The 111,679-nt window shown below is 64.6% G+C and carries 107 protein-coding genes, 1 tRNA gene, 1 other RNA gene, 1 pseudogene and 2 riboswitches (1 of these 112 cut by a window edge); of the genes and pseudogenes, 52 read left to right on the top strand and 58 right to left on the bottom strand.

Translation table 11 applies throughout. The features are described 5' to 3' along the window. The first annotated feature begins 144 nt into the window (after nt 1-144). The 5 genes from HDG34_RS06065 to HDG34_RS06045 all read left to right on the top strand — a co-directional run bounded on the left by HDG34_RS06065 (nt 145) and on the right by HDG34_RS06045 (nt 4,876). On the top strand, nt 145-1,467 hold the full coding sequence (locus tag HDG34_RS06065) for a Glu/Leu/Phe/Val dehydrogenase (RefSeq protein ID WP_184058440.1): 1,323 nt from the start codon (nt 145-147) through the stop codon (nt 1,465-1,467). Nucleotides 1,468-1,751: 284 nt separating this feature from the next. Beyond that, on the top strand, nt 1,752-2,645 hold the full coding sequence (locus HDG34_RS06060; RefSeq protein WP_090801828.1) for a glutamate/aspartate ABC transporter substrate-binding protein: 894 nt from the start codon (nt 1,752-1,754) through the stop codon (nt 2,643-2,645). A 91-nt stretch (nt 2,646-2,736) separates the two neighbouring features. After that, nucleotides 2,737-3,477 (top strand): amino acid ABC transporter permease, encoded by a 741-nt coding sequence (locus HDG34_RS06055; RefSeq protein WP_184058438.1) that lies wholly within the window; start codon nt 2,737-2,739, stop codon nt 3,475-3,477. Then, on the top strand, nt 3,477-4,154 hold the full coding sequence (gltK, locus tag HDG34_RS06050) for a glutamate/aspartate ABC transporter permease GltK (protein ID WP_018421788.1): 678 nt from the start codon (nt 3,477-3,479) through the stop codon (nt 4,152-4,154). The genes HDG34_RS06055 and gltK overlap by 1 nt, the downstream gene beginning before the upstream one ends. Beyond that, a complete protein-coding gene (locus tag HDG34_RS06045; RefSeq protein ID WP_090801826.1) occupies nt 4,151-4,876 on the top strand; it encodes an amino acid ABC transporter ATP-binding protein in 726 nt (241 codons plus the stop codon). Before gltK ends, HDG34_RS06045 begins: the two co-directional genes overlap by 4 nt. Nucleotides 4,877-4,976: 100 nt before the next feature. Here HDG34_RS06045 and HDG34_RS06040 read toward each other — a convergent pair whose 3' ends face one another. Further along, a complete protein-coding gene (locus HDG34_RS06040) occupies nt 4,977-5,936 on the bottom strand; it encodes a class II glutamine amidotransferase (protein ID WP_184050901.1) in 960 nt (319 codons plus the stop codon). Between the two features lie 163 nt (nt 5,937-6,099). Between HDG34_RS06040 and pyrC the strand changes: the two genes are divergently transcribed. From pyrC to rnpB, 3 genes are all read left to right on the top strand, one after another. Continuing rightward, on the top strand, nt 6,100-7,161 hold the full coding sequence (pyrC, locus tag HDG34_RS06035; protein ID WP_184058436.1) for a dihydroorotase: 1,062 nt from the start codon (nt 6,100-6,102) through the stop codon (nt 7,159-7,161). 11 nt (nt 7,162-7,172) lie between these two features. Next, on the top strand, nt 7,173-8,102 hold the full coding sequence (locus HDG34_RS06030) for a DUF3025 domain-containing protein (RefSeq protein WP_184058434.1): 930 nt from the start codon (nt 7,173-7,175) through the stop codon (nt 8,100-8,102). Between the two features lie 35 nt (nt 8,103-8,137). After that, nucleotides 8,138-8,551, top strand: an RNA gene (gene rnpB, locus HDG34_RS06025) — RNase P RNA component class A. An 86-nt stretch (nt 8,552-8,637) separates the two neighbouring features. Here the strand turns inward: rnpB and HDG34_RS06020 are convergent. Continuing rightward, nucleotides 8,638-9,060, bottom strand: a complete 423-nt coding sequence (locus tag HDG34_RS06020) for an OsmC family protein (RefSeq protein ID WP_026226035.1) — start codon at nt 9,058-9,060, stop codon at nt 8,638-8,640. A 636-nt stretch (nt 9,061-9,696) separates the two neighbouring features. Here HDG34_RS06020 and rplM point away from each other — a divergent pair. The 3 genes from rplM (at nt 9,697) to erpA (ending at nt 11,125) form a co-directional block, all read left to right on the top strand. Then, nucleotides 9,697-10,131, top strand: a complete 435-nt coding sequence (gene rplM, locus HDG34_RS06015; protein ID WP_090801822.1) for a 50S ribosomal protein L13 — start codon at nt 9,697-9,699, stop codon at nt 10,129-10,131. A gap of 11 nt (nt 10,132-10,142) precedes the next feature. Then, the gene (gene rpsI, locus HDG34_RS06010; protein WP_011489810.1) at nt 10,143-10,535 is read left to right on the top strand and encodes a 30S ribosomal protein S9; all 393 of its coding nucleotides are present in this window, start codon (nt 10,143-10,145) and stop codon (nt 10,533-10,535) included. A gap of 224 nt (nt 10,536-10,759) precedes the next feature. After that, the gene (erpA, locus tag HDG34_RS06005) at nt 10,760-11,125 is read left to right on the top strand and encodes an iron-sulfur cluster insertion protein ErpA (RefSeq protein ID WP_027198818.1); all 366 of its coding nucleotides are present in this window, start codon (nt 10,760-10,762) and stop codon (nt 11,123-11,125) included. 122 nt (nt 11,126-11,247) lie between these two features. Here erpA and HDG34_RS06000 read toward each other — a convergent pair whose 3' ends face one another. Further along, nucleotides 11,248-12,378, bottom strand: coding sequence for an anhydro-N-acetylmuramic acid kinase (locus tag HDG34_RS06000; protein ID WP_184058618.1), 1,131 nt, complete (start codon nt 12,376-12,378; stop codon nt 11,248-11,250). 179 nt (nt 12,379-12,557) lie between these two features. Between HDG34_RS06000 and tyrS the strand changes: the two genes are divergently transcribed. The 3 genes from tyrS (at nt 12,558) to HDG34_RS05985 (ending at nt 15,034) form a co-directional block, all read left to right on the top strand. Then, the gene (tyrS, locus tag HDG34_RS05995; RefSeq protein ID WP_184058432.1) at nt 12,558-13,808 is read left to right on the top strand and encodes a tyrosine--tRNA ligase; all 1,251 of its coding nucleotides are present in this window, start codon (nt 12,558-12,560) and stop codon (nt 13,806-13,808) included. Beyond that, complete coding sequence (dtd, locus tag HDG34_RS05990) at nt 13,805-14,263, top strand: D-aminoacyl-tRNA deacylase (RefSeq protein ID WP_184058430.1); 459 nt, start codon at nt 13,805-13,807, stop codon at nt 14,261-14,263. Before tyrS ends, dtd begins: the two co-directional genes overlap by 4 nt. Nucleotides 14,264-14,365: 102 nt before the next feature. Continuing rightward, entirely contained in the window at nt 14,366-15,034 is a 669-nt protein-coding gene (locus tag HDG34_RS05985; RefSeq protein WP_184022942.1) for a histidine phosphatase family protein, read from the top strand. A 36-nt stretch (nt 15,035-15,070) separates the two neighbouring features. Here the strand turns inward: HDG34_RS05985 and HDG34_RS05980 are convergent, their stop codons facing one another. From HDG34_RS05980 to ruvC, 4 genes are all read right to left on the bottom strand, one after another. Then, on the bottom strand, nt 15,071-16,048 hold the full coding sequence (locus HDG34_RS05980; protein ID WP_184058428.1) for an oxygenase MpaB family protein: 978 nt from the start codon (nt 16,046-16,048) through the stop codon (nt 15,071-15,073). 23 nt (nt 16,049-16,071) lie between these two features. Next, on the bottom strand, nt 16,072-17,133 hold the full coding sequence (gene ruvB, locus HDG34_RS05975; RefSeq protein WP_184058427.1) for a Holliday junction branch migration DNA helicase RuvB: 1,062 nt from the start codon (nt 17,131-17,133) through the stop codon (nt 16,072-16,074). Nucleotides 17,134-17,163: 30 nt separating this feature from the next. Further along, entirely contained in the window at nt 17,164-17,745 is a 582-nt protein-coding gene (gene ruvA / locus HDG34_RS05970) for a Holliday junction branch migration protein RuvA (RefSeq protein WP_184022945.1), read from the bottom strand. Between the two features lie 76 nt (nt 17,746-17,821). Next, a complete protein-coding gene (ruvC, locus tag HDG34_RS05965; RefSeq protein WP_090801813.1) occupies nt 17,822-18,364 on the bottom strand; it encodes a crossover junction endodeoxyribonuclease RuvC in 543 nt (180 codons plus the stop codon). A 131-nt stretch (nt 18,365-18,495) separates the two neighbouring features. Between ruvC and HDG34_RS05960 the strand changes: the two genes are divergently transcribed. Continuing rightward, nucleotides 18,496-18,735, top strand: coding sequence for a hypothetical protein (locus HDG34_RS05960; protein WP_184058425.1), 240 nt, complete (start codon nt 18,496-18,498; stop codon nt 18,733-18,735). A 75-nt stretch (nt 18,736-18,810) separates the two neighbouring features. Here the strand turns inward: HDG34_RS05960 and purH are convergent, their stop codons facing one another. From purH to HDG34_RS05935, 5 genes are all read right to left on the bottom strand, one after another. Next, entirely contained in the window at nt 18,811-20,376 is a 1,566-nt protein-coding gene (gene purH, locus HDG34_RS05955) for a bifunctional phosphoribosylaminoimidazolecarboxamide formyltransferase/IMP cyclohydrolase (RefSeq protein ID WP_184058423.1), read from the bottom strand. A gap of 55 nt (nt 20,377-20,431) precedes the next feature. Beyond that, nucleotides 20,432-20,665: a Fis family transcriptional regulator gene (locus tag HDG34_RS05950; RefSeq protein WP_008919619.1), complete on the bottom strand. Its 234-nt coding sequence runs from the start codon at nt 20,663-20,665 to the stop codon at nt 20,432-20,434. Continuing rightward, a complete protein-coding gene (dusB, locus tag HDG34_RS05945; RefSeq protein WP_184058421.1) occupies nt 20,662-21,738 on the bottom strand; it encodes a tRNA dihydrouridine synthase DusB in 1,077 nt (358 codons plus the stop codon). The genes HDG34_RS05950 and dusB overlap by 4 nt, the downstream gene beginning before the upstream one ends. 188 nt (nt 21,739-21,926) lie before the next feature. After that, entirely contained in the window at nt 21,927-23,198 is a 1,272-nt protein-coding gene (locus tag HDG34_RS05940) for a UbiH/UbiF/VisC/COQ6 family ubiquinone biosynthesis hydroxylase (protein ID WP_184058419.1), read from the bottom strand. Nucleotides 23,199-23,204: 6 nt separating this feature from the next. Then, nucleotides 23,205-24,623 carry an aminopeptidase P N-terminal domain-containing protein gene (locus HDG34_RS05935; protein WP_184058417.1) on the bottom strand — a complete coding sequence of 473 codons (1,419 nt, stop codon included), beginning with the start codon at nt 24,621-24,623 and terminating at the stop codon, nt 23,205-23,207. A 211-nt stretch (nt 24,624-24,834) separates the two neighbouring features. On the opposite strand from HDG34_RS05935, the gene HDG34_RS05930 reads away from it, so the two are divergent. Further along, nucleotides 24,835-25,449: a glutathione S-transferase C-terminal domain-containing protein gene (locus HDG34_RS05930; RefSeq protein ID WP_018421769.1), complete on the top strand. Its 615-nt coding sequence runs from the start codon at nt 24,835-24,837 to the stop codon at nt 25,447-25,449. Nucleotides 25,450-25,531: 82 nt separating this feature from the next. Here the strand turns inward: HDG34_RS05930 and lnt are convergent, their stop codons facing one another. From lnt to HDG34_RS40080, 8 genes are all read right to left on the bottom strand, one after another. Next, complete coding sequence (gene lnt, locus HDG34_RS05925; RefSeq protein WP_184058415.1) at nt 25,532-27,283, bottom strand: apolipoprotein N-acyltransferase; 1,752 nt, start codon at nt 27,281-27,283, stop codon at nt 25,532-25,534. A gap of 118 nt (nt 27,284-27,401) precedes the next feature. Continuing rightward, nucleotides 27,402-28,307 (bottom strand): HlyC/CorC family transporter, encoded by a 906-nt coding sequence (locus tag HDG34_RS05920; protein ID WP_184058413.1) that lies wholly within the window; start codon nt 28,305-28,307, stop codon nt 27,402-27,404. A gap of 219 nt (nt 28,308-28,526) precedes the next feature. Then, complete coding sequence (locus HDG34_RS05915) at nt 28,527-29,186, bottom strand: gamma-glutamylcyclotransferase (protein WP_090801802.1); 660 nt, start codon at nt 29,184-29,186, stop codon at nt 28,527-28,529. A gap of 41 nt (nt 29,187-29,227) precedes the next feature. Then, nucleotides 29,228-29,689 carry an rRNA maturation RNase YbeY gene (ybeY, locus tag HDG34_RS05910; protein ID WP_184058411.1) on the bottom strand — a complete coding sequence of 154 codons (462 nt, stop codon included), beginning with the start codon at nt 29,687-29,689 and terminating at the stop codon, nt 29,228-29,230. Between the two features lie 84 nt (nt 29,690-29,773). Further along, on the bottom strand, nt 29,774-30,856 hold the full coding sequence (locus HDG34_RS05905; protein WP_184058409.1) for a PhoH family protein: 1,083 nt from the start codon (nt 30,854-30,856) through the stop codon (nt 29,774-29,776). 43 nt (nt 30,857-30,899) lie between these two features. Continuing rightward, nucleotides 30,900-32,285: a tRNA (N6-isopentenyl adenosine(37)-C2)-methylthiotransferase MiaB gene (gene miaB / locus HDG34_RS05900; protein WP_184058408.1), complete on the bottom strand. Its 1,386-nt coding sequence runs from the start codon at nt 32,283-32,285 to the stop codon at nt 30,900-30,902. A gap of 131 nt (nt 32,286-32,416) precedes the next feature. Then, nucleotides 32,417-33,382 carry a LysR family transcriptional regulator gene (locus tag HDG34_RS05895; RefSeq protein WP_184058406.1) on the bottom strand — a complete coding sequence of 322 codons (966 nt, stop codon included), beginning with the start codon at nt 33,380-33,382 and terminating at the stop codon, nt 32,417-32,419. 50 nt (nt 33,383-33,432) lie between these two features. Then, nucleotides 33,433-33,693 carry a hypothetical protein gene (locus tag HDG34_RS40080; RefSeq protein WP_409259247.1) on the bottom strand — a complete coding sequence of 87 codons (261 nt, stop codon included), beginning with the start codon at nt 33,691-33,693 and terminating at the stop codon, nt 33,433-33,435. Between HDG34_RS40080 and HDG34_RS40075 the strand changes: the two genes are divergently transcribed. The 4 genes from HDG34_RS40075 (at nt 33,683) to ribB (ending at nt 37,120) form a co-directional block, all read left to right on the top strand. Continuing rightward, the gene (locus tag HDG34_RS40075; protein WP_409259246.1) at nt 33,683-33,901 is read left to right on the top strand and encodes a hypothetical protein; all 219 of its coding nucleotides are present in this window, start codon (nt 33,683-33,685) and stop codon (nt 33,899-33,901) included. The two genes, HDG34_RS40080 and HDG34_RS40075, sit on opposite strands and share 11 nt — an antisense overlap. Nucleotides 33,902-33,927: 26 nt before the next feature. Further along, the gene (locus HDG34_RS05885; RefSeq protein ID WP_184058404.1) at nt 33,928-35,094 is read left to right on the top strand and encodes an MFS transporter; all 1,167 of its coding nucleotides are present in this window, start codon (nt 33,928-33,930) and stop codon (nt 35,092-35,094) included. 130 nt (nt 35,095-35,224) lie between these two features. Continuing rightward, nucleotides 35,225-35,932 (top strand): helix-turn-helix domain-containing protein, encoded by a 708-nt coding sequence (locus HDG34_RS05880; RefSeq protein ID WP_184058402.1) that lies wholly within the window; start codon nt 35,225-35,227, stop codon nt 35,930-35,932. A 137-nt stretch (nt 35,933-36,069) separates the two neighbouring features. Beyond that, a riboswitch (FMN riboswitch) is annotated at nt 36,070-36,253 on the top strand. 147 nt (nt 36,254-36,400) lie between these two features. Then, nucleotides 36,401-37,120, top strand: a complete 720-nt coding sequence (gene ribB / locus HDG34_RS05875) for a 3,4-dihydroxy-2-butanone-4-phosphate synthase (protein WP_184058400.1) — start codon at nt 36,401-36,403, stop codon at nt 37,118-37,120. 94 nt (nt 37,121-37,214) lie between these two features. Here ribB and HDG34_RS05870 read toward each other — a convergent pair whose 3' ends face one another. The 3 genes from HDG34_RS05870 to glpD all read right to left on the bottom strand — a co-directional run bounded on the left by HDG34_RS05870 (nt 37,215) and on the right by glpD (nt 41,313). Further along, complete coding sequence (locus HDG34_RS05870) at nt 37,215-37,901, bottom strand: HAD family phosphatase (RefSeq protein ID WP_184058398.1); 687 nt, start codon at nt 37,899-37,901, stop codon at nt 37,215-37,217. Between the two features lie 123 nt (nt 37,902-38,024). Then, nucleotides 38,025-39,524 carry a glycerol kinase GlpK gene (glpK, locus tag HDG34_RS05865; protein WP_184058396.1) on the bottom strand — a complete coding sequence of 500 codons (1,500 nt, stop codon included), beginning with the start codon at nt 39,522-39,524 and terminating at the stop codon, nt 38,025-38,027. 259 nt (nt 39,525-39,783) lie between these two features. Beyond that, nucleotides 39,784-41,313, bottom strand: coding sequence for a glycerol-3-phosphate dehydrogenase (glpD, locus tag HDG34_RS05860; protein WP_184058394.1), 1,530 nt, complete (start codon nt 41,311-41,313; stop codon nt 39,784-39,786). Nucleotides 41,314-41,513: 200 nt separating this feature from the next. Here glpD and HDG34_RS05855 point away from each other — a divergent pair, with 200 nt between their 5' ends. Then, nucleotides 41,514-41,888 (top strand): hypothetical protein, encoded by a 375-nt coding sequence (locus HDG34_RS05855; protein WP_184050855.1) that lies wholly within the window; start codon nt 41,514-41,516, stop codon nt 41,886-41,888. Nucleotides 41,889-41,919: 31 nt separating this feature from the next. Here HDG34_RS05855 and HDG34_RS05850 read toward each other — a convergent pair whose 3' ends face one another. The 3 genes from HDG34_RS05850 to HDG34_RS05840 all read right to left on the bottom strand — a co-directional run bounded on the left by HDG34_RS05850 (nt 41,920) and on the right by HDG34_RS05840 (nt 44,052). Continuing rightward, nucleotides 41,920-42,573, bottom strand: coding sequence for a TetR/AcrR family transcriptional regulator (locus HDG34_RS05850; protein ID WP_184058392.1), 654 nt, complete (start codon nt 42,571-42,573; stop codon nt 41,920-41,922). A gap of 195 nt (nt 42,574-42,768) precedes the next feature. Next, on the bottom strand, nt 42,769-42,966 hold the full coding sequence (locus tag HDG34_RS05845; protein ID WP_167368606.1) for a hypothetical protein: 198 nt from the start codon (nt 42,964-42,966) through the stop codon (nt 42,769-42,771). A 306-nt stretch (nt 42,967-43,272) separates the two neighbouring features. Next, the gene (locus tag HDG34_RS05840; protein WP_184022964.1) at nt 43,273-44,052 is read right to left on the bottom strand and encodes a DeoR/GlpR family DNA-binding transcription regulator; all 780 of its coding nucleotides are present in this window, start codon (nt 44,050-44,052) and stop codon (nt 43,273-43,275) included. A gap of 319 nt (nt 44,053-44,371) precedes the next feature. Here HDG34_RS05840 and HDG34_RS05835 point away from each other — a divergent pair, with 319 nt between their 5' ends. The 4 genes from HDG34_RS05835 to HDG34_RS05820 all read left to right on the top strand — a co-directional run bounded on the left by HDG34_RS05835 (nt 44,372) and on the right by HDG34_RS05820 (nt 49,412). Further along, complete coding sequence (locus HDG34_RS05835) at nt 44,372-46,012, top strand: gamma-glutamyltransferase family protein (RefSeq protein WP_184058390.1); 1,641 nt, start codon at nt 44,372-44,374, stop codon at nt 46,010-46,012. A 179-nt stretch (nt 46,013-46,191) separates the two neighbouring features. Then, nucleotides 46,192-47,562 (top strand): MFS transporter, encoded by a 1,371-nt coding sequence (locus tag HDG34_RS05830; RefSeq protein ID WP_184058388.1) that lies wholly within the window; start codon nt 46,192-46,194, stop codon nt 47,560-47,562. A 350-nt stretch (nt 47,563-47,912) separates the two neighbouring features. Then, a complete protein-coding gene (locus HDG34_RS05825) occupies nt 47,913-48,740 on the top strand; it encodes a ferritin-like domain-containing protein (protein WP_026226031.1) in 828 nt (275 codons plus the stop codon). A gap of 138 nt (nt 48,741-48,878) precedes the next feature. Then, nucleotides 48,879-49,412, top strand: coding sequence for a hypothetical protein (locus tag HDG34_RS05820; protein ID WP_090801778.1), 534 nt, complete (start codon nt 48,879-48,881; stop codon nt 49,410-49,412). 59 nt (nt 49,413-49,471) lie between these two features. Here the strand turns inward: HDG34_RS05820 and HDG34_RS05815 are convergent, their stop codons facing one another. The 4 genes from HDG34_RS05815 to HDG34_RS05800 form a co-directional block, all read right to left on the bottom strand. Next, a complete protein-coding gene (locus HDG34_RS05815) occupies nt 49,472-51,052 on the bottom strand; it encodes a DEAD/DEAH box helicase (RefSeq protein WP_184058386.1) in 1,581 nt (526 codons plus the stop codon). 224 nt (nt 51,053-51,276) lie between these two features. Beyond that, nucleotides 51,277-51,897 carry a PAQR family membrane homeostasis protein TrhA gene (trhA, locus tag HDG34_RS05810; RefSeq protein ID WP_035471054.1) on the bottom strand — a complete coding sequence of 207 codons (621 nt, stop codon included), beginning with the start codon at nt 51,895-51,897 and terminating at the stop codon, nt 51,277-51,279. Between the two features lie 132 nt (nt 51,898-52,029). Continuing rightward, nucleotides 52,030-53,331, bottom strand: coding sequence for a cytochrome c (locus HDG34_RS05805; protein WP_184022970.1), 1,302 nt, complete (start codon nt 53,329-53,331; stop codon nt 52,030-52,032). A gap of 21 nt (nt 53,332-53,352) precedes the next feature. Further along, nucleotides 53,353-54,084, bottom strand: a complete 732-nt coding sequence (locus HDG34_RS05800) for a c-type cytochrome (RefSeq protein ID WP_184058384.1) — start codon at nt 54,082-54,084, stop codon at nt 53,353-53,355. A gap of 394 nt (nt 54,085-54,478) precedes the next feature. Between HDG34_RS05800 and copC the strand changes: the two genes are divergently transcribed. Beyond that, nucleotides 54,479-54,856: a copper homeostasis periplasmic binding protein CopC gene (gene copC, locus HDG34_RS05795; protein ID WP_184058382.1), complete on the top strand. Its 378-nt coding sequence runs from the start codon at nt 54,479-54,481 to the stop codon at nt 54,854-54,856. Beyond that, nucleotides 54,853-55,782: a CopD family protein gene (locus tag HDG34_RS05790; RefSeq protein WP_184058380.1), complete on the top strand. Its 930-nt coding sequence runs from the start codon at nt 54,853-54,855 to the stop codon at nt 55,780-55,782. The genes copC and HDG34_RS05790 overlap by 4 nt, the downstream gene beginning before the upstream one ends. A 135-nt stretch (nt 55,783-55,917) precedes the next feature. On the opposite strand, the gene HDG34_RS05785 is transcribed toward HDG34_RS05790, so the two are convergent. After that, nucleotides 55,918-56,220 (bottom strand): hypothetical protein, encoded by a 303-nt coding sequence (locus HDG34_RS05785; protein WP_184006488.1) that lies wholly within the window; start codon nt 56,218-56,220, stop codon nt 55,918-55,920. 247 nt (nt 56,221-56,467) lie between these two features. Beyond that, nucleotides 56,468-57,616, bottom strand: a complete 1,149-nt coding sequence (dgoD, locus tag HDG34_RS05780) for a galactonate dehydratase (protein ID WP_090801766.1) — start codon at nt 57,614-57,616, stop codon at nt 56,468-56,470. Between the two features lie 172 nt (nt 57,617-57,788). On the opposite strand from dgoD, the gene HDG34_RS05775 reads away from it, so the two are divergent. Beyond that, nucleotides 57,789-58,502 (top strand): FadR/GntR family transcriptional regulator, encoded by a 714-nt coding sequence (locus tag HDG34_RS05775; RefSeq protein WP_090801764.1) that lies wholly within the window; start codon nt 57,789-57,791, stop codon nt 58,500-58,502. A gap of 23 nt (nt 58,503-58,525) precedes the next feature. On the opposite strand, the gene HDG34_RS05770 is transcribed toward HDG34_RS05775, so the two are convergent. After that, on the bottom strand, nt 58,526-59,995 hold the full coding sequence (locus HDG34_RS05770; RefSeq protein WP_260321050.1) for a DHA2 family efflux MFS transporter permease subunit: 1,470 nt from the start codon (nt 59,993-59,995) through the stop codon (nt 58,526-58,528). Between the two features lie 205 nt (nt 59,996-60,200). Between HDG34_RS05770 and HDG34_RS05765 the strand changes: the two genes are divergently transcribed. Continuing rightward, nucleotides 60,201-60,644: a MarR family winged helix-turn-helix transcriptional regulator gene (locus HDG34_RS05765; protein WP_184050828.1), complete on the top strand. Its 444-nt coding sequence runs from the start codon at nt 60,201-60,203 to the stop codon at nt 60,642-60,644. A gap of 76 nt (nt 60,645-60,720) precedes the next feature. Here HDG34_RS05765 and HDG34_RS05760 read toward each other — a convergent pair whose 3' ends face one another. The 8 genes from HDG34_RS05760 to HDG34_RS05725 form a co-directional block, all read right to left on the bottom strand. Continuing rightward, on the bottom strand, nt 60,721-61,059 hold the full coding sequence (locus tag HDG34_RS05760; protein WP_184058378.1) for a hypothetical protein: 339 nt from the start codon (nt 61,057-61,059) through the stop codon (nt 60,721-60,723). A 114-nt stretch (nt 61,060-61,173) separates the two neighbouring features. Further along, nucleotides 61,174-63,006, bottom strand: coding sequence for an allophanate hydrolase (gene atzF / locus HDG34_RS05755; RefSeq protein ID WP_184058376.1), 1,833 nt, complete (start codon nt 63,004-63,006; stop codon nt 61,174-61,176). A 17-nt stretch (nt 63,007-63,023) separates the two neighbouring features. Next, nucleotides 63,024-66,623 (bottom strand): urea carboxylase, encoded by a 3,600-nt coding sequence (gene uca, locus HDG34_RS05750; RefSeq protein ID WP_184058374.1) that lies wholly within the window; start codon nt 66,621-66,623, stop codon nt 63,024-63,026. 172 nt (nt 66,624-66,795) lie between these two features. Continuing rightward, nucleotides 66,796-67,437 (bottom strand): urea amidolyase associated protein UAAP2, encoded by a 642-nt coding sequence (locus HDG34_RS05745; RefSeq protein ID WP_184022979.1) that lies wholly within the window; start codon nt 67,435-67,437, stop codon nt 66,796-66,798. Nucleotides 67,438-67,452: 15 nt separating this feature from the next. Next, nucleotides 67,453-68,169 (bottom strand): urea amidolyase associated protein UAAP1, encoded by a 717-nt coding sequence (locus HDG34_RS05740; RefSeq protein WP_090801754.1) that lies wholly within the window; start codon nt 68,167-68,169, stop codon nt 67,453-67,455. 13 nt (nt 68,170-68,182) lie between these two features. After that, nucleotides 68,183-68,974 (bottom strand): ABC transporter ATP-binding protein, encoded by a 792-nt coding sequence (locus tag HDG34_RS05735; protein WP_184058372.1) that lies wholly within the window; start codon nt 68,972-68,974, stop codon nt 68,183-68,185. After that, on the bottom strand, nt 68,971-69,783 hold the full coding sequence (locus tag HDG34_RS05730) for an ABC transporter permease (RefSeq protein WP_184058370.1): 813 nt from the start codon (nt 69,781-69,783) through the stop codon (nt 68,971-68,973). Before HDG34_RS05730 ends, HDG34_RS05735 begins: the two co-directional genes overlap by 4 nt. 75 nt (nt 69,784-69,858) lie before the next feature. Beyond that, a complete protein-coding gene (locus HDG34_RS05725; RefSeq protein WP_184058368.1) occupies nt 69,859-70,929 on the bottom strand; it encodes a putative urea ABC transporter substrate-binding protein in 1,071 nt (356 codons plus the stop codon). Between the two features lie 57 nt (nt 70,930-70,986). Continuing rightward, nucleotides 70,987-71,086: riboswitch (guanidine-I (ykkC/yxkD leader) on the bottom strand. Between the two features lie 299 nt (nt 71,087-71,385). Between HDG34_RS05725 and HDG34_RS05720 the strand changes: the two genes are divergently transcribed. Next, nucleotides 71,386-72,597 (top strand): MFS transporter, encoded by a 1,212-nt coding sequence (locus HDG34_RS05720; protein ID WP_184058366.1) that lies wholly within the window; start codon nt 71,386-71,388, stop codon nt 72,595-72,597. Between the two features lie 314 nt (nt 72,598-72,911). On the opposite strand, the gene HDG34_RS05715 is transcribed toward HDG34_RS05720, so the two are convergent. Next, nucleotides 72,912-73,604, bottom strand: a complete 693-nt coding sequence (locus tag HDG34_RS05715) for a hypothetical protein (RefSeq protein WP_184058364.1) — start codon at nt 73,602-73,604, stop codon at nt 72,912-72,914. Here HDG34_RS05715 and HDG34_RS05710 point away from each other — a divergent pair. Further along, nucleotides 73,586-74,260: a hypothetical protein gene (locus tag HDG34_RS05710; protein WP_184058362.1), complete on the top strand. Its 675-nt coding sequence runs from the start codon at nt 73,586-73,588 to the stop codon at nt 74,258-74,260. The two genes, HDG34_RS05715 and HDG34_RS05710, sit on opposite strands and share 19 nt — an antisense overlap. A gap of 946 nt (nt 74,261-75,206) precedes the next feature. Here the strand turns inward: HDG34_RS05710 and HDG34_RS38600 are convergent. After that, a complete protein-coding gene (locus tag HDG34_RS38600; RefSeq protein WP_221309043.1) occupies nt 75,207-75,539 on the bottom strand; it encodes a hypothetical protein in 333 nt (110 codons plus the stop codon). Between HDG34_RS38600 and HDG34_RS40070 the strand changes: the two genes are divergently transcribed. Beyond that, a complete protein-coding gene (locus tag HDG34_RS40070; protein WP_409259252.1) occupies nt 75,483-75,824 on the top strand; it encodes a relaxase/mobilization nuclease domain-containing protein in 342 nt (113 codons plus the stop codon). The genes HDG34_RS38600 and HDG34_RS40070 overlap by 57 nt on opposite strands. A 486-nt stretch (nt 75,825-76,310) precedes the next feature. Here the strand turns inward: HDG34_RS40070 and HDG34_RS05700 are convergent. The 4 genes from HDG34_RS05700 to HDG34_RS05685 all read right to left on the bottom strand — a co-directional run bounded on the left by HDG34_RS05700 (nt 76,311) and on the right by HDG34_RS05685 (nt 80,707). Next, a tRNA-Met gene (locus HDG34_RS05700) sits at nt 76,311-76,387 on the bottom strand. Nucleotides 76,388-76,473: 86 nt separating this feature from the next. Beyond that, entirely contained in the window at nt 76,474-78,132 is a 1,659-nt protein-coding gene (locus tag HDG34_RS05695; RefSeq protein WP_184058358.1) for an MFS transporter, read from the bottom strand. Nucleotides 78,133-78,340: 208 nt separating this feature from the next. Beyond that, nucleotides 78,341-79,900 (bottom strand): sensor histidine kinase, encoded by a 1,560-nt coding sequence (locus HDG34_RS05690; protein ID WP_184058355.1) that lies wholly within the window; start codon nt 79,898-79,900, stop codon nt 78,341-78,343. Between the two features lie 9 nt (nt 79,901-79,909). Beyond that, complete coding sequence (locus HDG34_RS05685; protein ID WP_184058354.1) at nt 79,910-80,707, bottom strand: response regulator transcription factor; 798 nt, start codon at nt 80,705-80,707, stop codon at nt 79,910-79,912. A 254-nt stretch (nt 80,708-80,961) separates the two neighbouring features. On the opposite strand from HDG34_RS05685, the gene recA reads away from it, so the two are divergent. From recA to HDG34_RS05645, 8 genes are all read left to right on the top strand, one after another. After that, nucleotides 80,962-82,038: a recombinase RecA gene (gene recA, locus HDG34_RS05680; RefSeq protein ID WP_018421721.1), complete on the top strand. Its 1,077-nt coding sequence runs from the start codon at nt 80,962-80,964 to the stop codon at nt 82,036-82,038. Nucleotides 82,039-82,045: 7 nt separating this feature from the next. Then, entirely contained in the window at nt 82,046-82,813 is a 768-nt protein-coding gene (recX, locus tag HDG34_RS05675; protein ID WP_184058352.1) for a recombination regulator RecX, read from the top strand. A 130-nt stretch (nt 82,814-82,943) separates the two neighbouring features. Beyond that, on the top strand, nt 82,944-83,618 hold the full coding sequence (locus tag HDG34_RS05670) for a DUF2889 domain-containing protein (RefSeq protein WP_176078965.1): 675 nt from the start codon (nt 82,944-82,946) through the stop codon (nt 83,616-83,618). Nucleotides 83,619-83,673: 55 nt separating this feature from the next. Further along, nucleotides 83,674-84,843: an ADP-forming succinate--CoA ligase subunit beta gene (sucC, locus tag HDG34_RS05665; protein ID WP_013090442.1), complete on the top strand. Its 1,170-nt coding sequence runs from the start codon at nt 83,674-83,676 to the stop codon at nt 84,841-84,843. Nucleotides 84,844-84,973: 130 nt separating this feature from the next. Then, nucleotides 84,974-85,855 (top strand): succinate--CoA ligase subunit alpha, encoded by an 882-nt coding sequence (gene sucD / locus HDG34_RS05660; RefSeq protein WP_184058350.1) that lies wholly within the window; start codon nt 84,974-84,976, stop codon nt 85,853-85,855. Nucleotides 85,856-86,021: 166 nt separating this feature from the next. Beyond that, on the top strand, nt 86,022-86,726 hold the full coding sequence (locus HDG34_RS05655; RefSeq protein ID WP_026226026.1) for a TerC family protein: 705 nt from the start codon (nt 86,022-86,024) through the stop codon (nt 86,724-86,726). Between the two features lie 157 nt (nt 86,727-86,883). Then, entirely contained in the window at nt 86,884-87,507 is a 624-nt protein-coding gene (locus HDG34_RS05650; protein WP_090801738.1) for a pilin, read from the top strand. Nucleotides 87,508-87,669: 162 nt separating this feature from the next. Continuing rightward, the gene (locus HDG34_RS05645; protein WP_184058348.1) at nt 87,670-89,454 is read left to right on the top strand and encodes a Wzy polymerase domain-containing protein; all 1,785 of its coding nucleotides are present in this window, start codon (nt 87,670-87,672) and stop codon (nt 89,452-89,454) included. A 53-nt stretch (nt 89,455-89,507) separates the two neighbouring features. Here HDG34_RS05645 and HDG34_RS05640 read toward each other — a convergent pair whose 3' ends face one another. Together HDG34_RS05640 and moaC are read right to left on the bottom strand one after the other, a co-directional pair. Next, a complete protein-coding gene (locus HDG34_RS05640; protein ID WP_184051401.1) occupies nt 89,508-89,858 on the bottom strand; it encodes a nucleotide pyrophosphohydrolase in 351 nt (116 codons plus the stop codon). 31 nt (nt 89,859-89,889) lie between these two features. Continuing rightward, nucleotides 89,890-90,369, bottom strand: a complete 480-nt coding sequence (gene moaC / locus HDG34_RS05635; RefSeq protein ID WP_184058346.1) for a cyclic pyranopterin monophosphate synthase MoaC — start codon at nt 90,367-90,369, stop codon at nt 89,890-89,892. A 186-nt stretch (nt 90,370-90,555) separates the two neighbouring features. Here moaC and HDG34_RS05630 point away from each other — a divergent pair. Continuing rightward, a pseudogene (locus tag HDG34_RS05630) lies at nt 90,556-91,280 on the top strand (hypothetical protein); the annotation flags it as partial. Nucleotides 91,281-91,344: 64 nt separating this feature from the next. Here the strand turns inward: HDG34_RS05630 and HDG34_RS05625 are convergent. The 6 genes from HDG34_RS05625 to HDG34_RS05600 form a co-directional block, all read right to left on the bottom strand. Beyond that, nucleotides 91,345-91,920: a DUF2946 family protein gene (locus HDG34_RS05625; RefSeq protein ID WP_184058344.1), complete on the bottom strand. Its 576-nt coding sequence runs from the start codon at nt 91,918-91,920 to the stop codon at nt 91,345-91,347. Beyond that, complete coding sequence (locus HDG34_RS05620; protein ID WP_184058342.1) at nt 91,913-92,965, bottom strand: hydrolase; 1,053 nt, start codon at nt 92,963-92,965, stop codon at nt 91,913-91,915. Before HDG34_RS05620 ends, HDG34_RS05625 begins: the two co-directional genes overlap by 8 nt. Nucleotides 92,966-93,017: 52 nt before the next feature. After that, a complete protein-coding gene (locus tag HDG34_RS05615) occupies nt 93,018-93,464 on the bottom strand; it encodes a nuclear transport factor 2 family protein (protein ID WP_184058340.1) in 447 nt (148 codons plus the stop codon). A 165-nt stretch (nt 93,465-93,629) separates the two neighbouring features. Next, nucleotides 93,630-94,655 (bottom strand): lipopolysaccharide heptosyltransferase II, encoded by a 1,026-nt coding sequence (waaF, locus tag HDG34_RS05610; protein WP_184058338.1) that lies wholly within the window; start codon nt 94,653-94,655, stop codon nt 93,630-93,632. A gap of 246 nt (nt 94,656-94,901) precedes the next feature. Continuing rightward, nucleotides 94,902-95,096, bottom strand: coding sequence for a zinc-finger domain-containing protein (locus HDG34_RS05605; protein WP_008920434.1), 195 nt, complete (start codon nt 95,094-95,096; stop codon nt 94,902-94,904). Between the two features lie 73 nt (nt 95,097-95,169). Next, nucleotides 95,170-96,093: a branched-chain amino acid transaminase gene (locus tag HDG34_RS05600; protein WP_184058336.1), complete on the bottom strand. Its 924-nt coding sequence runs from the start codon at nt 96,091-96,093 to the stop codon at nt 95,170-95,172. Between the two features lie 226 nt (nt 96,094-96,319). Here HDG34_RS05600 and HDG34_RS05595 point away from each other — a divergent pair, with 226 nt between their 5' ends. From HDG34_RS05595 to HDG34_RS05555, 9 genes are all read left to right on the top strand, one after another. After that, nucleotides 96,320-97,075, top strand: coding sequence for an AzlC family ABC transporter permease (locus HDG34_RS05595; RefSeq protein ID WP_184058334.1), 756 nt, complete (start codon nt 96,320-96,322; stop codon nt 97,073-97,075). Beyond that, complete coding sequence (locus HDG34_RS05590) at nt 97,072-97,395, top strand: AzlD domain-containing protein (protein ID WP_184058332.1); 324 nt, start codon at nt 97,072-97,074, stop codon at nt 97,393-97,395. Before HDG34_RS05595 ends, HDG34_RS05590 begins: the two co-directional genes overlap by 4 nt. Nucleotides 97,396-97,673: 278 nt before the next feature. After that, complete coding sequence (locus tag HDG34_RS05585; protein WP_184058330.1) at nt 97,674-98,867, top strand: phosphoglycerate kinase; 1,194 nt, start codon at nt 97,674-97,676, stop codon at nt 98,865-98,867. 496 nt (nt 98,868-99,363) lie between these two features. Next, nucleotides 99,364-100,800, top strand: a complete 1,437-nt coding sequence (pyk, locus tag HDG34_RS05580) for a pyruvate kinase (protein WP_018421702.1) — start codon at nt 99,364-99,366, stop codon at nt 100,798-100,800. Between the two features lie 187 nt (nt 100,801-100,987). Further along, the gene (fba, locus tag HDG34_RS05575; RefSeq protein ID WP_184058328.1) at nt 100,988-102,052 is read left to right on the top strand and encodes a class II fructose-bisphosphate aldolase; all 1,065 of its coding nucleotides are present in this window, start codon (nt 100,988-100,990) and stop codon (nt 102,050-102,052) included. A 133-nt stretch (nt 102,053-102,185) separates the two neighbouring features. Next, nucleotides 102,186-103,076, top strand: a complete 891-nt coding sequence (locus tag HDG34_RS05570) for a phosphoribosylaminoimidazolesuccinocarboxamide synthase (RefSeq protein WP_184058326.1) — start codon at nt 102,186-102,188, stop codon at nt 103,074-103,076. A 56-nt stretch (nt 103,077-103,132) separates the two neighbouring features. Continuing rightward, nucleotides 103,133-103,651 (top strand): 5-(carboxyamino)imidazole ribonucleotide mutase, encoded by a 519-nt coding sequence (gene purE / locus HDG34_RS05565; protein ID WP_018421699.1) that lies wholly within the window; start codon nt 103,133-103,135, stop codon nt 103,649-103,651. A 104-nt stretch (nt 103,652-103,755) separates the two neighbouring features. Beyond that, nucleotides 103,756-104,952 carry a 5-(carboxyamino)imidazole ribonucleotide synthase gene (locus tag HDG34_RS05560; protein ID WP_184058324.1) on the top strand — a complete coding sequence of 399 codons (1,197 nt, stop codon included), beginning with the start codon at nt 103,756-103,758 and terminating at the stop codon, nt 104,950-104,952. 10 nt (nt 104,953-104,962) lie between these two features. After that, the gene (locus HDG34_RS05555) at nt 104,963-106,012 is read left to right on the top strand and encodes an L-threonylcarbamoyladenylate synthase (protein WP_184058322.1); all 1,050 of its coding nucleotides are present in this window, start codon (nt 104,963-104,965) and stop codon (nt 106,010-106,012) included. A gap of 151 nt (nt 106,013-106,163) precedes the next feature. On the opposite strand, the gene HDG34_RS05550 is transcribed toward HDG34_RS05555, so the two are convergent. The 3 genes from HDG34_RS05550 to dacB form a co-directional block, all read right to left on the bottom strand. Continuing rightward, entirely contained in the window at nt 106,164-107,387 is a 1,224-nt protein-coding gene (locus tag HDG34_RS05550; RefSeq protein WP_184058320.1) for an SGNH/GDSL hydrolase family protein, read from the bottom strand. A 95-nt stretch (nt 107,388-107,482) separates the two neighbouring features. Further along, entirely contained in the window at nt 107,483-108,400 is a 918-nt protein-coding gene (locus tag HDG34_RS05545; protein ID WP_184058317.1) for a sterol desaturase family protein, read from the bottom strand. A 188-nt stretch (nt 108,401-108,588) separates the two neighbouring features. Next, nucleotides 108,589-110,151, bottom strand: a complete 1,563-nt coding sequence (gene dacB, locus HDG34_RS05540) for a D-alanyl-D-alanine carboxypeptidase/D-alanyl-D-alanine-endopeptidase (RefSeq protein WP_409259245.1) — start codon at nt 110,149-110,151, stop codon at nt 108,589-108,591. Nucleotides 110,152-110,493: 342 nt separating this feature from the next. Between dacB and HDG34_RS05535 the strand changes: the two genes are divergently transcribed. Next, a complete protein-coding gene (locus HDG34_RS05535; protein ID WP_027198735.1) occupies nt 110,494-111,156 on the top strand; it encodes a response regulator in 663 nt (220 codons plus the stop codon). A gap of 4 nt (nt 111,157-111,160) precedes the next feature. Next, nucleotides 111,161-111,679: the 5' end (the start) of an ATP-binding protein gene (locus HDG34_RS05530; RefSeq protein WP_184058313.1), read on the top strand. 780 nt of this gene lie beyond the right edge of the window; only the first 519 of its 1,299 coding nucleotides appear in the window; the start codon lies at nt 111,161-111,163; its stop codon lies off the right edge, out of view.

Raw genomic sequence — 111,679 nt, 5'->3', positions numbered from 1 at the left:
AACTCGAACCCGCGTCGCGACGACGCGAATTTGCGGCTTTGCGAACGTTATGCAAGAAAAACATAACGGGATAAGGAAACGGCATTGGATTTCGATACGGCGTTTTTCCACAATGCCCGTACTCGATCAAACGCCGGAGCGTTCATGTCATCCCAGCAACAAGCCGCAGAATCGGTACAAGCCGCCTCAACGTTGCAAGCCGTTCCCTCCTACCTCAATAAGAAAGACCTCGGCCCTTGGGGCAACTATCTGCGCCAGGTCGACCGCGTCGCGCCGTATCTCGGTTCGCTGTCCCGCTGGCTCGAAACCCTGAAACGCCCGAAGCGCATTCTCGTCGTCGACGTGCCCATCGAACTCGACAACGGCACGGTCGCGCACTTCGAGGGTTATCGCGTGCAACACAACGTGTCGCGCGGTCCGGGCAAGGGCGGCGTGCGTTATCACCAGGACGTTACGCTATCCGAAGTGATGGCGCTGTCCGCGTGGATGTCGGTGAAGAATGCGGCGGTGAACGTGCCGTACGGCGGCGCGAAGGGCGGCATCCGCGTCGATCCGCGCACGCTGTCGCGTGGCGAGCTCGAGCGCGTGACGCGCCGCTACACGAGCGAGATCGGCATCATCATCGGACCGAATACCGACATCCCCGCGCCGGACGTGAACACGAACGAGCAGATCATGGCGTGGATGATGGACACGTACTCGATGAATCAGGGCCAGACGGCCACCGGCGTCGTGACTGGCAAGCCGATCACGCTCGGTGGCTCGCTCGGCCGTCGCGAGGCGACCGGCCGCGGCGTGTTCGTGGTGGGCTGCGAAGCGGCTCGCCGCATCGGCTTCGACATCGAAGGCGCACGTATCGCGGTGCAGGGCTTCGGCAACGTCGGCGGCATCGCCGCGCGTCTGTTCCAGGAGGCGGGCGCGAAGGTCGTCGCGGTGCAGGACCATACAGGCTCGGTGTACAAGTCCACCGGCATCGACGCGGTCGCGCTGCTCGACTACGTCGCGAAGACGGGCGGCGTCGGCGGTTTCCCCGAAGCCGATGCGATCACCGGTGATGAGTTCTGGACCGTCGAGTCGGACATCCTGATTCCGGCGGCGCTGGAAAATCAGATCACCGAAAAAAACGCCGGCAAGATCAAGACCAGGATCATCGTCGAGGGCGCGAACGGCCCGACCACCACGGCGGCGGACGACATCCTGCACGATCGCGGCATCCTCGTGATTCCGGACGTGGTCGCGAATGCCGGCGGTGTGACAGTGTCATATTTCGAATGGGTCCAGGACTTCTCGAGCTTCTTCTGGACCGAAGACGAGATCAACGAGCGCCTCGAGCGCGTGATGCGCGAAGCGTTCGCGGCGGTGTGGCAGGTGTCGAGCGAGCAGAACGTGTCGGTGCGCACGGCTGCGTTCATCGTCGCGTGCAAGCGGATTTTGCAGGCGCGCGAGATGCGCGGCTTGTATCCCTGATGGACCGTGTCCTATCTTGTTTGAAACGGCGGTGACGCGGCCCGGTATCCGGGCCGGGAGGCGCACACTGCCGAAACTTCGTGCATCAACGCGGTCCACAAGACGGCGTGTTTGACCGGCGGGCGGCATCCTATCGATGCCGCCCGCCTTCTCATATGCGCGAAACGGCCGTGCCACGGCGCTGCAAGCCCATCGCGGCGTGCGCGCAACAGAATGGTTAATAGCGATACTTTCAGAAAAATTACTTTGTTACACTGGCGCCGGTTCTTGCCAAGGAGATCAAGATGAAGATTAAAAAAGCTGCGCTGCTGCTCGCGACTCTCGGACTGTTTACGGTTGGCGCGCATGCGCAAGACTCGGGCACGCTGAAAAAGATCAAGGATACGGGCGTCATTTCGCTGGGCCATCGCGAATCGTCGATCCCGTTCTCCTATTACGACGAAAAGCAGAACGTGATCGGCTACTCGCAGGATTACGCGATGAAGATCGTCGAGGCCGTCAAGCAGAAGCTGAACATGCCGAACCTGAAGGTGAAGCTCGTGCCGGTCACGTCGCAGAACCGCATTCCGCTCGTGCAGAACGGCACGGTCGACATCGAGTGCGGCTCAACCACGAATAACCTCGAGCGTCAGCAACAGGCCGCCTTCACGAACACGATCTTCGTGATCGGCACGCGCCTGATGACCAAGAAAGATTCCGGCATCAAGGACTTCCCGGACCTGAAGGGCAAGACGGTCGTCACGACCGCCGGCACCACGTCCGAGCGCCTGCTTCGCAAGATGAACCAGGACAAGAACATGGGCATGAACATCATCAGCGCGAAGGATCACGGCGAATCGTTCCTGACGCTGTCGACGGGCCGTGCCGCCGCGTTCATGATGGACGACGCGCTGCTCGCCGGCGAGCGCGCCAAGTCGAGCAACCCGGGCGATTTCGTGATCGTCGGCACGCCGCAATCGCGGGAGGCGTACGGCTGCATGCTGCGCAAGAACGACCCCGACTTCAAGAAGGTCGCCGACGACGCCATCGCGAAGGTGCAAACGTCGGGCGAAGGCGAACAGATCTACAAGCGCTGGTTCGAATCGCCGATCCCGCCGAAGGGCCTGAACCTGAACTTCCCGATGAGCGACGATATGCGTGCGCTGTTCAAGAATCCGAACGACAAGGCAATCGACTAAACCCTAGCTGCTTTTTCGACACTTTCGAAACGCTGAACGCAACGGAAGGGGCCACGCGCTTCTTCCGTTTCTTTTTGCCGGAGTCTTGGCCATGTCATATCACTGGAACTGGGGCATTCTGCTGAGTCCCGTCTCCACGGGCGAGCCGACCACCTATCTGGGCTGGCTGTTCTCGGGGCTGCGGGTGACGGTCACCGTGTCGCTGTCGGCATGGGTGATCGCGCTGATCGTCGGCTCGCTCTTCGGTGTGCTGCGCACGGTGCCCAACAAATGGGCGTCGGGCGTCGGCACCGTCTACGTCGCGATTTTCCGTAACATTCCGCTGATCGTGCAGTTCTTCATCTGGTATCTGGTGATACCGGAGCTGCTGCCCGTGTCGATCGGCAACTGGTTCAAGCAATTGCCGCCGGGCGCGCAGTTCTTCTCATCGTCGATCGTGTGTCTGGGCCTCTTCACCGCCGCGCGCGTGTGCGAGCAGGTGCGCTCGGGCATCAACGCGTTGCCGCGCGGCCAGCGCGCGGCCGGTCTGGCGGTAGGCCTCACGCAGTGGCAGACGTATCGCTATGTGCTGCTGCCGGTCGCGTACCGCATCATCGTGCCGCCGCTCACCTCCGAGTTTCTGAACATCTTCAAGAACTCCGCGGTTGCCTCGACGATCGGTCTGCTCGATCTGTCCGCGCAGGCGCGCCAGCTCGTCGACTACACGTCGCAAACTTACGAGTCGTTCATCGCGGTCACGGTCGCATACATGCTGATCAATCTGATCGTGATGCAACTGATGCGCTGGGTCGAAGTGAAGGCCCGGCTGCCCGGCTACATCGGAGGAAAGTGATGCATCATTTCGACTGGAGCGGTATTCCGGGCGCGCTGCCTACGCTATGGACCGGCGCGATCATCACGTTCAAGATCACGCTGATCGCGATCGTATTCGGCATCATCTGGGGCACCATTCTCGCGATGTTTCGACTGTCGCCGATCAAGCCGCTCGGATGGTTCGCGCAGGCTTACGTGACGCTCTTCCGTTCGATCCCGCTCGTGATGGTGCTGCTGTGGTTCTTCCTGATCGTGCCGCAGGTGCTGCAAAGCGTGCTCGGTCTGTCGGCCGACATCGACATCCGGCTCGCCTCGGCGATGGTCGCGTTCTCGCTGTTCGAGGCCGCGTATTATTCGGAGATCATCCGCGCCGGCATTCAGGCGGTGCCGCGTGGGCAGGTCAACGCGTCGTTCGCGCTCGGCATGACCTATGGGCAGGCGATGCGCCTGATCGTGCTGCCGCAGGCGTTCCGCGCGATGGTGCCGCTGCTGCTCACGCAGGGTATCGTGCTGTTTCAGGATACGTCGCTCGTCTACGTGATCAGCCTCGCCGACTTCTTCCGCACGGCTACGAATATTGGCGATCGTGACGGCACGAACGTCGAGATGGTACTGTTCGCGGGCGCGTGTTATTTCGTGATCTGCGTGATCGCGTCGAGCCTCGTCAAAGGTCTTCAGAAAAAGGTCGCAAGATGATCTCTATCAAGAATGTTTCGAAGTGGTACGGCCATTTCCAGGTGCTGACCGACTGCACGACGGAAGTCAAAAAGGGCGAAGTGGTCGTGGTGTGCGGGCCGTCCGGTTCGGGCAAGTCCACGCTGATCAAGACCGTCAACGGACTCGAGCCGTTCCAGAAGGGCGAGATCGTCATCAACGGCCAGTCACTGACCGACAAGAAAACCAATCTGTCGAAGCTGCGCTCGAAGGTCGGCATGGTGTTCCAGCACTTCGAACTGTTTCCGCATCTGTCGATCGTGCAGAACCTGACGCTCGCGCAGGTCAAGGTGCTCGGCCGCTCGAACGACGAGGCGACCGCGAAGGCCCTGAAGCTGCTCGATCGCGTCGGTCTGCGCGCACATGCGGACAAGTATCCGGGGCAGCTGTCCGGTGGTCAGCAGCAGCGCGTGGCGATTGCGCGTGCGCTCTCCATGGACCCGATCGCGATGCTGTTCGACGAGCCGACCTCGGCGCTCGATCCGGAGATGATCAACGAAGTGCTCGACGTGATGGTCGAACTCGCGCAGGAAGGCATGACGATGATGTGCGTGACGCACGAAATGGGCTTCGCGAAGAAGGTCGCGCATCGCGTGATTTTCATGGACAAGGGTTTGATCGTCGAAGACGACCGCAAGGAAGACTTCTTCGCGAATCCGAAGTCGGATCGCGCGAAGGATTTTCTCGCGAAGATTCTGCACTGAGGGTTGGCGTGCAGGCCTCGTTTCGGGGCTCGCGCGGGACGAAAAAAAGCCGCTCCGTGGAGCGGCTTTTTGTTTCGCAGACGTAGGGTGACGCGGCGGCTTACGACTCGAACGCTGCCGTGTCATCGGCGGCTTCGAGATCGGTTTCGCTGTCGGGTGAAAGCGTCGTTGCGCTCGTGCCCACCGCGTGCGCGCCGTTCGACGCCGCGATCGTCGTGGCCGACGCCGATGCGTCGAGTGCCGGATTGCGCAACTTTTCGAGCACCGACTGCGGCACCGGAATATTGGCGCGGCCGATCACGTCGCCATGCTGGAACATCAGCAGATCGCCGGGCTTGAACGCGGTCCACACTTCGTTGTCGGTCAGCGGCTTGGTCGCGATGACTGCGACGCGGTCTTCGGGTGTCGTGTATTTGGCGAAATCGATCGATACGTCCGCGTCGACCAGATGCGCGGTCGAAAACGGCCAGCGACGCACGACGTAATGCAGATGCGTCGAGCAATGCGCGAACAGGGCCTGGCCGTTAGACATCAGGAAATTGAACACGCCGTACTGCGTGATTTCACGCGTGAGCGTCTCGAGCGCGGCGAACAGCTCGTGAAGCGGCGGCTGCTGCGCGCCCGGAAAAGCCTTACGCAAACCTTCCAGTAGCGCGCAGAACGAGAGTTCGCTGTCGGTCGTGCCGACCGGCTGATACACGCCGTTCAGTTCCGGCGCGTAAGCCTGCAGATCGCCGTTATGCGCGAAGATCCAGTGACGCCCCCACAGTTCGCGCATGAACGGGTGGCAGTTTTCGAGCAGGATGTGCCCTTGCGTCGCCTTGCGGATGTGCGCGATCGTGTTTTTCGATTTGATCGGGTAGCGCTTGACCATCTCGGCGATCGGCGACGTGGCCGACGATTGATGATCGATGAACAAGCGGCACGCCTTGTCTTCAAAGAAAGCGATGCCCCAGCCGTCGGCGTGGTGATCGGTGACGCCGCCACGCGCCGCAAAGCCGGTAAAGGAAAACGTGACGTCCGTCGGCGCGGCGCAGTTCATTCCGAGAAGTTGGCACATGTTGCAGGTGAGCCTGTGAACGGAGTGAGCCGTTACAATGATGATTTCCCAAGCATATCACCGAGCCGGAGACGCCAAATAGCAAAATTGACATGTGTTTGGGCCGCTACAACGCGGTTTGACCGGTCGATCAGCGAGGCGCGCGAAGTCTCGTATTCCTGCCATGACTGCTTCCAACGTTTCCCCCGATGCCATCACACTGGTCCGCCCGGACGACTGGCATCTGCACGTGCGCGACGGCGCGATGCTCGCGGCCGTGCTGCCTGACACCGCTCGCCAGTTCGGTCGCGCGATCATCATGCCGAACCTGAAGCCGCCGGTCACGACGACCGCGATGGCGGAGGCATATCGCGAGCGCGTCATCGCCGCGATTCCCGAGGGCGCGAAATTCGAGCCGCTGATGACGCTGTACCTGACCGACAACACGCCGCCCGACGAGATCCGCCGCGCGCGCGAGAGCGGCTTCGTGCACGGCGTGAAGCTGTACCCGGCGGGCGCGACGACGAACTCCGACGCGGGCGTCACCGATCTGATGAAGTGCGCGAAGACGCTGGAAGTGCTGCAGGAAGTCGGCATGCCGCTGCTCGTGCATGGCGAGGTGACCGATTCGGACATCGATCTGTTCGATCGCGAAAAGGTCTTCATCGATCGCGTGATGATGCCGCTGCGCCGCGCATTTCCGGCGCTGAAGGTCGTGTTCGAGCACATCACGACGAAGGACGCGGCCGACTACGTCCGCGAAGCGGGCGTCGCGCCGGAACTGCTTGGCGCTACGATCACCGCGCACCATCTGCTGTACAACCGCAACGCGATTTTCCAGGGCGGCATCCGTCCGCATTACTACTGCCTGCCGGTGCTCAAACGCGAGACCCATCGCGTCGCGCTGGTCGAGGCGGCGACCTCGGGCGATCCGCGCTTCTTCCTCGGCACCGACAGCGCGCCGCATCCGAAGGGGCTGAAGGAACACGCGTGCGGTTGCGCGGGCTGCTACACCGCGCTGCACGCGCTCGAGCTCTATACCGAAGCATTCGACAAGGCCGGCGCGCTCGACAAGCTCGAAGGCTTCGCGAGCTTCCATGGTCCGGACTTCTACCGTCTGCCGCGCAATACGGAGAAGGTCACGCTGCGTCGCGAGGAATGGACGCTGCCGGCCGAACTGCCGGCCGGCGATACGCCGGTCGTGCCGCTGCGAGGCGGGGAGTCGATTGGCTGGCGTCTCGTTTGAGGCTGCGGTAGATGCGGGAGCGTGAGGCGGGGCAGCGCGCTGCCAAGATTGATAAGGCGGCGAAAGCGGGCTCCGCGGTAGCGCATGAAGCCGCGGCGACCAAAGCTGCGCGCGGCATGGCACCCGAGCCTCTGCCACAGTGCTTCGCCGCAATCGACTGGTCGAAGCCGTGGTTCGCGCAATTCGCCACACGCGGTCAGCGTTGGCAGCAAGCCGCGCTGACCGGCTACGCGGACCTTCTCGCCGCGATGAACGCCGACGCCGCCCAGATGCAACAGACCACCGGCCGCGGCCAGCCTCTTGCGTTCATCGCGCAGGACGACCTGCCACCGGGTGCCGCGTACGAGGGGCATATAGCGTCGACCGGTTGCGTGCCGACGCGCCACAATCTGCACGACTTCTTCAACGGTTCGATGTGGTTCGCGTTTCCGCGCATCAAGGCGGCGCTGAACGCGCGCCAGTCGGCGGAACTCGACGTGCTCGGCGTCGGCCCGACGCGTGGCGGTGTGCGCGACATGCTGACCCTCTTCGACGAAAACGCGCTGCTGTTCGCTTGCGCCGATTCTTCGCTGAGCGCCGCGCTACGCGGCTTCGAGTGGCAGACGCTGTTTGTCGCGTGGCGCGATGCGTGGGGGCGGAGCTGCGAAGTGCGGTGCTTCGGCCATGCGCTGCTCGAAAAGCTGATCGCGCCGTTCAAGGGCTGCACCGGCCATGCATGGATCGTCGACGTTCCGGAAGAGTATTTCGAATGGGACACCCCGACGCGCGACGCATGGCTCGATGAAGCCGTCAGCGCGGCGCTGCTCGGCCCCGACGCTTTGACGAGCCGCATGTTCGCGCCGCTGCCGGTGCTCGGCATTCCGGGCTGGTGGCCCGAGAACGAATCGCCGGCGTTCTACGACGACACGTCCGTGTTCCGCACGGGGCGGCGCAAGCGCTAGGCGCTTCCAAGTTCGGTGTTAAAATTCGCGCCAGCAAAGCAGGCCAGGCAGTCGCGGCCTCGACGGCTTCGGCCAACGAGGGCGAGGAAAGTCCGGACTCCACAGGGCAGGGTGATGGCTAACGGCCATCCGTGGCGACACGCGGAACAGGGCAACAGAAAGCAAACCGCCGATGGCCCGGCGCAAGCCGGGATCAGGTAAGGGTGAAACGGTGCGGTAAGAGCGCACCGCGGCTGTCGCAAGGCAGACCGGCACGGTAACCTCCACCCGGAGCAATTCCAAGTAGGCAGGCGCGCATCTTCGCGATGCAGGACGGGGCCCCCGTCTCGTCTGCGGGTAGGAAGCTTGAGCGCGTCAGTAATGGCGCGCCTAGAGGAATGGCTGCCACGCGGGTCGAGTCTTCGGGCGCGGCGCGTGCACAGAATCCGGCTTATCGGCCTGCTTTGCCGCTGTATAAGGAAAGCCGGCGTCCGTTGGGACGCCGGCTTTTTCATTTAGGGCGGGGTGGCGGCCGTGGCCGCCATCGCTTTCGCGCTCAGAGCGCGACGATGTCGAACGAATGCGTGAGCTCGGCGGTCTTCGCGATCATGATCGACGCCGAGCAGTATTTGTCGTGCGAGAGGTTGATCGCGCGCTCGACGGTCGCCGGGTTCAGATTCTTGCCCGTCACCGTGAAGTGGAAGTGGATCTTCGTGAACACCTTCGGATCTTCGCTCGCGCGCTCGGCCTTCAGCGTCACCGAGCAGCCGGCGATCTCCTGGCGGCTCTTCTTCAGGATCATCACGACGTCGTAGGCGGTGCAGCCGCCGGTGCCGAGCAGCACCATTTCCATCGGGCGCGGCGCGAGGTTGCGTCCGCCACCCTCGGGTGCGCCGTCCATCGCGACCAGATGACCGCTGCCCGTCTCGGCCGCGAACGCCATCCCGTCTTGTCCCATCCAGCTTACTTTGCATTCCATGCTGTCACTCCCACCGCGCATCGCTTTGTCGAGACGGCATTGTAGCCCGGCGTCTGAGGATTGGCGCACGCTGAGCGCATCCCGCGTCCATGCACGGTGATTGCTTTCTTGTTGCGGTGCGGAATGGGCGGGTGGTTCCAGAATTCCTCGGACAGTTTAGGGTACTTACTCTAAGGCATGTCTGATGCGATTCGAATTTTTTGGCCTTTAGTGCTTGAGCCAAAAGGAGTTTCGTCAAATGTCCTCCCTGCCTCGAATCTGTCACATTGTGAAAACTAATTTCACAATGCAAATCTTCTTGCGTTGCACAAGGGTGACTCTTATAATTTACTTCATCGTTGCAGCAGTTCTGCAACCTCCGCTGTCTCCTCCACCTCCTCCTTTGGTGGATTAAACCCGAGCCGCTCGTTCGGGTTTTTTTTCGCCCCGTTTGTCAGGCGTTTCGCCCCGTTTCCTGGCCGCTCGCGGCGAGCGCATCGCACGTTTTGACTTGCCAGCACAAATTCCTTTATAATTCAGGGCTTTTCCGCATCCGCGCCCGCGGAAGAAGAACCAGGGAGAGCCTGCACGCGCCTCGATGCGCACACTACAAGCAGGAAAGAACACATTGGGCGCAGCAATTTTTTTGGATCGATCATGAAGACGTTTTCCGCAAAAGCCCATGAGGTGACGCGCGAATGGTACGTGATTGACGCGACGGATAAGGTTCTCGGGCGTGTCGCCAGCGAAGTGGCACACCGTCTTCGCGGCAAGCACAAGCCTGAATTCACTCCCCACGTCGACACCGGTGATTTCATCATCGTCATCAACGCCGGCAAGCTGAAGGTCACGGGCAACAAGGTTACCGACAAGAAGTACTACCGTCACTCGGGCTATCCGGGCGGTATCTATGAAACGACGTTCGGCAAGATGCAGGAACGCTTCCCGGGCCGTGCGCTCGAGAAAGCGGTCAAGGGCATGCTGCCGAAGGGTCCGCTCGGCTACGCGATGATCAAGAAGCTGAAGGTCTACGCTGACGCAACGCATCCGCATTCGGCACAACAGCCGAAGGCGCTCGAGATCGAGATCTAAAGGGAGCCCACATGATCGGTAACTGGAATTACGGCACGGGCCGCCGCAAGAGTGCCGTCGCTCGCGTGTTCATCAAGGCAGGCAAGGGCGACATCGTTGTGAACGGCAAGCCCATCGCCGACTACTTCTCGCGCGAAACGTCGCTGATGATCGTGCGTCAGCCGCTGGAACTCACGAACCACGGTGTCACGTTCGACATCAAGGTCAACGTGACCGGCGGCGGTGAAACGGGTCAAGCAGGTGCGGTTCGCCACGGCATCACCCGCGCGCTGATGGACTATGACGCAACGCTGAAGCCGGAACTGTCGAAGGCTGGCTTCGTCACGCGTGACGCTCGTGAAGTCGAACGTAAGAAGGTCGGCTTCCACAAGGCGCGTCGCCGCAAGCAGTTCTCGAAGCGTTAATCGTTTCGGGCGCGAACCGGCCTTCACGCCGGTTTGCAGCAAAAGCCGCCAACGCCACGCGCGAAGGCGGCTTTTTTTATGGTTCGCCGGCCGGTCTCGTTCGCTCAAGCGGCATCGGCTCGCCTTGCATCGACCTTGCAGCAAGAACCCATTGATTTTGTGGGCTTCAGCACGATATCCGGAACAGCCCTACAATATCGGCTAAAGCTATTTGGAGAGTTCGAATGAACGCAGTCACCGACACCCCCGTGACCGAGATGCCGGCCCCCTTCGTCTTCACCGACGCAGCGGCTGACAAGGTCAAGCAACTGATCGATGAGGAAGGCAACCCGGAGCTCAAGCTGCGCGTGTTCGTGCAGGGCGGCGGCTGCTCGGGCTTCCAGTACGGCTTCACGTTTGATGAAGCGATCAACGAAGACGACACCGTGATGAACAAGAGCGGCGTCCAGCTGCTGATCGACTCGATGAGCTACCAGTACCTGGTCGGCGCAGAGATCGACTACAAGGACGACATCAACGGCGCGCAGTTCGTCATCAAAAACCCGAACGCGAGCACGACCTGCGGTTGCGGTTCGTCGTTCTCGGTCTGAGCGGACAGGCTCTTCGTGCCACAGTGAAAACGGCGCCTCGGCGCAGTTTTTTTTATTGTTTTCGCGCCGCAGAGGCAACCCGCGACATCAAGAGGCGTGGGTTTGTTCGCATCTGCCTTTTCTCAGCGCGGGTAAATAGCCCCCAACACCCGCTCCGCGGATGCCCCGGTCACGCTTGGCAGACTGCCCGGCAGACGCGCGATGCAGCGCATCGCGAGCCACGCGAACGCGAGCGGCTCGACCTGGCTCGGCGGCACGCCGAGCGCGTCGGTCGTCATCACGGGCACGCCGCTTACACCACTGTCTTCGAGCGCCTGCTGCAACGCCTTCATGATCTCCGGATTGCGCGCGCCGCCGCCGCACACGTACACGGCCCGCGCATTGGATGCATGCCGCTCAATCTCGCGCGCGACCGTCACCGCGGTCAGCGCGACGAGCGTCGCCTGTACGTCGGCTGCTGCGAGCGCGGAGAACGGCTCGAGCTTCGCATCGAGCCATGCGGTGTTGAACAGATCGCGGCCGGTGCTCTTGGGCGGCTGCTCTGCGAAGAATGGTTCGTCGAGCAACGCGTTCAGCAGCTTGCGATCGACCTGGCCACTCGCCGCGAAATGACCGTTTTCGTCGAATGGCTTGCCGAGCTGGCGCTCGGCCCACGCGTCGAGCAGCGCGTTCGCCGGCCCGCAGTCGAAGCCGCGCACGCCGCCGGTCGCGTTCAGGATCGTGATGTTGCTGATTCCGCCAAGATTGCAGACGACGCGCGTTTCGTCCTTCGCACCGAAGATCGTCGCGTGAAAAGCGGGCACGAGCGGCGCGCCCTGGCCGCCTGCCGCGACATCGCGGCTGCGGAAATCGGCGACCACGTCGATATGCAGCATTTCCGCGAGCAGCGCCGGGTTGTTGATCTGTCGCGTATACCCCTTTTCCGGCCGATGCCGCACGGTCTGCCCATGCACGCCGATCGCACGGACGTCATCGGCCGATACGCGGCTGTCGCGCAGCAGATCGTGGCAGCACACCGTGTAGCGCGTCGCGAGCGCGTTGGCGGCGAGCGCCTCGCGCTCGATCTCGTTGTCCCCCGGCTGTTGCAGCGCGAACAGCGCTTCGCGGATGCCGGCCGAAAAGCCGACGAACGCCTCGGCCAGCACCTCGGGCGGCTTCCCATTGGCAAACCGGACGGCCACGCCATCCACACCGTCCATGCTGGTTCCCGACATCAGTCCGAAATAGATGCCGTCTGCGGGATCTTGCGCCACGTCGCTGCTCCTGTCGATGTTCATTCCGATTCGTTGTAGCAGATTATCGGCGCAAACGGCGAAGGTGACGCGAGCCGCAACGAATTGGCCCGTCGCGGGGCCGTGCGGGGCGCGTGAGTGGGCGCGGCGGCGCGCATCTATGGGACAATCCTGTTTTTTCGCGACTTCACGTTTCCAGCATGAGCACCGAGTCCACCCAGCCTAATCCCGCTTCCGCCTTCCCGATCACCGACGAAGTCCGTCACGCGCTCGCCGTGACCAGGCGCGGCGTCGACGAACTGCTGATCGAAGACGAATTCGCGCAAAAGCTCGCGCGCAGCGCGGCGACGGCCAAGCCGCTGCGCATCAAGCTCGGGCTCGATCCGACTGCACCCGACATCCACATCGGCCACACGGTCGTGCTGAACAAGATGCGCCAGTTGCAGGACCTCGGCCACACGGTGATTTTCCTGATCGGCGACTTCACGTCGCTGATCGGCGATCCGTCCGGGCGTAACGCGACCCGCCCGCCGCTTACGCGCGAGCAGATCGAATCGAACGCGAAGACCTATTTCGAGCAAGCCGCGCTGGTGCTCGATCGCGACAAGACCGAGATTCGCTACAACAGCGAATGGTCGATGCCGCTAGGCGCCGACGGCATGATCAAGCTTGCGTCGCGCTACACGGTCGCACGCATTCTCGAGCGCGAGGACTTCACGAAGCGCTTCCAGGGCGGCGTGCCGATCTCGATCCACGAATTCCTGTACCCGCTGATGCAGGGCTACGACTCGGTCGCGCTGAACGCGGACCTGGAGCTCGGTGGCACGGATCAGAAGTTCAACCTGCTGGTGGGTCGCGAGTTGCAGAAGCAGTACGGCCAGGAGCAGCAGTGCATCCTGACGATGCCGCTGCTCGAAGGGCTCGACGGCGTCGAGAAGATGTCGAAGTCGAAGAACAACTACATCGGCATCAGCGAAAAGCCGACCGACATGTTCGGCAAGCTGATGAGCATCTCCGACACGCTGATGTGGCGTTACTTCGAACTGCTGTCGTTCCGTCCGATGGATGAGATCGCCGGCTTCAAGAGTGAAGCCGACGCGGGCCGTAATCCGCGCGATTTCAAGGTGATGCTCGGCCAGGAAATCGTCGCGCGTTTCCACTCGCAGGCGGACGCCGAACGCGCGCTCGAGGACTTCAACCATCGCGCGAAGGGCGGCGTGCCCGACGACATCCCGGCCGTGACGCTCGCGGGCGCACCGCTCGCGATCGGCCAGTTGCTGAAGCAGGCGAACCTCGTACCGTCGACGAGCGAGGCGCTGCGCAATATCGAGCAAGGCGGCGTGAAGATCGACGGCGCCGCGGTGTCCGACAAGGGCCTGAAGGTCGAAGCGGGCGAGTACGTCGTGCAGGTCGGCAAGCGCCGTTTCGCGCGCGTGACGCTGACGGCGTGATCGCGCTGATCCAACGCGTGCGGCGCGCCGAAGTGCGCGTCGCCGATCGCGTGACCGGCGCGATCGACGCGGGCCTGCTCGCGCTCATCTGCGCGGAGCGCGGCGACACCGAGGCCACGGCCGACAAGCTGCTCGCCAAGGTGCTCGGTTACCGCGTGTTCAGCGACGCGGCCGGCAAGATGAACCTGTCGGTGCAGAATCTCGACGGCGCCGGACGCGCGGGCGGCCTGCTGCTCGTCTCGCAGTTCACGCTCGCGGCCGATACCAACAGCGGCCTGCGCCCGAGCTTCACGCCGGCCGCGCCGCCCGACGAGGGCAAGCGCCTGTTCGACTACTTCGTCGCGGCCGCGCGCGCGAAGCATCCGATCGTCGAGACTGGCGAGTTCGGCGCGGATATGCAGGTGTCGCTCGTCAACGACGGGCCGGTCACGTTCTGGTTGCAGACCAACGCGTAAAAGAACGCAAACGCTCGAGCACGCCGTCGCCGCACGCGGGCCGTGCCGCTGCTTTTTGCGACAATAGTCGCTCGACACAACCGCGAACGGCACCTCTCTCTCATGACGACGCAGATCCTGTTTATCCGGCACGGCGAGACCGACTGGAACCGCATCAAGCGCATTCAAGGCCACATCGACATTCCGCTCGCGACGACCGGCGTCGCGCAGGCGCGACGTCTCGCGCAGCGCCTCGCCGACGAGGCGAAGCAGGGCGCGCGGCTCGACGCGATCTATTCGAGCGACCTGCAGCGCGCGCAGCAGACCGCGCAGCCGATCGGCGAGGCGCTCGGCCTGCCGCTGCAGTCGCGCGAGAACTTGCGCGAGCGCTCGTACGGCGCGTTCCAGGGCCATGACAGCGACGAGATCGCGCTGCGTTTCCCCGACGAATACGCGCAGTGGCAAACCCGCGATCCCGGCTTTGCGCCGCCCGAGGGCGAGTCGCACCGCGTGTTCTACCACCGCATCGTGCATGCGATCGAGCCGCTCGTCGCCGCGCATCCGGGCGGGCGCATCGCCTGTGTCACGCATGGCGGCGTGCTCGACTGCGTGCGCCGCTTTGCAACCGGCATGCGGCTCGACGCACCGCGCGACTACCCGCTGCTGAACACCAGCCTGAACGTCGTGGATTACGGGGACGGTCGCGCGACGATCGTGTCGTGGGCGGACGTAACGCATCTCGACGCGGGCAGCGCCGACGATGATGGTTTCAGGAAGGGACCGGGGCGGTAAGCGAAGGCGGGCAATGGCCCGAGACGCGTGCCGCAATCAATCCTGCTCCCGCACCGCCGCCGCCGCGCGGCGCCGAGCCCGCTTCGATACTCCATTGACCAGCGCCCAGCGGATCACCGGCGCGACGACCCGCACGCCAGGCCGCGCGAAGGTTCGACGCAGCGCCGCGTGGCGATTCAAGCCGAGCATCGTCTGCGCCCAGTCGGGCAACAGATCGACCCCCGCGTTGAGCATTAGCGTGCCAGCGGGCCGCATCGCGAAGCTCGGTGCCGGCGCGTTCATCAGAATACTCACGACTTCGCGCGTGCGCTCGCTCGCGACGAGCGCGGGCCGCATCGCGAGCAGGTACGCCTCGATCTCGGCGCGCGAGCGCGGAATATCGACGGCGCCGAGCATTTCCGCGATGCGCGCGGTTTCCGCGAAGTATTGATCCTGCGCCGCGACGGACAGCACCGGATTCACATAGCGCAGGTGCGCGGTCATGAAGCTCGACACTTCCGCGACGTGCACCCACGTCAGCAGCGCGGGCTCGCTCGCGCGATACGACTGGCCGTCCGGTGCGACGCCGGTCACGTCGAGATGAATGCGCTTCACGCGCTCGATCAGCGCGAGCGCATCGTTCTTGCTGGCGTACGTTGTGCCGGCGATGAACGTCGCCGTGCGACGCAGCCGGCCCAGGATGTCGGTGCGAAAGCTCGAGTGATCCCAAACGCCCGCGAGCGCGAGCGGATGCAGCGCCTGAAGCAGCAGCGCGCTGATGCCGCCCGTCATCATCGACGTGAAGTCGGCGTGGACTTTCCAGCAGACGGAGTCCGGCCCGAACAGGCCGGGGTCGCCCGGCGGCGACGAGTAGTCGAGCACCGGTCCGCTGCCGGTCGTCAGATGCGTGACGCCGGCGGCGAGCTTCGAGCGCAGGCGGTGGGTGAGGCGCTGCGTGACATTGCCGGACGGGTCGCCGGCGGGATTGACAGGTGAACGGTTGGAAGGGCCGGGTTGCTGGGTCTGGTCTGACATCCTGGTCGGCCTCGTCGCGTGACTCAGTTCGTGGAATCCCACAGACCCGGCCGCGCGCTCGCCGAATCCGGCGCGGCCAGTCCGAAATGCCGGTACGTGAGCAGTGTGGCGATGCGGCCGCGCGGCGTGCGCTGCAGGAAGCCCTGCTGGATCAGATACGGCTCGAGCACGTCTTCGATCGTGTCGCGCTCCTCGCCGATTGCCGCCGCGAGATTGTCGACACCAACCGGGCCGCCGTCGAACTTGTACAGGATCGCTTCGAGCAGCTTGCGGTCCATCAGGTCGAAGCCGACCGCGTCGACGTCGAGCATGCTGAGCGCGGCGTCGGCCACCTGCGCGGTGATGTTGCCGTCGGCCTTCACTTCGGCGAAGTCGCGCACGCGCCGCAGCAAGCGGTTCGCGATACGCGGCGTGCCGCGCGCGCGGCGGGCGATTTCGAACGCGCCGTCCGGATGGATCTGCGCGCCGAGCAGCGCGGCCGAACGCGTGACGATGCGCGTGAGCTCCTCGGCGTTATAGAACTCGAGTCGCGCGACGATGCCGAAGCGGTCGCGCAGCGGATTGGTCAGCATACCCGCGCGCGTGGTCGCGCCGACCAGCGTGAACGGCTGCAGATCGAGCTTCACGCTGCGCGCGGCCGGCCCTTCGCCGATCATGATGTCGATCTGATAATCCTCGAGCGCTGGATACAGGATTTCCTCGACGACCGGCGAGAGCCGGTGGATTTCGTCGATGAAAAGAACGTCGTTGGCTTCGAGATTGGTCAGCAGCGCGGCGAGGTCGCCGGCGCGTTCGAGCACCGGCCCCGACGTTTGCCGCAGATTGACGCCCATCTCGCGCGCGATGATGTGCGCGAGCGTGGTCTTGCCGAGGCCCGGCGGCCCGAACAGCAGCACGTGGTCCAGCGATTCGGAACGGCGCCTCGCGGCCTCGATGAAGATTTCGAGCTGGCCGCGCACTTTCTCCTGCCCGACATATTCGTCGAGCTGACGCGGGCGCAGCGCGCGCTCGAACGCTTCTTCGTTCGGCGACACGGGCGTGGCCGCGATGATGCGCTCGGCGGCGAGTTTGTCGGTTTCGATCATGCGGTCATTGTACCGCGCGCGGCTTGGCGCTTAGCCCTTCGACAGCGCCTTCAACGCGAGCTTGATGCCCTCGGACACGCCCGTACCGGCCGGCACGTTCTTGATCGCCGCGAGCGCTTCTTTTTCCGAGTAGCCGAGCGCGAGCAGCGCATTGAGGATGTCGGAGGCGTGGTCGGATGGCGACGCGGCGCCCGCCATCGCGCCGAGGTCGGCGCCGAGCTTGCCCTTCAGTTCGAGCAGCAGCCGCTCGGCGGTCTTCTTGCCGATGCCCGGTACACGCGTGAGGCGCGCGGCGTCCTGCATCGTGACGGTCTGCGCGAGTTCCGCGACGCTCATGCCCGACAGCACCGCGAGCGCCATGCGCGCGCCGATGCCGGAAATCTTCAGCAGCTCGCGGAACGTCGAGCGTTCCTGCGCGGTGCCGAAGCCGTACAGCAGATGCGCGTCCTCGCGAACGATCATCTGCGTGAGCAGCACGATGCGCTCGCCGGTCGACGGCAGGTTGTAGAAGGTGCTCATCGGCACGTCCACTTCATAGCCGACGCCGTTGCAGTCGACGAGCAGATGCGGCGGATTTTTTTCCAGCAGAACGCCGGCAATGCGACCGATCATGGCGGATTAGTTTTCAGAGTCGGATGGGAAAGCGCGAGTGTAGCGCAGCGGATCGGCGGCGCGGGGCATAGTTGCGCTAGCCCACCAGACGCCCGCGCCGCACGCGCAACCCCTTCTTCGCGAGCGCCGGTGCGATGCCGCCGAGCGTGCTCAGCGTCGAGCCGCCGTGCGCGTGGCAGATGGCCATGCCGAGCGCGTCGGCGGCGTCGGTGCCGGGCACGCCCGCCAGGCTCAGCAGCCGCACGACCATCTGCTGCATTTGCTCCTTGGTCGCGCGGCCATAGCCGACCACCGACTGCTTCAGCTGCAGCGCGGTGTATTCGGCGACCGGCACGCCGCCCGCGACGAGCCCGCAGATCGCGGCGCCGCGCGCCTGGCCGAGCAGCAGCGTCGACTGCGGATTGACGTTGACGAAGACTTTTTCGATGGCCGCCTGATCCGGCGCGTGCTCGCGGATCAGCGTCGAGATGCCCGCGAAGATGGTGCCGAGCCGCGACGGCAGATCGGCGTCGGCGGTGCGGATCACGCCGCTCGCGACGTAGCTCAGTGTGTGGCCGTGTTGTTCGATCACCCCGAAGCCGGTCACGCGCAGGCCGGGGTCGATGCCGAGAATTCTCATGAGGTGCCGCACAAGCGATAAAAACCAGGTGCCTGCGATACTACATCGAACGCGGCGCGCGGCGGTCCGCTGACAGCATGCTTAGCGGAATAAAAGCTGCTAATGGCTTTGCGCAAGGAGGGCGATCGAGAATGGAGCGCTACCGCAATCTCAGCGGCGACTCGGGTGTCGACGCTTACGAAATCGGCGACGATTTAATCAAGGTGCGCTTTCGGCCGGGCGTCGTGTATTGGTACACAGAGGCGAGTGTCGGCGCCGAACATGTCGCGGTGCTGAAGCGTCTCGCGCGGCGGGGCCGGGGTTTGGGCACGTACATCAGCCAGCATGCGCAGGTGCGGGACGGTTACGCGCGCAAAGAGCCGGACGATTGAACGCGTCGCCGCGAAACAAAAGGCCCGGCGGGACAACCCGCCGGGCCTGTCTTGCGGCTACCGAACTTCAGCCGATCAATGACGGAAGTGACGCACGCCAGTCAGCACCATCGCGATGTTGTGCTCATCGGCGGCGCTGACCACTTCGTCGTCGCGCACCGAGCCGCCCGGCTGGATCACGCAGGTCGCGCCTGCCGCGACGACCACGTCGAGACCGTCGCGGAACGGGAAGAACGCGTCCGATGCGACCGCCGAACCGGCCAGCGTCAGACCGGCGTTCTGCGCCTTGATGCTCGCGATGCGCGCCGAATCCACGCGGCTCATCTGGCCCGCGCCGACGCCTAGCGTCATACCGTTCGCGCAGAACACGATCGCGTTCGACTTCACGTACTTCGCGACTCGCCATGCGAACAGCAGGTCGTCCATTTCCTTCGGCGTCGGATGACGCTTCGTGACGACGCGCAACTCGCGCGGCTGCACGTTCTTCGAGTCGAGCGACTGCACGAGCAGGCCGCCGCCGACGCGCTTCAGATCGAACGTGTTATGGCCTTCGCCAAGCGTGATTTCGAGCAGACGCACGTTCTGCTTCGCCGCGAACACCTGACGCGCTTCGGCGCTGAACGACGGCGCGATCAGCACTTCGACGAACTGCTTCGCCACCGCTTGCGCGGTCGCTTCGTCGACTTCACGGTTGAACGCGATGATGCCGCCGAACGCCGAGGTCGGATCGGTCTGGAATGCCTTCGAATACGCTTCGTGAGCGTCCGCGCCGAGCGCGACGCCGCACGGATTCGCGTGTTTGACGATCACGCAGGCCGGCACGTCGAAGGTCTTCACGCATTCCCACGCCGCGTCGGAGTCGGCGATGTTGTTGTACGACAGTTCCTTGCCCTGCAACTGGTTGTAATTCGCGAGCGCGCCGGCCGGCACCGCCAGGTCGCGGTAGAACGCCGCGCTCTGATGCGGGTTTTCGCCGTAGCGCAGGTCCTGCACCTTGTCGAACGCCATGTTGAAGGTAGCCGGGTACTCGTTGCGCGACGAATGCTGCAACTCGTCGGTCAGGCTCGTCAGGTAGTTCGTGATCGCGCCGTCGTATTGCGCGGTGTGTGCGTACACCTTGGTCGCGAGGCGGAAGTTCGTCTTGTACGACACCGTGTTGCCGTTCGAGCGCATTTCGTCGAGCACGACCGCGTAGTCGGCCGGATCGACCACCACCGTCACGTCGCGGTGATTCTTCGCGGCCGAGCGCAGCATCGTCGGGCCGCCGATGTCGATGTTCTCGATCGCGTCCTCGAGCGAGCATTCTTCCTTCGACACGGTCTGCACGAACGGGTACAGGTTCACGACCAGCAGGTCGATGGTCGGAATGTCGTGCTTCTCGAGCGCGGCCATGTGCTCGGGCAGGTCGCGGCGCGCGAGGATGCCGCCGTGCACCTTCGGATGCAGCGTTTTCACGCGCCCGTCGAGCATTTCCGGGAAACCCGTGTAGTCGGCGACTTCGGTGACGGACAGGCCCGCGTCCGCGAGCAGTTTCGCGGTGCCGCCGGTCGACAGGATCTTGATGCCGAGGTCCGACAGCGATTTGGCGAAGTCGACGATGCCGGACTTGTCGGAAACGGAGATGAGCGCTTGCTTGATCATGATGAAGACGAAAAGCCGAAGGGAAACGTGGCAGGGCGCGAGAAACTACGACGCGCTACAGCAAACCGTGTTGTTGCAGCTTCTTGCGCAGCGTATTGCGGTTGATGCCGAGATACTCGGCGGCCAGCGACTGGTTGCCGCCGGCCTGCTCGAGCACCACTTCGAGCAAGGGTTTTTCCACGCATGAAATGACCATGTCGTAGACGTCGTGCGGATTGGAGCCGTCGAGATCCTGGAAATACACGTCCAGGCTGTCGCGGACAGATTGTTCAATGTTGTTCTTGCTCATGCTGCCAGTCGGTCGGAGTTGTCCTCGCTCTCGCTGTCGAGCCCGGGGTTGCCGGGCGCTTCGTCGACGTAGACGAGGCGGTCTGAGATCGCCTTTTGCGCGTCAAAGAACTCGTTGACGGCGAGGAGTTGTTCGCGCGTGGTGTCCAGCGTATTCATGCGATGCCGGAACAGGTTGGCGCCGGAAAGGCCGCGAGTGTACCAGCCGATGTGCTTGCGCGCAGTGCGGACACCGGTAAATTCCCCGTAAAAAGCGTAGTGATCTTCGAGATGTTCGTTCATCACCTGCTGGATTTCGTCGATGCGCGGCGGCGGCAGCAACTCGCCCGTTTGCAGGAAATGCTCGATCTCGCGAAAGAGCCACGGACGCCCCTGCGCGGCGCGCCCAATCATGATCGCGTCCGCGCCGGTCGCGGCGAGCACCTCGCGCGCCTTTTGCGGCGACGTGATGTCGCCGTTCGCGACGACCGGAAGGCGCACCGCCGCCTTTACCGCGGCGATGGTTTCGTACTCGGCGTCGCCGTGGTACAGGTCCGCGCGCGTGCGGCCGTGCACGGTCAGCATCGAAATGCCCGCTGCTTGCGCGAGACGCGCGACGTTCAGCGCGTTTTTGTTCTCGCGATTCCAGCCGGTGCGGATTTTCAGCGTGACGGGCACCGCGTCGGGCCCGACTCCGACCGCGTTCACGACGGCCTCGACGATGCGCTGCACGAGCGGTTCGTTTTGCAGCAGCGCCGAGCCGGCCGCGACGTTGCAGACCTTCTTGGCGGGGCAGCCCATGTTGATGTCGATGATCTGCGCGCCGTTCGCGACGTTGTAGCGGGCGGCTTCGGCCATCATCTCCGGGTCCGCGCCGGCGATCTGCACCGCGATCGGCTCGACCTCGCCTTCGTGGTTCGCGCGGCGCATGGTCTTTTCGCTCTTCCACAGCTGCGCGTTCGACGCGACCATTTCCGACACCGCATAGCCCGCGCCGAGCCGTTTGCACAGCTGGCGGAACGGTCGGTCGGTCACGCCGGCCATCGGGGCGACGAACAGGTTGTTACGCAGATTGTGGGGGCCGAGAGGGGGCATGGGTTGAGCGCGCGCCGACGACGGGCCAGGATTTGACAATCGTGACAACCGGCGCAGCGCGAAATGCGAGGGAAAACCGCTATTTTAGCGTTAACGGGTTGCCGGGACTCGCGAACCGAGTCTCGTAACCCGTTAAATCTTCTATGAAAGTAGCCCGGCTCATAGAACCGCGCAGCGATTTCTCGCGCTTAACGGCGCTGGCCGAACATCATCTGCCGGGCGAGCGCGGTTTTGACCGGCGGCACGAATTCGAGTGCGGTCAGGGCGAGGCCGCGCAATACCGCGAGCGGCGCGAAGTCGATGGTAAAGAGGCGCGCGAGCGTGTCGGTCGAGCCGATCGTCAGGCGCCGGTCGAGCGCGCGGCGTTGCGCGAAGGTGGCGAGCGCGAGCGGGGTCGGGCCTTCGGCCGATAGCGCGTCGACGAGCGCATGCGCATCGCGCAAGCCCAGATTGAGGCCCTGGCCCGCCACTGGATGCAACGTCTGCGCCGCATTGCCGATCGCGACGATGTGGCCGTTCACCAGCGTGTCGACCGTGTTGAGACCGAGCGGGAACGACGTGCGACCCTTGATGTGCGTAAAGCGGCCCATGCGGTTGCCGAACGCGGCGTCGAGCTCGCGCAGGAACGCTTCGTCGAAAAGCTGCGCGCGGCGCGCGGCTTCGTCGGGCGCGCAGCACCAGACGAGCGCGTAGTCGGCACCACGCACGCCACCCATCGGCAGTAGCGCGATCGGACCTTGCGACGTGAAGCGCTCCCATGCGACGTGCGGCTGCGGCGCGGACACGGTGACCGTGCCGACCAGCGCGGTCTGGCCGTAGTCGCGCGAGCCGGCGCTGTTTTTACCGATGTCGCGTGCGCCGGCGTATTCGTCGGTTGCGCGGCTCGGATTTTTCGCGTGCTTCTGGTCGCCGAACAGGCCGCCCTCGGCGTTGACCAGAATCCGCGTGCGCAACTGGCGTGCGACGCCCGCGGTTTCGATCGGCAGCGTGACGCCGTCGAGCTCCTGAACCGGCGCGCCGGCCGAGGTCGAGCGGAACCAGTGGACCGGCGTCGCATGCACGGCGTCGGCGAGGCCATGCACGATCGAGCCATAGCGCAGCACGTAGCCGAGCGCGGGCAGGTCGTGCTCGCGATGATCGATCAGCGTGCGGCCGAAATGACCGCGTTGCGACACGTGGATGCGCTCGATCGCGGTGGCGTCGGCGGGCCAGCGCAGCGGCTCGAGGATCATCCGGCTGCCGTGCGAGACCGCGATCGCGCGCGGATCGGCGATCGAGTCTTCCGGCTCGCGCGCGTCGACGAGCGCGATCTTCAGCTCGCGCGTCACGCTGCGGCGCGCGAGCCAGCCGGCGAGCGCGAGGCCGACCGGCCCGGCGCCGACGATCGTCACGTCGAAATCGAACCCCTGCTGGTGGGAGACGGGCCTCAGGATCACCGCCGAGGGAGATGCTTCGTTCATCGCGGATCAGGTCCTCTGTTGATGCGACGCTTGATGGAGGGCTCGTGCTTCCTGCATCAGCGCCTCGATCTCGTCGGCGGCGACCGGCACGTCGCGCGTGATCAGCTCGCAGCCGGTCGGCGTCACGATCGCGTCGTCCTCGATGCGGATGCCGATGTTCCAGTAGCGTTCGGGCACACCCTCGGCCGGGCGGACGTACAAGCCCGGCTCGATCGTCAGCGTCATGGACGCGCGCAGCGTGCGCCACGGCAGCACGCCCGCTTCGTCGCGCGGCGCGCCGCGCTCGCGGTAGTCGCCGCAGTCGTGCACGTCCATGCCGAGCCAGTGGCCGGTGCGGTGCATGTAGAACGGCACGTAGGCGCGCTCGGCGATCACGTCGTCGACCGAGGCGAACTTCGCGCGCGGCACGATGCCGGTGTCGAGCAGTCCCTGCGACAGCACGCGCAGCGCGGCCTGATGCGGATCGTCGAAGCTCGCACCGGCGCGCGTCGCGTCGACGGCGGCCTGCTGCGCTGCCAGCACGATGTCGTACAGCTCGCGCTGCGCCGGCGTGAAACGCCCGCTCGCCGGAAACGTGCGCGTGATGTCGGACGCGTAGCCGTCGAGTTCGCAGGCCGCGTCGATCAGGATCAGCTCGCCGTCGCGCGCGATCGCGTTGCCGGCCGGGTAGTGCAGCACGCACGCGTTCGCGCCAGCCGCGACGATCGACGTATAGGCCGGCGCCTGCGCGCCAAACTTGCGGAACGTGTAGAGCAGTTCGGCCTCGAGTTCGTACTCGCGGATACCGGGCCGGCACAGCGCCATAGCGCGACGATGCGCGGCCGCCGAAATCTGTCCGGCGCGGCGCATGATCGCGAGTTCGTGGTCGTCCTTGACGAGCCGCATCTCGTCGAGCAACGGCAGCAGGTCGCGCGCGGCCGTGGGCGCGACGGTGCCGCCGCGGCTTTGCGCGCGCACCGCGTCGAGCCAGCCGCGCACCTGCTCGTCGAAATGCGCCGAGGTGCCGAACGCGTAGTGCAGCGCCGGCTTGTCGGCGATGATGCGCGGCAGCTGCGTGTCGAGTTCGCCGATCGGGAACGCGGCGTCGAGCCCGAATGCTTCGCGCGCGCCGTCGGGGCCGAAGCGGAAGCCTTCCCATGTCTCGCGCTCGACGCTTTTCTCGCGGCAGAACAGCATCGACGCGGGCGCGCCGGGCGCGGCGCTGGCATCGAGCACCAGCAGCGCTTCGGGCTCGGTGAAGCCGGTCAGATAATAGAAGTAGCTGTCGTGGCGGTACGGGTAGTCAGTGTCGCGGTTGCGCAGCGCTTCCGGCGCGGTCGGGACGATGGCGACGCCGCCGCCCGCGGCGCGCAGCGCGGCGAGAACGCGCTCGCGGCGCGTGCGGTAGACGTCGATGGCGATGGTGGGTTCGGTCGGCTGGTTCATCGTGCGATTGTAGCGCCGCGATTCTCCTGGCCCCATTCTCCGCGCAGGACATTGACTCGCTTTGTGCGGCTCCGGACGGCGCGGCGGCCGCCGTCATGTTGCAATCTGTCCACAGCGGCTCGGCGGGCGGTTCGCGAAGATGGCGCCAGCACGCTCGCGGAAGCCTTGGACCACTTATACTTTCGCCGGATTCAGAAAAAGGCAGAAGGTCATGATGAAACTCATCGGTTCGTTCGGCAGCCCGTTCGTGCGCAAAGCACGCATCGTGCTCGCCGATAAGAAGATCGACTACGAACTGGTGCCCGAGAACGTCTGGGCGCCGGATACCCGGATTCACACCTTCAATCCGCTCGGCAAGGTGCCGTGCCTCGTGATGGAAGACGGCGAGGCCGTGTTCGATTCACGCGTGATCTGCGAGTACGTCGATACGCTGTCGCCGGTCGGCAAGCTGATTCCGCCGTCGGGGCGCGAGCGCGTCGCAGTGCGCTGCTGGGAAGCGCTCGCCGACGGCATGCTCGACGCGGCCGTGCTGATCCGTCTCGAAGGCACGCAGCGCGCGCCCGAGCAGCGCGTGGACGCGTGGCTCGCGCGGCAGCAGCGCAAGATCGACGAAGCGCTGATCGCGATGTCGCAAGGGCTCGGCAGCAAGCCGTGGTGCGCGAGCAATCACTACACGCTGGCCGACATCGCGGTGGGCTGCGCGCTCGGCTATCTGGACTTCCGTATGCCGGAACTGAACTGGCGCGAATCGCATCCGAATCTGGACAAGCACTTCCAGAAGCTGTCGCTGCGGCAGTCGTTCATCGATACGGTGCCGAAGGATTGATGAAGCTCGAACGAGCATGAAAAAAATGCGCCTGCATGTCAGGCGCATTTTTTTTGCGGGTGTCGTGCCTTTGGCGTCGGCGTTACCGCTTGCCGTTGCGTCGCCGCGCGAGCCCCGGTCCGAACGCGAAACCGAACGCGAGCAGCAGCGCCGACACCGCGAGCACCGTGTTGTTGCCGCTCGTCACGTAAGGCGTGTAGCCTGAGGTGCCTTGCACGCGCACGTCGAGCGAACCGACCGTGTAGGGCGTCAGGCGCCCGATCACGCGGCCGTTCGCGTCGATCGCGGCGGTGATGCCGGTGTTGGTTGCGCGCAGCATCGGCCGGCCGGTTTCGAGCGAGCGCATGCGCGCGATCTGCAGATGCTGGTCGAGCGCGATCGTGTCGCCGAACCACGCGAGATTGGTCGAGTTGATCAGCACGCCGGCGGGCGTCGCATTCTCGCGCAGCGTGCGCGCGATCTCCTCGCCGAAGATGTCCTCGTAGCAGATGTTCACCGCGACAGGCTGGTTATGCACCATGAACGGCTTTTGTACCGGCGGGCCGCGGAAGAAATCGCCGAGCGGAATGTTCATCAGGTTCACGAACCAGCGGAAGCCCCACGGCACGAATTCGCCGAACGGTACCAGATGGTGCTTGTCGTAGCGATAAATCTCGTGCGAGCCGGGCGTGACGCCGAACAGGCTGTTGGTGTAGTCGACCACCCGGCCGTCCGGCGTGATCGTGCCGCCGATCGCGCCGAACAGCAGCGCGCTGCCGGTCGAATCCGTGAACTGGCGGATCGCGGCCGCGAAGTTCGGCGGAAGCTGCTGCGCGAGCACGGGGATCGCGGTTTCCGGCGTGACGATCAGATCGGCCGGCTTCGACGTGATCATCTGCTGATACTCGTCGACCGCCGCGCGCAAGCCGGCTTCCTCGAACTTCATCTCCTGCTTCACGTTGCCTTGCAACAGCCGCACCGACAGCGCCGCGTTGGCGGGCGTGGTCCACTGCACGAGCGGCAGCAGCAGGCCGATCACGAGCAGCGCGAGCGCGACGCCAGCAGGCACGACGATGGGGGCGATGCGCGTGCCGCGGCCCCGCGCGGCGCGATCGCCGGCGTCATCAGCGGCGCTGGCGTTCGGCTCGAGCGATTCATTCGCCCGCCCGGAGCGCCACGACGGCAGCAGCGCCAGCAACGCCTGCACGATCAACGCGGCCGTCAGCGCAACCATCCAACCGACGCCATATACGCCGACCACCGGCGCAAACCCCGCCAACGGGCCGTCGACCTGCGCATAACCGGTGGCGAGCCACGGAAACCCGGTGAACACCGTGCCGCGCAGCCATTCGCCGATCGCCCACGCGCTTGCAAAGGCGAGCGCGCCGTGCCAGGTCGGCGAGAATGGCGCGCGCTCGTCGGCCGCGCCGTTGCGCGCATGGCCCGCGCAGAACGACCACACCCCCGCGGCGAGCGCCGGATAGACCGCGAGATACAGGCAGAACAGCACGAGCGCCGTGCCGGCGAGCGGTGCCGGCATGCCGCCGTAGTAGTGCATGCTCACATACAGCCACCAGACCCCGCTCACGAAGTTGCCGAAGCCGAACGCGCCGCCCGTCAGCGCGGCGCTTTTCCAGCCGGTGCTGCGCGTGAGCCACGCGAAGAACAACACGAAGATCGCGAGTTGCAGCCAGCCGCCATGCGGCGTCGGCGCGAACGACAGCGTATTGGCCGCGCCAGCGGCCAGTGCGACGAGGTAGTGCCAGCGCGGCAGCGCGCGGCTGCGCGTGCCGTCTTCGGTGGGAGCGGGGGCGGGGGCGCCGCGGTGCGAACGGGAAGTAATCGGGTCGGCCATTGTTGCGCGGTCGGCGTCGGTAGTTGAAAGGGCAACTCAGTAGGCAAACGAGTTGGCAAATGCGCCGGCAACGAAAGCGCGCGGGCGCTCAGGCCGTGCATCGGCCCGAGCCGCCGGCTCAGGTCTGCACGTGCTGTGACTCGCGCTCGCGCTGGCCCGCGAGCGGGTCGCGGCGCACCAGCAGCATGTGGATCTGGCGGGCGTCGCCGCGCAGGATCTCGAAGATCAGGTCGTCGAGGCGGACTGTCTCGCCCCGATGCGGCACCCGGCCGAAGTGATGCGTGACCAGCCCGCCGATCGTGTCGACCTCGTCGTCCGAATAATGCGTGCCGAAGGTGTCGTTGAACTGCTCGATCTCGGTCAGCGCGCGCACGCGGAAGCGTCCGTCCGGCGAAGCGATGATGTTGCCGCTCTCCTCGTCGAAATCGTATTCGTCCTCGATGTCGCCGACGATCTGCTCCAGTACGTCTTCGATCGTGATCAGGCCCGCGACGCCGCCGTACTCGTCGACGACCACCGCGAGGTGGTTGCGGTTCACGCGGAAGTCGTGCAGCAGCACGTTCAGCCGCTTCGACTCGGGGATGAACACGGCAGGGCGCAGCATGCCGCGCACGTCGAACTCTTCTTCGGCGTAGTAGCGCAGCAGATCTTTCGCGAGCAGCACGCCGATGATGTTGTCGCGATTGCCCTCGTAGACCGGATAGCGCGAATGCGCCTTGTCCAGCACGTAGGGGATGAATTCAGCGGGATTGTCCGCGATGTTGATCGCGTCCATTTGCGCGCGCGGCACCATGATGTCGCGTGCGCTCAGTTCCGACACCTGGAACACGCCTTCGATCATCGACAGCGAGTCGGCGTCGATCAGGTTGCGTTCGTGCGCGTCCTGCAGAATTTCCAGAAGTTCGGCGCGCGAGTCGGGCTCGGGCGAGATGAAGTCGGTCAGGCGCTCGAGCAGCGAGCGCTTTTCCTGCGGTTTGTCGAGTTGACGTCCGGTATGGCGTCGACTGGGATACGTGTCGTTCATGGTAGTGCGCCCGGCGAGACTGGGCGCGCTGTTGCAGAGCGTTAAGGATACACCAGGCGCATGGCGGAACCGTGTCCCGCCGGGCCCGGCGATGAGCGAAGCCAGGGTGAAACGGCCCCGCCGCGACGGCGGAGCGTGGAATCATCCTAACCGATTACGCGGGCAAAAGCGCTCGCCGGCAAAAAAGTCGCGGGTGGGGTTTTCGCCGAGATGCCGTGGTCACACGGCTGGCTTGCAGCGCGCGAGCAGCGCTTCGAGCGCGCGGTCCGGCATGCCGCTTTCGCGCAGCGCGTGCACGGTGCGGCTCACGTAATCGAAGGTCGTGCCGTAGCGGCCGCTCGCGCAGCCCAGCACGGTCTGGATGATGTCGTCGCGCAACTTGCCGGTGTAGCTCGGCACGTCGCGGCGCATCACGAATGCGAGCGCGTCGACGCGCCGGCCGTCCGCGAGCACGCACGGCAGCCACGCGGGACGGTACGAGCCCATCGGCATTTCGCGGCGCCACAGTGCTTCGAGATGCGGCCTCGAGCCATCGGCCGCGAGCCGGAAGGCCATGCCGGTGCACGAGCCGCCGCGATCGAGCGCGAGCACGAGGCCGGGCTGCTCTGGCGTGCCGCGATTGACTCGCGACCACAGATAGAGGCCGCGGTGATAGCCGTGCACCTTCGAGCGCATCGCCTCGACGGTCGGCAGGCCCGGGTTCCAGATCAGCGAGCCATAGCCGAACAGCCACAGATCGCTTTGGCGGTCCCAGCCGCGCAACGTGGATTCGAGCGACGCGCGCAGTTCGTCGTCCGTCAGGAGCCGCGAGTCGCCGAGCACCGGCGGGTAGTCCGGACAGCGCACGGGGATATCGGCTTCGGGGGACGGAGTGCTCACGGTGGGTTCGGGCGGGCTGGCGTCGAGGAGGGGCGGAACGCCTATTGGTAAGGGTCCGGAAAGCCGAGCTTGCCGAGAATTTCGGTTTCGATCGCTTCCATTTCCTCGGCTTCTTCTTCGACCTCGTGGTCGTAGCCCTGTGCATGCAGCGTGCCGTGCACGAGCAGGTGCGCGTAATGCGCGGCGAGCGGCTTGCCCTGCTCGACGGCTTCCTTCTCGACCACCGGGCAGCACAGAATCAGATCGCCCGTGACGGGATCATCTTCCGATTCGGCATAGGCGAAGGTCAGCACGTTGGTCGCGTAATCCTTGCCGCGATAGGTGCGATTCAGCGTGCGGCCTTCTTCGGCGTCGACGAACCGAACCGTCAGTTCGCCGTCCGCGAACAGCGCCGCCTTGATCCAGCCGGCCACCGTCGCGCGCGGCAGCAGCGCTTTGTGTTCCGGCCAGGCTTTGGCGGCGGGGAATTGCAGGCTCAACGTCAGTTTCGGGGTGCGGCTCATGCGGTTTCTATGCGTGGCATTCCTGGCTCAGTCTTTTTTTTTGCGGCGAGGCGACGCGGGCCTCGCGCTGCTAAGCGCATCGCTTTAGCGCGGATCGACCGCGGCCGGCGACTTCTGCGCATGCGCATCGTACGCCTCCACAATTCGCGCGACCAGCGGATGCCGCACCACGTCCGCGCTCGTGAAACGCGTGAGCGCGATGCCGCGCACGTTCGCGAGCACCTGTTGCGCTTCGATCAGCCCGCTCTTCTGGCCGCGCGGCAGATCGACCTGGGTCGTGTCGCCGGTGACGACCGCCTTCGAGCCGAAGCCGATTCGCGTGAGGAACATCTTCATCTGCTCGGGCGTGGTGTTCTGCGCCTCGTCGAGGATGATGAACGCGTGATTCAGCGTGCGGCCGCGCATGTATGCGAGCGGCGCGATTTCGATCATCTGCCGCTCGAACATCTTCGCGGTTTTGTCGAAGCCGAGCAGGTCGTACAGCGCGTCGTAGAGCGGGCGCAGATACGGATCGACTTTCTGCGCGAGATCGCCCGGCAAAAAGCCGAGCCGCTCGCCCGCCTCGACGGCCGGGCGCGTCAGCACGATGCGTTTGACCTGGTCGCGCTCGAGCGCGTCGACCGCGCAGGCCACCGCGAGATAGGTCTTGCCAGTGCCGGCCGGGCCGACGCCGAACGTGACATCGTGCGACACGATCTGCTTCAGGTACTCGCGCTGCGCCGGCGTGCGGCCGCGCAGATCCGCGCGTCGCGTGTACAGCTTCGGGCCGTATTCCTCGAAGTCGTCCTCGCTCGCATTGGTGTCGGCGGGCTGGTCGAAAGGGTGGTCGGGATTGCCGGCGAAGTGCGCGTCGACGGTGTCGCCATTGCCATTGCCGTTGCCATTCGAACGATGACGCACCGGATGACGCACTTCGACGAGCGCGAGCTGGATGTCGTCGACCGACAAAGGCTCGCGCGCGTTGTTGTAGAAGTTTTCGAGCGCGGTGAGCGCGAGCTTCGCGCCGCGCCCGCGGATCGCGATGCGGTGGCCGCGGCGCTGCAGGGTCACGTCGAGCGCCTGCTCGATCTGCCGCAGATTTTCGTCGAGCGGTCCGCAGAGGTTGGCGAGCCGCGCGTTATCTTCGCGCGGTGCGGTGAATTCCAGAGGCTGCTGAGTGGTCTTCAAGGCGGTGAGTCGATCCTGTCGGTTGCGGTACTCAGAATGTCGTTCAATGCGTCGTCGCGGCGCTGTCGTCGTGAACCATCACGAGTTCACCACGCAGCGAGTGCGGATACGCGTGCACGATCTTCACGTCGACCATCTGACCGATCAGCCGTGCATGCGACGCGACCGGCGCCGGGAAATTGACGACGCGGTTGTTCCCGGTGCGGCCCGCGAGCTCGTTCGGGTCCTTGCGCGCCGGGCGCTCGACCAGAATGCGTTCGACCTTGCCGACCATCGCGTGGCTGATGCGCTGCACGTTCTCTTCGATCGTGGCCTGCAGATGCTGCAGGCGCTTGAGCTTCACCTCGCGCGGCGTGTCGTCGTGCAGGTTCGCGGCCGGCGTGCCGGGACGCGGGCTGTAGATGAACGAGAAGCTCGTGTCGTACTTCATCTCTTCGACGAGCGCCATCATCTTCGCGAAGTCTTCCTCGGTCTCGCCGGGGAAGCCGACGATCATGTCCGTCGACAGCGACAGGTCCGGGCGAATCGCGCGCAGCTTGCGGATCACCGACTTGTACTCGAGCACGGTGTAGCCGCGCTTCATCGCCATCAGGATGCGGTCGGAGCCGTGCTGCACCGGCAGATGCAGGTGGCTGACGAGCTTCGGTACCTTCGCGTAGGTGTCGATCAGGCGCTGCGTGAACTCCTTCGGATGCGACGTCGTGTAGCGGATCCGTTCGATGCCGGGGAGGTCCGCGACGTATTCGATCAGCGTCGCGAAGTCGGCGATCTCGGTCGAACCCACGGTCAGCGCGCCGCCGAATTTTCCACGATAAGCGTTCACGTTCTGGCCGAGCAGCGTGACTTCGCGCACGCCCTGGTCGGCGAGGCCGGCGATTTCGGTCAGCACGTCGTCGAGCGGACGCGACACTTCCTCGCCGCGCGTGTACGGCACGACGCAGTAGCTGCAGTACTTGCTGCAGCCTTCCATGATCGACACGAACGCGCTCGGACCTTCGACGCGCGCCGGCGGCAGGTGATCGAACTTCTCAATTTCGGGAAACGAAATATCGACCTGCGCGCGGCCGCTCGCGCGGCGCTCGTCGATCATCTGCGGCAGGCGGTGCAGCGTTTGCGGACCGAACACGATATCGACGTACGGCGCGCGCGCGACGATCGATGCGCCTTCCTGACTCGCGACACAGCCACCCACGCCAATGATCAGATTCGGATTCGCATCCTTCAGCTCGCGTACGCGGCCGAGGTCGGAGAAGACTTTTTCCTGCGCTTTTTCGCGCACCGAGCAGGTGTTGAACAGGATCACGTCGGCGTCTTCCGGCGTGTCGGTCTTGACGAGTCCTTCAGCGGCACCGAGCACGTCGACCATCTTGTCGGAGTCGTACTCGTTCATCTGGCAGCCAAAGGTCTTTACATAAACTTTCTTGGTCATCGAATTTCGCCGGTCGCAGTGGTTAACCTGGGGGCGTCGTAAAAGGTGAAGGAGGCCGCGGCGCGGGGCAGCGCGGCGCGTGATGGCCGGCTTGCGCGTGTCTTTGCAGCGTAACTGCATATTATAGCCCTTCACGCAACGGGGGTTTCGGCGCTCATTGGCCGGTCCGGCGGCAGTCCCAGCAGGCTTTCCAGTTCATCCGACACCTGCGCGAAGCGCTCGGCGAGGAAATCGAGCAGCACGCGCACGCGCGGCGCCATGAAGCGATTGCGGTGATACAGCGCGTGCAGCGGGGCATCGGGGTAGCGCCATTCCGGCAGCAGGATCTTCAGGCGACCGGCGCGCAGGTCCGCTTCCACGTCCCACATCGATTTGATCGCGATGCCGTAGCCGCGCAGCGCCCATTCGCGCGCGACCGCGCCGTCGTTGGTTTCGCGCGCCGCTTCGAACGGCACGCTGTAGTGCTGCACCTCGTCACCGCGCGTGAAGCGCCATTCGCTGGCCGGCCCCGATGCGGTGCCGAGCACGATGCAGTCGAAATTGGCGAGGTCGAGCGGGTCCTTCGGCTCGCCGCGACGCCCGACGTATTCCGGTGATGCGCACAGCACCCGCCGGTTCGGCGCGAGCCGGCGCGCGACCAGCGAGCTGTCCTGCGGCACGCCGAAGCGGATCGCCAGATCGATGTCCTCCTGCACGAGATTGGCCAGCGCATCCGACAGCGTCAACGCGAACGTCACGTCCGGGTACAGCGCGTTGAATTCGTCGAGCCAGTGCATCAGCAGGTTGCGGCCGAAGTCCGAGGTCGCCGACACCCGCACCTTGCCGCGCACGACGCCCTGGCCCGCTTGCAGCGCGGCTTCGGCGTCGTCCAGCGATTGCAGCGCCTGGCGGCAGCAGTTCAGGTAGAGGCGGCCTTCGTCGGTGAGCCGTAGCTGCCGCGTGGTGCGCTCGAACAGGCGCGCTTTGAGCCTCGCTTCCAGTTTCGCGAGCCGCGCGCTCGCCGCGGCGGGTGTCAGACCCATCTTGCGGCCCGCCGCCGACAAGCTGCCTTGCTGCGCCGCTTCGACGAAGAGGCGGATGTCGCCGAGGTTATCCATCGCTGGCTTTCAAGCAGAATTTGAAAATGCTTCAAATGCTACGCCAATTATCAAATTGGCGTCACGCCGCGACAATGCAGCCGTCGAAACCTCCGCTGCTGTCCTTCGTCATGCAACTCGGTCACGCGACCATCGTCACCGCCGACCTTGATTCCGCCCGACGTTTCTTCGTCGACATCGCCGGGTTCACCGAAGGCGCGCGCCCGCCGTTTTCCGTCGACGGCTACTGGCTGAACGCAAGCGGCCGCCCGGTAGTGCATCTGATCGCCGCGCCGGCTTCCGGCGCGGCGGGCCGCGGTCATGCCGCGCATCGATCACATCGCCTGTCGGCTCGATAGCGCCGGCAAATGGCAAGCGTTGCTCGAGCGGCTCGACGCGCACGACATCGGCTATCAGACCGCGCAGGTGCCGGCGAGCGCTGTGCAACAGGAGCAGCGGCAGCTGTTCGTCGCGCTCGCGCCGGGCGTCGTCATCGAATTCGTGACGGCGGCGCGCCAGGCCCTTCAACCCAAACCCTGATCCCACCTCATTCCCGGAGCGGAAAAATGCCCATGCCATTACTCGCGCTCGCGATTAGCGCCTTCGCCATCGGTACCACCGAATTCGTCATCATGGGCCTGTTGCCCGAAGTGGCGCGCGATCTGGCCGTGTCGATCCCGTCCGCGGGCCTGCTCGTCAGCGGCTATGCGCTCGGCGTCGCGGTCGGCGCGCCACTGCTCGCGGTAGTCACGAGCAGGATGTCGCGCAAGTTCGCGCTGCAGCTGCTGATGGGCGTGTTCATCGTCGGCAATGTGTTGTGCGCGGTGGCGCCGGGTTATTCGGTGCTGATGATCGCGCGCGTCGTGACCTCGTTCGCGCACGGCTCGTTCTTCGGCATCGGCGCGGTGGTCGCGGCCTCGCTCGTGCCGGCCGAAAAGCGCGCGAGCGCGATCGCGCTGATGTTCACGGGCCTAACGCTCGCGAACGTGCTCGGCGTGCCGTTCGGCACCTTCGTCGGCCAGCAGTTCGGCTGGCGCGCGGCCTTCTGGATCGTCAGCGGCTTCGGCGTGCTGTCGCTCGCGGGCATCAGCGCGCTGGTGCCGAACCGCCACGACACCGGCCCCGCCGGCCTCGCCCACGAAGTGCGCGTGCTGCAAGACCCGCAAGTGTGGAGCGCCCTCGCGATGACGGTGCTCGGCTTCGGGGGCGTGTTCGTCGTGTTCACCTATATCGCGCCGATCCTCGAGCAGGTGAGCGGTTTTTCGCCGCGCGGCGTGACGCTGATCCTCGTGCTGTTCGGCGTGGGCCTGACGATCGGCAACATGGTCGGCGGCAAGCTTGCGGACCGCGCGCTGATGCCGTCGCTGATGGGCATTCTCGCCGCGCTCGCGGTCGTGATGGCGATCTTCGCGCGCACCAGCCATTCGCAAGCGGCTGCCGCGATCACGGTGTTCGTGTGGGGCATCGCGGCGTTCGCAACGGTGCCCCCGTTGCAGATGCGCGTGGTCGAGAAGGCCGCCGCCGCGCCGAATCTCGCGTCGACACTGAACATCGGCGCGTTCAACGTCGGCAATGCAGCGGGTGCGTGGCTCGGCGGTCTCGTGATCAATCACGGCCACGCGCTCGATACCTTGCCGTGGGTTGCCGCCGCGGTCAGCGTCGCCGCGCTGCTGCTGACGTGGTTCGCGGCGCGCATGGATGCGCCGGCGCGCGCGCTCGCGCAAAGCGCGTGAGTCGTCAGTTGCTTGCCTCCGCCATGCTGATAACAGTGTGAAGATAACTTCGTTGGGCGCGGCCAAAGCCGATGCTATCTTGCTTCCACTTACTGCTCTTGCCCCGCCTGGCGGGGCTCTGGAGGCCAATATGCATTCCCCGCTCGCGCTGGTCCGCGATCCCTCTGCCGATGCCGACACCGACGCGGCGCCGCGCTCCGCCGAACCCTTCGATGCGCTCGAACAGCTGGTCGGCGTGAATCTGGCGCGGCTGCGCGCCGAACGGCAGCTTTCGCTCGATGCGCTGGCGCGCGCGTCAGGCGTGTCGCGCGCCATGCTCGCGCAGATCGAATCGGCGCGCAGCGTGCCGTCGATCAAGGTGCTGTGCAAGGTGGCGGCGGCGCTGAAGGTGTCGGTGGCGGCGTTCCTGCGGCGTCACGCGACCAACGGCTTCGAGCATCTGCCGGCCGAGCGCTCGGCCCGCGTGGTCAGCGCGAACGGTCGCTACTCGGTGCGGCCGCTGTGTCCCGACGACGAGTCGATCGCCGCCGAGTTTCACGAACTGCGGATCGCCCCGCTGCATACCGAAGCGGGCGTGCGCCGCGCGCCTGGCACGACGGTGAATCTGGTGGTCAGCGACGGTACGCTCGAAGTCAGCGTGCACGACCAGCGTCAACTGCTCGCGACCGGCGACGCGATCGTGTTCGACGCCGACCAGCCGCACAGCCTGCGCAATCCCGGCGACACCGAGGCGCGCGCGTTTCGCGTGACGCTGCGGGCTGAGACGCCGCCGCGCTGGGAAGTGCCGGCCGCGGGCGCCGCACGCGACGAAGCCGCACGCAAAGGTGTGCCGGGTTGAGAATCGACGGCGTCGAGGTTCAAGCGCGGGTCAGGGCGTCGATGCAGGTCCAATGCAATGAGTAGGGTCTTTGTTCGTCGCGCTGCAGCGCTCGCGCGACTGTTGTATGCTTCGCCCGCCGGTCGAACCGGCAATCAGTGCGTCTTCAGGGCGGGGTGAAATTCCCCACCGGCGGTGGGCCGGCAGCGCGACAGCGTGAGCCGGCAAGCCCGCGAGCGCCCGCATCGCTTAGCCTTCGGCATAGCGCAGACAGGAGCGGGGTCAGCAGATCTGGTCAGAAGCCAGAGCCGACGGTCATAGTCCGGATGGAAGAAGATGTGCAGATAGTCATGTGCGTTCCGCGACGTCGCCTGTAGCCGGGTGGCGTATCAGCGTCCGCTTTCGCGCGGCGCCTGGGCGGCGCGTGTCAGTCTGTTTGCAATGCCCTGAAACGTTTCTCGCCCAACTTTTGCGATGAGCGTTTCAACTATGTCCTTTGCTGCTTTTCCTGCTCCGTCGACGATTGCAGACGATGCCTTCGCCGATCTCCCGCTGCTTGCCACCGAAGCCGTTCCGCCGCGTATCGCCGCCGCCTTGCAGGCGCTGCGCGAGGGCCGTGCCGTGGTGCTGCAGGACGACCACGACCGCGAGAACGAAGCCGATCTGATCGTCGCGGCCGAGCGCCTGTCGGTCGAAACGATGGCGCTGCTGATCCGGGAATGCAGCGGCATCGTCTGCCTGTGCCTGCCCGACGACAAGATCCGCGCGCTCGAACTGCCGCCGATGGCCGTCAACAACGAAAGCCGTCACGGCACCGCGTTCACGGTGTCGATCGAAGCGCGCGAAGGCGTCAGCACCGGCGTGTCCGCGCAGGATCGCGTGACCACGATCCGCGCCGCGATCGCCGATACGGCCAAACCCGCCGACATCTTGCGCCCCGGCCACGTGTTCCCGCTGCGCGCGATGCCGGGCGGCGTGCTGGCGCGGCGCGGCCACACCGAAGGCACCGTCGATCTGGCGATTCTCGCGGGCCTGAAGCCGGCCGGCGTGCTGTGCGAACTGATGAACGCCGACGGCACGATGACGCGCGGCGCGGACGTCGAGCGCTTCGCCGCGCAACATGATCTGCCGATGCTGACGATCGCCGAGCTGGTCGAGTTTCGCGAGTCGCTCGCGCAGGTGCGCGAGGGCGCGATTGCCGAGGCTTGACGGGCCGTCCATCGAGCGGCACGCGACGCCATGACGCAAAAAGCCGGTTCTTCTTCCGAAGAACCGGCTTTTTTATCGGCGTTGCGCAAAACCGCTACGACTGCACGTCGCCGAATTCGCCGCGCACGCCCGCCTCGATGAGCGCCGGCAGTTCATCCATATGCTTGATGATTCGCGTGATACCCATCGCGCGCAGCGCATCCGCGTAGCCGTCCGGAATATGGCTCGCGCCGACGAACGCGATCGTCTTCATGCCTGCCGCGCGCGCCGCGTTCAAACCCGCGACGCTGTCCTCGACGACGAGGCAACGCGCCGGCACGACGCCAAGCGTCGTGGCCGCGAACAGATAGACGTCCGGATACGGCTTCGGCCGCGCGACCTGCTCGGCGCTGAACACGCGCTCGCCGAAAATCTGCTGCAGACCCGCGCGCCGTACCGATGCGGCGACGCGCGACATACGGCTGTTCGACACGACCGCTGCCGGCAGCGTCACGCGTTGCAGCGCGTCGCGCACGCCGTGGATCGGACCGAGCGACGCGGCGAGCGCGAGCTCGACATGGTGCTCGATCGTGTCGAGGAAGTTCACCGGCAGCGTGATGTCGAACCGCGTTTCGAGGCCGGCGAGAAAGCGCGAGGTTTGCTGGCCGAACGCGGTTTTGACGACGGGGGCGAAATCGATGCCGGGGAAGGTGGCCGTCAGCGTGTCGAACATCACGCGATCGGCGATGACTTCACTGTCGACGAGCACGCCGTCGCAGTCACAGATGAGGTGGTCGATCATGCCTGAAAAACGGTAAGCGCAAAGCGCGCGGGCGGCGGGTTGCGGGCCCGCGCGCCGAGATGAAAAGCGTCATCATACGTACTTTCGGACCGCGTCCTTTTGGCGTTCTGCGTGCCCGCGGCCTTACGGTGTATCGGCCCAGGCCTTCGCCGCGCGGATCGCGCGCTGCCAGCCATCGAGGCAGGTCCTGACCTCCGCAGGCGGTAGCGCCGGCGTGAAGCGGTGCTCGAGCTTCCACTGGCTTTTCAACTCGTCGATGTCCTTCCAGTAGCCCACCGCAAGACCGGCCAGATAGGCGGCGCCGAGTGCGGTGGTCTCGGACACCTGGGGGCGCACCGTGTCGACGCCGAGGATGTCGGCCTGGAACTGCATCAGCAGATTGTTCGCGCAGGCGCCGCCGTCCACGCGCAACTCGCCGATGCGAATGCCCGAGTCGGCTTCCATCGCCTTCAGCACGTCGAGCGATTGATAGGCGATCGAATCGAGCGCCGCGCGCGCGAGATGCGCGGAGGTCGTGCCGCGCGTGACGCCGAACAGCGTGCCGCGCGCATGCGCGTTCCAGTGCGGCGCGCCGAGGCCGGCGAACGCGGGCACGAGATACACGCCGTCGCAATGCGGCACGCCGCGCGCGAGCGTTTCGATTTCCGCCGCGTTCCTGATGATGCCGAGGCCGTCGCGCAGCCACTGCACCACGGCGCCGCCGATGAAGATGCTGCCTTCGAGCGCGTAGTCGATACGCTCGCCGATCTGCCAGGCGATCGTCGTGACGAGATTGTTGTTCGATTCGATCGGTTTGGCGCCCGTGTTCATCACGAGGAAGCAGCCGGTGCCGTAGGTGTTCTTGACCATGCCGGACTCGGTGCACATCTGGCCGAACAGCGCGGCGTGCTGATCGCCGGCGATGCCCGCGAGTGGAATCTTCGACGCGAACACGGTGGTCACCGTCGGCCCGTACACCTCCGACGACGGCCGTACTTGCGGCAGCATGCTGCGCGGAATGTCGAGCGCGGCGAGCAGTTCGTCGTCCCACTTCAGGGTGTGGATGTTGAACAGCATCGTGCGCGACGCGTTGGTCACGTCGGTGACGTGCAGCGCGCCCTTCGTGAAATTCCACATCAGCCAGCTGTCGACGGTGCCGAACGCGAGCCGGCCCTGACGCGCTTTTTCGCGCGCGCCCTCGACGTTGTCGAGAATCCAGCGGATTTTGGTCGCCGAGAAATACGAGTCGATCGGCAAGCCGGTCTTCGCGCGCACGCTCGCTTCGAGACCCTGCGCTTTCAGGTCGTCGCAGAAGTCGGCGGTGCGGCGGTCCTGCCAGACGATCGCGTTGTAGATCGGGTGGCCGGTTTCGCGATCCCACACGATCGTGGTTTCGCGCTGGTTCGTGATGCCGATCGCCGCGATCGACGTGCCGTTCATGCCGGCTCGCGTGACCGCCTCGGCGGCGACGCCGGCCTGCGTTGACCAGATTTCCTGCGGATCGTGCTCGACCCAGCCCGGGTGCGGGTAGATCTGCTGGAATTCCTTTTGTGCGGTCGACACGACGTTGCCGCGCCGGTCGAACAGCATCGCGCGCGAGCTGGTGGTGCCTTGGTCAAGCGCGAGAACGTACTGATCCAGCATTGTCTCTTCTCCATGCATATTACGGATCGCCGGATTGCTGGCCGGCGATGCGAGCGGCGTGTTGTTGTGAGCGGGCCGCCATAGTGTGAGGGCGCGTGCCGGTGTCGTCCAGCCGAAGCTGCGGTGGGGCCGGCCCGGGACGCGCGCATGGTGTGCGCCGTTTCTACGGGCTCGCGCCGTTTGCTTCACCCGGCATTGGCGCCGCGTTGTGTTTGCCGCCGCTTTTGTCGGGGCATGCCAGTTTGCCCGGCCGGGCCGCCTACGCGCTCTGCCGGGCCGGTTCGCGCGCGAACCACGCGTCGATATCGCGCGTAACCTCATCGAGCGTGCCCGGCTCGACGTGCAGGCCGAGCTTCGAGCGCCGCCACAGCACGTCCTGCGCGGTGCGCGCCCATTCGGTATCGCGCAGATAAACCAGCTCGGCTTCGTGCAGTCCCGGCGCGAACTCGGGACCGAGCTCGGCGCGCGAGCGCGCGAGGCCGATCACGCGATTCGCGCGCGTGCCATACGCGCGCGCGAGCCGAAGCGCGAGCGACGCCGGCAGCCACGCATGCTCGCGCGAGAACTCACCGAGGAAGCGATTGAAGTTCGCCTGTGCGATGTCGCCGCCCGGCAGCGGCGCGTCGACGGTCCACGCGGACCCGCCGTGGCGCAGCGCGTCGGTGAGCGTATCGACGGCCTGCTCGGCGAGCTTGCGAAACGTCGTGATCTTGCCGCCGAACACCGACAGCAGCGGCGCCTGTTCCGCGGGCGCGTCGAGTTCGAGCGAGTAGTCGCGCGTGACCGCCGACGGATTGTCCGCGTTCTCGTCCTCCAGCAGCGGGCGCACGCCCGAATAGCTCCAGCGCACGTCGGCCGGCGAGATCTTCTGCCTGAAGTAGCGGTTGATCGAATCGCACAGATACTGCGTTTCGTTGGCGTCGATCGCGACTTGCGATGGGTCGCCGCGATATTCGAGGTCGGTGGTGCCGATCAGCGTGTAGTCGTGCTCGTAGGGAATCGCGAAGATGATCCGCTTATCGGCGTTCTGGAAGATGTACGCGTGGTCGTGCTCGAATAGGCGCCGCGTGACGATGTGGCTGCCCTTGACGAGCCGCACGCTATGCGCCGATGGCCGGCCGAGCGCGCCCTTCAGCAGCTCGCCGACCCACGGGCCCGCCGCGTTCGCGATCGCGGCGGCGCGCACGTCGAGCGTCGTGCCGTCCGCGCGTTGCAGTTGCGCGCGCCACTCGCCGCCGGCGCGCTCTGCGTTGACCAGCTTCGTGCGCGTGAGGATCGTCGCGCCGCGCTCGTGCGCGTCGAGCGCGTTCAGGACGACGAGGCGCGCGTCGTTGACCCAGCCGTCCGAATAAACGAAGCCGCGCTTGATCGTTTCGACGAGCGGCGCGCCGGCCGGATGCCGGCTCATCACGATGCCGCGCGAGCCCGGCAGCAGCTCACGTTTGGCCAGATGGTCGTACAGGAACAGACCCGCGCGGATCAGCCAGGCGGGGCGCAGATCCGGCATATGCGGCATCACGAAGCGCAGCGGCCAGATGATGTGCGGCGCCGCGCGCAGCAGCGTCTCGCGCTCCTGCAGCGCCTTGCGCACGAGCCCGAACTCGCGGTACTCGAGGTAGCGCAGGCCGCCGTGGATCAGCTTGGTACTTGCCGACGAGGTGTGCGCGGCCAGATCGTCCTGCTCGCACAGCAGCACCGTCAGGCCGCGGCCGGCCGCGTCGCGGGCGATGCCGGCGCCGTTGATCCCGCCACCGACGACGAGCAAATCGTATTTCGTGCCTTGCGTCACCTGGTGAGCCTCTGCATCGAATCTGGGAGTAAGTTGGAAAGCTGATTGAACGAATCATGTTCGTTTTCGAACTTTAATGAACATATTCGAAAAAGTAAAGTTCGCTTCGACCCGAGCGAGCCTTGGGTCGAATGGCACGGGAGTGGCACAACGCGCGACCGCGGACGATACTCTCGGTAGCAGCCATTTCGAGGTGATGTATGCGTGGACTTTTGATGATCGGCGCGGCGGCGCTGCTGGCGGGATGCGTGAGTACGCCGAGTCTGGAAGGGACGAGGGGCGCAACGTCGTTCGAGGCGTTACAGAAGATGTGCTCGCCGCAAACCGTCGACTACGGCAGCGACGCGCAGAACGTCTATGAGACGTTCTTCGATGCCTATGTGGCGAACCGGCGCGGCCGGCTGTCGAACGACGACTTCTGCGCGTTCCAGGCATCGATCGCGCAGCGCCATGCGAGCGAGGCGACGAGCAGCGATCCGAAGGTGCGCAACCAGTGGGTCGAGTTCTTCAACGAGCAGCGCGCAAGGGCGATCAGCTGGCGTGCGAGTGCCGATCCGACCTTGCGTAACGGGTAAGCAGCAGCGGGTTGTTGACCGGCGAACCGGTTCACTTGTGCGGCGCCGACGCTCCGCGCCACAGCATGCGCAAAAGCTGCGCGAACACGGCTTCACGTGATGGCTTCGGCGCTCCGTCGCCGGCGGAATCGGCCTGTTGCGCCGCCGACGGCGGTAGCTGGTTCGCGAGCGCAAGCATCGTGAAGCCGTGCAGGCTCGTCCAGTACGCATAGCCGATCAGGCGCGGATCGCCTTCGAGAATACCCGCCTCGACGAGCCGCTCGAAGTGCGCTTCCAGCAGACGCCACGCGCGCTGCGACGCCGCGGCCAGTTCAGGGTAAGCGCCTTGCTGTTGCGGCGTCTGATCGAACATCAAACGGTAGGCGTGCGGTTCATCGAGCGCGAAGTCGACGTAGGCCCGGCCGACGGCGCTGTGATCGATGGCGGGGGCGTTCGCGGGGATGCCGCGCGCGGCCGCTTCGAGGCGCGCGGCGAAGCGGTTGAACGCGGCGGCGCGGACCATCGCCAGAATTTCTTCCTTGTCGCGGAAATAGCGATACGGTGTCATCGCGCTGCAGCCGAGCTCCTTCGCCAGCTCGCGCATCGTCACGCCTTGCGCGCCGCGGGTCGCAAATGCGTTTTCGGCGACGCGTCGCATGGCTTCGCGAAACTGCTGGATGTCGTCGGCGGAGAGCGTCTTGGGCATGCGCGAGGGCGGGGAAGTCCGTCGCGTGAATTTACTGTGTAAATGAGATGCGCACAACAAAGGGCCGCGAAGGCGGCCCGCTGTCAGGGGAGTTGAACGATACGAGACCGGTAGTCTCGAGCGAAGCGCGCGGCGCATCCGCCAGGGCGGCGCGGATACGCCGCCAACGGCTCTCGGATCGAACGACAGGGAATCTCAGGAAAAACGTTTGATGGCCCGCAATGCGGTGTCGCCGGTTTCGGTCACGCGCCATTCTTCGTTGCCCGATGCGAGGCGTTCGAGTTGCACCAGTTGGCGTTCGAGCAACGCATCGAGTTCTTCTCGGTCCATTTCGACCTGGTTGGGGGCGTCCTTGACGAGTAACAACGTGGCGAATTCATGCGGACTCAGCATCGTTCTCTCCATGTCAGCAAATTGCGGACAGCCTTGCAGTCGACCGACAGGCCGGGGCGGGGTCCGCTAAGGATCAGGGCGGGAGGTACGGCTTACACTACAGATTCACAAACCGACGCCGTGCGAAACTCGCAACGCACGTTGGGGAACTGGAGTGTAGGCGAGCACCGATGAAACGCCAACCTGGTCCCCGTAAATTTTCCATTTGACAATTGGTCGCGCGATCGGCGGTCCGGCCCCGCAGCCAGATTCTTGATTTCACGCGAGGTTTTGCGTGCACCGCAGCATGGCGGAGATCGCCTGGAATTATCCGGCGATATAGATTTGACAATTCGCGGCGTTCAGCGCTTCGGCCATGTCGGCGGCCGGCGCGGCGTCGGTGAACAATGCGTCGATCTGCTCCAGATGTCCCTGGCGAACTAGCGCCGGGCGGCCAAACTTGGAGTGATCCGCGGCGAGGAACACGGTGCGTGCGTGCTCGATGATCGCCTCGGCGACACGCACTTCGCGCGTGTCGAAATCGCGCAGCGTACCGTCCGTTTCGATGCTCGACGTGCCGATGATCGCGAAATCGACTTTGAACTGCCGGATGAAGTCGATCGCCAGTTCACCGACGATGCCCTTATCCCACGGCCGCACGATGCCCCCCGTCACCAGCACTTCGCAATCCGGGTAGCCGCTCATCATGCTTGCGACGTTCAGATTGTTCGTGATCACGCGCAGTCCACGGTGGCGGTTCAGCGCGCGTGCCACTTCCTCGGTGGTCGTGCCGAGATTGATGAAGAGCGATGCCTGATCGGGAATGTGAGTGGCGACTAGCGCCGCGATGCGTCTTTTCTCTTCATGAAACATGCGCTGGCGCGCGGTGTAGGAGACGTTTTCGGAACTGGTCGGCAGACTGGCGCCGCCGTGATAGCGGCGCAGCAGATTCATATCGGCGAGCCAGTTGACGTCGCGGCGGATCGTCTGCGGGGTGACGTCGAAGTGGCTCGCGAGGTCGTCCACGGTCACGAAGCCGTCGCGTTGCACCCACTCCAGCAATTCCTGTTGCCGGGCGTTGAGAGTCAGGCGGGGGTCTCGTGTCATGTGTCTTGAGTGGTGGCTGTCGTGTCGGCGTGGTCCGTCGCGATCATCGAGCGGCTGGCAGAAAGCCCGCCGTCGACGAACGCGATTGCGGCTATTGTAAAACCATCGCGCCCCTTGTCCGCCAACTGGCCGCGAACGCTCCGAACCTGCTCGAACCTTCACTCAGGTGCAAGACGCATTTATTCATTTGATAAATGAATTTGTTTTTTGGTGCGCTTCGCGATGCAATCCTGGGTTCCGCGATTTACCTGCCTTACAACCTTTCCCATGATGTCCGGCGACTTTTTCGTGCCGGCCCGCGCTTTCGAGAGTGTTCGACATGACTGGCTTCAGCAACTGGCAAAACCCTTATCCGACGCAACGTCTGCCCGTATTCGCACGCAATATCGTTTCGACCTCGCATCCGCTCGCGGCGCAGGCCGGGCTGCGCATGTTGTGGAAGGGCGGCAATGCCGTCGACGCGGCCATCGCGGCCGCCGCAGCGATGACAGTGGTCGAACCGGTGTCGTGCGGCCTGGGCGGCGACGCGTTCGCGCTCGTGTGGGACGGCAAGAAGCTGCATGGCCTGAACGCGTCGGGCGTGTCGCCGGCTGCGTGGAACGTCGATTACTTCAAGCGCAAATACGGCGAGGAAAACGGCTTCGCGAAACAGCCGAAGCGTGGCTGGGACGCCGTCACGGTGCCGGGCGTGATCGCCGGTTGGGAAGCGCTGCACCAGAAGTTCGGCAAGCTGCCGTTCGCCGACCTGATGGAGCCGGCCATCGAGATCGCCGAGCGCGGTCACGCGGTGGCGAGCATCGTCGCGTACAAATGGGCGGCCGCGGTGCCGGAACTGAAGGATCAGCCGGGCTTCGCGCAGACCTTCATGCCGCGCGGCCGCGCGCCTGAGGTCAGCGAGCTGGTGCGCTTGCCCGGTCACGCGAAGACGCTGCGCCTGATCGCCGGGCAGGGCCCGCGCGCGTACTACGAAGGCGAGATCGCCGAGCGGATCGCCGCGTTCGCACGCGAAGGCGGCGCCGCGCTGAGCGCCGACGATCTCCGCAACTACCGCGCGGACTGGGTCGAGCCGATCGGCAAGGACTATCGCGGCTACACCGTGCATGAGATTCCGCCGAACGGCCAGGGCATCGCGGCGCTGGTTGCGCTCGGCATCCTCGAGAAGTTCGACGTGAAGTCGCTGAAGGTCGACAGCGTCGAGTCGCAGCATCTGCAGATCGAAGCGATGAAGCTCGCGTTTGCCGACCTGTATCGCTATGTGGCCGATCCGCGGTCGATGGAAGTCACGCCCGAGCAGATGCTCGACGACGCGTACCTGAGCTCGCGCGCGAAGCTGATCGATCCGAAGCGGGCGACGCACTTCGACTTCGGCATGCCGAAGGCGGGCGGCACCATCTACATGTCGGCCGCGGACGAGAGCGGCATGATGGTCAGTTTCATCCAGTCGAACTACATGGGCTTCGGCTCGGGTGTGGTGGTGCCGGACAGCGGCATCGCGCTGCAGAACCGCGGCTGCGGCTTCTCGATGGATCCGAAGTCGCCGAACGTCGTCGAGGGCGGCAAGCGGCCGTTCCACACGATCATCCCGGCGTTCCTCACGCAGCAGGTGAACGGCCAGCAGGAAGCGGTGATGAGCTTCGGCGTGATGGGCGGCGACATGCAGCCGCAAGGCCATCTGCAAACGGTGGTGCGCATGCTCGACTACGCTCAGCAGCCGCAGGCCGCGTGCGACGCGCCGCGCTGGAAGGTCAACCGCGACTTCACGGTCGATATCGAGTCGACGCTCGATCCGAAGACCACCGAGGGCCTGCAGAAGCTCGGCCACACGATCAAGTCGGTCGACGATCCGTACATGGACTTCGGCTCCGGCCAGTTCATCTGGAAACTCGATCGCAACGAGCCGGAGCGCGGCTACGTGGCGGCCAGCGACAGCCGCCGCGACGGTCTCGCCGCCGGCTTCTAGGCCACGACGAGGCGACGCACGGGGCCGAGGTCCGCACCGGGACTCAGGTCCGACACCCGGGTAACACGTAACGAACGCGCGGCATGGCATATGCCGCGCTATTGCGCGCACGCCAGCCGCCTCGCTGACCCAGGCGCACCTACCACAGCTATCACGCAGCAGACAGGCAGAAGACCATCATGAATACCCCCGCGTCGCACTCGACGACCGCTTTCCCCCACGCCGCGCCGCTTTCGAAAGCGATGGTGCGGCGGATCGTTTTCTCGTCGTCGATCGGTAACGCGCTCGAGTGGTTCGACTTCCTGGTCTACGGCTACTTCGCGACGATCATCGCGAAGCAGTTCTTCCCGATGCAGGACGAGTGGCTGTCGACGCTGCTCGCGATCGCCACTTTCGGCCTCTCGTTCCTGATGCGCCCGCTCGGCGCGGTCGTGCTCGGCGTGTACGGCGACCGCAAGGGCCGCAAGGCGGCGCTCACGCTCGCGATCGCGCTGATGATGGTCGGTACTTTCACGATGGCCGTGATGCCGCCGTTTTCGACGATCGGTCTCGCGGCGCCGCTGCTGGTGCTGCTGGCGCGGCTCGTGCAGGGCTTCGCGGTCGGCGGCGAGTTCGGCAGCGCGACCGCGTTCATGGTCGAGCACAGCGCGACCCGGCGCGGCTACTACGCGAGCTGGCAGTTCGCGAGCCAGGGTCTCGCGGCGATCACCGCGGCGGCCTTCGGTTCGCTGCTGACCGCGTGGCTGCCGGCCGAGCATCTGAACAGCTGGGGCTGGCGTGTGCCGTTCGTGTTCGGTCTGCTGGTCGGGCCGGTCGGCTACTACATCCGCTCGCATCTCGACGAGACGCCCGAATTCCTCGCATTGCGTGAAGAACGCGCGGCTCGCGAGGCGGCTGGCGAGCACAAGGTCGTCAGCGGAACGAAGGACGCGTCGTTCTCGAATCAGTGGGTCAACCTGCTGCTCGCGATCGGCATGGTTGCGCAGTCGACGGTCGGCGTGTACGTGCTGCAGCTCTACATGCCGCTTTACGCGGTCAAGCAGCTGCATATGGCGGCGGCCGCGTCGTTCGGCGTCGTCGTGCTGAACGGCGGCATGCAGTTCATCTTCTCGCCGATCATGGGCGCGCTGTCCGATCGCATCGGCCGAATTCGCATCATGCTGAGCACGTCGATCCTGATGGGCCTGCTGATCTATCCGATGTTCGCATGGCTGCAGACACATCCGACGATTGGCTGGCTGCTCGTGCTGCAAGGCGTCGCCGGTATTTTCAAGGCCTCGTACTCGGGGCCGATGCCCGCGCTGATGTCGGAGATCTTCCCGACCCAGGTGCGCTCGACCGGCCTTTCAATCGGTTACAGCATCGGCGTGACGATCTTCGGCGGCTTCGCGCCGACCATCGTCGAAACCTTCATTCATTTGACCGGCGACAAACTCGCGCCAAGTTATTACGTCCTGCTTGCGGCGGTACTATCGGGCGTATCGCTGATCATCGTCGCGCTGCGCATGCGTCGCGTGCGTCCCATCCCGGGCGACGTCCAACCTGCCTGAGGAAGATGGGGCCCGCCCAAGGGGGCCCCCCTTGGGCGCCCGCCCGTGCCCCAACCCCGCCGGGTCTGATGTCTGTCCGAAAAGCCAGCCTTTTGGGCTGGCTTTTTATGCCTTGCGCACATCGTTTTAACACGTTGGAAGATTTCGACTATCTTGAAATCGGAACTGCGTCGATGCGGCATGGTCTGTGCTGTGTGATCTGCATGGTCGGATATCTCCGGCTAAGATGCAGAGTACAAGGGCCCAACTCTAATTCACGGCGTTGTATCCGACACGCAGAAACATCACGGCGAGCGCGGTGGCAGTTGCGAAGAACTCCACGGGTCGGTACAGCATGGGAGCAAGACACGATGCACACAGAGCTGAACCATGTCATGCCCTGGCGGATCGAAGACATCGATCTGACGCGCATTGACCGTCAGAAGGCCGCGGCCAACGAGGACCTGCTGCTGTTGTTGTGCGCGGCTTCGTTCATCGAAAGCGGCACCGATCTCTACACCAGCAATCTGAGTACGTTTTTCAACGACGACCCCGAGGTCTCGGCCTGGCTCAACCACGAGTGGGAGCCCGAGGAAATGCAGCACGGCCGGGCGCTGAAGACCTATATCGCGTATGTATGGCCCGAGTTCGACTGGGACACCGCGTTCCGCAATTTCATGGGCGAGTATTCGCTCACGTGCTCGGTCGAGGATTTCGAAAAGACCCGCGCGCTGGAGATGGTCGCGCGTTGCGTAGTCGAAACGGGTACCGCGACGCTGTACCGCGCGATCAACGAGTGCTCGGACGAAGCGGTCCTCAAGCAGATCACCGACAACATCCGCACCGACGAAGTCCGTCACTACAAGCACTTTTTCAGGTACTTCAAGAAGTACAACCGGATCGAGGGCAACGGTCGGCTCGCGGTGCTGGGCGCGTTGATGCGTCGCGTGATGGAAATCAAGAACGAAGATTCGGAGATCGCGTTGCGGCACGTGTTCGCGATTCGCTATCCGGAGCGCGTGCACGACTCCGCGTATAACCGCGAGCGCGCGGCGCGCATCAACAAGCTGGTGCGCCGCAATCTGTCCGCCGACATGTGCGTGAAGATGCTGCTCAAGCCGCTCGATCTGCCGGCGCGCATTCAGCCGGGCGTGCATTATCCGCTCGCGAAGATCACGCAGCACGTATTCTTTCGCTGAGCTATCGATCATTGCGCGAGGCATCGGCTGAATGCAGCTGCAACGACCTGACGAAGCGAACCGCAGCCCGCTCATGCGGGCTTTGGTTTTTCCGAGGCATGATGGAGCTTTACCGACTACTTCGACTGGATCGATGGCATGAGCGCTTCCTCCTCCGCATCTACGTCCGCGCGTCCGCTCGAACAGATCGTGTTCGACGAATGGCCGGCCAACGTGCGCGCGTTGTTCGACGGTTCGTCGCTTGCGGACAAGCTGGGCTTCACCGCGTCGCTACTGAGCGTCGATGCGAACGGCCACGTGCGCACATCTCTGCTGAGCGTCGGCGAACTCTATGCGCCCGACTCGCGCACGCTGTGCATCGCGCTATGGCCGCAGGCGCGCGCGACGCGCGCGATCGCGCAAAGCGGGCGCGCGGCGCTGAGCTTCGTCTGCGATGCGGCGTTCTATCAGGTGCAGTTGCGTGTCGCGCCGCTGCCCGGTGTTGCTGGCGACGACAGCGGCCTCGTCTATCTGCTCGGCTCGATCGACACAGCGGAAGCGCAAAGCGTCCGTTATGCGCGCCTCACGGGCGGCATCACGTTCGAATTGCAAGGAGAGGGGAGTGTGGTGCTCGAGCGATGGGAACGGCAGGTCGAGCATTTGAAGCAGGCTGCCGCCGCGAGCAGCCGTTAGTCTTCGAGCAGGGAAGCGCTAACGGCTGATGCGCGGGCAGCCTTCAGGCCGCGCGACGCTTAACGGCCACGGGCGCCGTTGCGCGACGGTTGCGCACCACGCGGCGCATCGTTGCGCTTCGCGCCGCCGCCGAGCAACGCGCCCGGATTGCCGTTGTGCGAACGATTGCCCTGCGGCTTGCGCGGCGCATGGTGCGCGGGAGCGCCATCATGCGCGGCGGTACGCGGCCGATCGTCGTGACGCTGCGTATCGCGACGCGGCTGATTGCCATTGCCGGCCGGCTTCGCACCTTGTGGCCGCGGCGTGGGCTGAGCGTTCGACGCAGGCTGGCCCGAACGCTGACCCGTGCCTTGTCCCGAACGCTGACCGGAGCCTTGAGCCGGCTTGGCCGGTGCGCCACCACCAGCACCGCCGTCACGACGCACCGCGCCTTGTCCCTGACGCGGCGAGCGCCCGCCGCCGCCCTGCCCGCGTCGCAGGATCGGCTCCGGCTTCGCGGTCGGGTCCGGCTCGAAACCGGCGATCACTTCCTGCGGGACCGGACGCTTGATCAGCTTCTCGATGTCCTTCAGCAACTGCAGTTCATCGACGCACACGAGCGACACCGCCTCGCCGGTCGCACCCGCGCGACCCGTGCGGCCGATGCGGTGCACGTAGTCTTCCGGCACGTTCGGCAGATCGAAGTTGACCACGTGCGGCAACTGATCGATATCGATGCCGCGTGCGGCGATGTCGGTCGCCACCAGCACCTGCAGCGTACCGTCCTTGAACTCGGCGAGCGCGCGCGTGCGTGCCGACTGGCTCTTGTTGCCGTGAATCGCGAGCGCGCTGATGCCGTCCTTCGCCAGCTGCTCGGCGAGGCGATTCGCGCCGTGCTTGGTGCGCGTGAACACGAGCACCTGGAACCAGCTGTGCTGACGGATCAGATGCGTGAGCAACTCGCGCTTGCGGTCGCGATCGACCGGGTGAATCTTCTGCGCGATCGTTTCGGCCGTCGTGTTGCGGCGCGCGACTTCGATCAGCGCCGGCGAGTCGAGCAGGCCATCGGCGAGTGTCTTGATCTCGTCGGAGAAGGTCGCCGAGAACAGCAGGTTCTGGCGCTTCGGCGGCAGCTTCGCGAGCACGCGCTTGATGTCGTGGATGAAGCCCATGTCGAGCATGCGGTCGGCTTCGTCGAGCACGAGGATCTCGAGATGCGACAGGTCGATGGTCTTCTGCTGCATGTGATCGAGCAGACGGCCCGGCGTCGCGACGACGATATCGATGCCGCGCCTGAGCGCATCGATCTGCGGATTGATGCCGACGCCGCCGAACATCACGGTCGACTTCAGCTTCAGATACTTGCCGTAGGCGCGCACGCTTTCTTCGACCTGCGCGGCGAGTTCGCGAGTCGGCGTGAGGATCAGCGCGCGCACCACGCGCTTGCCGCCGGCGGCCGGCGGCATCGAATTCAGGCGCTGCAGGATCGGCAGCGTGAAGCCGGCGGTCTTGCCGGTGCCGGTTTGCGCGCCGGCGAGCAGATCGCCGCCGTTGAGCACGGCCGGGATCGCCTGAGTCTGGATCGGAGTCGGGCTGGTGTAGCCGAGTTCATTGACAGCGCGGACCAGCGGTTCGGACAAGCCGAGGGAATCAAAAGACATAAAAGCTCTTTGCAATGCAGTGTCGCGAACGGCCCCGCTGGGCCCAAAGGACCCCAACGCGGAAAAACCAGCGCGGCATCGACACGCCCGCATGGGTGTTCGAGGCCGAGGCCCGGTTCCGTTCACGGAGAAATCGGCGGCACGCTCACAGATGTGCCGAATGTTTCAACGCGCTATGCAGACACGTCGACTGGCCTTAAGTTGCAATTCGTCGCCGTGGAATGTCACGCGACATAGCGCGCGACACTGACGAATTGACACAGACTGCCCGCCAGTACGAACAGGTGCCAGATACCATGTCCGTGGCGGATGCGCTCGTCGTTGATGAAGAAATAGATGCCGACGCTATAGATGACGCCGCCGGCCACGAGCCACGCGGTCCCCGCGGCCGGCAACGCCTGCACCAGCGGGTGGACGGCTACGAGCGCGAGCCATCCCATCAACACGTACAGCACCATCGACACGCTGCGGGTGCGTCGCCCGAGCGTGAGTTCCTGCACGATGCCGAGGGCAGCGAGCCCCCAGCTCACGCCGAATAACGACCAGCCCCACGGTCCACGCAACGTGACGAGCGTGAACGGCGTGTAGCTGCCGGCGATCAGCAGGTAGATCGCCGAATGATCGCATTTCTGCAGAATCGCCTTCAGACGCGGATGGCTGACGCTGTGATACAGCGTCGAGATCGCATACAGCACGAACAGCATCGCACCATATACGGCGAAGCTGACGACCTTGTACGCGTCGCCGGCGAGCGCGCCCATCGTGACGAGCGCCGCCAGCCCCACCACCGACAGCACGGCGCCGACGAGATGGGTGATGCTGTTCAAACGCTCACCGAAGGGCACAACTCTTTCCTCCTGCACGGTCCCACGAGGGCAACCTCCAACACAAATAGCCCTACATGATACCGGTCCTGAAAAAACGAAGGGCGCGGCCGCGAATTTCGCAGGCCGCGCCCGGGGTGCGTCGAACCCTGCTTAGTCGAGCGGCGCCGAACGCAAGTCGGCCACTTGCTGCGGCGACACGGCCGTGCCGTGGTTGCCCCAGGACATACGGATGTACGTCACGACCGCTGCGACTTCCTGATTCGACAGAGCCTGCGCGAACGGCGGCATGCCATACGGATGCGGGTTCCCTTCCGTGCTCGGCGGATAACCACCGTTCAGCACCATGCGGATCGGGTTGACCGCGGACGGCATCTGGATCGACTGGTTGTTCGCGAGCGGCGGGAATGCCGGCGGCCGGCCGAGACCGTTATCCTCGTGGCACTTCGCGCAGTTGTCAGCGTAGATCTTCTGACCTTGCTTCAACAGTTCGCCGCCGAACTTTTCCGAGGTTTCGAGCTGCAGCGGTTCCGGTGCTTCGCTCTTCTGCGGAATCGTCTTCAGGTACGTCGCCATCGCGTTGATGTCTTCGGTCGACAGATACTGCAGGCTGTTGTGAACCACTTCGGCCATCGGACCGAACACCGCACCGCGGCTCGACACGCCGGTCTTGAGCAGGTCGGCGATGTCCTTGAGGTCCCAGTCGCCGAGGCCGGCTTCGCGGTTCGACGTCAGCGACGGCGCATACCAGTTCTGCAGCGGAATCAGGCCGCCCGCGAACGCGGCCGAGTTGACCGGGGCGCCCATCGCATTGATCGACGTGTGGCACATGCCGCAGTGACCAAGGCCTTCGACCAGATACGCACCGCGGTTCCATTCGACCGACTTGGTCGGATCCGGCTTGAACTCGCCTTCACGGAAGAACAGCGTGCGCCAGCCGATCAGCATGTTGCGCTGGTTGAACGGGAATTTCAGTTCGTGCGGACGGCTCGGCACGTTGACCGGCGCGACCGAGCGCAGATATGCGTAGATCGCGTCGGAGTCCGCGCGCGTGACCTTCGTGTAGCTCGTGAACGGGAAGCCCGGATAGAGCAGGCTGCCATCTTTCGAGCGGCCGGTGTGCATCGCGCGATAGAAGTCGTCCTGGGTCCACTTGCCGATGCCGTACTGGTCGTCCGGCGTGATGTTCGGCGTGAACATCGTGCCGAACGGCGTGGCCATCGGCAGGCCGCCCGCGAACGGCAGCCCGCCGCGCACCGTGTGGCAGGCGATACAGTCGCCGGCGCGGGCGAGGTACTCGCCCTTCTTGATCAGGTCGGCCTGGTCCGCGGGCGTTGCCGCCACGGCTGCGCCGCTGCTATGCAGATTGTCGCCGCCCGACCACAGGACGGGAACGAGTGCGGCGGCCGCGACCACGACGACTGCCGAGAGGGCGAACAAAGACTTGTGTTTCATTTGAATGTCTCTCCCGGCGCCTTATTGCGGTTCGCTGCCGCAGGCAAGCGGAGTCTTCAAGGAGCGGGCCGGAGCCGGCACGGGGTTTTGCGGAGCCTGCTGCGTGGAAAGCCAGGCCGCGACGGCGTTCACGTCTTCGTCGCTGAGGCGCGTGGCGATGGTGTGCATGCAGTCCGGCGCGATCGCGTGACGCGTGCCCGAGCGCCATGAACCGAGCTGCGCGCTGATGTAGTCGGCGTGCAGACCGACGAGACCCGGAATTGCCGGTTCCATACCGGTCAGTGCCTTGCCGTGGCAAGCCGCGCAAGCGGGCACCTGCTTCGATGCATCACCGTGCAGCACGATCTGCTCACCGCGCGCGAGCGTGGCGGCCGAGACGGTCGGCTTGGCCGGCGTCGGATACGGCGGGCGTTGTTGCGAGAAGAAGGTGGCGATCTGATGCAGGTAGTCGTCGGAGAGATACGTGACGAGGTAGTTCATCGGCGGGTACCTGCGGCGCCCTTCACGGAAGTTCTGCAACTGATTGAACAGATATTCCGCCGGCTTGCCCGCGAGGCGCGGGAAGTAGTCGTTGTCGGTACCTTGCCCATGCGAGCCGTGGCAGGCCGTGCAGCCTTGCACGCGCGCTTCCATCGTGTCGGGGGCCTTCGGTTGAGTCTGCGCTTTCGCTGCGCTATAGACACCCGCGGCGCCGATCAACAGAAGGGCAAGCAACGGGCGGAAGAGGCGTCTTGAAGACACGCGTAACTCCATCGGAATCGGGGACCTGACCGAACTTCGGGCGGCTCGGTGTGAAGGACAGCCGTCGCTGCGGCGACGCAGCATTCTATCATCGAAGGGTAATCGTGACTATTTGCCGCATTAAAGACGGTTCCAGGTGTGACCGCCATGCGACAGTGTGTCGCGTTATGCCGGTTTCGGACTTTGGTTGCGTCACGGATCGTGGTCGACGTCTTTGCCTCAAAAATAATCACGGCGTCGTCGCCGCAAGCGTGATGCCGCGTGACGCATTCGATCAAGCCAGGTTGAACCGATCCCCGCGCGCGCCATCGAAGCGTACACTTCCGGGCTCGCCGGCCGTCGTGCAGACGATGCGCCTCGCCGGCCCGCCTATGTTCCGTTCGTTCTCATCCGCTATCGGCCTTACATGAAGCTATTCGATTTCTCCTCGTCGACGCTGCGAGCGTTGATGTCCGGCGCGGTGGCGCTGGCCATGTCGTCCACCGCGTTCGCGCATGCGCATCTGATCTCGAGCGTGCCGGCCGCGAACGCCGACGCCGTCGCGCCTACCGACCTGACGATCCATTTCACAGAGCCGCTCGAGCCCGCATTCAGCAAGATCACATTCGCCGATGCAAACGGCAAGCCCGCGACGCCGGGCGCGTCGACGGTCGATAGCGCGGACGCCCGCGTGATGCACCTCGCGCTGCCTCAGTTGACGAGCGGCCGCTATGCGGTGCACTGGATCGCGGTGGCCACCGACGGCCATCGTACCCATGGCGACTTCGCGTTCAACGTCAAATGAACTTCGACGGACTGTGGATCGGGCAGGTCGCAATGGCCACGCTCATGAACGTCTCGTTCGGCTTCGCCGTCGGCTCGGCGCTACTCGGCGCATGGCTCGCGAGGGACGGGCTCCAGCGCACTTCACCGGCGCGTCCGGGCTGGATGCGCGCGCAACGCTCGATGCTCGCGGCCACCATCGTGCTGGTGCTCGCGGATCTCGGCTGGCTCCTGTATCAGGCGGCGTCGATGAGCGGTGTCGGGTTGTCCGCGGCGTTCGGCGTGGTGCCGACGGTGCTGACGCAAACGCATGTCGGCTATGGCTGGAGCGTCGCGTTCGGCGGCGCGCTGGTGCTGCTCGGCACCGCGCTGAGCCATGGCACGGGCATGCTGCGCAATACGCTGCTGTGGCTCGCGGTGCTCGCGATCGCGGCGGGTAAGGCGTCGCTCGGTCACGCGGCCGATGCCGGCGTGGTCTCGGCCGCGATCGGCATGCAGACGCTGCACGTGCTCGCAACGAGCGTATGGGGCGGACTCGCGATGGCCTCCGGCCTGGCGGTGCTGCCGGCGCTCGGGGCATCCACCGCGCGGGGCATGCTGATCCGCACGGCGACCCAGGTGTCGAACGTGACGATCGTCGCGGTCGCGTTGGTATTGCTGTCGGGCGTCTTCAATGCGGTGCGCGACTCGGGCAGTTCGTTCGAAGCGATTCAGGCGAGCACGTGGGGTCATGTGCTGACGTTGAAGCTCGTGCTGGTCGCGCTCGCGCTGGTGCTCGGCACGCTGAACCGCACATCGGCGCTGCCACGCCTGCGTCGCACCGCATCGACGATGGATGCCCACACCTTCGTCAACGTGATGTATCTGGAAGCGCTCGTGATGATCGGCGTGTTCGTCGTCGCGGCCGCGTTGTCACACACCGTGCCGGCGTTCGCTGCGCTCGGTTGAACGCGCGGCGCGGCATAGGCGATTGACCAATCGGCGATGGATGCGCGACGGCCGCGCGCGTCCATCGTGCGTCAGTTCTACGACAGCACCCGCGGATGCGCGCCGCGTAAAAAAGCGCCGCACTGCGAAGCCCGCTTACTCGAAGCCGAGGCGATGACCGAGAATCGGCGCGCAGAACAACGCGATCGCGCAGCCCGCGGCCTTGCCTTCGAGTTCGGCGCCGGCCGCGTGCGAGCCGACCATCTGCGTGAGCAGATCGAAGACCTGCGGCAGGCAGTACAGCACCGCCGCGGCGATAAAGCATTTGCCGACTACCGAGATGTTCCATCCGCGCTCGTACGCGAGCATCGCGCCGATGATGCGCAGCACGCCGAACGCAACCAGCGCGCCGACCGCCGCCTGTTCGCGGATCAGATAGTCAGGAAGGAATTCGCCCATGATGCTCCTCGCTGCATGCGTTGTTGGCATGCATTTCAGCAAGGAGCAGGCCATACGTATGTCCGATACCGAACAAACGTCGCGAAAGCCAGGCGGGATAAGCCTCGGCGGGGAGTGATGCAGGTCGGGGCGGCAGCGCTCGAACGCCGGTTCGAGCCGGCTGGTCCGGGAAGTTACGTTACTGCGACGGCCCGCGCGTCATGTGGCCCGCCGGCGGCGTTCCGCCTGCTTCGCCCAGGTGTTCAGATCACCATTCGGCGACGCTGCCGTCCGCGTGACGCCACACCGGATTGCGCCAGCGGTGACCGACCTTCGCCATCTCGCGCACTTTCTCTTCGTTGACCTCGATGCCGAGTCCGGGGCCCTGCGGAATCGACACGAAGCCGTCTTCGTACTTGAAGACTTGCGGATTCTTGATGTAATCGAGCAGGTCATTGCCCTGGTTGTAGTGGATGCCGAGGCTCTGTTCCTGGATGAACGCGTTGTAGCTGACCGCGTCGATCTGCAGGCAGGTTGCGAGCGCGATCGGGCCGAGCGGGCAATGCAGCGCGAGCGCGACGTCGTAGGCTTCCGCCATCGCGGCGATCTTGCGGCACTCGGTGATGCCGCCCGCGTGCGACGCGTCCGGCTGGATGATGTCGACGTAGCCGCCCGACAGGATGTGCTTGAAGTCCCAGCGCGAATAGAGACGCTCGCCGAGCGCGATCGGCGTGTTGGTCTGATTGACGATGTCGCGCAGCGCCTCGGCGTTTTCCGACAGCACCGGCTCTTCGATGAACAGCAGCTTGTACGGGTCGAGTTCCTTGGCGAGCACCTTCGCCATCGGCTTATGCACGCGGCCGTGGAAGTCCACGCCGATTCCGATGTTCGGCCCGACCGCCTCGCGCACCGCCGCGACGTTGTTGATCACGCCTTGCACCTTGTCGAAGGTGTCGATGATCTGCAGCTCTTCCGAGCCGTTCATCTTGACGGCCTTGAAGCCGCGCTCGACCACCGCGCGTGCGTTGTTCGCGACATCGCTCGGACGGTCGCCGCCGATCCACGAGTACACCTTGATTTTGTCGCGCACCTGGCCGCCGAGCAGCGCATGCACCGGTACGCCGTGATGCTTGCCCTTGATGTCCCACAGCGCCTGATCGACGCCGGCGATCGCGCTCATCGTGATCGGGCCGCCGCGATAGAAGCCCGCGCGGTACATCACCTGCCAGTGATCCTCGATCAACAGCGGGTCCTTGCCGATCAGATAATCGGACAGCTCCTCGACGGCCGCGGCGACCGTATGCGCGCGGCCTTCCACCACCGGCTCGCCCCAACCGACGATGCCCTCGTCGGTCTCGATCTTGAGGAAGCACCAGCGCGGCGGGACGATGAAGGTTTCGAGCTTGGTGATTTTCATGGTGTGTGTCTCCGGTGTCGATCGAAGTTGGCGCTTACTCCGAACCCATGCAAAGCAGGTCTGCGGGCATGCAAAATTTCGGGGAATTCCATGCTACAACAAAACTGCATTAAAATACTATTAATAGTACTATTTGCCACATAGTGGTGAGATCTGCCGACTTACCGCCGCGTTGCGCGACGGGATCATCAACCGCGAGGAGAAAACCATTACGCACGATCTGCACGGGCGAGTCGCCCAACTGCTGGCGACCGCGATTCTGCGCGGCGACTATGCGCCGGAGTCGATCCTGCCTCGTGAAGCCGAGTTAATGGAGATGTTCGGCGTGAGCCGCACGGTGCTGCGCGAGGCGCTGCGCACGTTGACGTCGAAAGGGCTGATCGAATCGCGGCCGCGCGTGGGTACGCGCGTGCGGGTCAAGTCCGCGTGGAATCTGCTCGATGCCGATCTGCTCGACTGGTATTCACGCGTCGCCGAGCCGATGGCGTTCGCGCTCAAGCTGCAGGAAATGCGCGAGATGATCGAGCCTTATGCCGCCGGCCTCGCGGCCGCCGCGCACACCGACGACACGTTGGGTGCGCTTGCGGCCGCGCATACCGCGATGGTGGCGGCGCGCAACGTCGACGAATGGGTGCGCGCGGATCTGCAGTTCCACCTGCGCGTGCTCACCGCGTGCAGCAACGAACTGCTGATCCCGCTTGGCGCGCTGATCGAGCGCACGCTCGAGGCACAATTGCGGCTCAATGCAAAACGCGCCGATGTGTTCAACGCGTCGCTCGCCGAGCACACGGCGGTGTTCGAGGCGATCCGCGCCCGCGATGCCGCCGCGGCGTACGCGGCGATGGCGTCATTGCTCGGCGTGACGCGCGGGCGAATCGAAGGCTAAGACGGACGTCGGCGCATTCGGTCTCAATCCATCGCCGCATGCGCGATCGACGCATCCGGTGCCTTGTGCGACGGCCGGATCAGCAGCAACAGCGGGATGACCAGCAGCGTCGCCACGAACATCAGCTTGAAGTCGTTCAGATACGCGACCATCGCCGCCTGCTGCGTGATCGACGCGTTCAGCGCCGCGATGTCATAGTTCGAGCCGCTGTTGAGCATCGACTGGAGCGCCGGATTGAACGCGGTGACATTCGCAGCGAGGTCCGCGTGCGAGATCTGCGTGTTGCGCGTCATCAGCGTCTGCACGATCGAAATGCCGATACTGCTGCCGATGTTGCGCATCAGGCTATAAGTCGCGGTGCCGTCCGCGCGCAGCTCCGGCGACAGCGTCGAGAACGTCAGCGTGGACAGCGGCACGAACACGAGGCCGAGTCCGAAGCCCTGGATCACGCCGGGCCACACGATGTCCGATGCCGATAGCACGATCGTGTACTGCATCATCTGCCACAGCGCGAACGCCGATATCAGGAAGCCGCAGAGCAGCAGCAGCCTCGCGTCGACGCGCTTGAGCAGCCGGCCGGCGATCAGCATCGCGACCATCGTGCCGGCGCCGCTCGGTGCGGTGACGAGGCCCGTGGTCGCGACCGGATAGCCCATCAGGTTTTGCAGCATCGGCGGCAGCAGCGCACGGGTCGCGTACATCACCGCGCCGATCACGAAGATGAACAACGTGCCGGTCGCGAAGTTCGGGTCTTTCAGCAACTTGTACTTGAAAAACGAGCGCTCGCCGATCGTCGCCGTGTGCACGAGAAAAAACGCGAAGCTGATTGCCGCGACGAGCGCCTCGATCACGATCTCGGTCGACGAAAACCAGTCGAGCTGCTCGCCGCGATCGAGCATCGCCTGCAATGCGCCGATCGCGAGGCCGAGCGTGATGAAGCCGAACGCGTCGAACTTCACGTCGTGTTTCGGCTCGCGCGTCGGCAGGAAGCTCGCGACGCCGAACAGCGCGATCGCGCCGATCGGCACGTTGATGAAGAACACCCAGCGCCAGTTGTAGCTATCGGTGAGCCAGCCGCCGAGCGTCGGGCCGAGGATCGGCCCGACCATCACGCCCATGCCCCACACGGCCATCGCCTGGCCCTGCTTTTCGCGCGGGTTGATGTCGAGCAGGATCGACTGCGACAGCGGCACCAGCGACGCGCCGAAGATCCCTTGCAACAGACGCGACACGACGATCTGCGACAGCGTCTCGGAGAGTCCGCACAACGCGGAAGACACGGTGAAGCCGCCGATCGCGATCAGCAGCAGCCGCTTCACGCTGAGGCGATCCGCCAGCCAGCCGGTGAGCGGCGTGGCGATCGCGGCGGCGACGATATAGGAGGTCAGCACCCACGTGATCTCGTCCTGCGACGCGGACAGCGTGCCTTGCATATGCGGCAGCGCCACGTTGGCGATCGTGCTGTCGAGCGTCTGGATCAGCGTCGCGAGCATGATCGAGATCGTGATCATCGGCCGGTTGAGCAGCTCAGTGGCGCTCGTCGACGTGGAGGCGGAAGACATGAATGGTGGGGAAGGTCGAAATAGTAAGCATGCTTAGTATATCGTCAATACGGGTTGGCGCTATCGGGAGTTGTGCTGAGGATAGAACGCATACGCAGTCGCGCTGTACGCCGAAGTGCTTCCGTATAATCCGCGCATGAAAACCCAATTCGAAGAGCGCTTCGGCTTTCTGATCTACGACGTCGGCCGGCTGGCGGGCAAGCGGTTCGACGATCTCGCGAGGTCGTCGGTCGATCTGACGCGCGCACAGTGTCGCGTGCTGGCCTATCTCGGCCACTACGGCGACATCAATCAGGCCCGGCTGGCGGATCTGCTCGAGGTCGCGCCGATCTCGGCGGGCCGGCTGCTCGACCGGATGGAGGAGGGCGGCTGGATCGAGCGGACCGCGAATCCGCAGGATCGCCGCGAGCGCCAGGTGCGCATGACGCCGAAGGCTGAGCGCACGCTCGGCAAGGCGCGCAAGGTCGGCGACGAGGTCGCGCTCGAAGCGCTCAATGGTTTCAGCGATGAAGAAGCGGCGCAGTTGATCGCGCTGCTGCAGCGGGTGCGCGGCAATCTGAGCCGGCTCGTGGATCGCTGAAGCGTCGCGATGTTGGCGCGACGCCGAAGTCTTTCGCCCGAGCCGGGGTTACGTTGAGCTCGCGCTTCAAATCACGTTATCTGGATTCCGACGCCGGCGTGGCGCCGCTCGGCGGTACCAGCTCGTAACAGCCCGGCGCCACCGACGTTTTTGCTTTTGTATCCGGTTGCTGCGTATCGATGCATTTGAACGCGCTCTGATCGCGCTGCACGAAGATCGTGTCGGCGGGACCGTTGTTGACCACGGCGACGATCTTGTAGCCGTCCTGCAGCAGCGTCGCGAGCATGGTGGAACTGGCGCGCCATTGACTGTCGGCGGTGCTCGGCGTTTGAGCTTGTGCGATGAGGGCGGCGGTCGTGCCGGCGAGCGTGAGCGCAGCGGTGGTTGCGGCGAGCGCGACGGTGCGGAGCGTCATTAAGGAACCTCTCGAAGTTGCGACGGAATTGCGGAAGGAAGCCGGAGGTGCCAACCAAACCCGCGGCGCTTCACTGCCCATATCCTGCGACGCCGCTGCTCATCGTTCGTTCCTTCAGAAACTCGCGCAACGCTCGCTGGCAAGCCATGCTCGCCATCCGCCAAACTCCGAGATATCGGTTCCCGACTGCACGCCATACGGCTCGCAGAGGAAACCGGTAACCCACGAACCGTCGACGAGTTCGACCTTCCCCAGAACCAGCGGAGACGGAACGGTCGAAATAAACGAGCCGAACTCCGCGCTGGGCATTTCCCACACTTCGACAGCAATTTTTGCGCCGCCATCGGTGACGCGCCACAGGCCTGGACGCCTCGTGCCGTCCGCCGACGCAGGCAGCGCCGACAACCGGTATTGCGGGGCAGTCTGAGTGGCCTGCAAGAGCCGCCCGCGTCGGGCAAGCAGATCGCGGTTGAGGGGCAAACCTTGCATGTGTGCGCCGCAGACCGCGATCCGCATGCGATCGTGGCTCGCCGCGCATCGTTCGCCGTGCGGCTCCGGCTCGACGGTCAGACCTCCGACGCAGTGCACGCCGCTCTTTCGTTGCAGCAGGTCGGCCACACCCAACAGATACTGGTCGGTGAACGCGCGGCCAAAGACGGTCACGCCCCAGGGCAGACCATTCTTCATGAAACCGGTCGGCGTAGCGACGGCGGCATAGTCCAGCAGATTCATGAAGTTCGTGTAATAGCCGAGCAGGGAGTTCGGACCAATGGGGTCGCGCTCCAGCTCGTCGAGCGTCACGGCACGCGGATACGACGGCGTCAGAACGAAATCGAGTGAATCGATCGACGCATCGCAGAGGGCCTTCAATTCCTGCAAGCGGTACTGCGCGCGAAACAGTTCGACCGCGCTCGCGCCGGGTGCCTTCGCCAACACATCGCGAATGACGGGCAAAACCGCAGCGGGTTTCTCCGTCATCAACTCGCCCGCCACGCTGTAACGCTCGGCCACCCACGGCCCCTGATAGAGCAGATTGGCGGTTTCGACAAACGGCGCGAAGTCGATTTCGACAGCTTCACCACCTGCTTCTTCGAGCAACGCGCGCACCTTCGCGAACAGCCCGGGGCTCTCGGAACAGCCGGCGAATTCCAGTTGCGCCGGCACGCCGAACTTGAACGCCGTGGGCTCGCCAAACGCGCGTGCCGTATTCCATTGCGGATTCGCGCGGCTGTATGCATCGCGAGGGTCGGGGCGCGCGCTCAACGCAAGCAACTCGCTCGCTTCTTCCGCCGTCGCCGTGAAGAACGTCACGCAATCGAGCGTGCGGCACGCGGGCACCACACCAGCGGTGGACAGCAGGCCTTTAGTCGGCTTGAGACCGACGAGATTGTTCAGCGCGGCAGGCACGCGACCGGAACCGGCCGTGTCGGTCCCGAGCGCGAAACTGGCGACGCCGAGCGCGACCGCGAGTGACGACCCCGCGCTCGAGCCGCCCGACGGATAGTCGGGATGCACGCTATTGCGACACTTGCCATACGGCGACCGGGTGCCGTTCAGACCGGTCGCAAACTGGTCGAGATTGGCTTTGCCGAGCGGCACCGCGCCGAGCGCGATCAATTGCGCAACGACGCTCGCCGATCGCGACGGCGTGTACGCGAACGCGGGGCACGCGGCGGTTGTCTGAATGCCGGCGAGATCGATGTTGTCCTTGATCACGAACGGAACGCCATAGAGCGGCAGGCTTTCGACCTCCTGCGTGTCTAGCCAGTCGAGGTAGGGCGCGACTTCATCTTCGGTCAGAAGATGGATGAACAGATTGAACGATGGATTGAGCGCCGCAGCTTTTTCGAGCAGTTCAGCGACTAGCCTGCGCGGTGTGAGCGTTCCATCACGGTATGCGGAGCGAAGTGTCGGGAGGCGAAGATCGAATGACGAGAATGAAGACATGGTTTGCGTCCAGATAATTAGTGACGTTCGACGACGGCGACGCGTTGCCCCGCGCGCACGGGCGAACCCGGCGCCACGTAGATCTCGCCGACCGTTCCGGCGCACGGCGCACACACCGGGATTTCCATCTTCATCGACTCGATGATGAGCAGCACGTCACCCGCGTCGACCGCGTCGCCGGTTTTCACCTTGACTTGCCAGAGGCTGCCGGCGATCTCGCTGTCCACGGCGACTTCGCCGTCGTGAAGCGGAGCTAACTGAGTGTCTTCGGTGACCGGCGTCTCGAACGTGACTTCCGAGGTGCCCGCTTCACGCCACCGCTCGCGCTCGGCCTGGAAGGCCGCCTGCTGTCTTGAACGGAACTGCTCGATGCTGGCGGATTCGCTAGCGAGAAACGCCTGATAGTCCGGCAACGAAAGCTCGGACTCTTCAATCCGCAACGGAAAACGCCCAAGCGGAAAGTCCGCGCGGATGCGCAACAGTTCGTCGGCCGATACTTCGTAGAAACGAATCTGGTCGAAGAAGCGCAGCAAATAGTGCTGGCCGGCGAAATCCGCGACTTCGCGGTAGCGATTCCACATCTGCAACGTGCGGCCGACGAATTGATAGCCGCCAGGCCCTTCCATGCCATACACGCACAGATACGCGCCGCCGATGCCGACCGAGTTCTCCGCGGTCCACGTACGGGCCGGGTTGTATTTCGTCGTGACCAGCCGGTGACGAGGGTCGAGCGGTGTCGCGACGGGTGCGCCGAGGTACACGTCGCCGAGGCCCATCACCAGATAGCTCGCATCGAAGACGATTTGCCTGACCGCGTCGATGGAGTCGAGGTCGTTGATGCGGCGAATGAATTCGAGGTTGCTCGGGCACCACGGCGCGTTCTTGCGCACGGTGGTCATATATTTTTCGATCGCGAGCTGGCACGCGGGGTCGTCCCATGACAGCGGCAGATGAACGACCCGCGACGGCACGCGCAGATCCTTCTGCAACAGGACCTCGTCCCACGCCCGCGCGACGATGTCGAGCAACCTGGCGAGCGGCAGATCCTCGGGCCGGTAGTGGATCTGCAGCGAACGGATGCCCGGCGTGAGATCGATGACGCCAGTCAGATGCTGCGCTTCGAGGGACTGCATCAGCGCATGTCCGCGAAACCGTGCCACGAGGTCGAGCTCCGCTGGACCGATTTCGAGCAGCAGATGTGTGTCGCCGGATACACGTGCGACGAGTCTGTCGCGGTCCGCGCCGGTATCGAGCACGATCGGCGACGTCAGCGATGCTCTTCTTTCGCTCGGCGCACTTGGTGCAATCTCGAGGCTCTCCAGTTCCCGACGACGCTCACGCGCAGCCTCACGCGCTTGTTCGACTTCGACGGGCGCGAAACGGATCTTGTCGCCTGCTTTCAGCTGGCCGATCTGCCAGAGGTCCGCCTCGATGATCGTCACCGGACAGACGAAGCCGCCGAGACTCGGGCCGTCGGGTCCGAGAATCACGGGCATGTCGCCGGTAAAGTCGACGGCGCCGACCGCGTACGGATTGTCGTGAATGTTCGACGGATGCAGTCCAGCCTCGCCGCCGTCCTCGCGCGCCCACTCGGGTTTCGGTCCGATCAGGCGCACGCCGGTACGGCTGGAGTTGAAGTGAACCTCCCACTCGGTGTCGAGCAGCTGCGCGATATAGCGGGCGCTGAAGTATTCGGGTGCGCCGTGCGGGCCATAGATCACGCGAACGGTGCGCACGCCGCCGAGCGTCGGCGCGTCGACGAGCGCCGCGCCGGCCTGCGCATCGCCGAGCGGATAAAGATGCAGCACGTCGCCCGCGCGGATCGCGCGGCCGCCATGTCCGCCGAACTGGCCGAGCGTAAAGGTGCTGCGGCTGCCGAGATACAGTGCGACGTCGAAGCCGCCGCGCACGCACAGATAAGCGCGCGCGCCCGCGCCGCGTATCGTGCCGAGCGCAAGCGTCGAACCCGCCGGCACATGGAGGCTCGTGTTCAGCGGCTGAGCGACATCGTCGAGCAGCACCGGAACCTGCGCGCCGGTGATGGCGACCACGGCATCCGTGTTGAAGCGCAGCGTCGGCCCGCTCATCGTGACTTCGAGAGCGGCGGCGTCGGCCGCATTGCCGAGCAGGCGATTGCCGAGCCGCATCGCCCGGTCATCCATCGGCCCCGACGGCGGGATGCCGACTGCCCAGTAGCCCAGGCGGCCGGGATAGTCCTGCACCGTCGTCTGCGTGCCGCCGCTGACGACTTCGACCGTGCTGGCCCGATACCTGAGCCCTTCGAGACATCGAGTCCACGGTTCGCCCGACGCGAACGGCCGGTCGCGCAGAATCTGGCGCAGATAGTCGCGATTGGTCTCGACGCCGTAGAGTCGGGTGTTGCGCAGCGCATCGTCGAGCGCATCGCGCGCTTCATCGCGAGTCGGCGACCACGCGATCACTTTCGCGAGCATCGGGTCGAAGTACGGCGGCACTTCGCAACCGGCCTCGATCCATGTATCGATGCGCAATGCGCGCCCGTCAGCGTGCGGGAACGCGACCTCGGTCAAGAGGCCCGGACTCGGTTTGAAATCACGCCCCGGATCTTCCGCGTAGAGTCGCGCCTGGATCGCGTGCCCTCGCGGCGTTAGACTCGCCGCCAGGTGCTTCAGCGGCGCGAGCGTGCCGGCCGCCAGTTCGATCATCCAACGCACGAGGTCGACGCCCCACACCTGTTCGGTGACGCCGTGCTCGACCTGCAAACGCGTATTGACTTCGAGGAAGTAGAACTGTTCGGCGGCGCTGTCGTACACGAATTCGACGGTGCCGGCGGAGCGATAGTCGACGGCTTTCGCGAGCTTGACCGCTGCCTCGCAGAGCGCGGCCTGAATGCCGTCCGGCAGGCAGGGGGCGGGCGTTTCCTCGAGCACCTTCTGATTGCGCCGCTGCACCGAGCAGTCACGCACGCCAAGCGCGAGCGCGTCGCCTTTGCCGTCGCCGAATACCTGCACTTCCAGATGCCGCGCCCGTTCGATGTACTTCTCCAGAAACACGCCGGCATCGCTGAAATTGTTTTCGCCGAGGCGCTTCACGGCATCGAAATGGGCGCCGAGTTCGTCGGCGTTCCAGCACACCCGCATGCCGATGCCGCCGCCGCCCGCGGTGCTCTTCAGCATCACCGGATAGCCGATGGCCTGTGCCGCCGCGAGCGCCGCCGGCAAGTCCGCGAGCAGCCCGGTGCCTTCGAGCATCGGCACCCCTTCGTTGGCCGCGATTTCGCGGGCCGTGTGCTTGAGGCCGAACGCGCGAAGCTGCGCGGGTGTCGGTCCGATGAACGCGATGCCGGCCGCTTCGCAGGCTTCGCCGAACGCCGCGTTCTCCGATAAGAAGCCGTAGCCGGGATGGATCGCCTGCACGCCTTCGCGACGCGCAATCGCGAGGATCTTGGCCACGTCGAGATAAGTCAGCGCGGCCGGACCCTCGCCGAGCGCATGCGCGACAGGCGCTTCGCTGACGTGGCGGCTCGCCCGGTCGGCTTCCGCATAGATGGCGACGCCGGTGACGTCGAGTTCGCGCAACGTCCTGAGAATGCGGCACGCGATAGCGCCGCGATTGGCGATCAGAATCTTCTCGAACATGGAAGGTGTGTTGATTCGAAGGCGGGCCGTCCCGCCGTGGGAATGGCCGGCCGTGGTCGTCCACGGCCGAAGTCGCGTCAGCGATGCGTCTGGGTCAGTTCTTCGCGCGTACGGCTGAAGTACCGGCCCGAGCGAACCAGCATGAGCAGAAAAAGCCAGAGGCGGATGCGCTTCAATTCCATATCAGCAGCTCCGCGGGCGTCGGGTTGTAGGCGTTGCACGGATTGTTCAACTGCGGGCAGTTGGAGATCAGTACGATCACGTCCATCTCCGCGCGCAATTCGACGTATTTGCCCGGCGCAGAAATGCCGTCTTCGAAGCTGAGCCCGCCCGTGGCCGTGACCGGCACGTTCATGAAGAAGTTGACGTTCGCGCCGATGTCCTGCTTCGACAGGCGGCCGTCGTGAGCGCAGGCACGCAGGAAGTTGTCGCGGCAGCTGTGCATGTAGCGCTTCTCCAGTGCGTAGCGCACCGTGTTGCTCTCCTGCGCGCAGGCGCCGCCGAGCGTATCGTGGCGGCCGCACGTGTCGGCGACGATCGTCAGCATCGGCTTGCCGAGGTTCGAGTACAGCACCGAGCCCGTTGTCAGGTAGAGGCTTTTTTGCCGGCGCAACGTGCGTTGCGGGTCGAAGCGCTCGCGCGGATCGGCGAGGCTGTAGAACAGCGTGTCGACCGCCTGGTTGCCTTCGAGATCGACGATGCGCAGCGTTTGCCCGGCCTTCACCTCGTGAAGCCACGGCTCGCCGGCGGCGAGTGTCTCGCGATAGACCGCGGTTTCCGGACGTTTGTCGCTGACGATAAGCGTGCTGGTCATAAGCGTGGCCTTCGCTCAAAGAAAGAAGCGTTCTGTGTTGATGAAACCGCGTGCGTTCTCTTCGCATGCGGTGCGGCATACTTCGGCGACCTCGGGCCGCGCGTCGCTCAACTCGAGTTTGACCGGCCTCGGCGCGTACTCGGGGTTCGGGTCGAGCGGGTGCTGGATCGCGGTGAGCACGACGAGCGTGTTCATCGGTGCGTAGAGCTCGACGTAGTTGCCGGCTTTTGAGTTTCCTGGCACGAAACTGAGAACGCCGTCGTCGCTGACATCGACACGGCTGAACAGATTGAGCGTCATCAGCAGGTCAGTGATGCCGAGCCCCCACTTGCCCATTTCGACGAGCAGGTTGTCCGTACCGTTGCGATAGAACGCGTTGCGCAGCTCCTGGTAGCGGCCCGCGCCGTATCGTTCGCGAACCTCGTCGGCATTCGACACACCGCCGATGCTGTCGTGCCAGCCACAGGTATCCGCGACGATCGCGGCAAGCACGCGGCCCATGTCGGAGTACAGGCAGTGCCCGACCGTGAGCCTGGCCGTGTGCTGGCACTTCAACGAATCCGGCAGATTGAGCCGTTCGCTCTTTTCCGTCGCGTTGACCATCATCACGCTGACGTTCGCGCCGCCGCGCAGGTCGGTAATGCGCAGCGATCGACCACGCTTGACGATCAGCGACGTATGGCCGCCGCCTGGGACGGTTTCTTCAAGCAATAAGGTCGTATCTGAGTTCATACCTGAGTTCCCTTCAGTCGGAGACCAGTTCGATATGCGATGCGCCTCGCACGGCAGCCTCGGCGATATGCACGGCGGACATGGAATCGCGGCTACGGTCGAGCGCAATGTTGTAGGTGATGCGCGCGCCATAGGCGCCCGGCGCCTGCGGGTCGACGCGCACCTTGTCGAAAACCAGCACGCGGCTTCCCAACGTGAAGCCTTCTTTCAGGTCATGCGTGACCATGAAGATCGTGAGCTTCGCTTCGCGCCACAGGTCGGAGAGCAGCTCATGCATGTCCTTGCGGATGCCGGGGTCGAGCGCGCCGAACGGTTCGTCGAGCAGCAGCACGCGAGGCTTCATCATCAGCGCTTGCGCGATCGCGAGGCGTTGCTGCATGCCGCCCGACAGCTGCTGCGGAAACTTGTTCAACGCAGGGCCCAGCCCGACGCGCTCGAGCATGGCCGCTGCCTCGTCTCGCGCCGCGCGCCGACGGGCACCGAATAGCCGGCCGGTGAACTTCGCCTGTGGAAGCTCCAGCCCCAGCATCACATTGCGCAACACGCTCAGATGGTCGAACACCGAGTAGCGTTGAAACACGACGCCGCGATGCCTGTCCGGTTCGCCGGGCAGCGGCTTGCCGTCCAGCAGGATCTCGCCGCGCGTCGCGCGCTCCTGACCCAGCAGCAGGCGCAGAAACGTCGACTTGCCGCAGCCGGACGCGCCGACCATCGAACAGAACTCGCCTTCCTTGACGGTCAGATTCAAACGCTCGAGCACGACCTGGTCGCCGTACTCTTTCCAGACGTTGCGGACTTCGATCATCGCGCGCCTCCGTACCACGGGAAGCACCATTGCGTGATCCGGCGCAGCAGCTCGTCGGTGAGCCATGCGAGCAGCGTGATCCACGCGACGTACGGCAGGATCAGATCCATCGACAGATAGCGGCGCACGAGAAAGATGCGGTAGCCGAGGCCATCGGTCGACGCGATCGCTTCGGCGGCGATCAGAAAGAGCCACGCCGCGCCGAGAGAAAGACGCGTCGCCGCCAGCAGACGCGGCAGCAGTTGCGGCAGCACCAGACGCAGAATCAGCGTCCAGCTGGTGGCGCCGAGCGTCTGCGCCTTGACCCACAGCTCGACCGGAATCTCGCGGGCGCGAGCATGCAGATCGCGAATGATCACCGGCGTGATGCCGACGACGATCAGCACGACCTTCGACAACTCGTCGAGCCCGAACACGATGAACAGGACCGGCAGCACCGCCAGCGGCGGCACCATTGAGATCACGGTGATGAATGGCGACAGCGTCGCGCTGACGAGCGGCAACGAACCGGTCGCGATCGCGGCCACCAGTGCGATCACGGCACTGACGACAAGGCCGATGCCGAGCCGCCGCAAGCTCGACAGCGTGTCGGTCCACAACAGATACTCGCCGGTGCGCTTGTCCTCGGTGAAGGCGGCCGACCTCACCGCGTCGCTCATTTGCGCCGCGCTCGGCAGCAGCTTGTCATCGGGATTGAGCGAGAGTCGCATCGAGGACCCGGTGAAGTAGACCGCGAACAGCACGACGAACGGCAGCAGAAGCAGCATCAAGCCGCCGATCCGGCTCGGATGTCGATTGATGAGTCGCATGGTGAGCGCCTGGTTGGAAAGCTGGGATGCGAGCCCGCGATAGCGAGCCCCCGGCGAGTGCCTGGACGGTCCGTGTCAGAGCTTGCCCGCGGCCGCCATCGCGACGTAGGTCGGATCGAAACGCAGCTTGACGTTGTTCTTGTTGCCGACCACGACGCCCTTGTCGAACGCCATGCCGACCGCGTCCGCGCTCTTCGCGTCCTGTCCGAGCAGGCCGTGATCGAAAGAGAACTTCGCGACGCGCGTCATGATCTTCGGCATGTCGGCGCTGGTGACGAAGTCGAGCGCGGCTTGCGGCGAATAGAAGAGGGCGGTCGTCGCCAGTTGGCCCTTGAAGTTGGCGAGATCGGTGCCCGAGGCCTTCGCCATCGCGCTCAGCGCGGACGTGCTGGCCGCGGAGTCGGTGTGCATCAGCGCGACCATTTCGAACCATGCACCGGTCAGCGCTTTGCCGAGGGCGGGGTTCTGCTGCAACGTCTTCGTGTTGACGACCATCATGTCCATGATTTCGCCGGGGATCTTGCTGGAGTCGAAGACTTCGCTGACGTTCGGCTGCGCCTTCAGATCGGCGAGCATCGGATTCCAGGTGACCGCGTTGTGAACCGTAGGGGTCGCGAATGCGCCCGAGATGTCGGCATCCGAGGTGTTCACGACCTTGAGGTCGCGCTCGCTCATGTGAGCGCTTTCGAGCGCGCGTGCGAGCAGGTAGTGGGAGACGGAAAACTGCACGAGGTTGACCTGTTGGCCCCTCAGGTCGGCGATCTGCTTGCCCTTGCCCTTCATCAGCACGCCGTCGTTGCCGTTCGAATAGTCGCTGACGATCAGGGCCGTCGAATCCACGCCGCCGGAGGCGGGAATCGTGAGCGCATCCATGTTGGTCATCGCGCAGCCATCGAACTTGCCGGCCGTGTACTGATTGATGGACTCGACGTAGTCGTTCAGCTGCACGACGTCGACATTGATGCCGTATTTCCTGGCCCATTTGGACACGATGCCCTGGGTTTTCGCCTCACCCCACGGCATCCAGCCGGCGTAGATGGTCCAGCAGACCTTGAAGTCGTTGCGGCCCGCGGCGAACGTGGGGCTCGAGGCGAAGGTGGCGAGGGAGACGGCGGCAATGCCAAGACAGCGAACGAGCTTGAACATGGGTTGACCTCGGAGGGGACGGTTAGCGACGGCAGGGAGCAGCGCAAACATCGCGTTCTCTCCCGGGCTTTTATCCCGCCGTGTAACCTCGCCTGAGGTCGACAGCTCTCGGACCAGCACCTGCGTGAAGCAGGCCGGAACCCTAGCCGTCCATTTCCAGATTGTCTGTCGAACCGGAGGTTGCGCCGGCTCCTTGCGCGCTCTTTAAAGCGGGAAGTGTGCCAGGGGCCATACCGCGGGTTGGTCGTTAGCTTTGTGCGGCGAAGGGCAAGTTTTTGCCCTGGGGCGGGGAAGATGTGCACTGATGTGTGTCAGGGAGTGCACTCGATTCGGGCGTGAGAGGACGGGTATCCGACTCAGCGATGCCAGACAAGATGCAACGGTCGTAGCGGGCTGCCTTGGTGCTCGCATGCGTCCGCGCCGTTCGAACCTGTTATTTGATGCCATCCCTATCGAATGCGAAACGAACCGCAAGTCAATGTCGTCCGGCAGATTCCACGCAGCGTGTGGGTTCTAGGATGTGTGAGTCTTTTCATGGACATCTCATCCGAAATCATCCACAGCCTGCTGCCGATGTTTCTGCTGGCAAGCCTTGGCGCCGGCGCCGGCACGATTGGGCTCATCGAGGGCATCGCGGAGGCCACGGCCCAGATGGTCAAGGTGTTTTCGGGAACGCTGAGTGACTACCTCGGCAACCGAAAGTGGCTCGCCGTAGCAGGGTATTCGCTCGGCGCAATGAGCAAGCCGCTTTTTGCCATTGCGTCGTCGGTTGGAGTCGTGGTGACGGCGCGCGTCATTGACCGCGTCGGCAAGGGCGTTCGCGGTGCGCCTCGCGATGCACTCATCGCGGATGTCACGCCGCAGCACCTGCGTGGCGCGGCCTTCGGCCTGCGCCAGTCGCTCGATACGGTCGGTGCGTTCCTCGGACCGCTGCTGGCCGTTCTCATCATGCTGATATGGGCGGATAATTTTCGGCTTGCCTTCTGGCTTGCCGTCATTCCCGGTGTGCTCGCGGTCGCGCTGTTGACGTTTGGTATCACGGAGCCTGAGCACGAGCCTCGCGCCAAAAGAAGCAATCCTGTGCGGTGGCAGAGTCTCAGGGAGCTTGGTTTGGACTACTGGTGGGTCGTAGGGATAGGCGCCGTTTTTGCGTTGGCGCGATTCAGCGAGGCTTTTCTGGTGCTTCGTGCGATGGGCAGCGGCGTACCGATTGCGCTCGTTCCGCTCGTCATGGTGGCAATGAATGTCGTCTACGCGCTGTCCGCTTATCCGTTCGGGAAGCTCGCGGACACGATGCGCCATACGCGGCTGCTGATAGGTGGTCTGATCGTGTTGATTGGCGCCGACCTCGTGCTTGCACACGGCACCCACTGGAGCATAGTCGTCGTAGGCGTAGCGCTGTGGGGGCTGCACATGGGGATGACGCAAGGCCTGCTTGCTACGATGGTCGCGCACACGGCACCTGCGCATCTGCGCGGGACTGCGTTCGGTTTCTTCAATCTGCTGAGCGGCATCGTGACGCTGGTTTCGAGCGTTATCGCAGGCCAGTTGTGGGAACGTCTGGGCGCAGCCACGACCTTTTATGCGGGCGCAGCCTTCGGTATGATGACCGTGGTGCTGCTGCTCTTTCACCCGACACCGGCTCAATCTCTTCACGACCTGAGCTAACGTGGCATAGCCGGGGTATCCGTCTGGAAAATGCGCGCATTGTTGCCGCTATTTCCCCAACGTTGAGTGGTGTGTCGCGGCGTCTGCCTGAACTCGGATGCCCATCGGTCGTCAGGCTTCGTGGCAGCGTTTCAAAACAAAAAAGCCGCTGTCCTTGTGGGACAGCGGCTTTTTCTTGAAGCTGGTGGCGAATCAGGGACGTACCCGCCAAATCGCTCTAAACCCCTGTCTACAAGGGCCCGTCAGGTAGGAGGGCTGACAGGTGTCACGTTCACCACCAAGCGGAAGTCGGCGCTTTTGCTAACGGGCACTTACTACTTCAAGGACTCTAAGCAATACTTGAGCAAGCTAATTACGCGGTCTTGTCTCTGCGTCATTGCAAACGCAGCTGTGCTGAGAATGTAAAAGGCTAGGATCAGAAAAGTGAGCGCAGTCGCCCATGATTGCATAGCCGGAAGCTTCGAAAGACTAATCGAGAGAGTGCCCAAGCCAGCCAGTGCAGGGAAGAAGCCGATTTTTTCGATTGATCCTACGAGTATGCCGCAACGCTTCTCGAATGCAATGCGCTCCCCTTCGTAGTATGTAAGAACATATCGAATGGCGGAGGCTTCACAGCTTGCTAGGCGCTCGACATATTGAAGGTTAAATGTAACCGACGACTCGACTAAGTGAAAGAATTGAGAAAATGGCGTTTTAAAAAGTCGATAGAAAAATGGAATGGAGAGTGCAATGACAACGAGGGAAAGGAAGATACCCAGTATCTGAGACAACGTTATAGTTGCGAAAGCCGTGTTTGCCAGCGATATGTCATGGAGAAAATAGGAAAGGCCTGCGAGAATTATTGCCACCGAAAAGCCTATGAGTTGGTGCGTAAGCAGCCACTTGCTAAGTTTATCTAGGACTTGCTCGTACTTGGTAAGTTGACGTGCCGGCCGCCGTTCCGTGGTCGCGTCTTTGACAATATCGAAGACTTCGCGGATTTGCTGTTGTGAAGGTATGGTCGACATTCTGTGTAATCCCCGAGTTAAAGATCGCCGTCTCGGCGTGGTTGTGGGTTTTGTATGGTTGTATCCAGATCAGCTGCAGCAATGACAGGTACCACCCGACGGCTAAGTGGATTATCGCTTGCAACCGCTTTCCGCATATCAACGACGAGACAGACGGGGTGTGGCGACGCCAGCAGATCATTGATTGGAACGTCCAGTTCGATAAACGCAAGCGGATTGACCGCCTTGACGACCTGATTATCGAGCGGGAGTTGCACCATGTCGCGAACTGGTGCCTGGAGGGGCTGCAACGGCTTTTGCGCCGTGGCTCGTTCGACGAACCGCAGTCCGTTGTTGCAAACACTATGCGCGAAAAGGAGTCGAGCAACACCGTGCTTGCCTTTAGTGAAGATTACAGCGTGTCCTCCAGCGAAGGTGGGAAGACGCTTGCGAAGGACGTGATCTACGAAAAATACCGGTCTTACTGCGAAGAGTGCGGACGCCCACCGTGCGGTAACGTCGAGTTCTGGTCCCGTATGCGTGCTGGGTTCCCGCACCTGAAGGAGACGAAGAAGCGCGAGGGCGGTAGGCAAAAGAGGCACGTCAATCTCGCATTGTTCCAGCCGGAGCTGGAGGACACGACCACGCAGGAAGAGATTAACGAAGCATTCAAGTAACCGACTATTTTAAAGGAGAGCAAACATGGAAATGGAAAAAAATCTGCAAGGCAATTCATGAGAAGAAGCTGTTGGGCTTCTACTATCAAGGATACTACCGAGTCGTTGAGCCTCACATTTATGGTGTCAGCATTGGGGACCGTCAACTGCTCCCATATCAAGTCGCCGGAAAGAGTGCAAACGACAAGGTTTTGAGCTGGCGCCGATTCAAGCTCAGTGATATTGCCTATCTGAAGGTAAGGAGCGGGAAATTTGCTGGGCCGCGAGAGTCAGGGGAACCGAAAGCATGGGAGCGCTACATTGCCATTGTGGATTGAAGCGGCATGAAGCTGGAAAGCGAAGAGTCGTCGGCTGCGGCTCTTCGCTCCACTCTCCGAAGTAGTGTGGGGAGAGTCTTCTGTGGCGACGCTGCGGGAACATATAAAGAAATCACTAGATCTCAGGAATAAGCTCCCCAGTTCCTCGCGACAATCCAATTCGGCGGCCACGTGACAAACTCGCCCGGATCAAAAGTCACATTGAGAATTTCAATTCGCAACACCTGGTTGGGTAAGAGGCTAAGGACATGTTGACTAGTATCGCTGTCGTAGTCCCAAGAATGGAAGCGATCATCCCGATTCTTCGTGCGACTGCCTGGTCCGTAGTCCATAGGGGCGCATGTTCGTACCAGTTGGCTCCCGTCCTCCTTGCTATAGAAGGTTAGGAGAATTCTATTCTTGGAGTGTATTGCTGCAATGAATTCGTCCCTCATCGTCTTCCCCCGTTATATTGGGCCACGCGGCAGTGCGGTGGTCATACGCAGTGTAGGCGGTGAATCAAAAAGGTGTGGAATATTTTATGTCGGGTGTGGCAGCTTGGTCGGAAACCGCTCGTCGGATCGGCCTTGATTTTGAGAAATAATCCCGTATAAGTATAAAGAGCCGACAAAGTGAAAAGCGAAGCAAGGTCACGAGCCCGACGAAGAAATGCTACTCGTGCTGTTGCAGATACAGGAGCTGACTGAACAGGTGTGGCAGGAGGCGAAGTACGGGGCGAAAACGGGCGCGGCATGATTGTTCGAATCTTCAATGCGGGGATTTCCAACGGGGAGTCCCTCGTCAACTACCTGCTGAGCGAGCGTGACCATACCGGCGAACAGCGCGCCGTCATGCCGTTTGTTCTGTCGGGTAACCCGGATACCACCGTAGCCGTAACTAACAGCATTCAGCGCAAGCACAAGTATGTGTCCGGCGCGATTGCGTTCCGAGACACTGAACGTCCCACGCGCGAGCAATTGCATGGGGTCATTCGAACATTCAAGGAAACGTTTTGTCCGGGCTTTTCAGGCGATCAGTTCAACAGCCTGTTCGTGTTGCACGAGGACAAAGGCAATACCGAGGTGCATTTCGTCGTGCCCATGATCGAATTCGCCAGTGGCAGAGGCAAGCGCATAAACATACACCCTCCTGGTGGCCAGAACGTTCGGCTATCCTTGTTCTCGAAAAAGCCTTGGAACTCGTTGAACGTCCGTTCCTTGTCGTCAATCGTCTTCGGGACATTGTCCAGCCGCTTTTCAGCCAGATAGAGAGCGATCACGTCTAAGAGCAGCTTGCTTTTGGGCTTGGCCGGTTCGATTTTCTGCGGATTGCGGCCAGCGAGGGTTTTCGCCAGTTGCTCAGTCGTGAGCGAAAGCATTTGCTCGGACGTCATGCCCAGCCGGTCCAGAATCTGGAACAGCATGCCCGTCTCTTCCTGCTTGATATTGTTGAATTGAACGCCGTTGGGAAATACGACGTCGAGTCGGCGCACGTTGCCTGCGTTAAGGATCGTCTTGTTCATTTCCGCCTGCAAGTTGAGTAACAATGCAGCCAATTTTGCCTGGCGGAAATCCTTGGTACCAAGGGAACGTCGGGTATCGAGTTCGCCTTGACAAATGCGCAGATAGTAGACCCCGTGACGGGACTTGAGGAGGCGTGGAAGCTTGTGCAAGTCGGCACCTGTGACACCGACCGTGACACCAGAAGTAAAAAGCCCTCGAACTTCGTTAGAAGATTCAAGGGCTTAGTGCAACTGGTGGCGAATCAGGGACTCGAACCCCGGACCTGCGGATTATGATTCCGTCGCTCTAACCGACTGAGCTAATTCGCCGAAAGAAGCGAGATTATGCTGGGGCCACCGGAGGCTGTCAACCCCCGGCTCACAACTTTTTCAGATGGCTCCGGCTGTCGGTCCACTCAATCCTTCGCGTAGATATCCGAGTCCTTGGTTTCGCGCACGAACAGCATGCCGATCACGAAGGTGACCAACGCGATGATGATCGGATACCAGAGCCCCGAGTAGATGTTGCCCTTCGCCGCGACGATCGCGAACGCGGTGGCCGGCAGGAAGCCGCCGAACCAGCCATTGCCGACGTGATACGGCAGCGACATCGACGTATAACGGATACGCGTCGGGAACATCTCGACCAGCATCGCCGCGATCGGCCCGTAGACCATCGTCACGTAGATCACGAGGATCGTCAGGATCACGATGCTCATCGGCCAGTTGATCTGAGCCGGATCAGCCTTCGGCGGGTAGCCGGCGGCCTTCAGCGTCGCGGCGAGCGTCTTCTCGAACGTCTTGGCTTGCTCCTTCGCGTCGCCGGCGCGGCCGTCGAACGTGTTGACGACCGTATCGCCCACGCGGATCTGCGCGATCGTGCCGGCAGGCGCCGCGACGTTGTCGTAGTTCAGGCCGGCTCGCGACAGCGCGCCCTTCGCGATGTCGCATGAGCTCGTGAACTTCGCAGTGCCCACCGGGTTGAACTGGAACGAGCACTCGGCCGGATCGGCGATCACGACGATCGGCGACTTCGCGGTTGCCGCTTCGAGCGCCGGGTTCGTGTAGTGTGTGAGCGCCTTGAACAGCGGGAAGTAGGTGAGTGCGGCGATCAGCAGGCCGGCCATGATGATCGGCTTGCGGCCGATGCGATCCGACAGCGAGCCGAAGAACAGGAAGAACGGCGTGCCGATCAGCAGCGCGAGCGCGATCATGATGTTGGCGCTCGAACCGTCGACCCTCAGCGTCTGCGTGAGGAAGAACAGCGTGTAGAACTGGCCCGTGTACCAGACGACAGCCTGGCCGGCCGTCAGGCCGAGCAGCGCGATAATCACGACCTTCAGGTTCTTCCATTGGCCGAACGCTTCGGAAAGCGGCGCCTTCGAGGTCTTGCCCTCGGCCTTGATGCGCGCGAACACCGGCGACTCATGCAGTTGCAGGCGAATCCACACCGACACCGCGAGCAGCAGGATCGACACGACGAACGGAATGCGCCAGCCCCAGGCGCCGAAGGCGTCTTCGCCCATGAACGTGCGAATGCCGAGAATCACGAGCAGCGACAGAAACAGACCGAGCGTGGCGGTGGTCTGGATCCATGCGGTGTAGAAGCCGCGGCGGTTCGCCGGCGCGTGTTCGGCCACGTAGGTCGCGGCGCCGCCATACTCGCCGCCGAGCGCGAGACCCTGCAGCAGGCGCATCGCGATGAAGAGCACCGGCGAAGCGATGCCGATCGCCGCGTAGCCCGGCAGGAAGCCGACGAGGAACGTCGACAGGCCCATGATGACGATCGTGATCAGAAACGTGTACTTGCGCCCGACCATGTCGCCGAGCCGCCCGAATACGATCGCGCCGAACGGCCGCACCGCGAAGCCCGCCGCGAAGCTGAGCAGCGTGAAGATGAACGCCGCGGTCGGATTGACGCCGGAGAAGAAGCTCTTGCTGATGAAGGCCGCAAGCGAGCCGGCCAGATAGAAGTCGTACCACTCGAAAACCGTACCCAGCGACGATGCGAAGATCACCCGCTTCTCATCGCGCGTCATCGGCACGCGCGAGATTTGCCCGCCAACGGTAGCCATATTGTCGTCTCCAATATTGATATATCCACGGATCGCCGGCACAGGCGTTCCCGTGCAACCGATTATTGGAGTGGAAACTTACGGCGTTCTGACTCGGCGCCTGAACTTGGGGTAGTCCGGTAAGCCGACGAATAGGCGTTCAATTTCCGAGAATGTGCTGGTATGTTCGCGCAACCCACGCTGAAATATCTCAAAAAAACGCTGACCGTCAAGCCGACGATAGAGGCGCGTTAGGGTAAGTCCCGCCCCGTTCGAGCACGTGCAAGCTGACGCGCACCAGTGTGCCGGCGAGCCGCGGCGACTCCTGGTAGACGTTGTCGTCGATGGCGAGCTCGCCGCCGTGCATTGCCGCAATCTCGCGCACGATCGCGAGGCCGAGGCCGCTGCCGTCGCCCTCGCGGCCCAGAATCCGGTAAAAGCGCTCGACCACACGCGAGCGCTCGCTGGCCGGAATGCCGAGCCCGGTGTCCTCGACTTCCAGGTGCACGAGCCGCGCGGGGGCGTCGTGCCGCACGCGCACGGTGATGCGGCCGCCCGCCGGCGTATAGCGGATCGCGTTGTCGATCAGGTTCGACAGCATTTCACGCAGCATCACCGGATTGCCGGCGACTTCGACCGGCTCGTCGGGCGCTTCGTAGCCGATGTCCATCTGCTTCGCGAGCGCGGCCTGCACCCATTCGCGCACCGCGCTGCGCGCGAGTTCGCCGAGTTCGAGCGGCGTGAAGATCTGCCCCGACCGACGGTTCTCCGCGCGCGCCAGCGCGAGCAATTGCGTGACGAGCCGCGCGGCCTGCTCGGAGCTCGTCGCGATCTGTTCGAGCGAGCGACGAACCTCGGCCGACGCGTTCTGGCGCAGCGCGAGCTCGGCCTGGGTGCGCAGGCCGGCCAGCGGCGTTTTCATCTGATGCGCGGCGTCGGCGATGAAGCGCTTCTGTAGCTCCATGTTCTGTTCGAGGCGCGTGAGCAGATCGTTGAACGACGTGACGAGCGGCTCGATTTCCGGCGGCGCGCGGCGCGCTTCGAGCGGCGACAGATCGTCCGGCCGGCGCGCGCGGATATGCGCCTGCAGCGCATGCAGCGGCTCGAGCCCGCGCGACAGCCCGAACCACACGAGCAGGATCGCGAGCGGCAGGATCACGAACTGCGGCAGGATCACGCCCTTGATGATGTCGTTGGCGAGCTGGCTGCGCTTGTCGAGCGTTTCGGCGACCTGCACGAGCACGGCCTGCGCGCCCGGCGTCTGCGGAAACTCGACGGTCGTGTAGGCGACGCGGATGTCGTTGCCGCGCAGCACGTCGTCGCGGAATTCGACGAGGCCCGGTGGCGGGCGGTCCTCCCCATGCGGCAGCGGCATGTCGCGCTCGCCGGCCACGAGCTCGCCGCGCGTGCCGAGCACCTGAAAGAACACGCTGTCGACGTTGTCGGCACGCAGGAAATCGCGCGTCGACTCGGGCAGCGACAGCTCCGCGACGCCGTTGACCGGATGGATCTGGCGCGCGAGCACGTAGGCATCGGTTTCGAGCGCGCGGTCGAACGGCCCGTTCGCGATCGACTTCGCGACCAGATAGGTGACCGCGAGGCTCATCGGCCACAGCAGCAGCAGCGGCGCGAGCATCCAGTCGAGAATTTCGCCGAACAGCGAGCGCGGACGCGCTTCGGCGGCGGCTTCGGTTTCGTCGGGCGGGGCGAACGGATTGGCGTAGCGCGCGTCGCGCGCCTCGTCGAGGTCCGCCGCGTGCGCCGTGGCGCGATCAGCGCGTGCGGACATCGCTGGCCTCTATTTGTAGTGGTGGCTCGCCGGCATCGCGGCGGACGACGGCGCGGTGGACGATTGTCCCGCTTGTGCCGCTTGTGCCGTCTGCGGCTCGGAGCCGGCCGGGTTGGCGGGCGCGCTCGCATTCGCCGGCGGCGCCGCTTTTTCGAGACAGTAGCCGAGCCCGCGCACGGTGATGATGCGCACGCCGCTCGGTTCGATTTTCTTGCGCAGCCGGTGCACGTAGACTTCGATCGCGTTGTTGCTGACTTCCTCGCCCCATTCGCATAGATGGTCGACGAGCTGCTCTTTCGAGACCAGCCGGCCGATCCGTTGCAGCAGCACTTCGAGCAGCCCGAGTTCGCGCGCGGACAGATCGATCGCCTGGTCGTTGACGTAGGCGATGCGGCCCACCTGATCGAACGACAGCGAGCCATGCCGCACGACGGTCGGGCCGCCGCCCACGCCGCGCCGTGTCAGCGCGCGCACGCGCGCTTCGAGTTCGTTCAGCGCGAAGGGCTTGGCCATGTAATCGTCGGCGCCGAGGTCGAGGCCTTTGACGCGTTCGTCGACGCTATCGGCGGCGGTCAGGATCAGCACGGGCAGGTTCGAATTGCGCGCGCGCAGGCGGCGCAGCACCTCGAGCCCGGACATGCGCGGCAGGCCCAGATCGAGGATCAATAGGTCGAACGTCTGCATTGACAACGCGGTATCGGCTTCTACGCCGCTTTTCACGTGATCGACCGCATAGGCCGATTGGCGGAGTGATCGAACCAGACCATCCGCGAGTATGCTGTCGTCTTCGGCAATCAGAATTCGCATGATGCGCCAGCCTGGCTTTGCCGGCACCGCGGGGTTGCCCCGGCGCGCAGCGGTCTCCGAACATTATTGTGGGTAGTTGGGGCGATGCGACAGTAAAAGATGCGCGTTCGCATCACAATCGCGCTTGCCAAAACTACTGTTTTTTTATACAGTGTCTGCGTTTCGTGTGATGTCCTGGAGATTCCGCTCAATTCGAGTGGAACCACGGGTGCACACCTGCCTCAGACGCCGTTCATCATAGCAAAGGACGATTCATGGAAGAAAGCAAGAAAGGCTCGGCTGGACTGACTGCTGAAAAGAGCAAGGCTCTCGCCGCCGCGCTCGCGCAGATCGAAAAGCAGTTCGGCAAAGGGTCGGTCATGCGGCTCGGCGCAGGTGAGGCAGTCGAAGACATCCAGGTGGTCTCCACCGGATCGCTCGGCCTCGACATTGCACTGGGCGTCGGCGGTTTGCCGCGTGGCCGGGTGGTCGAAATCTACGGTCCGGAATCGTCCGGTAAAACCACGCTGACGCTGCAGGTCGTCGCCGAAATGCAGAAGCTCGGCGGCACCGCGGCGTTCATCGACGCGGAACACGCGCTGGACATTCAATACGCGGGCAAGCTCGGCGTGAACGTCGCCGACCTGCTGGTCTCGCAGCCGGACACCGGCGAACAGGCCCTCGAAATCGCCGACGCGCTGGTGCGCTCGGGCTCGATCGACATGATCGTGATCGACTCGGTCGCGGCGCTGGTGCCGAAGGCGGAAATCGAAGGCGAAATGGGCGACTCGCTGCCGGGTCTGCAGGCGCGTCTGATGTCGCAGGCGCTGCGCAAGCTGACCGGCACGATCAAGCGCACGAACTGCCTCGTGATCTTCATCAATCAGATCCGCATGAAGATCGGCGTGATGTTCGGCAACCCGGAAACCACCACGGGCGGTAATGCGCTGAAGTTCTACGCGTCGGTGCGTCTGGACATTCGCCGCATCGGCTCGATCAAGAAGAACGACGAAGTGATCGGCAACGAAACCCGCGTGAAGGTCGTCAAGAACAAGGTGGCGCCGCCGTTCCGTGAAGCGATTTTCGACATCCTGTACGGCGAGGGCATCTCGCGTCAGGGCGAAATCATCGACCTCGGCGTGCAGGCGAAGATCGTCGACAAGGCCGGCGCATGGTACAGCTACAGCGGCGAGCGGATCGGTCAGGGCAAGGACAACGCGCGTGAATTCCTGCGCGAAAATCCGGATATCGCTCGCGAAATCGAGAACCGTATCCGCGAATCGCTGGGCGTTACCGCGATGGCGAACGCCGTGACCGGCGCGGACGCTGAAGTCGCGGGCGAAGAAGAGTAAGCATCAAGTGATACGCAAAGGCCGGCCGCTGTCCGGTTTCGACTCCGGACGCTATCCGGACGGCCCGCGCGACGCGGCGGACGGATCGCCTGAGTCCGGCGATCCGTTCGAACCGTTCGAACCGTTCGACGCACATGACCGCGCCGCGGGCCGCGGCCCGCAGCGTACGGGGTCTGCGCCCGCTGCAGCGTCGTCCAGCCGGGATTCCTCCGGACTCGATTCCCCAATCCCCTCCGAGGTCACCTACACCCGCTCGCGTCGCCAACCCGGCGAAGAGAAGCCGGGCCAGTCCGACAAAGACGACAACAGAAAATCCCAACGCCCCGCCCGTTCGCTGAAAGCGCGCGCGCTCGGCTATCTGTCGCGCCGCGAATATAGCCGCGCCGACCTCGCCCGCAAGCTGAAGCCTTACGTCGAGGAAACCGATTCGCTCGACACGGTGCTCGACGCGCTGCAGGCCGAAAACTGGCTATCCGACTCGCGCTTCGCGGAAAGCCTGATCCATCGGCGCGCATCGCGGCTCGGCACGAGCCGCATTCTCGGCGAACTGAAGCAACACGCGCTCAACCCGGCGCTCGTCGAAGAGGCGAGCGCGCAATTGCGCGAAACCGAACTCGCGCGCGCCCAGGCGGTCTGGCGCAAGAAGTTCGGCCAGTTGCCGCAAACGCCGGCCGAGCGCGCGAAGCAGGCGCGCTTTCTCGCGTCGCGCGGCTTCTCCGGCGCGACGATCGGCAAGATCCTGAAGGGTATCGACGACATCGGGGACGGCGACTAACACGCCAGTCTCGACGGGTAGGGCAATTACCGCGCCATAACCTGGCGCCAGGCCGTGCGCAATCGGGGCTGTCCCAAATACCCGTTATGCTAAACTCCAGAAGTTTTCCAATCCGGCCTTTCCTTCCCGCATGTCGCTCTCCCCGCCAGTGTCCCGTCAGTTGCGCCATCGTCGCGCAATCAGAGCGGAAGCTTACGAGCGAGCCGATGGCCTGTGGGATGTGGAAGCGTGCCTGACCGACGAAAAGCCACGCGATGTGGCGCTTGCGTCGGGTGTCCGGCCCAATGGTCAGCCGATCCATGAACTCTGGCTTCGCATCACCATCGATCGCAAGCTCAATGTCGTCAACGCCGAGGCGTCGTCCGACTGGGTGCCCTATCCAGGGTTGTGCCAGGCCAGCAATCCCGCCTACCGTGCCCTCATCGGGCTCAATCTGTTCCACAACTTCCGTCGCGATGCTGCCCGTTTGCTGGCCGGCACGGCCGGTTGCACGCATCTCACCGAGCTGTGCGCGATCCTGCCGACCGCCGCGATCCAGGCGTTCGCCGGCGACGTATGGAACACCGATGACGGCACGCCGGGCGCGAACGCGGGTTCGGGAGACGAATCGTCCAACGGCACAGGCGAGCATTCCAACGACAAACCGCCATTCCAGCTGGGACGCTGCCACGCGCTGCGTTTCGACGGCGAGGCGGTGAAACAGTTTTATCCGCGCTGGTATGGTCATGCACCGCGTCCGGCGCAACGCGCGGCCTCGTCGGACGGTGCGGCGGCCCGCGAACGAAGCGGCGACGCGTCGGCCTGAACGGCGGCAACGGAATCGAAGTTCTATCCAACTCTCAGACTGAAGGGAATCACGCATGAAGATTCACGAGTACCAGGGTAAGGAAATCCTGCGGAAATTCGGCGTCGCGGTACCGCGCGGCAAGCCGGTCTTCTCGGTGGATGATGCGGTCAAGGCCGCGGAAGAGCTGGGCGGCCCGGTGTGGGTCGTGAAAGCTCAGATCCACGCGGGTGGCCGTGGCAAGGGCGGCGGCGTCAAGGTCGCCAAGTCGCTGGAACAGGTTCGCGAGTACTCGAACCAGATCCTCGGCATGCAGCTCGTCACGCACCAGACCGGTCCGGAAGGCCAGAAGGTGAACCGCCTGCTGATCGAAGAAGGCGCCGACATCAAGAAGGAACTGTATGTCGGTCTCGTGATCGATCGCGTTTCGCAGAAGATCGTCGTGATGGCGTCGAGCGAAGGCGGCATGGACGTCGAAGAAGTCGCGGAAAAGACGCCTGAGCTGATCCACAAGGTTGCCGTCGATCCGTCGACTGGCCTGAAGGACTCGGAAGCAGACGACCTCGCGAAGAAGATCGGCGTGCCCGACGCTTCGATCCCGCAAGCTCGCGCGATCCTGCAAGGCCTGTACAAGGCATTCTGGGAAACCGACGCATCGCTCGCCGAAATCAACCCGCTGATCCTGACCGGCGACGGCAAGGTCATCGCACTCGACGCGAAGTTCAACTTCGACTCGAACGCGCTGTTCCGTCACCCGGAAATCGTCGCGTACCGCGATCTGGACGAAGAAGATCCGGCTGAAATCGAAGCGTCGAAGTTCGACCTCGCGTACATCTCGCTCGACGGCAACATCGGCTGTCTGGTGAACGGCGCCGGCCTCGCAATGGCAACGATGGACACCATCAAGCTGTTCGGCGGCGAACCGGCGAACTTCCTCGACGTCGGCGGAGGAGCTACGACCGAGAAGGTCACCGAAGCGTTCAAGATCATGCTGAAGAACCCGAACCTGACCGCGATTCTGGTCAACATCTTCGGTGGCATCATGCGCTGCGACGTGATCGCGGAAGGCGTGATCGCGGCGTCGAAGGCCGTGTCGCTGAAGGTGCCGCTCGTGGTCCGCATGAAGGGCACGAACGAAGACCTGGGCAAGAAGATGCTCGCCGAATCCGGCCTGCCGATCATCTCGGCGGACAGCATGGAAGAGGCGGCTCAGAAGGTCGTCGCGGCTGCTTCGGGCAAGGCGTAAGCCAGCTGTCCACGGCGCATTTACCAGCTCATTTGCCAGGTTTACGAGTGGCGGCGCGCAAGCGACACAGGCGTGAAGCATCGCGCCGAGTGGCGCTACCGCGCGACGCCAAACGAACAGAGGTCAATACATGTCGATTCTGATCAACAAAGACACCAAGGTCATCACGCAGGGCATCACCGGCAAGACCGGTCAGTTCCACACGCGTGCTTGCCGTGAATACGCAAACGGCCGCGAAGCGTACGTCGCGGGCGTGAACCCGAAGCGCGCCGGCGAAGATTTCGAAGGCATCCCCATCTACGCGAGCGTCGCTGAAGCCAAGGCTGAGACGGGCGCGACCGTGTCGGTGATTTACGTTCCGCCGGCAGGCGCTGCCGCCGCAATCTGGGAAGCAGTCGAAGCCGACCTGGATCTCGCAATCTGTATCACGGAAGGCATTCCCGTCCGCGACATGATCGAGATCAAGGACCGTATGCGTCGCGAAAACCGCAAGACGCTGCTGCTCGGACCGAACTGCCCGGGCACGATCACGCCGGACGAGCTGAAGATCGGCATCATGCCGGGTCACATCCATCGCAAGGGCCGCATCGGCGTCGTGTCGCGTTCGGGCACGCTGACGTACGAAGCAGTCGGCCAGCTGACCGCGATCGGCCTCGGCCAGTCGTCGGCAGTCGGTATCGGCGGCGACCCCATCAACGGTCTGAAGCACATCGACGTGATGAAGATGTTCAACGACGATCCGGATACGGACGCCGTCATCATGATCGGCGAAATCGGCGGTCCGGACGAAGCGAACGCTGCTGAGTGGATCAAGGACAACATGAAGAAGCCGGTGGTTGGCTTCATCGCTGGCGTCACGGCGCCTCCGGGCAAGCGCATGGGCCACGCCGGCGCGCTGATCTCGGGCGGTGCGGACACCGCCGAAGCGAAGCTGGAAATCATGGACGCGTGCGGTATCAAGGTCACGAAGAACCCGTCGGAAATGGCGCGTCTTCTGAAGGCGATGCTGTAAATCGAATTCGCGTGCCGTTGGCGCGCGATTTTGTTACGCTTACGAACTCCTTTCGTGAGCGGGCGGTCCCGAAAAGCGGGGGAGTGCAGACTCCCCCGCTTTTTTTTTGTCCGCGCTTGCGCCGCGGTTCTGTCCGCGCGGTCGATTTTTTCTTATGCTTTTTTCCATGCTCGAATTCTTCACGACCCTCCATTGGGGCTCGGTCTTTCAGATCATCGTCATCGACGTTCTGCTCGGCGGCGACAACGCGGTCGTCATTGCGCTCGCCTGCCGCAACCTGCCGCAGTCGCAGCGCATGCGTGGGATCGTGTGGGGGACCGCCGGCGCGATCGCGCTGCGCGTCGTGCTGATCGCGTTCGCGGTCGTGCTGCTCGACGTGCCGTTCCTGAAGTTCGCGGGCGGCTTGCTGCTGCTGTGGATCGGCGTGCGCCTGCTCGCGCCGGCGCACGACGCTCACGACAACGTGAAGCCGGCCGACAAACTGATCTCGGCGGTGAAGACGATCATCATCGCGGATGCGGTGATGAGCGTCGACAACGTGATCGCGATCGCGGGCGCGGCCGAAGCCGCGGAGCACGAGCACCGGTTGGCTTTGGTGATCTTTGGCCTCGTCGTGAGCATTCCGCTGATCGTGTGGGGCAGCCAGCTGATTCTGAAGCTGCTCGATCGCTTTCCGGGCATCGTACTGTTCGGCGCGGGCCTGCTCGGCTGGATCGCGGGTGGTCTGATGGTCAACGACCCGGCCGGCGACCGCTGGCCGATCCTCGACACGCCAGTCGCCGAATACGGGATGAGCATCGCGGGCGCGCTGTTCGTCGTGATCGTCGGTTATCTGTTGAAGCGCCGTAACGCGAAACGTGCGGCGGTGTGAGCATGATGCTGACGGTGCATCGCTGCCTGATTCGTGATGCCGTTCGAATGCAAGCCTGGCCATCCGGCTGACTGTGACGCGCGAGCTTCGCTCGCTACGATTGAAACGCCTGTTCCCGATCCACGGGCCAGGCGTTTCTCGTATCAGGAGTCTGCCGATGATCGTTACCCTGCCATATTCCCCATACTCTCAATCGACGCAATCCTCGCGTAGGTCGCGCCGCGCACGCTGGCGCGCGAGCTGGTTCGCGCGCATCTGCCGCCGCTGCGGCGTTGGCTTCACGCTGATCGAGTTGATGATCGTGCTCGCGATCGTCGGCGTGATCGCGGCCTACGCGATTCCCGCGTATCAGGACTATCTGGCGCGCAGCCGGGTCGGCGAGGGCTTGTCACTCGCGGCGTCGGCGCGGCTCGCGGTGGCCGAAAACGCCGCGAGCGGCAACGCGTTCAGCGGCGGTTATGCGTCGCCGCCCGCCACGCGCAACGTCGAGTCCATCCAGATCGACGACGACACTGGTCAGATCACGATCACGTACTCGACGCGTGTCGCGCAGGCCGGCGCAAACACCATGACGCTGGTGCCGTCGGTCCCGGACAACGTAGATGCGCCGAGCGCGCGCGTCGCGTTGAGCAAGGACGCGGTGCAGACTGGCGCGCTGACGTGGGAATGCTTTGCGAGCGGCAAGAGCGCGTCGTCGTTGCCGGCGCCGGGTTCGGGGCCGATGCCAAGCGAGGCGCCGACGCTCGCCGCGAATCTGGCGCCGCCCGAATGCCGTTCATAAGGGGCAAATGAGTGAGTGAGCGAGACAGCAGCCGAGCGCTGACTGGATGAGTCGAAGCCACAACGTAAAGGGCTGATTTTCAGCCTATTTCGGCCGGACCGGCGCACAGTGCAACGAAATTTTTGTATAGTGCGCCGGTTGCTGACGCCCACTGTTGATTCGATGCCCACCCCTTTCGCACGCTACCTGTCTCTCGTACTGCTGGCTCTTGCGTTGATCCTGCCCTACGCGGTTGCCAACCATACGTATCCGATCCCAACCTTCTACGCCGAACTCACCTCGCTCGCGCTGTTTCTGCTGACCGGGGCGGCCGTCGTGCTGCTGGTCGCGACCACCCGGCCGCGCGTGAGCTTCGCGTCGCCCACGGTCGCGCTCGTACCCTTGCTGTTCGGCCTCGTGCTGGTCGTGCAGACGCTGGTGCTGCCGGTCGCGGAGCCATCGATGAACTGGCTCGGCGCGGGCTTCCTGCTCGCTGCGTGGATGGCCGTGCATGTGGGCTACGGCTTCACGCGCGTGAAGCTCGACGAGACCGCGTTGCGCTGGGCGGCGGGGGCGTTGATCGTCGGCGGTCTGTTCGCGGTGTTCAGTCAGGTGATCCAGCTGTTTCACCTCGAGGCGCGCGTGGCTCCGCTCGTCGTCGCGTATAACGTGACCGTCGAGCGCCGGCCGTTCGGCAACATGGCGCAGGCGAACCACCTCGCGACGTATATCGCGTTCGCGATGGCGGGCGCGCTGTATCTCGTGCAGACGCGGCGCATCGCGGTGCCGATCTGGCTGCTCGTGTCGACGATTTTCTCGGTCGGCCTCGCGCTGACCGTGTCGCGGGGTCCATGGCTGCAGATGGGCGTGATCGTCGTGGCCGGCTTCTGGATGGCCTTCGCGCAGACGCGCACCGAACCGAAACTGCGCCGCAGCAACCGTGAATGGCTGGTGCCGATCGCGCTCGCGGTGCTGTTTTTCGTGGTCAATGCGCTGATCCGCTGGGCCAACGTGCGCTATCACCTCGAACTCGGGCAGTCGGCGGCCGAGCGCTTCCAGGATGCCGGCCAGATCGCGCCGCGCCTCGCGTTGTTGAAATACGGCTGGACGATGTTCAAGCAGCATCCGCTGCTCGGCGTCGGCTGGGGCGAATTTCCGAGCCATCAGTTCGAGCTCGTCAAGCAGCTGGGCGGCGTCGAAATCGCCAACAACTCGCACGACATTTTCGTCGACCTGCTCGCGAAAACCGGTCTGATCGGTCTTGCGATCGTGCTCGTGGGTCTCGTCGCGTGGCTCGTGCGCGTCGCGCGTGCGCCGCAAAGCGCCGCGCGCGTGTTCGGCATCGCGCTGATCGGCGTGCTGACGATGCATGCGCTCGTCGAGTATCCGCAGCAGTACATGTTCTTCCTGTTGCCCGCGATGTTCGTGTTCGGCCTGCTCGAAACGCGGCCGTTGCGCGCGGTGCCGGCGAATCTGTCGCTCGGTGCGTTCGCGGTGGTGGTGTTCGGCGGACTCGCCGCGCTGTATCCGGTGTATCGCGACTATGCGCGCGCCGAGGTGCTCTACTACGGCGCGCGTCCGGCCGAGCAGTACGGCGCCGATCCGTCGTTCCTGTTCGGCGCGTGGGGCGAATACGGTCTCGCGACGCTGCAGCCGATGAATCCGCTGAACCTGCAGCGCAAGCTCGCGATGCACAAGCAGGCGATCGCGCTGTTGCCGGGCGAGACGGTGCTGCGTCGCTACGCGGTGCTGCAGGCGCTGACCGGCGATACCGCGGCGGCGCTCGATACGGTCGAACGCTTGCGGATCTTCGCCGAGGAATTGAAAGACTGGCCGGCGCAGCTCGGCTATCTCTACCAGCTCGTCGACGAGCAGAAGTCGCTCGCGGGCTTCAAGCAGCAGTTGGTGAAGCGCTATGGCACACCGGCGGCCGATGCGACGCCGGATGACGACAGTGACGACGATTGATCGGACCGCGGAAGCTTGGGCGTGCTGGCGCCGCGGCTTCCTCCCTTCAAAGTTCAAAGCTCGGAATACTTCGCGGCCGTGCCTTTCGCCTTGTCGACGGGGTAGCGCGCTTCGTTCAGCTTCAGTTTTTCCGCTGCCGCGTCGACGAGATCGAAGCCGGCGGTATGGGCGACCAGCAGCAGATACATGAACACGTCGGCGCACTCGTGCCTGAGGTTCGTCGATTGCGCGGGATCGCCGAGCAGCGCGTCGATCTGCGCATCGGTCTTCCACTGAATCGTCTCCAACAGCTCGCCGGCTTCGATGCCGGTGGAGACGATCAGGTTGCGCAGCGTGTGAAACTGCCGCCAGTCGCGCGCGTCGCGAAACGCCAGTAGCTGCTCGAGCAGTTCGTCGATGGTCATGTTGCTATCCGGATAGTTGTCGAACCGCACGTCAAGCTTGCGCCACCCAATCCCCCGATTTCCCGCCATGCTTTTCCATCACCTTCACATCGGTGATGGTCATGCCGCGATCCACCGCCTTGCACATGTCGTACACGGTCAGCAGCCCGATCTGCACGGCGGTAAGCGCCTCCATTTCGACGCCCGTGCGTCCAAACGTCTCGACCTGAACCGTGCAATGCACGCCGGGCATCTGCTCGTCGAGTTCGAAATCGGCCTTCACGCGTGTCAGCGCGAGCGGATGACAGAGCGGAATCAGATCGGCGGTGCGCTTCGAGGCCTGGATCGCCGCGATCCGCGCGACGCCGATCACGTCGCCCTTTTTGGCGTTGCCGTCGCGGATCAGCGCGAACGTGTCGGGCAGCATGCGGATCGAGCCACGCGCGATCGCGATGCGCCTCGTCTCCTGCTTGCCGCCGACGTCCACCATATGCGCGTCACCGGCCGCATCGAAATGAGTGAGTTCAGGCATGGTTGACTCCTTCAGAGGGCGCCTATCATAGCAGTGCGGCGCGGCCTCGAATCGTCGCGGCGACTGATTCCACTTGCGCTGTGTCGTGCGCTGAGTTTTGCCTCGTACGCGTCCTGCGACGCCCTTGCCCGTTATCTTAGTCCGGGCCATGGGCGGCGTTTTCGACTTCGTCAGACCGGCTTCGCGTTGCATCCAAAACGATTCCTCGCTGCGTCGCTATCCATCGCGCATCGCGATGCCGCCGGGCGCGCTCGCGCAATCGACGGGCGGGGCGGCCACCGTGCCGGGAACGTCATCGTCCGAGGTGCCGCTCGTGAGCGGCCCGAGCGACGCGCATGCCGATCCGATCCTGCCGCCCGACATCGCGCGCGGCGTGTTCGGCACCTACGGCGGCGCGCAGAGCCGCTTTTCCGATGGCGGCGGTAGCGGTGGCACTGGCGGCAAAACCGGCAGCAAGGACTGGCGCGCGCCGATCGTCGCGCAGCAGTTGCCCGATCTCGGCAGCGGCGACGCCGGCTCGCTGAGTCCACAGGCCGAACGCAAGCTCGGCGAGCGCGTGATGCGTGAGATACGCCGCGACCCCGACTATCTCGACGACTGACTCGTGCGCGACTATCTTGATTCGGTCGCCGTCAAGCTCGCGGCAGCGGCAGCCGCATCAGGACCCCGAGTACGGCTTCATGCGGGCGCGCTCGCGTCTGTTGCAGGACCAGTCGCGCAGCGAATACGCGGACGAGATTTCGCGATTGCGCTCGGAAATCGAGGACCGCACCGCGCTGAACGTCGCGGCGAACTGGTACGGCATCGCTTACGGGCAGATGCTGCTCAAGCGCTACGACGACGCGGCGGCCGCGCTCGCGAACGCGCGCGCGACGTTCGTCTCGGGCGCGCCTGCACGAGATGGAGAGCCGCTACAAGGACGAGCGGCTCGACGAGAAAGGGTAGGGTGGACGTGAACGCGCGCCGCTGCGCGCGTCAGACCTGCGCCGCCGGGCTCGTGACGAAGCCAAAGCGCGCGGCCACCTGATCGCGTCGCACGCTTTGCAGCGGCAAGGCGCGCTGAACACTCCAGTGGAACGCACCGCTCAATGAGCCATCGTCGGCGAGCGTCGCGTGATCGGAGAAGAGCTCGAGGTCGTGATCGTGCAGCACCGCGATACGTGCTGGCTGCGAGCGATCGGCAAACAGAATGCCGCCGTCTTCATCCGCGAACACCGCCGTCGGCTCGAACGCGCCGCCGCCCTGGTCGTGCAGCGCGAGCGTTCCATCCGCGTGCGCGGACAATCTGACCACCCACGGCGTATAAGCCAGCTCGACATACACGCGCTGTGGTCCGTTCTGAAAAAACCACTGCCCGCGCTCATCGGCCTCGTAGTTCCGGTTGATGAAGCCAAGCAGCGCCTCATGCCGGATCGGCACGCCGGGCGCGCCGCTCGCCTGGGCCGCTTCGTCGCGCATGCGCCAGTTGCCGCGCCGGTCGAGCATCAGCCAGCCGGTGCAACTCGGCACGTTCGGCCATTTGGCGAGCGCCTGTTTGACGATGTCATCCATGATCGACGTGTCGCTCCAGATAGCCGAACACGCGCCGCGACAGCCAGTCGATGCGGCCCGGGAACGGCCCGGTCATGAAGCCCGCGTGGCCGCCGTGCTCAGGCTGATAAAGCTCGACCGCCGCCGACACCTCGTGCCGCGACGGCAGCGCTTCGGCCGGCAGGAACGGGTCGTTGCGCGCGTTGAGCACGAGCGTCGGCACCTGAATGTGCGGCAGCAGCGGGCGGGTGGTTGCGGTGCTCCAGTAGTCGTCGGTATCGCGAAAGCCGTGCAGCGGCGCGGTCACGACGTTGTCGAACTCGTACATCGTGCGGCTCGCGAGCATCGCGTCGCGATCGAACAGGCCCGGGAACTGCTCGAGCTTCTGGTTGGCCTTGTGCTTCAGCGTCTTCAGGAAGCTGCGCGTGTAGACGAGGCCGAAGCCCTGTGACAGCGCACGGCCGCCCGCATGGACGTCGATCGGTGTCGAAATCGCGGCAGCGGCGGCTACCACCCGCGCCGCATCGGCCTGCCGCTCACCGAGCCAGCGCAGCAGCACGTTGCCGCCGAGCGACACGCCCGCCGCGACCACCGGCCCGCGATGCGCGGCGCGCAGGCGGCGCAGTATCCAGTCGACCTCGTTGCTGTCGGCGAGATGGTAGAAGCGCGGCAGCCGGTTCAGCGGGCCGCTGCAACTGCGAAAGTGCGGCACCACGCCGTGCCAGCCGTATTTGCGCGCGGCGGCCATCAGCGCGACCGCGTAGTGCGACGACGAACTGCCTTCCAGGCCGTGAAACAGCACGAAGAGCGGCGCGGTGTCGGTGGGCGGAGTATCGTGCGCGACCCAGTCGAGATCGATGAAATCGCCGTCCGGGGTGTCCCAGCGCTCACGGCGAAACGATACCGCGGGGCGGCGCGCGAACAGCGACGGGACGATCGTCTGCACATGCCGGTTCGGCAGCCAGAGCGGCGCGCGGTACAGCAGCTCGACGGCCGCCTCGACGGCGGCCGCCACCTTGGCGGGGGCCGTACCGGAGGAAGCGGGTTTATGTGGCGTCGAACTCATACCGGCGGAAAAGCGAGAAAACGTGATTCTGAATCTGTCGTGGTGCCGCGCGTCAGTGCAGCGGGCCCTGGCCATGCCGCATCTTCGTTGCGAACTGGCTGGCGGTCTCGTTCGGCATCGGGCTTGCGTGAATATGCGCAATGCGCCATTCGCCGCGTTCATGGACCATCACGTAGGTGGTGAAAACCATCGCGGGCGTGGCGGTCGGGTCGGCCGGACGATGTGCTTCGGCAATCGCATAGACGACGGTGCCGAGGCTGTCGTAGACGCGGATGTCGAGCGGCTCGATCGACACCGGCAGCGCTTCGAGCTGGACCTGCAAGCCATTGCGGATGCTCTCGAGGCCGTGCAGATGCGAGCCGTCCGCGCAGATGCAGCTGACGAACTCCTCGTCGATCCACAAGCCCATCAAGCTGTCGATATTGACCTCGGCGACGGCCTGATAGTAGGCGGTCAGGGTATCGGCGGCGGCTTCGAAGATATGGGCAAAACGTGGCATGGCTTGTCAGTCTCTTGTGCGCGGCGCGCGGTTGCGGGTCTGCGGTAGCGGGACGGTCCAGAGCGCCGGACCATCGCCCCCGGCGTCAGCTTGCCCGTGCCGCAAGGCGCGAACATGACGCGACGCGCTCGGGGCGTGCGGTGTTGCGTGCAAGTACCAGTCGGCTCAGCGCTGCGCGAGCAGCATGCCGCGCAAATCGCCGAAAACCTGCTCGGCGCTCAGCTGCTTCAGACAGTTCAGATGACCGAGCGGGCACTCGCGCTCAAAACAGGGGCTGCATTCGAGATGAAGCCATTGTACCTTCGCGAGCTCGGACAAGGGCGGGGTGTGGCGCGGATCGGTCGAACCGTAGACGGCCACGAGCGGGCGGCGCAGCGCGGCGGCGACGTGCATCAGTCCGGAGTCGTTGGTGACGACCGCGTTGGCCCGCGAGATCAGCGCGCAAGCCTCGCCGAGTGCAGTCTGGCCGCACAGGTTGCGCACGTTCGGCGCTTTCTCGGCGATCGCCTGCGCGAGCGGCGCGTCTTTCGGCGAGCCGAGCGCGACGATTTGCGTGTACGGGAACGACTGGCCGACCATCTGCGCGAGCGACGCGAAGTGCTCGGGCGGCCAGCGCTTCGCGGGACCGTATTCTGCGCCGGGGCAGAACACCAACAGCGGCACGCGCGTATCGAGATTGAAGCGCGCCGACACGCGCGAGGCCTCGTTCAGGTCCGTGTCGAGGCGCGGCATCGGCAGATCTTCGGGGACCTTGGCGGCTGGCGCGTAGGCGAGGGCGGCGTAGTGGCCGACCATCGGCGGGCGGGCGTCCTTGCGCGGATTCGCGTGACGCACGTTCAGCACGCCGTAGCGACTCTCGCCGGTGTAGCCGATGCGCAGCGGAATGCCCGCCAGCCACGGAATCAGCGCCGACTTGAACGAATTCGGCAGCACGTAGGCCGCGTCGTAGCCGACGTCGCGCAGATCGCTCGACAGCTGCCAGCGGCGCAGCATCTGCAGCTTGCCGTGGGCGAGATCGGTCGCGTAGACGTCGCGGATTTCCGGCATGCGTTCGAGCACGGGTGCGACCCAGCTGGGCGCGACCGCGTCGATGACGATGCGCGGATGCAATTTCACGAGGCGCGCAAACAGCGGCTGCGCCATCAATGCGTCACCGATCCAGTTCGGTGCGATAACCAACGCGCGACGCATCAGAGTGAGTGTCCGGTGTCGATAACAAGCGCCGCGCGCGCGATGCGCGCGGCACTCGGATAGGTAAATGGGGAAAGCGGAGAGCCGCACGGCGCGATGCCGTTTGGCCACACGCGCCGCGATGGCGGCGCGGCGGCGGTGCGGCCGCACGGGTCGTGCGGTCGAGCCTGCGGCGCGGCGAGCGCGTGATTCAAAACGCGCGCCTCGTGCCGTGCAAGCTGGCTCAGAACCGCTCGATGCGTTGGATCAATGGCCCTTGATCACTTCGCCGTCGCGCAGCTTGTAACGCGTGCTGCAATACGGGCAACGCGCTTCGCCGTGCGACACGTCGATGAAGACGCGCGGATGCGCGCTCCAGCGCGGCATGGCCGGGTTCGGACAATACGCCGGCAGATCTTTTGCCGACAGTTCGACCAGCGGCATTTCCTTGATTTCGCTCATGAGACTTTCTCTTTTATGCGGGGTGCTTGCAGTGCGCCGCCGTTGGGCTGCGCGGGGCATCTCGAAACGTCGCTCAGATCTTCGTGAGCCAGTGCGCGTATTTCGCGCTCCTGCCGTTCACGACGTCGAAGAAAGCCGACTGCAGCTTTTCGGTGATCGGGCCGCGCGCGCCAGCGCCGATCGTGCGGTTGTCGAGCTCGCGGATCGGCGTGACTTCGGCCGCCGTGCCGGTGAAGAACGCTTCGTCGCAGGTATAGACTTCGTCGCGCGTGATGCGCTTTTCGATCACCTGCAGGCCCATGTCGCACGCGAGCGTGATGACGGTGTCGCGCGTGATGCCGTCGAGGCACGACGACAGATCAGGCGTGTACAGCTTGCCGTTGTTGACGAGGAAGAAGTTCTCGCCCGAGCCTTCCGACACGTAGCCGTCGACGTCGAGCAATAGCGCTTCGTCGTAGCCGTCGGCGATCGCTTCCTGGTTCGCGAGGATCGAGTTCACGTACCAGCCCGACGCCTTCGCGCGCACCATCGACACGTTCACGTGATGGCGCGTGAACGACGACGTCTTTACGCGGATGCCCTTGGTGATGCCGTCTTCGCCAAGGTATGCGCCCCACGGCCACGCGGCGATCGCGACGTGAATCGTATTGCCCTTGGCCGACACGCCGAGCTTTTCCGAGCCGACCCAGATGATCGGGCGCAGATAGCACGACTCGAGCTTGTTCTGGCGGACCACTTCGCGCTGCGCGGCGGCGAGCGTTTCATGGTCGAACGGCACGGCCATCTGGAAGATCTTCGCCGAGTTCAGCAGGCGCTTGGTGTGCTCCTGCAGGCGGAAAATCGCGGTGGCGCCGTCGGCCGTCTTGTAAGCGCGCACGCCCTCGAACACGCCCATGCCGTAGTGCAGCGTATGGGTGAGCACGTGGATTTTGGCATCACGCCACTCGATGAGCTTGCCATCCATCCAGATCTTGCCGTCGCGGTCGGCCATTGACATACGGTTCTCCAGCAGGTGCGTTATGAGGTGCGGCCATGAGCGCAGGACATAGCCGGGAGCGCTATTTTAGCGTCTTTTGCACACACCACGGGCATTTGGGCGCACCCCGGACGCTATAATCCAGCGCACGCATAAATCAAATCCGGATGCGCTAGCGGGTGGTCTCGCAAGCTGGCGCCGACCTGGCCTTCTTGACGGCGTTTCCTGCGCCCGCACCCTTCGCCCGATGCTCGCTCGACTGTCCGACACCGATCGCCGCGCTTTTCGTGAAGGCGCGCGCGCCTATGCCCCCACGCTGATGGCGATTTTTTCCTGGGGCCTCGTGACCGGCATCGCGATGAGCAAGTCCGTGCTGACGCTGCCCCAGGCGCTCACGATGTCGCTGCTGTGCTACGCCGGATCGTCGCAGCTGGCGGTGTTGCCGCTCCTCGCCGCGAAGCTGCCGGTGTGGACCGTGCTGCTGACCGCGGCGATGGTCAACACCCGCTTCGTGATCTTCAGCGCCGGCCTCGCGCCGCACTTCTCGTATCTGTCGATGTGGCGGCGCATCGTGCTGGGCTATTTCAACGGCGACGTGATCTATCTGCTATTCGTCAAGAAGAGCTTTCCGACCGGCTACGTGCCGGGCAAGGAGGCATACTTCTGGGGCATGGCGGTATCGAGCTGGCTGTCGTGGCAGGTGTCGTCGATCATCGGCATCCTGCTCGCGAGCCTGATTCCGGACAACTGGGGGCTCGCGCTGGCCGGCACGCTCGCGCTGCTGCCGGTGATGGTGTCGTCGATCGCCACCCGCTCGACGCTGGTCGCGGTCAGCGTGGCCGGCATCGTGTCGCTGCTCGCGCTCGATCTGCCGTACCGGCTGGCGTTGCTGCTCGCGGTGATCGCGGCGATCGCGGCCGGCAGCGCGGCCGACCTGATGATCGAGCGCGCCGACCTGCGCCGCATTCGTGGCGTGAACGATCGCGCCGGAGACTCCCGATGACCACCACGCAAATCTGGCTCGCCATTTTCGGCATGACCTTCGTCACCGCGCTCACGCGCGCGATGTTCCTGATCGGCGGCGAGCGCACGGTACTGCCGGCGCGCGTGCAGAAGATGCTGCGCTACGCGCCGGCCGCCGCGCTCGCCGCGGTGGTGGTGCCCGACGTGCTGACGACGTCCGATGGGCTGTCGTTCGCGCCTTCCAACCATGAGCTTTACGCGACGCTCGCCGGCCTCGGCTGGTTTTTGTGGCGGCGCACCATGCTCGGCACGATCGTGACCGGAATGGTCGTATTCACGCTGATGCGCGTCTTCCTGTGAGGGCCGGGCCCGGGGTGCGGCGATGAATGCTACGCCGCGGCATCCGCGGCCTTGCGATCAAATCCGCGACATTCGCTGTGTCGCGGATCAGAAGGCCGTTGGGATCAGTTAAAATGCCTTTTCCGGGTTGAGCGCGCCGCGGCAAGGCGCCTGGTGCCGCGGCCGGCCGCCGGCGCCCGATCCCGCGGAGCCGTTGGGCCGAAGCGCTGGAGTTCGCTGCGCCTCGTCCCCGCGCGCTGACCGTCACCGCCTTCTCATCAACTCGCATACTCAAGCCCATGAACAAGGTATTGCGTCTCTCCGACCTGATCGCCGAAGGCAAGCTGTCCGGCAAACGCGTGTTCATCCGCGCCGATCTGAACGTGCCGCAGGACGATCAAGGCAACATCACCGAAGACACCCGCATCCGCGCTTCCGTGCCGGCCATCAAGGCCGCGCTCGACGCCGGCGCCGCGGTGATGGTCACCTCGCACCTTGGCCGTCCGACCGAAGGCGACTTCAAGCCGGAAGATTCGCTCGCACCGGTGGCGAAGCGTCTCGCGGAGCTGCTCGGCCGCGACGTGCCGCTCGTCGCGAATTGGGTCGAAAACGGCGTGAACGTCGCGCCGGGCTCGGTCGTGCTGCTCGAAAACTGCCGCGTCAACAAGGGCGAAAAGAAAGATTCCGACGAGCTCGCGCAGAAAATGGCCAAGCTCTGCGATATCTACGTGAACGACGCGTTCGGCACCGCCCACCGCGCCGAAGCGACTACGCACGGCATCGCGAAGTACGCGCCGGTTGCCTGCGCGGGTCCGCTGCTCGCCGCTGAGCTCGAAGCGCTCGGCAAGGCGCTCGGCGCACCGAAGCGTCCGCTCGTGGCGATCGTCGCGGGCTCCAAGGTGTCGACCAAGCTGACCATCCTGAAGTCGCTCGCGGAGAAGGTCGACCAGCTGATCGTTGGCGGCGGCATCGCCAATACGTTCATGCTCGCGGCCGGCCTGAAGATCGGCAAGTCGCTCGCCGAAGCCGATCTGGTCGACGAAGCGAAGGCGATCATCGACGCGGCCAAGGCCCGCGGCGCCTCGGTGCCGATCCCGACCGACGTCGTCACGGCCAAGGAGTTCTCGCCGAGCGCGAAGGCAGAAGTAAAGGCCGTCGCCGATGTGCAGGACGACGACATGATCCTCGACATCGGCCCGGAAACGGCCAAGGTGCTCGCCGCCCAACTCGAGAAGGCCGGCACGATCGTGTGGAACGGCCCGGTCGGCGTGTTCGAGTTCGACCAGTTCGGCAACGGCACGAAGACGCTCGCGGACGCGATCGCGCGCTCGGCGGCGTTCTCGATCGCAGGCGGCGGCGATACGCTCGCGGCAATCGCCAAGTACGGCATCCACGACCAGGTGAGCTACATTTCCACGGGCGGCGGCGCATTCCTCGAGTTCCTCGAGGGCAAGAAGCTGCCGGCGGTAGAAGTTCTGGAATCGCGGGCTTAACGTGGCGACGCGCTCCCCAGCGGCGAAGTCGACCAAGGCGCGTGGCGTGAAAGCGCAGCGCGGTAGCGCGGCAACGCCGGCAGGGGAGCGCCCGACACGCGCGGCCGCTGCGTCGGCAGCGGCCGGACAGGACGTGGCTGCCGAAGCGCCGATAGCGCCCACGGCCACCGAACCGGCGCTAGCCGCCGGAGCGCCCGCGGGACCGGTTGCAGCGCATGCTCCGACCGGCGACGCGGAGCAGCCCCCAACGGCACAGGTCGAAGCTGCTCAACGCGATTCGGCCCAGCCGGAACAGCCTTCCGGCAAGCAGGGCAGCAAATCTCCGGCGCGCGAGGCGCCGCTCTCGAATACCGCATCACCCGCATCACCCGCATCACTCCACAAAGCGACACCGGCCACAACCGGCGCGCGACCCCAGGCAGCATCTTTCGATGCGCGAACTCCGCAGCAGCCCCGCAGCGCTCTTACTAGCGATCCTATCCAGACGAGGAGACTCATGCATCGCGCCACCAAGATTGTCGCTACTATCGGTCCGGCTTCCAGCACGCCGGAAATCCTGCTGCAAATGATTCAGGCGGGATTGGACGTGGTGCGGCTCAATTTCTCACACGGCACCGCGGACGACCATCGCCAGCGCGCCGAATTCGTGCGCGAGGCGGCCCGCCAGGCCGGCCGCGAAGTCGCCATCATGGCTGACCTGCAAGGCCCGAAAATCCGAGTCGGCAAATTCGAGAACGGCCGCACGACGCTCGTCACCGGCAATCCGTTCGTCCTCGATGCCGACTGCGAGCTCGGCAACGACGAGCGCGTCGGCCTCGACTACAAGGATCTGCCGCGCGACCTGAAGCCGGGCGACGTACTGCTGCTCAACGACGGCCTGATCGTGCTGAACGTGCAGCGCCTGATCGGCAACGAGATCCACACGGTCGTGAAGATCGGCGGCGAGCTGTCGAACAACAAGGGCATCAACCGCCAGGGCGGCGGTCTGTCGGCGCCCGCGCTGACCGCGAAAGACATGGAGGACATCCGCACGGCGATGTCGCTCGGCGTCGATTTCGTCGCGGTGTCGTTCCCGAAAAACGCGACCGACATGGAAATGGCCCGCCAGCTCGCGAACATCGCCGGCGCGCCGTACGGCATCAAGCCGAAGATGATCGCGAAGATCGAGCGCGCGGAAGCGATTCCGGCGCTGCAAGGCATCCTCGACGCGTCGGACGGCATCATGGTCGCGCGTGGCGATCTGGCTGTGGAAGTGGGCAATGCCGCGGTGCCGGCGCTGCAAAAGCGCATGATCCGGATGGCGCGCGAATCGAACAAGTTCGTGATCACCGCGACGCAGATGATGGAGTCGATGATCCACGCGCCGGTGCCGACCCGCGCGGAAGTGTCGGACGTCGCCAACGCGGTGCTCGACGGCACGGACGCGGTGATGCTGTCGGCGGAATCGGCGGCGGGCAAGTACCCGGTGCAGACCATCGAGACGATGGCCGCGATTTGCGTCGAAGCGGAAAAGTCCGAGCAGTCGGAGCTCGACAAGGACTTCCTCGACCGCACGTTCACGCGGATCGACCAGTCGATCGCGATGGGCGCGCTGTTCACCGCCTATCACCTTGGCGCCAAGGCCATCGTCGCGCTGACCGAATCGGGCTCGACCGCGCTGTGGATGTCGCGTCACTGGACCCACGTGCCGATCTTCGCGCTGACGCCGCGCGTCGGCAGCGAACGGGCGATGGCGCTGTACCGCAACGTGACGTCGCTGCATCTGGACACCAACACCGACCGCGACACGGCGCTGCAGCAGGCGCTCGAAACGGTGGTCGGCAAGGGCTACGCGTCGCACGGCGACATGGTCGTGCTGACGGTCGGCGAGCCGATGGGTCAGGCGGGCGGCACCAACACGTTGAAGATCGTGCGGGTCGGTGAACCGTACTGATCAGGCAGGACTGCTCGATCGGCACAGGCTCGATTGAGCGAAGCAGGGCGGCGAAACCCGCACGGTCCATGTGCGACGGCGCACCAAAGCGCCGGTGTCATCGCGGGAACGCCGCCTGCTTCGCGATAAAATCGCCGCAAAAGATGCCGACGGCAAAAGAATTCGTTTCAATCTAAGGAGTTTCAGCATGCCTCTCGTATCAATGCGTCAACTGCTGGACCATGCTGCGGAAAACGGCTATGGCCTTCCGGCATTCAACGTGAACAATCTGGAGCAGGTGCAGGCGATCATGGCCGCGGCCGACAAGGTCAACGCCCCAGTCATCATGCAGGCGTCGGCCGGTGCGCGTAAGTACGCGGGCGAGCCGTTCCTGCGTCATCTGATCGAAGCGGCCGTCGAGTCGTATCCGCACATTCCGGTCGTGATGCACCAGGACCACGGTCAGTCGCCGGCGGTGTGCATGGCGGCGATTCGCAGCGGCTTCACCAGCGTGATGATGGACGGTTCGCTCGAAGCCGACGGCAAGACGGTCGCATCGTACGAGTACAACGTCGAAGTGTCGCGCAAGGTCGTCGAGGCGGCGCACTCGATCGGCGTCACCGTGGAAGCGGAGCTGGGGGTGCTCGGTTCGCTCGAAACGATGAAGGGCGACAAGGAAGACGGCCACGGCGCCGAAGGCACGATGACGCGTGAACAACTGCTGACCGATCCGGAGCAGGCCGCCGACTTCGTCAAGCTGACCCAGTGCGACGCGCTGGCCATCGCGATCGGCACCTCGCACGGCGCCTACAAGTTCAGCAAGAAGCCGACGGGCGATATTCTCTCGATCCAGCGCATCAAGGAAATCCATCAGCGCATTCCGAACACGCACCTCGTGATGCACGGCTCGTCGTCGGTGCCGCAGGAGCTGCTCGCGGAAATCCGCGAATTCGGCGGCGACATGAAGGAAACCTACGGCGTGCCGGTCGAAGAAATCCAGGAAGGCATCCGTCACGGCGTGCGCAAGGTCAACATCGATACCGACCTGCGTCTGGCGATCACGGGCGCGATCCGCCGCTACATGGCGACCAACCCGGGCAAGTTCGATCCGCGCGATTACCTGAAGCCGGCGCGCGAAGCGGCGATGAAGATCTGTATCGACCGTTACATGCAATTCGGCTGCGAAGGCCAGGCTGGCAAGATCAAGCCGGTTTCGCTTGATAAAATTGCGCAGAAGTACAAGTCGGGCGAGCTCGCGCAAGTCGTCCGTTAAGCTGTAGTTTTGGCTCCGCGCCTGGCCGTTTGGCCAGGTTGTCGTCCGATCGCCGTTCCCGCATCATCGGGGGAACGGCGTTTCCCTTTTGTTCCGGTCACATTTTTTGCACCACTTTTAGCGAACCACGACGATGTCTACCCTCTACGAATCCACGCTCCGCTCGCTGCCGCTGCTCGGCCGCGGCAAAGTCCGCGACAACTATGCCGTGGGCAACGACCAGTTGCTGATCGTCACGACCGACCGTCTGTCGGCGTTCGACGTGATCATGGGCGAGCCGATTCCGAACAAGGGTCACGTGCTCAACGCGATGGCCAACTTCTGGTTCGAGAAACTGAAGCACGTGGTGCCGAACCACCTGACGGGCGTCGCGCCGGAGTCGGTGGTCGCGCCGGACGAAGTCGAGCAGGTCAAGGGGCGCGCGGTGGTCGTTAAGCGTCTCGAGCCGATCCTCGTCGAAGCGGTGGTGCGCGGCTATCTGGCCGGCAGTGGCTGGAAAGATTACCAGGCCACCGGTTCGGTCTGCGGCGTGCAACTGCCGCCGGGTCTGCAGAACGCGCAGAAGCTGCCCGAGCCGATCTTCACGCCGGCCGCCAAGGCCGAGATGGGCCACCACGACGAAAACATCACCTACGACGAGATGGAGCGCCGCATCGGCACCGAACTGTCGGCCACGATCCGCGACATTTCGATCCGTCTGTATAAGGAAGCCGCTGATTACGCGGCCACGCGCGGCATCATCATTGCGGACACGAAGTTCGAATTCGGTCTGGACAACCAGGGCAAGCTGTACCTGATGGACGAGGCGCTGACCGCCGATTCGTCGCGCTTCTGGCCGGCGGACCAGTACCGGGTCGGCACGAACCCGCCATCGTTCGACAAGCAGTTCGTGCGCGACTGGCTCGAAACCCAGCCGTGGAAGAAAGAGCCGCCGGCGCCGAAGCTGCCGGACGACGTGGTCGCGAAAACGGGCGAGAAGTACCAGGAAGCGCTCGAGCGCCTGACCGGCCACAAGCTCGACTGATGTGATCGCGCGCGCCGTGCCAGGCGCGCATCGCCGGGAAACAAGGAAGCCGTAAGATGAGTGAAGCACAAACCGCCCATACGCATGATGCGCCGGTCGTCGGCGTATTGATGGGCTCCAGTTCCGACTGGGAAGTGATGAAAAACGCCGTCGCGATTCTGCAGGAATTCGGCGTGCCGTACGAAGCGAAGGTCGTGTCCGCGCACCGCATGCCCGACGAAATGTTCGCCTATGCTGAAAGCGCGCGCGAGCGCGGCATTCGCGCGATCATCGCGGGTGCGGGCGGCGCCGCGCATCTGCCGGGCATGCTGGCCGCGAAGACCACGGTGCCGGTGCTTGGCGTGCCGGTCGCGAGCAAGTATCTGAAGGGCGTCGATTCGCTGCATTCGATCGTGCAGATGCCCAAGGGTGTGCCGGTCGCGACGTTTGCGATCGGCGAGGCGGGTGCCGCGAACGCGGCGCTGTTCGCGGTGTCCCTGCTCTCCGGCACCAGCGCCGAATACGCGGACAAGCTCGCTGCATTCCGTGTGCGCCAGAACGAAGCGGCTCACGCGATGGTATTGCCGGCGCTGTAAGCGCGCTGGTTGTTTTATAAGACGTCTCCTGTCCGACCCCCGGCCGGATGCCCGCCGCTCGCTGTGCGAGCGCGACGCGTATCCGGCCGCGACCGACCACCAAGATGAACCCTGACAACACACCGGTTTCACCGATTCTGCCCGGCGCATGGCTTGGCATGGTCGGTGGCGGCCAGCTCGGCCGCATGTTCTGTTTTGCCGCCCAGGCGATGGGCTATCGCGTCGCCGTGCTCGACCCGGACGAAACCAGCCCGGCCGGCGCGGTCGCCGACCGCCACCTGCGCGCGGCCTACGGCGACGAAGCGGCGCTGACCGAACTCGCGCGGTTGTGCGCGGCGGTGTCGACCGAATTCGAGAACGTGCCGTCCGCGAGCCTCGACTTTCTCGGCAAGACCACCTTCGTGAGCCCGGCGGGGCGTTGCGTCGCCGTCGCGCAGGACCGGATCGCCGAGAAGCGCTTTATCGCGTCGTCGGGTGTGACGGTTGCGTCGCACGTCGTGATCGAGTCGTCGGATGCGCTTGCGGCGCTGGGCGATGGCGAGCTCGAAGCGGTGCTGCCCGGCATCCTGAAAACGGCGCGCATGGGTTACGACGGCAAAGGCCAGATTCGCGTGCGCAACGCCGAGGAAGTGCGCGAGGCGCATGCGTCGCTCGGCGGCGTGCCGTGTGTGCTCGAGAAGCGCCTGCCGCTGAAGTTCGAGGTGTCGGCGCTGATCGCGCGCGCGGCGAGCGGGGCGTCGGTGGTCTATCCGCTCGCGCAGAACACCCATCGCGACGGCGTGCTGTCGCACACCATCGTCCCCGCGCCGGACGCGTCGCCGGCGCTCGTGCAGCAGGCTCAACAGGCCGCGCTGCAGATCGCCGAGAAGCTCGGCTACGTCGGCGTGCTGTGCGTCGAATTCTTCATTCTCGAAGACGGCTCGCTGGTCGCCAACGAAATGGCGCCGCGCCCGCATAACTCCGGCCACTACACGGTCGACGCGTGCGCGACGAGCCAGTTCGAGCAGCAGGTGCGCGCGATGACCAGCATGCCGCTCGGCGACACGCGCCAGCATTCGCCGGCGGTGATGCTGAACATCCTCGGCGACGTGTGGTTTCCGGACGGTCCGAAGCGCGCGGCGGTCACGCCGCCGTGGCAGGAAGTCGCCGCGATGCCGTCAGCGCGCCTGCATCTGTACGGCAAGGAAGAGGCGCGTTGCGGCCGCAAGATGGGCCACGTGAACTTCACCGCGCCGACCCTCGAAGAAGCCCGCACCGCGGCGCGCGATTGCGCGCGGCTGCTGCACATCGCCACCAGCTGACGCGCGCGCCATGCCGGATCAACTGAAACCCGCCGAGGACGCTACCAACGCGTTGCCGGTCAGCGCCGCGCAGATCGAGCACGCGGCGGCCTTGCTCGACGCGGGGGGGCTGGTCGCGTTTCCGACGGAAACCGTGTACGGCCTCGGCGGCGATGCCGAGAACCCGGACGCGGTCGCGCGCATTTACGCGGCGAAGGGGCGGCCGGCCAATCATCCGGTGATCGTGCATCTCGCGCCGCATGGCGATCCGAACTACTGGGTCGAGTATTTGCCGGCGGATGCGCAGCGCCTGATCGACGCGTTCTGGCCGGGACCGCTCACGCTGATCCTCAAGCGCGCTGCGCGCATTCCGGCGGCGGTCAGCGGCGGGCAGGACTCGGTGGGACTGCGCTGCCCGTCGCATCCGGTTGCGCAGGCGTTGCTCGATGCATTCAGCGCGTTGCGCGGCGGGCATGGCGGCGTCGCCGCGCCGTCGGCGAACCGCTTCGGGCATGTGAGCCCGACCACCGCGCAGCATGTGCGCGACGAGTTCGGCAGCGCGATTCATGTGCTCGATGGTGGCGCGTCGGATGTCGGTATCGAGTCGACGATTCTCGATCTGTCGCGCGGCTTTCCGGCGCTGCTGAGGCCCGGTCGCGTGACGCCGCAGGATATCGCCGACGTGCTCGGCGAGGCGCCGCGTCTGCCCGACGGGTCGGACGCGACCGCGCCGCGCGCGTCGGGCACGTTGAAAGCGCATTACGCGCCGCGCACGCCGCTCGTGCTGCTGCCACTCGGCGAGCTCGAGCCGCTGCTCGCGGTGCGCGAGCCGGGCGAGCGCGTCGCGCTGGTCGCGCGCGCGTCGCGTGCGGGACAGTGGGCCGATGTCGACGGCGTGCATTTCGTCGCCGCGCCGGAAGATCCGCACGTCTATGCACGCGAGCTCTACGGCTTGCTACGCGCGCTCGATCGCGCGAACGTCACGCGGATTCTGATCGAGAAGCTGCCGGACACGATCGAATGGATTGCGGTCAACGATCGGCTCGGGCGCGCGGCGGCGGCATTCGAAGCGCAGCACTGACGCAATCGGCTCGCTGCGCTGCATGGCACGGCCACCGGAAAAGGCAAAGGCCCGGCTCGTTCAACGAGCCGGGCCTTTTGCCATCTAGCCAGCCTTAGCGACGCCGGTTAGCTGTCATGTGAATACCGCTAACCCCACGGCCAACGCCGCGTTACTTGCCAAGCCCGCTAGCAGCGATCTGCGTCTCGACCTGCTGTGCGAACAGCGCTTGCAGATGCGTGGTCGGATGCACGAGGTCGGCGAACATGTAGCTCTGGTCTGCGCCGGCCACCGTGTAGGTTTGCGGCGAGCAGAACAGCGACGACGCAAGCGCGCTGCCGAAGTCCGCCGCCGTCTGGCCGGAGGCGAGCACGCTCGGATTGTTCGTCGCGTACGTGGTCGCGCTTTGGGCCATCGACGTCAGGTTACACGCGGTGCCCGTATTCGACACGGTGAAACCGAGCGACTGATAGTTCTGCAACGTCTGGTCGATCCACGCGAATGCGCTCACGTAGATGACCTGCTTGCTCGACGCGAGGCCTTGCTGCAGCACGCCGTTGTAGGTCTTGACGAGCGCGTTGATGAGCGCCTGGCCTTGCGCGCCCGCGGCGAGACCTTGCGGCGTCTGCGCGATGTCCGGCACGTCCGACACCACCACGTGCGTCGCGCCCGACGCGACGACCTTCTGCACCGTGCCGACGAACGTGGTCGCCGCGGTGGTGATGTCCTGCAGCGCGGCCAGCGTGGCCGTCTGCGACGCGGCGGCGGCCGCCGTCTGCGCGTCGGCCGGGGTACCGCCGTTCAGGAGCGCCTGCGTCGCCGCTGCCGTTCCGGCAGCCGAGACCGCTTGGACCGCGACGAAGATGTCGTTCGCGCCGCCGTTCATCAGCACGAGCTGGTTCGAATTGAAGCTGTTATTGTGCCCGGCCAGATACTCGGCGACCTGCGTCGTGACCGGCACCGTCGTCGCGGCCATGTTGTTCGGCGCGTAGCCTTCGCCCGGCTGCAGATCGACACGCGAGCCGCCCTGCGCGTAACCGAGGCCGCCCGTCGCGGTGAGCGGCATGCCGAAGCCGCCGACGTACGCGGCGGTGAGCGTGCCGCCGTAGTACTCGGCGACCTTCTGCGTCCAAACCTCACCCGGATTCGTCGTGAAGCGGCCGCCGCCCGTGCCGACGTTCGCCTGGACCGCCGGCATGTATGTGCCGACATCCGACAGGCTGTCGCCGAATGACACGACCTGCAGCGTGACGCCCCCCGGCGGCGTGTTGCTGCTGCTCGAACTATTGTTGTCGCTGCCACCGCCGCATGCCGCGAGCGCGGCGAACGCTGCGCTCGCCACTGCGATCTGCGTGACGCGCAACCATTGCTGTTTCTTCGAAGCGGTTTGATTCATGTTGACTGCATCTCCTCGTATGTGTGGCCCTTGATGCCATGTGTTGCAGGCGGCGTCCACCGCGTTGGCGGCGTGACGACAGCTTACAGAATCTTCTACGGCCTGCGCGATGTCCGAAGCGCGACCGTATGGTTTGAGTTCAAGCCGGCTCCCTGCGCGCGCTGCGCATGATAAGCGGCGGCCCAGGCGGGCGGCGCGAACAGCGCACGCCATTTGTTGCGCCAGCCGCGCACGCTCGCGAAGTCGGCGGCCATCGATGCCCATTCGTGAAACGTCGCCTTCAGTGGGTTGTACGTGTGCAGCGGCTCGACGATGCCGTACCGCGGCGCCTCGTGCGGATCTTCTTCGACGTAGCTGCCGAGCAGGCGATCCCAGATCACCAGTACACCTGCGTAATTGCGATCGATGTAGCGATCGTTGCGCGCATGATGCACGCGATGGATCGACGGCGTATTGAACACGTATTCGAGCCAGCCGAGCTTGCCGATCGCCTGCGTGTGCACGAAGAACTGGAAGCCGAGATTGATCAGCACGATCGCGACGATCTGCTTCGGAGCAAAGCCAGCAATGGCGAGCGGAATCCAGAACACCCACATGCCGGCGATCGGGTACATCAGGCTCTGGCGGAACGCGGTCGAAAAATTCATCCGCTCCGACGAGTGATGCACGACGTGGGCGGCCCACAGCCAGCGCACGCGATGACTGCAGCGATGAAAGACGTAATAGAGCAGGTCCTGCGCGACGAACAGCACGACGAACGACAGCCATGTCGCCGGCCATGTATGAATGCGGTAATGCTCGTAGAAAAACGCGTAGACAGGGATGATCGCGAGCCACGCGAGCTTGTCGGCGGCCTGCTGCAGCAGCGCGAGCGCGGCGTTGCACAGCGTGTCGCGCCAGCTGTAGAGCCGCTCGGCCGGGCGCGTGCGGCTCACGTGCCACGCCTCCCAGCCGATGCAGGCAAGAAAGACGGGCGCCATGGCGAGCAGCAGCAATTCGGCATCGAATTGCATCTTGTCTCCCTTCCTGGTCCCTGCCCGCCGCTCGGTACGCGGCGGGTGGTGTCGTTATCGTTCGTGAGGTCGCGCGGTCTGCACGACCGGCGCCCTGCGCGGCAAGCCCGTGATGTCGCGCGCCGCATGCTGCCCGACAGCGTACACGGTTAGGAGCTTGCCGCGCGCGGCATCGCTAGAAGGAATACTCAGTGGCTGCCGCGCTTGCGCGGGTTTTTCCTGGGCTTCTCGCGCGCTTCCTCGATGGGCGCGGAAATCTTCGTAAAGCCCTGCGACGGGCCTTCGTACACCCATTCGAGCAGCGCGTCGTGCGCGGCGCGCGCCGCTTCCGAATGCGGATCGTTGATCAGGCTGACGACGACATAACTGTTGCCGTCGGCCGACGCGACGTAGCCGGCGATCGCGCGTACGTCGCGCAGCGTGCCGGTCTTGATGTGCGCGTTGCCGCCCGCGCCCTGGCTGGTCAGGCGATTGCGCATCGTGCCGTCGACACCGGCGATCGGCAGCGAGTCGACGAACACCTGCGCGACTGGGCTCGCGTTCGCGCGTTGCAGAACATCGGCGAGCGCGAGCGCGGTGATGTGTTCGTCGCGCGACAGGCCCGAGCCGTTATCGAGCGACAGGTATTCGGTGTTCAGGCTGTCGCGCGTCAGGAAAGCTTCGACCGCGTGCGCGGCTTTCGCGGGCGTGGCGGGCGGCCTTTCCTCGGCGGCGCCGATTGTCAGGAACAGGTTGCGTGCCATCGTGTTGTTGCTGAACTTGTTGATGTCGCGAACGATGTCCGACAGCATCGGCCCCTCGTGCCTGGCGACGAGCTTCGCGCCGGCGGGCACCGCGCCTTCGCGGGTCGCGCCCGTGAATGTGCCGCCGGTTTGCTGCCACAGCGCGAGGAAGCCGCGCGCGAAGAACGTCGAGTGATCGAGCACGGCGACGTTGATCGTGCGCGCGTCGCAGCGCACCGGAAAGTCGCCGATGAACGACGCGACGAGCGTGCCGTCAGGCTCCGGCGTGACGGTCGGCGTCGGCAGCTCGCCCCGGCATGGGCCGCTCGTCGCACGCAGCTGGTTGTCGATGCGTAGTTGCGCGAGCGCGGGCAGCACGTCGATCGCTACCGTGCCATCGGGCGACGGCGTCAGCGTGAACGACAGCGATTTGAACGCGTACAGCAGCGGATCGGGGCCGACGTTGTATGGCGCGTTCACGTCGTCGTCGAACGCGGGCAGGTCGCGAGTCGACGGATCGAAGTAGCGCTTGTCGAGCACCAGCGCGCCGTCGATACCGTTGATGCCCGCCTTGTGAATCTTCTGCACGAGGTCGATCAGTTCTTCGGGCACGAGCTTCGGGTCGCCGGTGCCCTGGATGTACAGATTGCCGTGCAGCACGCCGCTCGCGTCGAGCGGGCCGTCCGCGTACGCGCTGGTGCGCCAGCGGTAACCGGGACCGAGGATCGACAGGCCCGCGTAGGTGGTGACGAGCTTCATCGTCGAGGCGGGCATCATCGGCTTGCCGGCGTTCAGCGCGAGGATCGGCGTGCGATCGCCGACCTTTTCGACGACCACGCTGATCGACGACAACGGCACGTGCGCGCGCTGCAGACCGACCATCACCGGCTGCGGCAGTACCGTCGTGACGTTGACGCTCGGATGCGTGGCCTTGACGCGTGCCTCCCCCGTCAGCGGCAGCAGCGTGCCTGCGCCGAGCGCGGCGGCGCAGAGCCAGACGGCCGCGCTCGGCACGACACGGTTAGGCATGAAGGCTGCGCGATCGAACATACGGCGCGAGCGCAGCGCCATACGGCGTGCGACGGAAGACAGAAAAGGGTGCGTCATGAACGGGTGAACGGGCAAACGGATGAGCAGGATTTCAAGGTGTGCGGCGAGCGGCGTGCGCCGTGCGCGGGACGATGGAACGGCAAGCTGGGCGCCTTGACGGCGCGGTAGCGCGCCGCGGTCTACCCGACGGCCGTCGCGCGACGCAAAGCGCCCATTGTAGTGACATCCCGCGAGGCTGCGGTGAAAAAAGCGCCACACGCCGCACGGGTCGGAAGCGGGCGCTAGAATGCGGCATCATCGAATGTTTTGGAACGGACAACCATGCGCATCCTGCTAGTCGAAGATGACCGGATGATCGCCGAAGGCGTGCGCAAGGCGCTGCGCGGCGAAGGCTTCGCCGTCGATTGGGTCGAGGACGGCGAAGCGGCGCTGCGCGCGGCGGCGGCCCAGCCTTACGACCTCGCGTTGCTCGACCTCGGTCTGCCTAAGCGCGACGGTCTCGAGGTGCTGCGCGCACTGCGTGCGCGCGGCCATGCGCTGCCGGTGCTGATCGTCACCGCGCGCGACGCGGTCGCCGATCGTGTCAAGGGCCTCGACGCCGGCGCTGACGATTACCTTGTCAAACCTTTCGATCTCGACGAGCTCGGTGCGCGGATGCGCGCACTGATCCGGCGCCAGTCCGGCCGCAGCGATTCGACGATTCGCCACGGCAATTTGACCCTCGATCCCGCGTCGCACCAGGTGACGCTCGATGGCGCCCTGGTCGCGCTATCCGCGCGCGAATTCGCGCTGCTCGAGGCGCTGCTCGCGCGACCCGGCGCGGTGCTGTCCAAGAGCCAGCTAGAGGAAAAGATGTATGGCTGGGGCGAGGAGATCGGCAGCAACACTGTCGAGGTCTATATCCACGCGCTGCGCAAGAAGCTCGGCGCCGATCTGATCCGCAACGTTCGCGGGCTTGGCTACATGATCGCGAAGGACGCCTGAGCCGATGCGCTCGATTCGCCGACAACTGTTGTTCTGGCTGCTCGCGCTCGTGCTGCTCGGCGTCGGCATCGCGGGCTGGCTGATCTACCGGCAGGCACTCGCCGAAGCGAACGAGCTGTTCGACTACCAGCTCGAGCAGATCGCCGCGGCGCTGCCGGCGGAACCGTTCTCGCAGGTGCTCGGCCGCGATACCGGCGACGAGGGCATCGTGCTGCAGATCTGGAACCGCAACGGCATGCTGATGTATTACTCGCGGCCGCGTGCGCCGCTCGCGCCGCGCGCCGAACTCGGTTTTTCGACCGAGCGCACCGACCGCGGCGAATGGCGCGTATATGGCGCGATCGTCGGCGACAACGTCGTGCAGCTCGCGCAGCCGCTGTCGGTGCGCAACCGGCTCGCCGCCAATGTCGCGCTGCGCACGCTGTGGCCGCTGATCGTGCTGCTGCCGCTGCTCGGACTCGCGGTATGGGTGATCGTCGGTCGCGGGCTGCGGCCGCTGCGGCGCGTGACGAGCGCGCTCGAC

The sequence above is a fragment of the Paraburkholderia sp. HC6.4b genome (assembly GCF_014200875.1).
Lineage (GTDB): Bacteria > Pseudomonadota > Gammaproteobacteria > Burkholderiales > Burkholderiaceae > Paraburkholderia > Paraburkholderia tuberum.
Note: the sequence above shows the minus strand (reverse complement) of the source record. Positions and strands in the feature narration are given on the sequence as shown.

Coding starts and splice junctions, on each gene's coding strand:
- HDG34_RS05880 (WP_184058402.1), top strand. CDS start 35,225: ATGCATTCCCCGCTCGCGCTGGTCCGCGATCCCTCTGCCGATGCCGAC.
- HDG34_RS05690 (WP_184058355.1), bottom strand. CDS start 79,900: ATGTCCGCACGCGCTGATCGCGCCACGGCGCACGCGGCGGACCTCGAC.
- HDG34_RS05735 (WP_184058372.1), bottom strand. CDS start 68,974: ATGATCGAAGTCCGCAACGTCTGGAAAGAGTACGGCGACCAGGTCGTG.
- HDG34_RS40080 (WP_409259247.1), bottom strand. CDS start 33,693: ATGCGCGGCATGACCGCGGCCCGCCGCGCCGGAAGCCGGCGCGGCGAT.
- purE (WP_018421699.1), top strand. CDS start 103,133: ATGAGTGAAGCACAAACCGCCCATACGCATGATGCGCCGGTCGTCGGC.
- HDG34_RS05820 (WP_090801778.1), top strand. CDS start 48,879: ATGAGCGCTTCCTCCTCCGCATCTACGTCCGCGCGTCCGCTCGAACAG.
- HDG34_RS05930 (WP_018421769.1), top strand. CDS start 24,835: ATGATGAAACTCATCGGTTCGTTCGGCAGCCCGTTCGTGCGCAAAGCA.
- ruvA (WP_184022945.1), bottom strand. CDS start 17,745: ATGATCGGTCGCATTGCCGGCGTTCTGCTGGAAAAAAATCCGCCGCAT.
- lnt (WP_184058415.1), bottom strand. CDS start 27,283: ATGGCCGACCCGATTACTTCCCGTTCGCACCGCGGCGCCCCCGCCCCC.
- miaB (WP_184058408.1), bottom strand. CDS start 32,285: ATGACCAAGAAAGTTTATGTAAAGACCTTTGGCTGCCAGATGAACGAG.
- moaC (WP_184058346.1), bottom strand. CDS start 90,369: ATGCCTGAACTCACTCATTTCGATGCGGCCGGTGACGCGCATATGGTG.
- tyrS (WP_184058432.1), top strand. CDS start 12,558: ATGAGCACCGAGTCCACCCAGCCTAATCCCGCTTCCGCCTTCCCGATC.
- HDG34_RS05935 (WP_184058417.1), bottom strand. CDS start 24,623: ATGAACCAGCCGACCGAACCCACCATCGCCATCGACGTCTACCGCACG.
- HDG34_RS05985 (WP_184022942.1), top strand. CDS start 14,366: ATGACGACGCAGATCCTGTTTATCCGGCACGGCGAGACCGACTGGAAC.
- HDG34_RS05640 (WP_184051401.1), bottom strand. CDS start 89,858: ATGACCATCGACGAACTGCTCGAGCAGCTACTGGCGTTTCGCGACGCG.
- dusB (WP_184058421.1), bottom strand. CDS start 21,738: ATGCCCCCTCTCGGCCCCCACAATCTGCGTAACAACCTGTTCGTCGCC.
- HDG34_RS05715 (WP_184058364.1), bottom strand. CDS start 73,604: ATGTCGACCATACCTTCACAACAGCAAATCCGCGAAGTCTTCGATATT.
- ybeY (WP_184058411.1), bottom strand. CDS start 29,689: ATGAGCCGCACCCCGAAACTGACGTTGAGCCTGCAATTCCCCGCCGCC.
- HDG34_RS05920 (WP_184058413.1), bottom strand. CDS start 28,307: ATGAACGACACGTATCCCAGTCGACGCCATACCGGACGTCAACTCGAC.
- HDG34_RS05765 (WP_184050828.1), top strand. CDS start 60,201: ATGAAAACCCAATTCGAAGAGCGCTTCGGCTTTCTGATCTACGACGTC.
- HDG34_RS05745 (WP_184022979.1), bottom strand. CDS start 67,437: ATGACCAGCACGCTTATCGTCAGCGACAAACGTCCGGAAACCGCGGTC.
- HDG34_RS05550 (WP_184058320.1), bottom strand. CDS start 107,387: ATGAATCAAACCGCTTCGAAGAAACAGCAATGGTTGCGCGTCACGCAG.
- HDG34_RS05840 (WP_184022964.1), bottom strand. CDS start 44,052: ATGACACGAGACCCCCGCCTGACTCTCAACGCCCGGCAACAGGAATTG.
- copC (WP_184058382.1), top strand. CDS start 54,479: ATGAAGCTATTCGATTTCTCCTCGTCGACGCTGCGAGCGTTGATGTCC.
- HDG34_RS06030 (WP_184058434.1), top strand. CDS start 7,173: ATGCGGGAGCGTGAGGCGGGGCAGCGCGCTGCCAAGATTGATAAGGCG.
- ruvB (WP_184058427.1), bottom strand. CDS start 17,133: ATGATCGAAACCGACAAACTCGCCGCCGAGCGCATCATCGCGGCCACG.
- HDG34_RS40075 (WP_409259246.1), top strand. CDS start 33,683: ATGCCGCGCATCGATCACATCGCCTGTCGGCTCGATAGCGCCGGCAAA.
- waaF (WP_184058338.1), bottom strand. CDS start 94,655: ATGCGTCGCGCGTTGGTTATCGCACCGAACTGGATCGGTGACGCATTG.
- HDG34_RS05730 (WP_184058370.1), bottom strand. CDS start 69,783: ATGCGACTCATCAATCGACATCCGAGCCGGATCGGCGGCTTGATGCTG.
- HDG34_RS05720 (WP_184058366.1), top strand. CDS start 71,386: ATGCGAAACGAACCGCAAGTCAATGTCGTCCGGCAGATTCCACGCAGC.
- HDG34_RS05535 (WP_027198735.1), top strand. CDS start 110,494: ATGCGCATCCTGCTAGTCGAAGATGACCGGATGATCGCCGAAGGCGTG.
- HDG34_RS05835 (WP_184058390.1), top strand. CDS start 44,372: ATGACTGGCTTCAGCAACTGGCAAAACCCTTATCCGACGCAACGTCTG.
- HDG34_RS05845 (WP_167368606.1), bottom strand. CDS start 42,966: ATGCTGAGTCCGCATGAATTCGCCACGTTGTTACTCGTCAAGGACGCC.
- sucD (WP_184058350.1), top strand. CDS start 84,974: ATGTCGATTCTGATCAACAAAGACACCAAGGTCATCACGCAGGGCATC.
- HDG34_RS05800 (WP_184058384.1), bottom strand. CDS start 54,084: ATGGAGTTACGCGTGTCTTCAAGACGCCTCTTCCGCCCGTTGCTTGCC.
- HDG34_RS05960 (WP_184058425.1), top strand. CDS start 18,496: ATGGAGCGCTACCGCAATCTCAGCGGCGACTCGGGTGTCGACGCTTAC.
- HDG34_RS05685 (WP_184058354.1), bottom strand. CDS start 80,707: ATGCGAATTCTGATTGCCGAAGACGACAGCATACTCGCGGATGGTCTG.
- rpsI (WP_011489810.1), top strand. CDS start 10,143: ATGATCGGTAACTGGAATTACGGCACGGGCCGCCGCAAGAGTGCCGTC.
- HDG34_RS05625 (WP_184058344.1), bottom strand. CDS start 91,920: ATGGATGACATCGTCAAACAGGCGCTCGCCAAATGGCCGAACGTGCCG.
- HDG34_RS05605 (WP_008920434.1), bottom strand. CDS start 95,096: ATGAGCGAAATCAAGGAAATGCCGCTGGTCGAACTGTCGGCAAAAGAT.
- HDG34_RS05980 (WP_184058428.1), bottom strand. CDS start 16,048: ATGTCAGACCAGACCCAGCAACCCGGCCCTTCCAACCGTTCACCTGTC.
- HDG34_RS05555 (WP_184058322.1), top strand. CDS start 104,963: ATGCCGGATCAACTGAAACCCGCCGAGGACGCTACCAACGCGTTGCCG.
- HDG34_RS05790 (WP_184058380.1), top strand. CDS start 54,853: ATGAACTTCGACGGACTGTGGATCGGGCAGGTCGCAATGGCCACGCTC.
- HDG34_RS05895 (WP_184058406.1), bottom strand. CDS start 33,382: ATGGATAACCTCGGCGACATCCGCCTCTTCGTCGAAGCGGCGCAGCAA.
- purH (WP_184058423.1), bottom strand. CDS start 20,376: ATGATCAAGCAAGCGCTCATCTCCGTTTCCGACAAGTCCGGCATCGTC.
- HDG34_RS06065 (WP_184058440.1), top strand. CDS start 145: ATGTCATCCCAGCAACAAGCCGCAGAATCGGTACAAGCCGCCTCAACG.
- sucC (WP_013090442.1), top strand. CDS start 83,674: ATGAAGATTCACGAGTACCAGGGTAAGGAAATCCTGCGGAAATTCGGC.
- HDG34_RS05940 (WP_184058419.1), bottom strand. CDS start 23,198: ATGAACGAAGCATCTCCCTCGGCGGTGATCCTGAGGCCCGTCTCCCAC.
- dgoD (WP_090801766.1), bottom strand. CDS start 57,616: ATGAAAATCACCAAGCTCGAAACCTTCATCGTCCCGCCGCGCTGGTGC.
- HDG34_RS05740 (WP_090801754.1), bottom strand. CDS start 68,169: ATGAACTCAGATACGACCTTATTGCTTGAAGAAACCGTCCCAGGCGGC.
- HDG34_RS05850 (WP_184058392.1), bottom strand. CDS start 42,573: ATGCCCAAGACGCTCTCCGCCGACGACATCCAGCAGTTTCGCGAAGCC.
- pyk (WP_018421702.1), top strand. CDS start 99,364: ATGCATCGCGCCACCAAGATTGTCGCTACTATCGGTCCGGCTTCCAGC.
- gltK (WP_018421788.1), top strand. CDS start 3,477: ATGCATCATTTCGACTGGAGCGGTATTCCGGGCGCGCTGCCTACGCTA.
- HDG34_RS05655 (WP_026226026.1), top strand. CDS start 86,022: ATGCTCGAATTCTTCACGACCCTCCATTGGGGCTCGGTCTTTCAGATC.
- HDG34_RS06060 (WP_090801828.1), top strand. CDS start 1,752: ATGAAGATTAAAAAAGCTGCGCTGCTGCTCGCGACTCTCGGACTGTTT.
- erpA (WP_027198818.1), top strand. CDS start 10,760: ATGAACGCAGTCACCGACACCCCCGTGACCGAGATGCCGGCCCCCTTC.
- HDG34_RS05595 (WP_184058334.1), top strand. CDS start 96,320: ATGCTCGCTCGACTGTCCGACACCGATCGCCGCGCTTTTCGTGAAGGC.
- HDG34_RS05600 (WP_184058336.1), bottom strand. CDS start 96,093: ATGTCAATGGCCGACCGCGACGGCAAGATCTGGATGGATGGCAAGCTC.
- HDG34_RS05695 (WP_184058358.1), bottom strand. CDS start 78,132: ATGGCTACCGTTGGCGGGCAAATCTCGCGCGTGCCGATGACGCGCGAT.
- HDG34_RS05590 (WP_184058332.1), top strand. CDS start 97,072: ATGACCACCACGCAAATCTGGCTCGCCATTTTCGGCATGACCTTCGTC.
- rplM (WP_090801822.1), top strand. CDS start 9,697: ATGAAGACGTTTTCCGCAAAAGCCCATGAGGTGACGCGCGAATGGTAC.
- HDG34_RS05855 (WP_184050855.1), top strand. CDS start 41,514: ATGCGTGGACTTTTGATGATCGGCGCGGCGGCGCTGCTGGCGGGATGC.
- HDG34_RS05645 (WP_184058348.1), top strand. CDS start 87,670: ATGCCCACCCCTTTCGCACGCTACCTGTCTCTCGTACTGCTGGCTCTT.
- HDG34_RS05815 (WP_184058386.1), bottom strand. CDS start 51,052: ATGTCTTTTGATTCCCTCGGCTTGTCCGAACCGCTGGTCCGCGCTGTC.
- HDG34_RS06040 (WP_184050901.1), bottom strand. CDS start 5,936: ATGTGCCAACTTCTCGGAATGAACTGCGCCGCGCCGACGGACGTCACG.
- glpK (WP_184058396.1), bottom strand. CDS start 39,524: ATGCTGGATCAGTACGTTCTCGCGCTTGACCAAGGCACCACCAGCTCG.
- atzF (WP_184058376.1), bottom strand. CDS start 63,006: ATGTCTTCATTCTCGTCATTCGATCTTCGCCTCCCGACACTTCGCTCC.
- HDG34_RS05620 (WP_184058342.1), bottom strand. CDS start 92,965: ATGAGTTCGACGCCACATAAACCCGCTTCCTCCGGTACGGCCCCCGCC.
- HDG34_RS05570 (WP_184058326.1), top strand. CDS start 102,186: ATGTCTACCCTCTACGAATCCACGCTCCGCTCGCTGCCGCTGCTCGGC.
- HDG34_RS05760 (WP_184058378.1), bottom strand. CDS start 61,059: ATGACGCTCCGCACCGTCGCGCTCGCCGCAACCACCGCTGCGCTCACG.
- uca (WP_184058374.1), bottom strand. CDS start 66,623: ATGTTCGAGAAGATTCTGATCGCCAATCGCGGCGCTATCGCGTGCCGC.
- HDG34_RS06055 (WP_184058438.1), top strand. CDS start 2,737: ATGTCATATCACTGGAACTGGGGCATTCTGCTGAGTCCCGTCTCCACG.
- HDG34_RS05585 (WP_184058330.1), top strand. CDS start 97,674: ATGAACAAGGTATTGCGTCTCTCCGACCTGATCGCCGAAGGCAAGCTG.
- ribB (WP_184058400.1), top strand. CDS start 36,401: ATGTCCTTTGCTGCTTTTCCTGCTCCGTCGACGATTGCAGACGATGCC.
- dacB (WP_409259245.1), bottom strand. CDS start 110,151: ATGCCTAACCGTGTCGTGCCGAGCGCGGCCGTCTGGCTCTGCGCCGCC.
- HDG34_RS05650 (WP_090801738.1), top strand. CDS start 86,884: ATGATCGTTACCCTGCCATATTCCCCATACTCTCAATCGACGCAATCC.
- HDG34_RS05950 (WP_008919619.1), bottom strand. CDS start 20,665: ATGAGCAAGAACAACATTGAACAATCTGTCCGCGACAGCCTGGACGTG.
- HDG34_RS05770 (WP_260321050.1), bottom strand. CDS start 59,995: ATGCTCGCGACGCTGATCCAGACGCTCGACAGCACGATCGCCAACGTG.
- recA (WP_018421721.1), top strand. CDS start 80,962: ATGGAAGAAAGCAAGAAAGGCTCGGCTGGACTGACTGCTGAAAAGAGC.
- fba (WP_184058328.1), top strand. CDS start 100,988: ATGCCTCTCGTATCAATGCGTCAACTGCTGGACCATGCTGCGGAAAAC.
- HDG34_RS05615 (WP_184058340.1), bottom strand. CDS start 93,464: ATGCCACGTTTTGCCCATATCTTCGAAGCCGCCGCCGATACCCTGACC.
- HDG34_RS05805 (WP_184022970.1), bottom strand. CDS start 53,331: ATGAAACACAAGTCTTTGTTCGCCCTCTCGGCAGTCGTCGTGGTCGCG.
- HDG34_RS05825 (WP_026226031.1), top strand. CDS start 47,913: ATGCACACAGAGCTGAACCATGTCATGCCCTGGCGGATCGAAGACATC.
- HDG34_RS05725 (WP_184058368.1), bottom strand. CDS start 70,929: ATGTTCAAGCTCGTTCGCTGTCTTGGCATTGCCGCCGTCTCCCTCGCC.
- HDG34_RS06045 (WP_090801826.1), top strand. CDS start 4,151: ATGATCTCTATCAAGAATGTTTCGAAGTGGTACGGCCATTTCCAGGTG.
- HDG34_RS38600 (WP_221309043.1), bottom strand. CDS start 75,539: ATGCAATTGCTCGCGCGTGGGACGTTCAGTGTCTCGGAACGCAATCGC.
- HDG34_RS05830 (WP_184058388.1), top strand. CDS start 46,192: ATGAATACCCCCGCGTCGCACTCGACGACCGCTTTCCCCCACGCCGCG.
- HDG34_RS05670 (WP_176078965.1), top strand. CDS start 82,944: ATGTCGCTCTCCCCGCCAGTGTCCCGTCAGTTGCGCCATCGTCGCGCA.
- HDG34_RS05545 (WP_184058317.1), bottom strand. CDS start 108,400: ATGCAATTCGATGCCGAATTGCTGCTGCTCGCCATGGCGCCCGTCTTT.
- ruvC (WP_090801813.1), bottom strand. CDS start 18,364: ATGAGAATTCTCGGCATCGACCCCGGCCTGCGCGTGACCGGCTTCGGG.
- HDG34_RS05870 (WP_184058398.1), bottom strand. CDS start 37,901: ATGATCGACCACCTCATCTGTGACTGCGACGGCGTGCTCGTCGACAGT.
- HDG34_RS05785 (WP_184006488.1), bottom strand. CDS start 56,220: ATGGGCGAATTCCTTCCTGACTATCTGATCCGCGAACAGGCGGCGGTC.
- HDG34_RS06020 (WP_026226035.1), bottom strand. CDS start 9,060: ATGGAATGCAAAGTAAGCTGGATGGGACAAGACGGGATGGCGTTCGCG.
- HDG34_RS05885 (WP_184058404.1), top strand. CDS start 33,928: ATGCCCATGCCATTACTCGCGCTCGCGATTAGCGCCTTCGCCATCGGT.
- pyrC (WP_184058436.1), top strand. CDS start 6,100: ATGACTGCTTCCAACGTTTCCCCCGATGCCATCACACTGGTCCGCCCG.
- HDG34_RS05560 (WP_184058324.1), top strand. CDS start 103,756: ATGAACCCTGACAACACACCGGTTTCACCGATTCTGCCCGGCGCATGG.